The 115,343-nt window shown below is 72.2% G+C and carries 90 protein-coding genes and 1 pseudogene (2 of these 91 cut by a window edge); 56 read left to right on the forward strand and 35 right to left on the reverse strand.

Annotation, left to right across the window (positions count from 1 at the left end; genetic code table 11):
• The 3 genes in view from ACFXKG_RS04475 to ACFXKG_RS04485 are tightly spaced (at most 17 nt apart) and all read right to left on the reverse strand, a layout consistent with a single transcriptional unit that may run on beyond the window.
• On the reverse strand, window positions 1-184 hold the beginning of the coding sequence (locus ACFXKG_RS04475; RefSeq protein ID WP_384832185.1) for a carbohydrate ABC transporter permease. It extends 677 nt beyond the left edge of the window; only the first 184 of its 861 coding nucleotides appear in the window; it begins with the start codon at window positions 182-184; its stop codon lies off the left edge, out of view.
• A complete protein-coding gene (locus ACFXKG_RS04480) occupies window positions 181-1,164 on the reverse strand; it encodes a carbohydrate ABC transporter permease (RefSeq protein WP_384832188.1) in 984 nt (327 codons plus the stop codon). The genes ACFXKG_RS04475 and ACFXKG_RS04480 overlap by 4 nt, the downstream gene beginning before the upstream one ends.
• 17 nt (window positions 1,165-1,181) lie before the next feature.
• Window positions 1,182-2,474 (reverse strand): ABC transporter substrate-binding protein, encoded by a 1,293-nt coding sequence (locus ACFXKG_RS04485; RefSeq protein WP_384832190.1) that lies wholly within the window; start codon window positions 2,472-2,474, stop codon window positions 1,182-1,184.
• 454 nt (window positions 2,475-2,928) lie between these two features.
• On the opposite strand from ACFXKG_RS04485, the gene ACFXKG_RS04490 reads away from it, so the two are divergent.
• Window positions 2,929-3,945, forward strand: coding sequence for a LacI family DNA-binding transcriptional regulator (locus ACFXKG_RS04490; protein ID WP_384832799.1), 1,017 nt, complete (start codon window positions 2,929-2,931; stop codon window positions 3,943-3,945).
• Window positions 3,946-4,059: 114 nt separating this feature from the next.
• Here the strand turns inward: ACFXKG_RS04490 and ACFXKG_RS04495 are convergent, their stop codons facing one another.
• The 4 genes from ACFXKG_RS04495 to ACFXKG_RS04510 all read right to left on the reverse strand — a co-directional run bounded on the left by ACFXKG_RS04495 (window position 4,060) and on the right by ACFXKG_RS04510 (window position 7,639).
• Entirely contained in the window at window positions 4,060-4,293 is a 234-nt protein-coding gene (locus tag ACFXKG_RS04495; RefSeq protein ID WP_384832193.1) for a hypothetical protein, read from the reverse strand.
• Window positions 4,294-4,381: 88 nt separating this feature from the next.
• Window positions 4,382-4,777 (reverse strand): hypothetical protein, encoded by a 396-nt coding sequence (locus tag ACFXKG_RS04500; protein WP_384832196.1) that lies wholly within the window; start codon window positions 4,775-4,777, stop codon window positions 4,382-4,384.
• Between the two features lie 92 nt (window positions 4,778-4,869).
• Complete coding sequence (locus ACFXKG_RS04505; protein WP_384832199.1) at window positions 4,870-7,134, reverse strand: phage holin family protein; 2,265 nt, start codon at window positions 7,132-7,134, stop codon at window positions 4,870-4,872.
• A 97-nt stretch (window positions 7,135-7,231) separates the two neighbouring features.
• Entirely contained in the window at window positions 7,232-7,639 is a 408-nt protein-coding gene (locus tag ACFXKG_RS04510) for a hypothetical protein (protein ID WP_384832202.1), read from the reverse strand.
• A 246-nt stretch (window positions 7,640-7,885) separates the two neighbouring features.
• On the opposite strand from ACFXKG_RS04510, the gene ACFXKG_RS04515 reads away from it, so the two are divergent.
• Window positions 7,886-8,677, forward strand: coding sequence for an MBL fold metallo-hydrolase (locus tag ACFXKG_RS04515; RefSeq protein ID WP_384832205.1), 792 nt, complete (start codon window positions 7,886-7,888; stop codon window positions 8,675-8,677).
• A complete protein-coding gene (locus ACFXKG_RS04520) occupies window positions 8,674-9,381 on the forward strand; it encodes a DedA family protein (protein WP_384832208.1) in 708 nt (235 codons plus the stop codon). The genes ACFXKG_RS04515 and ACFXKG_RS04520 overlap by 4 nt, the downstream gene beginning before the upstream one ends.
• A gap of 130 nt (window positions 9,382-9,511) precedes the next feature.
• On the opposite strand, the gene ACFXKG_RS04525 is transcribed toward ACFXKG_RS04520, so the two are convergent.
• Window positions 9,512-10,729 (reverse strand): aminotransferase class I/II-fold pyridoxal phosphate-dependent enzyme, encoded by a 1,218-nt coding sequence (locus tag ACFXKG_RS04525; RefSeq protein ID WP_384832211.1) that lies wholly within the window; start codon window positions 10,727-10,729, stop codon window positions 9,512-9,514.
• Window positions 10,730-10,911: 182 nt separating this feature from the next.
• On the opposite strand from ACFXKG_RS04525, the gene ACFXKG_RS04530 reads away from it, so the two are divergent.
• The 5 genes from ACFXKG_RS04530 to ACFXKG_RS04550 all read left to right on the forward strand — a co-directional run bounded on the left by ACFXKG_RS04530 (window position 10,912) and on the right by ACFXKG_RS04550 (window position 15,120).
• The gene (locus ACFXKG_RS04530; RefSeq protein ID WP_384832214.1) at window positions 10,912-12,414 is read left to right on the forward strand and encodes a bifunctional phosphatase PAP2/diacylglycerol kinase family protein; all 1,503 of its coding nucleotides are present in this window, start codon (window positions 10,912-10,914) and stop codon (window positions 12,412-12,414) included.
• Between the two features lie 65 nt (window positions 12,415-12,479).
• Entirely contained in the window at window positions 12,480-13,067 is a 588-nt protein-coding gene (locus tag ACFXKG_RS04535; protein ID WP_384832802.1) for a GNAT family N-acetyltransferase, read from the forward strand.
• Between the two features lie 17 nt (window positions 13,068-13,084).
• Window positions 13,085-13,861, forward strand: coding sequence for a VOC family protein (locus ACFXKG_RS04540; protein ID WP_384832217.1), 777 nt, complete (start codon window positions 13,085-13,087; stop codon window positions 13,859-13,861).
• A gap of 69 nt (window positions 13,862-13,930) precedes the next feature.
• A complete protein-coding gene (locus ACFXKG_RS04545; RefSeq protein ID WP_384832220.1) occupies window positions 13,931-14,740 on the forward strand; it encodes a methyltransferase domain-containing protein in 810 nt (269 codons plus the stop codon).
• A 20-nt stretch (window positions 14,741-14,760) separates the two neighbouring features.
• On the forward strand, window positions 14,761-15,120 hold the full coding sequence (locus tag ACFXKG_RS04550) for a VOC family protein (RefSeq protein ID WP_382885849.1): 360 nt from the start codon (window positions 14,761-14,763) through the stop codon (window positions 15,118-15,120).
• Between the two features lie 72 nt (window positions 15,121-15,192).
• On the opposite strand, the gene ACFXKG_RS04555 is transcribed toward ACFXKG_RS04550, so the two are convergent.
• Window positions 15,193-16,101, reverse strand: coding sequence for a hypothetical protein (locus tag ACFXKG_RS04555; protein ID WP_384832223.1), 909 nt, complete (start codon window positions 16,099-16,101; stop codon window positions 15,193-15,195).
• The gene (locus ACFXKG_RS04560; RefSeq protein WP_384832227.1) at window positions 16,098-16,538 is read right to left on the reverse strand and encodes a hypothetical protein; all 441 of its coding nucleotides are present in this window, start codon (window positions 16,536-16,538) and stop codon (window positions 16,098-16,100) included. Before ACFXKG_RS04560 ends, ACFXKG_RS04555 begins: the two co-directional genes overlap by 4 nt.
• A gap of 315 nt (window positions 16,539-16,853) precedes the next feature.
• Here ACFXKG_RS04560 and ACFXKG_RS04565 point away from each other — a divergent pair, with 315 nt between their 5' ends.
• Both ACFXKG_RS04565 and ACFXKG_RS04570 read left to right on the forward strand, forming a co-directional pair.
• A complete protein-coding gene (locus ACFXKG_RS04565; RefSeq protein WP_384832230.1) occupies window positions 16,854-20,027 on the forward strand; it encodes a CHAT domain-containing protein in 3,174 nt (1,057 codons plus the stop codon).
• 30 nt (window positions 20,028-20,057) lie between these two features.
• Window positions 20,058-21,221, forward strand: a complete 1,164-nt coding sequence (locus ACFXKG_RS04570; RefSeq protein WP_384832233.1) for a tetratricopeptide repeat protein — start codon at window positions 20,058-20,060, stop codon at window positions 21,219-21,221.
• A 117-nt stretch (window positions 21,222-21,338) separates the two neighbouring features.
• On the opposite strand, the gene ACFXKG_RS04575 is transcribed toward ACFXKG_RS04570, so the two are convergent.
• Window positions 21,339-22,250, reverse strand: coding sequence for an arginase family protein (locus ACFXKG_RS04575; protein WP_384832236.1), 912 nt, complete (start codon window positions 22,248-22,250; stop codon window positions 21,339-21,341).
• A 97-nt stretch (window positions 22,251-22,347) separates the two neighbouring features.
• On the opposite strand from ACFXKG_RS04575, the gene ACFXKG_RS04580 reads away from it, so the two are divergent.
• Window positions 22,348-22,698: a DUF6204 family protein gene (locus tag ACFXKG_RS04580; RefSeq protein ID WP_384832806.1), complete on the forward strand. Its 351-nt coding sequence runs from the start codon at window positions 22,348-22,350 to the stop codon at window positions 22,696-22,698.
• Here ACFXKG_RS04580 and ACFXKG_RS04585 read toward each other — a convergent pair.
• From ACFXKG_RS04585 to ACFXKG_RS04605, 5 genes are all read right to left on the reverse strand, one after another.
• Window positions 22,664-23,221, reverse strand: a complete 558-nt coding sequence (locus ACFXKG_RS04585) for a GNAT family N-acetyltransferase (protein WP_384832239.1) — start codon at window positions 23,219-23,221, stop codon at window positions 22,664-22,666. The genes ACFXKG_RS04580 and ACFXKG_RS04585 overlap by 35 nt on opposite strands.
• Window positions 23,222-23,305: 84 nt before the next feature.
• Window positions 23,306-24,259, reverse strand: a complete 954-nt coding sequence (locus ACFXKG_RS04590; RefSeq protein WP_384832242.1) for an LD-carboxypeptidase — start codon at window positions 24,257-24,259, stop codon at window positions 23,306-23,308.
• Window positions 24,256-26,265: a prolyl oligopeptidase family serine peptidase gene (locus ACFXKG_RS04595; RefSeq protein ID WP_384832809.1), complete on the reverse strand. Its 2,010-nt coding sequence runs from the start codon at window positions 26,263-26,265 to the stop codon at window positions 24,256-24,258. Before ACFXKG_RS04595 ends, ACFXKG_RS04590 begins: the two co-directional genes overlap by 4 nt.
• Window positions 26,266-26,359: 94 nt before the next feature.
• Window positions 26,360-27,787 carry a M20/M25/M40 family metallo-hydrolase gene (locus ACFXKG_RS04600; protein ID WP_384832245.1) on the reverse strand — a complete coding sequence of 476 codons (1,428 nt, stop codon included), beginning with the start codon at window positions 27,785-27,787 and terminating at the stop codon, window positions 26,360-26,362.
• Window positions 27,780-28,613: a M55 family metallopeptidase gene (locus tag ACFXKG_RS04605; RefSeq protein WP_384832248.1), complete on the reverse strand. Its 834-nt coding sequence runs from the start codon at window positions 28,611-28,613 to the stop codon at window positions 27,780-27,782. The genes ACFXKG_RS04600 and ACFXKG_RS04605 overlap by 8 nt, the downstream gene beginning before the upstream one ends.
• Before the next feature lie 151 nt (window positions 28,614-28,764).
• Between ACFXKG_RS04605 and ACFXKG_RS04610 the strand changes: the two genes are divergently transcribed.
• Complete coding sequence (locus ACFXKG_RS04610) at window positions 28,765-29,046, forward strand: hypothetical protein (protein ID WP_384832250.1); 282 nt, start codon at window positions 28,765-28,767, stop codon at window positions 29,044-29,046.
• The gene (locus tag ACFXKG_RS04615) at window positions 29,043-29,681 is read left to right on the forward strand and encodes a phospholipase D-like domain-containing protein (protein WP_384832253.1); all 639 of its coding nucleotides are present in this window, start codon (window positions 29,043-29,045) and stop codon (window positions 29,679-29,681) included. The genes ACFXKG_RS04610 and ACFXKG_RS04615 overlap by 4 nt, the downstream gene beginning before the upstream one ends.
• A gap of 116 nt (window positions 29,682-29,797) precedes the next feature.
• On the opposite strand, the gene ACFXKG_RS04620 is transcribed toward ACFXKG_RS04615, so the two are convergent.
• Window positions 29,798-31,903, reverse strand: a complete 2,106-nt coding sequence (locus ACFXKG_RS04620) for a SulP family inorganic anion transporter (RefSeq protein WP_384832256.1) — start codon at window positions 31,901-31,903, stop codon at window positions 29,798-29,800.
• On the reverse strand, window positions 31,897-32,532 hold the full coding sequence (locus tag ACFXKG_RS04625) for a carbonic anhydrase (protein ID WP_384832812.1): 636 nt from the start codon (window positions 32,530-32,532) through the stop codon (window positions 31,897-31,899). The genes ACFXKG_RS04620 and ACFXKG_RS04625 overlap by 7 nt, the downstream gene beginning before the upstream one ends.
• Before the next feature lie 255 nt (window positions 32,533-32,787).
• Between ACFXKG_RS04625 and ACFXKG_RS04630 the strand changes: the two genes are divergently transcribed.
• Together ACFXKG_RS04630 and ACFXKG_RS04635 are read left to right on the forward strand one after the other, a co-directional pair.
• The gene (locus tag ACFXKG_RS04630; protein WP_384832259.1) at window positions 32,788-33,879 is read left to right on the forward strand and encodes a response regulator transcription factor; all 1,092 of its coding nucleotides are present in this window, start codon (window positions 32,788-32,790) and stop codon (window positions 33,877-33,879) included.
• Entirely contained in the window at window positions 33,879-35,351 is a 1,473-nt protein-coding gene (locus ACFXKG_RS04635; protein ID WP_384832262.1) for a sensor histidine kinase, read from the forward strand. Before ACFXKG_RS04630 ends, ACFXKG_RS04635 begins: the two co-directional genes overlap by 1 nt.
• 169 nt (window positions 35,352-35,520) lie before the next feature.
• Here ACFXKG_RS04635 and ACFXKG_RS04640 read toward each other — a convergent pair whose 3' ends face one another.
• The 4 genes from ACFXKG_RS04640 to ACFXKG_RS04655 all read right to left on the reverse strand — a co-directional run bounded on the left by ACFXKG_RS04640 (window position 35,521) and on the right by ACFXKG_RS04655 (window position 42,298).
• A complete protein-coding gene (locus tag ACFXKG_RS04640; RefSeq protein ID WP_384832265.1) occupies window positions 35,521-36,240 on the reverse strand; it encodes a class I SAM-dependent methyltransferase in 720 nt (239 codons plus the stop codon).
• A gap of 96 nt (window positions 36,241-36,336) precedes the next feature.
• Window positions 36,337-38,868: a SpoIIE family protein phosphatase gene (locus ACFXKG_RS04645; protein WP_384832268.1), complete on the reverse strand. Its 2,532-nt coding sequence runs from the start codon at window positions 38,866-38,868 to the stop codon at window positions 36,337-36,339.
• Between the two features lie 144 nt (window positions 38,869-39,012).
• On the reverse strand, window positions 39,013-41,616 hold the full coding sequence (locus ACFXKG_RS04650; protein WP_384832815.1) for an MFS transporter: 2,604 nt from the start codon (window positions 41,614-41,616) through the stop codon (window positions 39,013-39,015).
• A 235-nt stretch (window positions 41,617-41,851) separates the two neighbouring features.
• Window positions 41,852-42,298 carry an SRPBCC family protein gene (locus tag ACFXKG_RS04655; RefSeq protein WP_384832271.1) on the reverse strand — a complete coding sequence of 149 codons (447 nt, stop codon included), beginning with the start codon at window positions 42,296-42,298 and terminating at the stop codon, window positions 41,852-41,854.
• Between the two features lie 140 nt (window positions 42,299-42,438).
• Between ACFXKG_RS04655 and ACFXKG_RS04660 the strand changes: the two genes are divergently transcribed.
• From ACFXKG_RS04660 to ACFXKG_RS04675, 4 genes are all read left to right on the forward strand, one after another.
• The gene (locus ACFXKG_RS04660) at window positions 42,439-43,542 is read left to right on the forward strand and encodes an Rv2578c family radical SAM protein (protein WP_384832274.1); all 1,104 of its coding nucleotides are present in this window, start codon (window positions 42,439-42,441) and stop codon (window positions 43,540-43,542) included.
• Between the two features lie 337 nt (window positions 43,543-43,879).
• Window positions 43,880-46,540, forward strand: a complete 2,661-nt coding sequence (lanKC, locus tag ACFXKG_RS04665) for a class III lanthionine synthetase LanKC (protein ID WP_384832277.1) — start codon at window positions 43,880-43,882, stop codon at window positions 46,538-46,540.
• A gap of 31 nt (window positions 46,541-46,571) precedes the next feature.
• The gene (locus ACFXKG_RS04670; RefSeq protein ID WP_384832280.1) at window positions 46,572-46,718 is read left to right on the forward strand and encodes a class III lanthipeptide; all 147 of its coding nucleotides are present in this window, start codon (window positions 46,572-46,574) and stop codon (window positions 46,716-46,718) included.
• A 123-nt stretch (window positions 46,719-46,841) separates the two neighbouring features.
• Window positions 46,842-48,749, forward strand: coding sequence for an ABC transporter ATP-binding protein (locus tag ACFXKG_RS04675; protein ID WP_384832282.1), 1,908 nt, complete (start codon window positions 46,842-46,844; stop codon window positions 48,747-48,749).
• 17 nt (window positions 48,750-48,766) lie between these two features.
• Here the strand turns inward: ACFXKG_RS04675 and ACFXKG_RS04680 are convergent, their stop codons facing one another.
• Window positions 48,767-49,417, reverse strand: coding sequence for a LuxR C-terminal-related transcriptional regulator (locus ACFXKG_RS04680; protein WP_384832285.1), 651 nt, complete (start codon window positions 49,415-49,417; stop codon window positions 48,767-48,769).
• Window positions 49,414-50,757: a sensor histidine kinase gene (locus ACFXKG_RS04685; RefSeq protein ID WP_384832287.1), complete on the reverse strand. Its 1,344-nt coding sequence runs from the start codon at window positions 50,755-50,757 to the stop codon at window positions 49,414-49,416. Before ACFXKG_RS04685 ends, ACFXKG_RS04680 begins: the two co-directional genes overlap by 4 nt.
• Window positions 50,758-50,936: 179 nt before the next feature.
• Between ACFXKG_RS04685 and ACFXKG_RS04690 the strand changes: the two genes are divergently transcribed.
• From ACFXKG_RS04690 to ACFXKG_RS04700, 3 genes are all read left to right on the forward strand, one after another.
• Window positions 50,937-51,632 (forward strand): ABC transporter ATP-binding protein, encoded by a 696-nt coding sequence (locus tag ACFXKG_RS04690; RefSeq protein ID WP_384832290.1) that lies wholly within the window; start codon window positions 50,937-50,939, stop codon window positions 51,630-51,632.
• Between the two features lie 3 nt (window positions 51,633-51,635).
• Window positions 51,636-53,156 (forward strand): FtsX-like permease family protein, encoded by a 1,521-nt coding sequence (locus ACFXKG_RS04695; protein ID WP_384832293.1) that lies wholly within the window; start codon window positions 51,636-51,638, stop codon window positions 53,154-53,156.
• A 104-nt stretch (window positions 53,157-53,260) separates the two neighbouring features.
• The gene (locus ACFXKG_RS04700) at window positions 53,261-53,866 is read left to right on the forward strand and encodes a response regulator (RefSeq protein WP_384832296.1); all 606 of its coding nucleotides are present in this window, start codon (window positions 53,261-53,263) and stop codon (window positions 53,864-53,866) included.
• On the opposite strand, the gene ACFXKG_RS04705 is transcribed toward ACFXKG_RS04700, so the two are convergent.
• The 3 genes from ACFXKG_RS04705 to ACFXKG_RS04715 all read right to left on the reverse strand — a co-directional run bounded on the left by ACFXKG_RS04705 (window position 53,807) and on the right by ACFXKG_RS04715 (window position 57,426).
• Window positions 53,807-55,105 (reverse strand): sensor histidine kinase, encoded by a 1,299-nt coding sequence (locus ACFXKG_RS04705; RefSeq protein WP_384832300.1) that lies wholly within the window; start codon window positions 55,103-55,105, stop codon window positions 53,807-53,809. The two genes, ACFXKG_RS04700 and ACFXKG_RS04705, sit on opposite strands and share 60 nt — an antisense overlap.
• A gap of 416 nt (window positions 55,106-55,521) precedes the next feature.
• Window positions 55,522-56,166 (reverse strand): dihydrofolate reductase family protein, encoded by a 645-nt coding sequence (locus ACFXKG_RS04710; RefSeq protein ID WP_384832303.1) that lies wholly within the window; start codon window positions 56,164-56,166, stop codon window positions 55,522-55,524.
• A gap of 51 nt (window positions 56,167-56,217) precedes the next feature.
• A complete protein-coding gene (locus ACFXKG_RS04715) occupies window positions 56,218-57,426 on the reverse strand; it encodes an MFS transporter (RefSeq protein ID WP_384832306.1) in 1,209 nt (402 codons plus the stop codon).
• 130 nt (window positions 57,427-57,556) lie between these two features.
• Here ACFXKG_RS04715 and ACFXKG_RS04720 point away from each other — a divergent pair, with 130 nt between their 5' ends.
• On the forward strand, window positions 57,557-58,312 hold the full coding sequence (locus tag ACFXKG_RS04720) for an AraC family transcriptional regulator (RefSeq protein ID WP_384832309.1): 756 nt from the start codon (window positions 57,557-57,559) through the stop codon (window positions 58,310-58,312).
• A gap of 99 nt (window positions 58,313-58,411) precedes the next feature.
• Here ACFXKG_RS04720 and ACFXKG_RS04725 read toward each other — a convergent pair whose 3' ends face one another.
• Complete coding sequence (locus tag ACFXKG_RS04725; protein ID WP_384832311.1) at window positions 58,412-58,984, reverse strand: adenylosuccinate lyase; 573 nt, start codon at window positions 58,982-58,984, stop codon at window positions 58,412-58,414.
• Window positions 58,985-59,429: 445 nt separating this feature from the next.
• Between ACFXKG_RS04725 and ACFXKG_RS04730 the strand changes: the two genes are divergently transcribed.
• On the forward strand, window positions 59,430-61,211 hold the full coding sequence (locus tag ACFXKG_RS04730; protein ID WP_384832314.1) for a 3-hydroxyacyl-CoA dehydrogenase family protein: 1,782 nt from the start codon (window positions 59,430-59,432) through the stop codon (window positions 61,209-61,211).
• A 103-nt stretch (window positions 61,212-61,314) separates the two neighbouring features.
• Entirely contained in the window at window positions 61,315-62,145 is an 831-nt protein-coding gene (locus ACFXKG_RS04735) for a TetR family transcriptional regulator (RefSeq protein WP_384832317.1), read from the forward strand.
• Here ACFXKG_RS04735 and ACFXKG_RS04740 read toward each other — a convergent pair.
• Window positions 62,132-63,520: an NAD(P)/FAD-dependent oxidoreductase gene (locus ACFXKG_RS04740; RefSeq protein WP_384832320.1), complete on the reverse strand. Its 1,389-nt coding sequence runs from the start codon at window positions 63,518-63,520 to the stop codon at window positions 62,132-62,134. The two genes, ACFXKG_RS04735 and ACFXKG_RS04740, sit on opposite strands and share 14 nt — an antisense overlap.
• Window positions 63,517-64,914, reverse strand: coding sequence for an MFS transporter (locus ACFXKG_RS04745; protein WP_384832323.1), 1,398 nt, complete (start codon window positions 64,912-64,914; stop codon window positions 63,517-63,519). Before ACFXKG_RS04745 ends, ACFXKG_RS04740 begins: the two co-directional genes overlap by 4 nt.
• Window positions 64,915-65,088: 174 nt before the next feature.
• Here ACFXKG_RS04745 and ACFXKG_RS04750 point away from each other — a divergent pair, with 174 nt between their 5' ends.
• From ACFXKG_RS04750 to pssA, 8 genes are all read left to right on the forward strand, one after another.
• Entirely contained in the window at window positions 65,089-66,300 is a 1,212-nt protein-coding gene (locus ACFXKG_RS04750) for a CdaR family transcriptional regulator (RefSeq protein WP_384832325.1), read from the forward strand.
• A 380-nt stretch (window positions 66,301-66,680) separates the two neighbouring features.
• Window positions 66,681-68,018: a crotonyl-CoA carboxylase/reductase gene (gene ccrA, locus ACFXKG_RS04755; RefSeq protein WP_384832328.1), complete on the forward strand. Its 1,338-nt coding sequence runs from the start codon at window positions 66,681-66,683 to the stop codon at window positions 68,016-68,018.
• Between the two features lie 63 nt (window positions 68,019-68,081).
• Window positions 68,082-70,094: a protein meaA gene (locus ACFXKG_RS04760; protein WP_384832331.1), complete on the forward strand. Its 2,013-nt coding sequence runs from the start codon at window positions 68,082-68,084 to the stop codon at window positions 70,092-70,094.
• The gene (locus tag ACFXKG_RS04765; RefSeq protein ID WP_384832334.1) at window positions 70,091-71,116 is read left to right on the forward strand and encodes an HpcH/HpaI aldolase/citrate lyase family protein; all 1,026 of its coding nucleotides are present in this window, start codon (window positions 70,091-70,093) and stop codon (window positions 71,114-71,116) included. Before ACFXKG_RS04760 ends, ACFXKG_RS04765 begins: the two co-directional genes overlap by 4 nt.
• 3 nt (window positions 71,117-71,119) lie before the next feature.
• Entirely contained in the window at window positions 71,120-71,626 is a 507-nt protein-coding gene (locus tag ACFXKG_RS04770) for a MaoC family dehydratase (protein ID WP_384832337.1), read from the forward strand.
• A gap of 4 nt (window positions 71,627-71,630) precedes the next feature.
• Window positions 71,631-72,836, forward strand: a complete 1,206-nt coding sequence (locus tag ACFXKG_RS04775; RefSeq protein ID WP_384832340.1) for an acyl-CoA dehydrogenase family protein — start codon at window positions 71,631-71,633, stop codon at window positions 72,834-72,836.
• Between the two features lie 180 nt (window positions 72,837-73,016).
• Window positions 73,017-73,664: a phosphatidylserine decarboxylase gene (locus ACFXKG_RS04780; protein WP_365808997.1), complete on the forward strand. Its 648-nt coding sequence runs from the start codon at window positions 73,017-73,019 to the stop codon at window positions 73,662-73,664.
• Window positions 73,657-74,511 (forward strand): CDP-diacylglycerol--serine O-phosphatidyltransferase, encoded by an 855-nt coding sequence (gene pssA / locus ACFXKG_RS04785; protein WP_365809140.1) that lies wholly within the window; start codon window positions 73,657-73,659, stop codon window positions 74,509-74,511. Before ACFXKG_RS04780 ends, pssA begins: the two co-directional genes overlap by 8 nt.
• 192 nt (window positions 74,512-74,703) lie before the next feature.
• On the opposite strand, the gene ACFXKG_RS04790 is transcribed toward pssA, so the two are convergent.
• The 3 genes from ACFXKG_RS04790 to ACFXKG_RS04800 all read right to left on the reverse strand — a co-directional run bounded on the left by ACFXKG_RS04790 (window position 74,704) and on the right by ACFXKG_RS04800 (window position 79,063).
• On the reverse strand, window positions 74,704-75,858 hold the full coding sequence (locus ACFXKG_RS04790; protein ID WP_384832343.1) for a glycerate kinase: 1,155 nt from the start codon (window positions 75,856-75,858) through the stop codon (window positions 74,704-74,706).
• 125 nt (window positions 75,859-75,983) lie between these two features.
• Entirely contained in the window at window positions 75,984-78,215 is a 2,232-nt protein-coding gene (locus ACFXKG_RS04795; protein WP_384832346.1) for an MMPL family transporter, read from the reverse strand.
• 11 nt (window positions 78,216-78,226) lie between these two features.
• Entirely contained in the window at window positions 78,227-79,063 is an 837-nt protein-coding gene (locus tag ACFXKG_RS04800; protein WP_384832349.1) for a TetR/AcrR family transcriptional regulator, read from the reverse strand.
• A gap of 339 nt (window positions 79,064-79,402) precedes the next feature.
• Here ACFXKG_RS04800 and ACFXKG_RS04805 point away from each other — a divergent pair, with 339 nt between their 5' ends.
• From ACFXKG_RS04805 to ACFXKG_RS04815, 3 genes and pseudogenes are all read left to right on the forward strand, one after another.
• Window positions 79,403-80,620: a MerR family transcriptional regulator gene (locus ACFXKG_RS04805; RefSeq protein WP_384832352.1), complete on the forward strand. Its 1,218-nt coding sequence runs from the start codon at window positions 79,403-79,405 to the stop codon at window positions 80,618-80,620.
• A gap of 161 nt (window positions 80,621-80,781) precedes the next feature.
• Window positions 80,782-81,996: a hypothetical protein gene (locus tag ACFXKG_RS04810; RefSeq protein ID WP_384832355.1), complete on the forward strand. Its 1,215-nt coding sequence runs from the start codon at window positions 80,782-80,784 to the stop codon at window positions 81,994-81,996.
• Between the two features lie 40 nt (window positions 81,997-82,036).
• Window positions 82,037-82,467 (forward strand): annotated as a pseudogene (locus tag ACFXKG_RS04815) (Sir2 family NAD-dependent protein deacetylase).
• 83 nt (window positions 82,468-82,550) lie between these two features.
• On the opposite strand, the gene ACFXKG_RS04820 reads toward ACFXKG_RS04815, so the two are convergent.
• Both ACFXKG_RS04820 and ACFXKG_RS04825 read right to left on the reverse strand, forming a co-directional pair.
• Window positions 82,551-83,117, reverse strand: coding sequence for a methylated-DNA--[protein]-cysteine S-methyltransferase (locus ACFXKG_RS04820; RefSeq protein ID WP_384832358.1), 567 nt, complete (start codon window positions 83,115-83,117; stop codon window positions 82,551-82,553).
• A 19-nt stretch (window positions 83,118-83,136) separates the two neighbouring features.
• Entirely contained in the window at window positions 83,137-84,663 is a 1,527-nt protein-coding gene (locus ACFXKG_RS04825; protein WP_384832818.1) for an AlkA N-terminal domain-containing protein, read from the reverse strand.
• A 706-nt stretch (window positions 84,664-85,369) separates the two neighbouring features.
• Between ACFXKG_RS04825 and ACFXKG_RS04830 the strand changes: the two genes are divergently transcribed.
• The 20 genes from ACFXKG_RS04830 to ACFXKG_RS04925 all read left to right on the forward strand — a co-directional run.
• Complete coding sequence (locus tag ACFXKG_RS04830) at window positions 85,370-87,220, forward strand: phage tail sheath family protein (RefSeq protein WP_384832361.1); 1,851 nt, start codon at window positions 85,370-85,372, stop codon at window positions 87,218-87,220.
• Between the two features lie 35 nt (window positions 87,221-87,255).
• Window positions 87,256-87,780: a phage tail protein gene (locus ACFXKG_RS04835; RefSeq protein WP_382885789.1), complete on the forward strand. Its 525-nt coding sequence runs from the start codon at window positions 87,256-87,258 to the stop codon at window positions 87,778-87,780.
• Between the two features lie 45 nt (window positions 87,781-87,825).
• Complete coding sequence (locus tag ACFXKG_RS04840; protein ID WP_384832364.1) at window positions 87,826-88,572, forward strand: hypothetical protein; 747 nt, start codon at window positions 87,826-87,828, stop codon at window positions 88,570-88,572.
• Window positions 88,565-89,344 carry a hypothetical protein gene (locus tag ACFXKG_RS04845; RefSeq protein WP_384832367.1) on the forward strand — a complete coding sequence of 260 codons (780 nt, stop codon included), beginning with the start codon at window positions 88,565-88,567 and terminating at the stop codon, window positions 89,342-89,344. Before ACFXKG_RS04840 ends, ACFXKG_RS04845 begins: the two co-directional genes overlap by 8 nt.
• A 4-nt stretch (window positions 89,345-89,348) precedes the next feature.
• Window positions 89,349-90,245 (forward strand): DUF4255 domain-containing protein, encoded by an 897-nt coding sequence (locus ACFXKG_RS04850; protein ID WP_384832370.1) that lies wholly within the window; start codon window positions 89,349-89,351, stop codon window positions 90,243-90,245.
• Between the two features lie 32 nt (window positions 90,246-90,277).
• Window positions 90,278-92,272 (forward strand): ATP-binding protein, encoded by a 1,995-nt coding sequence (locus tag ACFXKG_RS04855; protein WP_384832821.1) that lies wholly within the window; start codon window positions 90,278-90,280, stop codon window positions 92,270-92,272.
• Window positions 92,263-92,598 (forward strand): hypothetical protein, encoded by a 336-nt coding sequence (locus tag ACFXKG_RS04860; RefSeq protein WP_384832373.1) that lies wholly within the window; start codon window positions 92,263-92,265, stop codon window positions 92,596-92,598. Before ACFXKG_RS04855 ends, ACFXKG_RS04860 begins: the two co-directional genes overlap by 10 nt.
• Entirely contained in the window at window positions 92,595-99,251 is a 6,657-nt protein-coding gene (locus tag ACFXKG_RS04865) for a DUF4157 domain-containing protein (RefSeq protein ID WP_384832375.1), read from the forward strand. Before ACFXKG_RS04860 ends, ACFXKG_RS04865 begins: the two co-directional genes overlap by 4 nt.
• Window positions 99,252-99,306: 55 nt before the next feature.
• Entirely contained in the window at window positions 99,307-99,828 is a 522-nt protein-coding gene (locus ACFXKG_RS04870) for a hypothetical protein (protein ID WP_384832378.1), read from the forward strand.
• A gap of 2 nt (window positions 99,829-99,830) precedes the next feature.
• A complete protein-coding gene (locus ACFXKG_RS04875; RefSeq protein WP_384832380.1) occupies window positions 99,831-100,550 on the forward strand; it encodes a hypothetical protein in 720 nt (239 codons plus the stop codon).
• A 6-nt stretch (window positions 100,551-100,556) separates the two neighbouring features.
• A complete protein-coding gene (locus tag ACFXKG_RS04880; protein WP_384832383.1) occupies window positions 100,557-100,919 on the forward strand; it encodes a hypothetical protein in 363 nt (120 codons plus the stop codon).
• A complete protein-coding gene (locus ACFXKG_RS04885; RefSeq protein WP_384832386.1) occupies window positions 100,912-102,051 on the forward strand; it encodes a hypothetical protein in 1,140 nt (379 codons plus the stop codon). The genes ACFXKG_RS04880 and ACFXKG_RS04885 overlap by 8 nt, the downstream gene beginning before the upstream one ends.
• A 34-nt stretch (window positions 102,052-102,085) precedes the next feature.
• Window positions 102,086-102,610: a phage baseplate assembly protein V gene (locus ACFXKG_RS04890; RefSeq protein WP_384832389.1), complete on the forward strand. Its 525-nt coding sequence runs from the start codon at window positions 102,086-102,088 to the stop codon at window positions 102,608-102,610.
• Window positions 102,611-102,630: 20 nt separating this feature from the next.
• Window positions 102,631-102,978, forward strand: a complete 348-nt coding sequence (locus ACFXKG_RS04895) for a hypothetical protein (RefSeq protein ID WP_384832392.1) — start codon at window positions 102,631-102,633, stop codon at window positions 102,976-102,978.
• A complete protein-coding gene (locus tag ACFXKG_RS04900) occupies window positions 102,975-103,358 on the forward strand; it encodes a GPW/gp25 family protein (protein WP_382885768.1) in 384 nt (127 codons plus the stop codon). The genes ACFXKG_RS04895 and ACFXKG_RS04900 overlap by 4 nt, the downstream gene beginning before the upstream one ends.
• Window positions 103,355-106,576: a putative baseplate assembly protein gene (locus tag ACFXKG_RS04905; protein ID WP_384832395.1), complete on the forward strand. Its 3,222-nt coding sequence runs from the start codon at window positions 103,355-103,357 to the stop codon at window positions 106,574-106,576. Before ACFXKG_RS04900 ends, ACFXKG_RS04905 begins: the two co-directional genes overlap by 4 nt.
• The gene (locus tag ACFXKG_RS04910) at window positions 106,573-110,565 is read left to right on the forward strand and encodes a putative baseplate assembly protein (RefSeq protein ID WP_384832398.1); all 3,993 of its coding nucleotides are present in this window, start codon (window positions 106,573-106,575) and stop codon (window positions 110,563-110,565) included. The genes ACFXKG_RS04905 and ACFXKG_RS04910 overlap by 4 nt, the downstream gene beginning before the upstream one ends.
• Window positions 110,562-112,808 carry a hypothetical protein gene (locus ACFXKG_RS04915; RefSeq protein ID WP_384832401.1) on the forward strand — a complete coding sequence of 749 codons (2,247 nt, stop codon included), beginning with the start codon at window positions 110,562-110,564 and terminating at the stop codon, window positions 112,806-112,808. Before ACFXKG_RS04910 ends, ACFXKG_RS04915 begins: the two co-directional genes overlap by 4 nt.
• Before the next feature lie 81 nt (window positions 112,809-112,889).
• Window positions 112,890-114,524 (forward strand): DUF6519 domain-containing protein, encoded by a 1,635-nt coding sequence (locus ACFXKG_RS04920; RefSeq protein WP_384832404.1) that lies wholly within the window; start codon window positions 112,890-112,892, stop codon window positions 114,522-114,524.
• Window positions 114,525-114,670: 146 nt separating this feature from the next.
• On the forward strand, window positions 114,671-115,343 hold the 5' portion of the coding sequence (locus ACFXKG_RS04925; protein ID WP_384832407.1) for a peptidoglycan-binding protein. It continues 221 nt past the right edge of the window; 673 of the gene's 894 nt are visible here — the first part of the coding sequence; its start codon is at window positions 114,671-114,673; its stop codon lies beyond the right edge, outside the window.

Genomic DNA, 115,343 nt, shown 5'->3' on the forward strand with positions numbered 1-115,343 from the left:
CCGGGAGGAAGGTCGGCGGGTAGCTGTAGATGTCCTCGGTCGGGCCCTTGAGCGAGGTGGAGAGCTGCCAGAGGAACGGACCGATCATCACGGCCAGCATGATGAGCAGCAGCGTGTAGCGGAGGGCGAGCTGCCAGGGCGCGATGCGCCGGCCCTCGGCGTCGGTGGCCTTCAGGATGGTCACGCGTCCTCCTTGCGGTCGGCGCGCAGCACCAGGAGCATCAGGGCGACCGTGACGACGAAGACGACCACGGAGATCGCCGAGGCGTAGCCGACCCGGCCGCTCAGCCCGGTGCCGACCCGCTGGACGAGCATGACCAGGGTGGTGTCCTGGCCGGCCGGTCCGCCGCTCGGGCCCGCCATCAGATAGACCTCGGAGAAGACCTTGAAGGCGGCGACCGAGGAGAGCGCCGCGACGAGGACCATGGTGGAGCGTACGGCGGGCACGGTGACGGTGATGAAGCGGCGGATCGCCCCGGCGCCGTCGACGGCCGCGGCCTCGTGCAGCTCGCGCGGTACGTTGGCCAGCGCGGCCAGGTAGATGATCATGTAGTAGCCGAGGCCCTTCCAGACCGTGACGGCCATCGCGCTGAACAGCAGCAGCCACTGGTCGCTGAGGAATCCGATCCGGCCGACGCCGACGGCCTCCAGCACCGAGTTGACCAGTCCGCGGTCGTCGAGCAGCCAGACCCAGATGAGGCCGACCACCACGATCGAGGCGACGACGGGGGTGTAGAAGGCCGAGCGGAAGAAGGTGATGCCGGGGATCTGCCGCTGGACCAGCATCGCGAGCAGCAGCGGCAGGAGGACCAGGGCCGGGACGACGCAGAGGACGTACAGCGTGCTGTTGCGCAGCCCGATCCAGAACATCTCGTCGTGGATCAGCTCCCGGAAGTTGTCCAGGCCCACGAAGCCGCCGGCGATCAGGGTCCGGCGGTCGGTGAAGGAGTTGATGACGGTGCTGAAGAACGGATAGAGACTGAAGGCGCCGACGATCAGCAGTCCCGGGGCCGCGAACAGCCAGGGACTGAGGGAGTGTTGACGCCGGATCCCGCGGACGGGCCCGCCGCGGGGCCCACGGCCGCCGGAGCCGGAGCTCCGGAGGGTGGGCCCCGCCGCGGCGGATTCCGGGGGAAGCGCCCGGGGGGCGGTGGAGCTTGTCATGGTGCGGGGCTCAGCTCTCAGCTCTGCTTGAGCAGACGGTCACAAGCCTCTACGGCCTGGTCGAGCGCGGCCTGCGGGCTCTGCTTGCCCTGGAGCGCCTTGGCGACCTGGTTGCGCAGCTCGGTCTTCATCTGCTCGCTGAACAGGACGGGCGTGTAGTTCTCGGCCTTCTTCAGGGACTTGGCGGCAGCGATCCGTACGCGCGTCTCGTCGGTGCCGTCCTCCTTGGTGAAGTACGGGTCGTCCAGCGAGCCCTTGGTGCTCGGGAAGATGGCGACCTGCTTGGCGAAGGACATCTGGCGGGTCGCGTCGGTCACGAAGTGCGCGAAGGCGATGGCGGCGGGCTTCTCCTTGGTCTTGGAGTTGACCATCATGCCCATGACGTACATGTTGACCTTGCCGGTGTTGCTGATCTGGTCGGTGATCCCGATGTTCTTGTAGAGGGTCGGGGCCTTCGTCTTGAAGTTCTCCAGGTCCAGCGCGCTGCCCGGGTTCATGGCCACGGACTCGGTGAGGAACTTGGTGCCGGAGGACTCGGGGGTCGCGGTCAGCGCCTGGGAGTCGAGCGCCTTGGCCTCGAACAGCTCCTTGTACTTGGTGAGCAGTTCGACGCCCTTGGCGTCGTTGAAGGCGAAGCCGGTGCCCTTGTCGTTCATGAGCTGCACGCCGTAGCGGCCGAAGTCCTCGATCGTGGGCACCTGGGCGAGGGTGGCGATCTTGCCATTGCTCTGCTCGGCGAGCTTCAGCCCGTCCTTGAAGACCTGGTCGTAGGTGGTCGGGGGCTTCTCGGGGTCGAGCCCGGCCTCGCTGAACAGGCGCTTGTTGTAGAAGGTGGGGCCGGTGTTCAGGTACCAGGGGAAGCCGTACGTGCCCTCCAGGCCCGGTATCTGGTGGCTCTTCCAGGCGTCCGGCAGATAGTCCTTGGCGAAGCCGGCGGCCGTCTTGTCCTTGTCGAGGTCAAGGGCGAGACCGGCCTTGGCCAGCGGGGCCACCAGGTCGGGGGAGATGTTGACGACGTCGGGCAGCGTGCCGCCCGCGGCATCCGCGCTGAGCTTGTCCGCGTAGCCCTCGGCCGGCCGGTCGACCCACTTCACCTCCGTGTCGGGGTACTCCTTCTCGAAGTCCTTGATGACTCCGTTGAAGTAGTCCTTGAAGTTGGCCTGGAGGTTCCAGGTCTGGAAGGTGATCTTGCCCTTGATGGCGCCCGAGGCGTCGGAGGACTCGTCGTCGGATCCTCCGCCACAGGCGCTGAGAGGCAGGACAGTGGCGAGAACAGCGGCGAGGGCGACTGCTCTTCGGGAGATGCGCACGGGAAACGGCTCCTTCTGCTCGGACCAGGCGTGCGGTGGGCGAGCCGGAGCTTCGGCGCCCCGACTCCTTATGCCCAGCAGACCTTGCAAGGTGCGCGGGTGAAAGTCAACACATTCTCGCCACAAACACGACCGAAGTCGGTTTCACCGCAGGTCACAGGGGGTATTACGGTTTAGTTGCGGCAGGGTACTAATGCGCTTTAGGATGCTCGGACTCAAGCGCATTAGTCCGGAGTCACGATGGCTCGTCCGATACGGCAGGAAAAGGGGATCCGAGGTGGCAGCCAACCAGCCGTCGGCCGGAGAGACCCGGGCCCCCGCGGACACCTCGCCGGCCACCGGCACCCGGCGGACCACGGAGACCCGACCGGTCACGGACCCTCCTTCGGCCACCGGCGCCCGACCGGGTGTGGAGCCTCCGCCGGTCCGCCGGACCCCCGCGCGCCGTCCGACGATGAAGGACATCGCCCAGCGCGCCGGGGTCTCGGAGAGCGCCGTGTCCTTCGCCCTCAACGACCGCCCCGGCGTCTCGGAGATCACCCGTGCCCGGGTCCGCCGGGTCGCGGAACAGCTCGGCTGGCGCCCCAGCACCGCCGCCCGCGCGCTCTCCGGCGAGGGCTCGGCCACCGTGGGGCTGGTGCTGGCCCGCCCGGCGGCGTCCCTCGGCGTGGACTCGTTCTTCCTGCAACTGATCTCCGGCATCCAGGAGATCCTGTCAGACCGTCAACTCGGCCTGCTCTTCCAGGTCGTGGAAGACGTGGACGCCGAGTGCGCGGTCTACCGCCGGTGGTGGGCCGAGCACCGGGTGGACGGTGTCCTGGTCGTCGACCCGAGGACCGACGACCCCCGGCCCGGGCTCCTGGACGAGCTGGCGCTGCCCGCCGTCGTCATCGGCGAACTGCCGGACGGCGACACCCGGTCGCACCCGGCGCTCTCCCGGGTCCGGGCGGACGACGCGGGCGCGATGGCCGCCGTCGTGGGCCGGCTGCACGAGCTGGGGCACCGCCGGATCGTCCATATCGCGGGGCTGTCCTCGCTCGCCCACACCGAGCGGCGGATCCGTTCGCTGCGGGCCGAGGCGGAGCGGTACGGCCTCCCCGAGGTGCGTTCGCTCACCACCGACTACTCGGACACGCAGGGCGCGGCGGTGACCCGCCGGGTGCTGGAGGAGGACCGCCCGCCGACCGCCCTGATCTACGACAACGACGTGATGGCGGCGGCCGGGGCGGCGGTCACGGCCGGGCTCGGGCTCGCGGTGCCCGGCGACGTCTCGGTCATCTCCTGGGAGGACTCGGCGCTCTGCCGGCTGGTACGGCCGTGGCTGACGGCCCTCTCCCGCGACTCCGTCGCGTTCGGCCGGATCGCGGCGCGGGAGCTGGCCGCGCTCCTCGACGGCGGCGCGGCCCGTACCGTACAGGTCCCGCTGCCCCGGCTGATCGAGCGCGAGAGCCTCTCCCGGAGCCGCGCCTGACCGGTCCCGGGCGGTGCGGCCCGGACGGTGCGGCCCGGGCGGTGCGGCCCGGGCGGTTGCGGTCGGTCCGGTCGCGCCCGCGTACGGGCGGGCGCGACCGGGAGTGTGCGGCGATCAGCTCGCCGCCGTACCGCGCTCCGCCGGTTCCTCCTCCGCGGAGGTCCGTTCCGCGGCCCGGCCGCGCTCTGCGGCGGACACGGATACGGGAGCCGCGGCGGGTGTGGAGGCGGAGGCCGGTCCGTCGGACGGACTCGGCTCCGGGGACCGGCGGCGGGGCTTCGGTGTGTCGGCGCGCGCGGCCTCTGCGCGGATCATGGCGTTGAGCGCGGCGAAGGCGTCGATCGGCATGGCTGTGTCCTCACGCTGAAGGGGGTGATGCTGCTGCTGGAAGGGGCGGGACCGGAGAAGTCCCTGGAACGCGCGGGTGCACGTCCTGTCAGCAGCGCAGCACCGCACAGCGCGTCGGGCCCGCCGCGCGCGGGGGTCCCACGGGGATGCGGCTGTCCGGGTACGGCGACGGCCTCATGGCGCCCGGCGCGGCGAGCACCGAGGGCTCCATCCGGGCCCGCGCGGGACGCTCGGTCCTGGCGGGGTCGGTGTGCTGATCGGTCTCGGCGGTGTCCTGCTGCCCGTCGCCCTGCCCTTCCCCGGCCGGGGCCGGGGTGCCGGAGGCGGGCGGCACGGGCTCGACGGCCCGCGCCGCCGTGGCGCAGGACGCGGCCGCGAGGCCCAGGAAGGCGATCAGCACCAGCAGCGCCACCACCACGGCCCGGCGCACGGCGGCGGCACGAGCGGCCGCGGCGCGGGACGTGAGAGGCGGGGCACAGTGCATGGGCATGACCTCCTGGGACATGCCACCCCTGCCCAGGCACGGCCGCGCCCGGTCCTGCTACCGGCGGAAACCGCCCGCACGGGGTACGCGCGCTAAGCCGGGTCCCGCTCGTTCTCGGCCGTGTGTACCCCGGCAGAGAACGTATTCGTCCCGGCACCGGCCCCGGCCTCGGCCCCCGCGCCGGCCTCGGCGGCGGTCCCGACCCCCGCGTCGGCGTCCGCGGGGACATCGGCACCCGCCCCGGCACCGGCATCGACGTCCACCCCGGCCGCCGCGCCGGCCGCCGTCACCGCCGCCAGGGGCACCTGCGGCCCGCCGCCCTCCCGGAGCCAGCGCCGGAACACCGCGTGCACCTGCTCGGCACCGACGAGTTCGGCGTGGTCGGGCACCGGCGCGCTGAGCACCAGCGGCGACAGCAGGAAGGGCCGCGCCTGTTCGCCGCCGAGCCCGCCGTGCGAGCCGATCTGCTCCTCGAAGGCGTGCACCCGCCCCGTCTCCGGGTCGTACATCGAGTTGACCATGATGTCGGCCACGTGCGGGAAACCGTCGGTGCGACGCACGGCGTCGGCCGCGCCGGGCCCCAGCCCCGTGAGCGGCCCGTCGTCGGTCAGCGCGCCGACGGGGACCTCAGCTCCGCCGCGGCCCAGCACCACGGATCCGTGCTCCTCGCTCCGTACCAGCAGGAAACCGATGCCCGGATGGCTGGCGAGGGTCCGCAGCAGCGCCGGGTGGCGCCGGTCGATCGCCTCCCGGCTCATCCGCTCCGGCACGTCGGGGAAGGAGATCAGGGCGAGGTTCCCGGAGGCGAGCACGACCGGCTCCGAGGAGCGCGCGGGAGACTCCGCCGCGTCGTCCTCGGCACGCTCGGGACGGTGCAGCGCGCCGAGCACGGCGTGCCGGGCGGCGTCGCGCGCCTCCGCGCCGCTCCTGGTCCGCCCCGCCCGGCGGGAGACGGGCAGTCCGCACCCGGCCCTGACAAGGTCCTTGAGGGTGAGCCCGTACGCGCCCTCGAAGGTCTCGCCGGGGCTCTGGCCGTGGTCGGAGAGGAGCACGATCCGGTACGTACGGGGCGCGTGTTCGGCGGCCCTGGCGATCATCCCGACCGACCGGTCGAGCTGGGCCAGCACCCGCGCGGCGTCCCGGCTGTGCGGCCCGGAGTGGTGCGCGACCTCGTCGTAGGCGACCAGATCGGCGTAGACGGCGGTCCGTCCCGCCAGCATGTCGCCGAGCACCGCCGCGACCACGACGTCCCGTTCGACGACGGTCGCGAAGGCCCGGATGAACGGGTAGAGCCCGCCTCGGCCCACCCGGGGCCGGTCCCCGCGCAGCCGGGCCCGGGTCGACTGGCCGATCTCGCGGCAGACGTCGGCGACGAAGGAGACGACCGTACGGACGGCGTTGGCCGGGTCGGAGAAGTACGCGAAGTAGCCGGCCCGGGACCGGTTGGCCCGGCCGCGCCGGGCGGCGATGGAGAGCACCAGCGCGAGCTGGTCGGCGCCGCCGCTGAAGAGATTGCCGCGGCTGGCGCCGTCGAGGGTGAGCAGCCCGCCGTCGCCGGTGCGCGCGATGGCCCGGCGCTGGAGTTCGGCGGCGCTCGCGGGCCGGTTGCTGACCATGATCCGGCCGCTGTCCTTCTCGTACCAGCGGAAGGCGGGGACATCGTGGTTGGAGCCGTGCAGGATGCCGAGCTGGCTGGCGCCGGTCTGGCTGGACCAGTCGGTGCGCCACGGGGTCAGCCGGTGGGTCGGCCGCTCGCCCAGCCACCCCGCGATGTGTGGCACCGCCCCGGCGGCGACGGCGTCCAGCAGCACCTGGTGGCCCACCCCGTCGAGTTGGAGGAAGACCGTGCCGGGCTGCTCGTCCCCGCGGCCCTCGTCGCCCGGCCGGCCTCGTCTGCGCCGTCGGCGGTCGGCGAGCCGCGAGAGCCTGCGCCGGTACGCCTCGTCGTCACCGACCGCGAGCGCGGTGGACGTCGCGGAGGCGACCGCGGACATCACGGCGGCGACCACCACCGCGGTCTGCGGATCGGCGGCGCCCCGGCCGTCGGGGATGAGCCGCAGCGCGATCAGCAGCAGCGATCCGTTGAGGAAGAACACCAGCAGGCCGAGGACGAGCGCCGGGACCAGCAGCAGCGCGCGGACGAGCACCGGCCAGACCAGCGCGCCGAGCAGGCCGAACGCGCCCGCGCCCCAGGCCGCGGTGACGGCGATCCGGGTGGGGCTGTCCCCGTCGTCGGACTGGAGCTGGAAGTCGGGCAGGATGCCGGCGAGCGCCAGCATCGTCACGGTGGAGACCGCCCATACGATGATCACCCGCAGCAGGGCTCTGCTCGTCGTACGCCATCGCCCCGTCACCACTACCCGTCACCTCACGTCCGGACCCGTACGGCTCACGGGCTCGGCCCCCAGCCTCGCACAGGCGCGCGCGGGGCCCCGCCGGAACCGGGAGGGGGAGTCACAGTGGCGCGCGGCGTCCCTTCGCGGGTATCGAGAGCCTGCGGTGGACCTCCGCCTTCCGTTCGGCGTCGTAGCACGGCTCGTCCAGGCCGGCCGTCTCCAGCCGTACGCCCCGGCGCTCGCACTCCGCGGCGAAGGCTGCGACCGAGGTGAACGCCCGTTCGAGCACACGGTCGTTGGCGGCGACGAAGAGATCGACCAGCCCCTCCTCGACATCGGTCCACAGCCCGCGGTGGTCGGGGCGCAGCCGGTAGAAGTAGAGCTGGCGGGTGACGACGTAGCCCTTGTCCTCGGCCCAGCGCGCGCACATCAGGTGCTGTCCGTGGGTGTCCACCAGGAACGGGTCGCGGTCCAGTTCCTCCAGCGGTGTCAGGCTGGCGATCGCCGTCACGCGTACCTCGCCCATGCCGCTCCCCCGCTCCCCGCGCACTCCGGGCCCGTCCCCCCGGGCCCGCCTTCGTTCCGCAGACCCTAACCCGCGCACGCCTTCGCGAGGCAGGCGCGTACGGGGCGGTCGGAGGCGCGCGTCCGGGCGCACCTCGTTCGCCCGGACGGGTGGCGGCCGTACGCTGAGTCCGAGGAGCGGCCCCGGGCGGGGAGCGGGACACCACGCGCCCCCGTGCGCGCCGGGGCGGACGGAGCTGAGGTCGGGTTGGGAACTGTCATCACCTGGTGGGGCCATGCCACCTGCACGGTCGAGGATTCCGGGGTACGGATCCTCACGGACCCGGTCTTCGTGCGCCGTCTCGCGCACCTGCGCCGGCGTCTGGGCCCCGTACCGCCGCCCGAGGCGGGCGTCGCCGACGCGGTGCTCGTCTCGCATCTGCACTCCGACCATCTCCATCTGCGGTCGCTGGCCAGGCTCGCGCCCGGCACCCGGCTGATCGTGCCGCGCGACGCGGAGCGTTCGGTGCCGGGGCTCCGGCGGCTCGACGCGCGGCGCAATCCGGCGGGGCTGCGGATCACGGAGGTGGACGCGGGCGACGAGGTGGCGGTCGGGCCGGTCCGGGTACGGGCGGTGCCCGCGCTCCACGACGGGCGCAGGCTGCCGGTCGGGCCGCACCGCTCCCCCGCGCTCGGCTATGTGATCACCGGCGAGTCACGGACCTACTTCGCGGGCGACACGGGGCTCTTCGACACCATGGCCGCGTCCGTGGGCCCGGTGGACGTGGCGCTGCTCCCGGTCGGCGGCTGGGGGCCCCACCTGGGGCCCGAGCACCTCGACGCGGGGCGCGCGGCCCAGGCACTGGCGCGGCTGGCGCCGAGCGCGGCAGTGCCGGTGCACTACGGCACGTACTGGCCGATCGGGCTCGACGGGGTCAGACCGCACGAGTTCTACGCGCCGGGCGACGAGTTCGTACGGAAGGCCGCGCGGCTCGCCCCGGAGGTGTCGGTGCATCTGCTGGGGCACGGCGAGAGCGCACGGCCGGAGGTCGCGCGGTGATCGACCGGCTGCTGGCCCAGTTCGCGGTGCTGCCCCCGGAGTCGACCCAGCAGGCCGCCGGCTATCCGTCGGTCTTTCTGCTGGTGGCGCTGGGCGCGCTGGTGCCGGTGGTGCCGACGGGCGCGGTGGTGAGTACGGCGGCGGTGGTGGCGTTCCACCAGAGCTCGCCGCTCTCCAATGTCTGGCTCTTCCTCGTGGCGTCCTGTGCGGCCTTCCTCGGCGATGTCGCGCTGTACTGGCTCGGGCGGCGCGGCGTCGGTTCGAAGAACGGTTCGCGGTGGCTGGCGGCGCTGCGCAGGAGCGCCCCGCCCGACCGGCTGGAACAGGCGCAGGACAAGCTGCGGGAGCACGGGGTGACGGTGCTGGTGCTGTCCCGGCTGGTGCCCGCCGGCCGGATCCCGGTGATGCTGGCCTGTCTGCTCGGCGAGTGGCCGCTGCGCCGGTTCGCCCGGGGCGACATACCCGCGTGTCTGGCGTGGGCCGCGACGTACCAGCTCATCGGGGTGGCGGGCGGCTCGCTCTTCGCCGAGCCGTGGGAGGGCGTACTCGCGGCGGTGCTGCTGACGGTGGTGGTCAGCGGTGCCCCGGCGCTGTGGCGCAGACTGCGGCGGCGCCGGGGAGACGCCGGGACCGCCGAGACCACCGGGACCGTGGAGATTACGGGGGCCACGGCCGACCGGGATCCGGAGGGCCGGGGAGCGTGAGGGCCTGAGCACCGGGGCCCGAGGCACCCGGGGCCGGAGGGCCAAGGTCCGGCGGACCGGGAACCCGAGGCGCCGGCCTCCTCGGCGAGGGCGGCGCGGTGCGCCGCCCTCGGCGCGGTGCGCCGCCGTGTCAGCGCAGTTCGTCGAAGACCGAGCGGAACGCGTCGAGCGCGCCGGCCACATGGGGCAGTTCCAGGGGGGCCGCGGCGGAGAGCGACTCCAGACGCTGCTCCGGGGTCTCCCCGAGCAGCGGACCGGTCGGGAGCCGGACGCGCAGGGCGCCCAGTTCGTCGCCGAACCGGTGGCCCCCCGGGGTGTCCATGCCCAGCCGGGCGCCGAGATGGTTCTCCAGCTCCAGGGAGTCCGTGACGCCGAGCGCGGCCAGCCGGGCGCGCAGCGGCCCGAGGTCGGCGTAGAGGTGGCGGCCCGCCCGGGGGGTACGCGCGAGGGCCCCGGAGGCGAGCACCGCGTGCTCGGCGGCCCCGGCGATCCGCCCGTAGAGCGTGGCGGCGTCCCCCGCCCGTGCCGTGACCGTCCCCGGCTCGTCCAGCGCGTGGGCGGCGGCCGCGGCGACCGGGCCCGCGACGAGGGCGCCGAGCGCGGTGAGGAAGTCGAGGGTTCTGGCGCGCAGCGCGGCCCCGGCCGGCGTGGCCGGGTAGCGGGCGACGGCCAGCGGCCAGGCGGCCGGGAGGAGCGAGCCGACCGCGTCGCTGACGACGGTGACCTCGTCGGGCCACATCCGGGCCGGGCTGAGCAGCACCGTCTCGTGCGGCCGGTGCAGGGTCTCGCTCCAGGTCTCGTCGCTGATGATGTGCAGCCCCTCGGCGACCGCCGCCTCGCACGCCGCGCCGACCAGTTCGGGCGGGGCGACGGTGGCCGTCGGGTCGTCGGCGGGGCAGAGCAGCAGCACGCGCGGGACGCCCCCTTCCGCCCGGATCCGGCGGACCGTCTCCAGCAGGGCGTACGCGTCGGGCACGCCGCCCGCGTCGGCCGGGGCGGGCACGTGGTAGGCGGGCCGGCCCAGCAGCCGGGCCTGCGGCATCCACCAGGCGGGACACGGCCGGGGCATCAGCACGTCCCCGCCGTACGCGGCGAGCAGCGCGAGGAGCAGCGGCTGCGCGCCGGGGGCGGCGGCCACATCGTCGAGGCCGCCGGGCAGGCCGCGGCGGGACCAGTAGCCGCAGGCGGCCTCCCGGAGGACCGCGCCGCCGCCGGGCGGTTCCGGCGCGGTCCGGCGGGCCGCCGCCGCGCACTCCTCGGCCAGTTCGGGCAGGACGGGCAGTCCCGCCTCGGGGGCGGGCGGGCCGTAGCGTACGGGGCCACGGCCCTCGGGAGCCGTCCGCCGCATATGCGCCACCTCCGGGGCCGCCCGGGGGCCGGCCCGTCCCGTACGCCCGGTATCTTGAGCCCTTTATACGGAGGTTTGTGCCTGTGCGCTTCTCGGGTTCCGCCGCCCCGTCCCCCTCGGGGGGACCGTCCGCCGTACCGGACCGTCCGCTTGATCCGCCCCCGCCGGGGTATCCGCGTGCCATGCCGAACACCGCAGCAGCCTCCGCAGTCCTCAGCCGCGCCCGGATCACCGCGCTGCTCGAAGAGTGGGACAACCGGGCCTTCCGCGCGGTCGCCGGCCGGCACTGGCCGGGCGCGGACCCCGTGCTGCCCAGGCTGAGCCGCAGCGCCAATCACGGGCTGCTCTGGTTCGGGGCGGCGGCGGGGATGGCCGCGCTGGGCGGCAGCGCGCGGTCCCGCCGGGCGGCCCTGCGGGGCGTGGCGTCGCTGGCCCTCGCGTCGGCGGCCATCAACACCGTGGGCAAGCGCGCGGTGCGCAGGGAGCGTCCGCTGCTCGATGTCGTCCCGGTGATACGGCGGCTCAAGCGGCAGCCGTTCACGTCCTCGTTCCCGTCGGGCCACGCGGCCTCTGCGGCGGCGTTCGCCACCGGGGTCGCGCTGGAGTCGAAGGGGTGGGGCGCCGCGGTGGCGCCCGTGGCCGCGGCCGTCGCGCTGTCCCGGGTCTACACCGGCGTGCACTATCCGAGCGATGTCCTGGTGGGCGCGGCGCTGGGGGTGGGGGCGGCGTTCGCGGTACGGGGGATGGTGCCGACGCGCTCGCAACTGCCCGCGCCGGGGCGGCCGCACACCCAGGCGCCCGCGCTGCCCGGCGGCCGGGGGCTGACCGTGGTCGTCAACAGCGCCTCGGGCTCGGCGGACACGGCGCCGCTGGTGCGTGACGCGCTGCCGTTCGCCCGGGTGGTGGTCTGCGCGCCGGAGGAGGTGGACACGGAGCTGGAGAAGGCGGCGGGCGACTGCCGGGCGCTGGGCGTCCTCGGCGGCGACGGAACGATAAACCGCGCCGTGTCGGTGGCCGTACGCCACACGCTGCCGCTGGCGGTCTTCCCCGGCGGTACGTTCAACCACTTCGCGTACGACCTGGGCATCGAGAGCGTCCACGACACCTGCCGGGCGCTGACGGCCGGCGACGCCGTACGGGTCGACCTGGGGCGCTTCACCCCCGGTCCGGACGGGGACGGCGCGCCCGGGCATTTCGTCAACACCTTCAGCCTGGGCGTCTATCCGGAGCTGGTCCGGGTGCGCGAGCAGTGGGCGCCCCGGATCGGCGGCTGGCCCGCCGGGGTGCTGGCCGCCGCGCGGGTGCTGCGCGGCGAGCACCAGATCGACGCGGAATTCGAGGGCCGGCGGCGGTCGCTGTGGCTGCTGTTCGCGGGCAACGGGATCTACCGGCAGATGGGCCCCACCCCCGGCCACCGGCAGAACCTGGCCGACGGCCTACTGGACCTGCGCATCGTGCACGGCGGCCGGGCCCCGGGCGCCCGCCTGCTCGCCGCCGCCCTGGCCGGCCCGCTGAGCCGCTCGCCCGTCCACGCCGCGGTCCGGATGCGCCGCGTACGGATCAAGGACATCGCGCCGGGGACCCGGCTCGCGTACGACGGTGAAGTCGCCCCGGCACCACGGGAGCTGACGCTGGACAAGGCGATCGAGGCGCTGACGGTCTACCGGCCGCAGGCGCTGCTGTAGCCGGTCCCGGCGGGGATATCCGCTGGACAGCCCCGGGCGCGCGGCCGAGGATCCCGGTCGTGGACATGGCACCCTTCCTGGAGACCCGGCGGCTGCGGCTGCGCCCCTTCACCGACGGCGAGGACGAGGTGGCCCGGGTCGTCGCGCTCGACAACGACCCGGGCGTCCGGCGGTTCATCGACGGCGGGCTGCCCGTCTCCGCCGGCACGGTCCGGGGCACGACCCTGCCGAGGCTGCTGGGCCCGGGATTCCGGGCGGCCGAGGAGCGGACCACGGGCGCCTGGCTCGGCTGGTTCTGCCTGGCGCCGCGCCCGGCCCCGGAGCCCGGCGGCGAACCGGACCGGCGCGTCGTGGAGTTGGGCTACCGGCTGCGCCGCGCGGCCTGGGGCCGGGGATACGCCACCGAGGGGGCGCGCGCCCTGGTCCGTACGGCGTTCACCGCGCTCGGCGCGGAACGGGTGACCGCGCAGACCATGACCGTGAACACCGGGTCGCGGCGGGTGCTGGAGAAGGCGGGGCTGCGGTACGTCCGCACCTTCTTCGAGGAGTGGCCGGAGACGATCGAGGGGTCGGAGCACGGGGACGTCGCCTACGAACTGACCCGGGAGGACTGGAAGAACCGGGAGGACCAGGAGAAGGTTAGGCTCACCTAACCCACAACGGAGGTGCTGTGAGCCCGGAGTCACCCCTGCCCGAACAGCCGGAGTTCGACCACCTCGTGCACTGCGTACCGGACGTGGAGGCCGCCGCCCTCGCCTACACGCGGACCGGCCTGCCCGCCCACGCCAACCCGGAGTACCGGGGATACCGCAACGGCGCGTGGCGGCTCGACACCCGCTACATCGAACTGTCGAGCGTCGTCGACCGCGCCGCCTTCCTGGACTCCCCGTACGGCAGGGCCATGCGGACGTGGCAGCCGCGCTACGACGAACTCGTCGCCCGGGGCGGCGGCGCGCTCAACTTCTGCGTCCACGTGACCGATGCCGACGCCACCGCCGAACGGCTGCGCGCCCAGGGGCACACGGTGGAGGTGCTGGGCTTCGCGCCGGAGGGGTCGCCCGTCTCGTTCCGCGAGGCGATCCCGCGGAACGTGCCGCCGTGGGCACCGTTCTTCGTGACGTACACGCCGGACCGCCACACGATCCTGGCCCGGTACACCGCGCCGGGGCGGGTGAACCGGGGGCCGCACGATCTCGCGGGACTCCTGGTCGAGACCCCGGACCCGGCCGCCTCCGCCGCCTGGCTGGGCACCCTGCTCGGTCTGGCGCCCGGCACATCGCCGACGGTGGTGGAACTCCCGCTCGGGGCCGTGCACTTCACCGAGGGACCCGCCGACGCGATCACCGCGCTTCTGCTGTCGGAGGGCGCGCCGCCGACCGCGGTGATCGACGGGCTCACCGTACGTCCGCTCGGCTCCGCCACCGACCAGGCGCGGTCCAAATCCTAAGACAGGTATCTCACCATCCGACATGGAGGCGTAGCGTGGCCTGACCACTTCACGAGAGGGAGTCCGGCCATGCCGAAGGAGACCGCCGTCTACACGCACGGGCACCACGAGTCCGTGCTCCGCTCGCACACCTGGCGCACGGCCGCCAACTCCGCCGCCTACCTCCTGCCCGAACTGCGGGCCGGCCAGGACGTGCTGGACGTCGGGTGCGGGCCCGGGACCATCACCGCCGATCTGGCGGCGCTCGTCGTGCCGGGCACGGTGACGGCCGTCGACGCCTCCGAGGGCGTTCTCGACACGGCGCGGGCGACCGCGGCGGCCGCGGGCGTGACCAACGTCCGCTTCGCGGTGGCCGATGTCCACTCCCTGGACTTTCCCGACGACTCCTTCGACGTCGTCCACGCCCACCAGGTCCTCCAGCACGTCGGCGACCCCGTCCGGGCCCTGAGCGAGATGCGCCGGGTCTGCCGTCCCGGCGGGACGGTGGCGGCACGGGACTCGGACTACGCCGCCTTCGCCTGGTTCCCCGCCGTACCGGTGCTGGACGACTGGCGGGAGCTGTACCGCAGGGTGGCGCGGGCCAACGGCGGGGAGCCGGACGCGGGCCGCCGGCTGCTGTCCTGGGCGCGGCGCGCCGGGTTCACCGAGGTCACCGCGACCGCCGCGACCTGGTGCTACGCCACCCCCGAGGAGCGCGCGTGGTGGAGCGGGCTGTGGGCGGACCGTACGGTCGCCTCGGCCTACGCGGCCCTCGCGGTCGACGGCGGACACGCGACGCGCGAGCGGCTCGCGGAGATCGCCGCGGGATGGCGGGAATGGGGCGAGGCGGAGGACGCCTGGTTCATGGTGCCCCACGGCGAGATCCGGTGCCGTGCCTGATACCAACTAACCTGGTGGGCATGGAAATCATGGGTACCACGCTGCGCATCTGCGTCGACGATCTGGAGACATCGGTGGCGTTCTACGAGCGCCTCACCGGAAGCCCCGCGCTCCGCTTCGAGCGCGGCGGGGTCTCCGTGGCCGCCGTCGGCTGCTTCCTCCTGATGAGCGGTCCCGCCTCGGAGATCGACGTCCTGCGCAAGGTGACCGCGACCATCGCCGTCAAGGACGTCGAGGAGACGCTCACGGTGCTCACCGGCGGCGGCGCCCGCGTCGTCGCGGGCCCGGTGCCGACCCCCGCCGGGCGCAATCTGATCGCCGTCCACCCCGACGGCTCGGTCTTCGAGTACGCGGACCGCAAGGTGGTCCCGGGCGCCTGACGGGCCGTTGCGGATCAGCCTTTGGCTGATCCGCCACTTCAACACCGGTCGAGACCGGGCGTAGGCACTCCGTCAGTCCGGCTTGCCCAGCAGCCGCGTCACCCTCTCCCCCACCGTCACGGTGAGTTGCCCCTCGCACTCCACACCCACCGCCACTGCCAGGTCCCTGCCGCACAAGTCCGCCAGCGCCTCGGCCAATTCCGCGAACGAGGTGGCCGCCGTGCGACCGCGTGTCACGCCCGTCGCCACCGTGGCCGCGCCGACCAGCGCCGCCGGCCACCACCAGGCGGACAGCAGGAGGTACGCCAGGCCCCAGGCCGTGAGGCGGGCAGCCGCGCTCAAGGCCGTGCGTACGGTGGTCAGCTCGGTTCGGGTGGTGTCGGGGGCGAGGAGCCACAGGTGAGGCCAGGAGAGGGTCAGGTCCAGGTGGTAGGCGCGCCAGACACGGCGGTCGGGGCCGGTGATCCTGTCACCGGTCCAGAACGGGTGCCGGGGAGGGACAAGGGAGATCCGGTTGCGGACGGCGTAGCGGAGTTCCGCCTGTTCCGTGAGGGCGGCGGCGTCGGCCGTGCTGCCGATTCGTGCGCGGCCCGCGGCGACCAAGGCCGCGCGGTACTCGGCGTCAGCTGCCCGCCAGCGGCGCACTCGGCGCTCGGTCAGGCGGCGGGTCAGCGGTCCGCGCGCCTCCATGAGCCAGATCTTCTCGATCAGGGCTCCGGCGGCCTGCGCAACGGTACCGGTCATCGCAGCACCGGCCAGCACGGCGACCGCAGCCACCGCGAGGACGCCCGCGCTGTGGATGCCGGGGGAGTCCGCCAGGGAGTCCAACCGCGTCCGCAGCCGCCCGAAGTCGTACCAGTGGCTCTGTCCCAGGGTGACCGCCGTGGCCAGGGACACGAGGTACACCAGGCCGGGGATCGCCAGGAGCGCCAGCCAGCGTTCGGCGAGTCTCCCGCTGAGCGCGTTGAGGAACGCACTCACCGGCGCAATCCGATCTCGCGCAGCGGTCCGTCGAAGACGCGGCAGGCCGGCGGTTCGCCGTCCTCGGACGCCGGTGCCTCGACGCGGGCGCAGTGGCCGCGCGGGCAGGCGAGGACGTAGAGCCAGGGGTGGCCGGGTCCGGTGCCGGGGAAGCTCTGGTAGGCGGGCTTGGTGTCCGTACGGTAGGAGCCGAGACCCGCGCTGTAACCGGCGGCAAGGAGCTGGTCCTCCAGTTCGTCGAAGGCGTCCTCGAAGTCCTCGGGAGAACGGCCGTCGCGTACCTGGGAGATGATGTGCTCGACCAGGCGATCTCCCTCCACGCCGAGGTCGGGCATTCCCAGTGACGACGTGAGCCGATGGCAGAGCGCTGCCAGCCGATCGTGCCCCCCGCCGGTGGCCGCGCCGATTCCCCCGTCGCCGTCGCCGAGTCTGCTCACTGCCACACCTCCGTGGATCCGTCGACCGCCCTCCCAGCATAACGAGCGCACCGAATGGGATACTTGGGTAAAATCGGGTTTCGGAGTTCCCGCGGGCGACCACGGTCGAGAGCCCGCGGAAACACGCACAGGGGGCCGGTGATGTCGGACGCGTACGGAACAGCCGAAGACTCCACCCGGAGGGTGGCCCCGCTGATCGGGCAGTTCCACCGCACGGGCGAGCGCGCTCCGCTGGACGCCGCTGTCGAGATGAGCCGGGCGGCACTGGGTGGGGCGCCTGCGGCAGAAAGGGTACGGAGGTTCTGGAGGGAGGCCTTGCGCACCACCCTGGTGATGCGCTGGCAGTCCTTCCGGCAACGGCCCGATCTGGACGACGCGATCGACCTGGGCCGTCTGCTGGCAGCCGGGAGTGCACCCAGCGAGCAGGATGTGCGTCTCCTGGGGTGCATGCTCGCGGACCGCTTCGACGTCGACCGGAACCACGCGGACAGGGACGCGGCGATCTCGGTGCTGCGGCGAGCCGCCGAGATGCCTCCGGACGGTACGGAGCAACCGGAGCTGACCCTCGGCACCCTCGGACTGATGCTGGCGGAGACGGGCAGCGCGGCGGACATGGCGGAGGCGGTGCGGCTCCTGCGGCACGCCGTGAATGTGCTGCTCGACGCGGAACCGCAGAACGCGGCGGACATCGTCGCCACCCGGAGCAACCTGGCGGCGGTCCTAGGCCGCGCCTTCGAGGACCACGGAACACCGTCCGCCGCGCACGAGGCCGTCGAGCTGCTGCGTTCGGTACTGGCGGCGACGCCTCCGGGCTCGCCCCGCCGGACACCGGCACTGCTGCATCTCGCCGTGGCGCTGCGCAGGAAGGCCGGCCTGACCGCGACGGCGGCCGACATCGAGGCGATGATCACGGCGGCCCGGGCGGCCCACGCGGCGACACCGGCAGGGCATCGCGAGCGCCCGCGGGGGCTGGCGGTGCTGGGCGTCGCGTTGCGGATGGCGGCCGAGCACACGGAGGGGACCGGTCTGCTGCACGAGTCGGTGGAGGTGCTGCGCGAGTCCGTGCGGGCCACGAGCCGGGCCGATCCGTCCCGTCCGGCCCGGGTGAACAGCCTCGGCAACGCCCTCTTCCGGCTCGGTGAACGCACCGGCGACGTGACGCTCCTTGACGAGGCCGTGCGTTACCTGCGCGAAGGCTCCACGGAGCAGTCCGCCGATGATCGGGGCCGCTTCGACCGCGTCGCGAACCTGGCCGTCGTCCTGCGCGAGCGCTACCGCCAGTCCGGCGACCTCACGACCTTGCGGGAGGCCGCCGAACTGGCCCGGCTGGCCCTGCGCTTCTCCCGGTCGCCCCTGGACTCCGACGTCAAGCTCGACACCCTCGGCATCATCCTCCAGACCTGGTACGACCGGACCGCGGACGCCGACGCCGCCGCCGAGGCCGTGGCAGCGGCGCGGCAGGTTCTCGGCCGGACCCCCGAGGACAGCACCGGTCTCGCCGAGCGGCTGAACCACCTCGGCAACGCCCTGCACCAGCGCTACCTCTCCGAGGGCGATCAGGCCGATCTGGACGAGTCCATCGCGGTCCTCACCCGTGCCGTGACGGAGACGTCCTACGGTGAACCGGCACACGCGGTTCACCTGCACAACCTCGGGCTCTCGCAGCTCGAGCGGGCCCGGGCGACCGAGGACGTGACGCTGATGAACCGAGCGGTGACCACGCTCGGCCGCGCGGTACACGCATCGACCCGCGGCACCGCCCACACCGCCGGCTTCCTCCAGTCGTACGCCTCCTCGCTCCGCACGCTGCACGAGGCGGACGGCGACCCCGCTGTCCTCCGCGCCTCCGAGGACGCGTACCGGCAGGTCGCCGTGATCGAATCCCTCCCGGCCGCGTCCCGTGTGGCCGCGGCCTGTGCCTGGGGCGCCGCCGCCGGTGAGGCGGACCGCTGGGAGGAGGCCCTCGCCGGGTTCGAACTGGCCCTCGCCCTGCTGCCGTTCACCATCACCAGGCGACTGCGGCGAGACGACCAGGAACACCGGCTCACCAGTGTCCAGGGGCTGGCCGCCGACGCCGCCGCGTGCGCCGTGCAACTCGGGCGGCTGGACCACGCGATGCTGCTTCTCGAGCAAGGGCGCGGTGTCCTGCTCGGCCGGACGATCGCCGCGCGTGCCGAACTGGAGCGGCTGCGCGCCGCGCACCCGGAGGTCGCCGCGGTCTTCGTCCAGGTGCGCGACCACATCGACGCGCTGGACCCGGGGACCACCGAGCAGGGGACTGCCGGTCACGACTCCGACGCTCTGCACACCCTCGCGGCCCGGTGGGAACGGCTGGTCGGCGAGATCCGCGCACTGCCGGGTTTCGAGGAATTTCTCGGCGCCCCGGCGTACGAGGAGATCCTGGCGTGTGCCACACACGGTCCCGTGGTGGTGGCGTACTCCAGTGTCTACCGCAGCGACGCGCTGGTCCTGCTTCCCGAAGGCGTGCGGTTGGTGCCGCTGCCACGGGTGAGTCCCGAGGCGGTGGCGGAGCAGGTGACACAACTCGACGAAGCGCTCACCGCCGCGACCTCGACGACCGGGGAACGGAGCGCCCAGCAAGCGATCGAGGCGGTGCTCGCCTGGACCTGGGACCGGGTGGCGGAACCGGTCCTCGCCCGGATCGGGCTGCTCGGTGCGCCGGCCGAAGGTGACGGGCCCCGGCTGTGGTGGTCACCGGTCGGCGCGCTGGCCGCGCTGCCGCTGCACGCGGCCGGGTATCACAGCGAGCCACCCGGTCCCCGGCCCCGGACCGTCCTCGACCTGGTGGTCTCGTCGTACACGCCGACCGTCCGCGCCCTGGCCTACGCGCGACGCCGCGCGGCGGACCCCCGGCCCGCCGGCGACCTGCTCGCCGTCGTCGTGCCCGACGCCCCCGGAACGCGCGCACTCGGCGGCGTCGGCCGGGAGGTGAAGGAGCTGAGGGCGCTGCTGCCCACGGAGGTCGTCTCCGGTCCGCGGGCGACGCTCGCCCACGTCCTGCGCGCGCTTCCCAGGTATCCGTACGTGCATTTCGCCTGCCACGGGGTGAGCGACCCGGACTCCCCCTCCCACGCCCGTCTCCTGGTGCACGACCACCAGCGGCATCCCCTGACCGTCCATCACATCTCGCGTCTGGAACTGCCGAACGCCCGGCTCGCCGTGCTGTCCGCCTGTGAGACGGCGCGGGGCTCCGGGCGGCTCGCGGACGAGTCCATCCACATCACCTCCGCCTTCCAGGTCGCCGGCTACCCGCACGCGATCGGCACCCTGTGGCCGGTGCACGACGCGGTGGCGGGACGGGTGGCCAGGATTCTCTACCGCCATCTGCGCGGTGACAGAGCCGCCGGGTCCTCCGGGCTCGACGCCGACCAGGCGGCCCTCGCGCTGCACCGGGCGGTCCGACAATGCCGTACCGCTTTCCGGGGCAGCCCGAGCCTGTGGGCCGCGCACGTGCATTCCGGAGCCTGATGAACCTACGGGGAAGGAGCTGGCCGCGACATGGCCCTCAAATGGCGCAGGAAGCGGGACGACGACGCGGGGCGGAACGAGCCGTCCTCGCCCCCGGCCGGGCAGGAGCTGCCCCCCGCGGCCGACCTGGTCATGACGTTGCTGGGCGAGGACGGGCAGGAGGAGGAGATCGTCCGGGTCGGCATCCCGCCGCACGAGTTCTACGGGATGAAGGCCAACGCCGCCTATGAACGCCTGGGGCCCGACCATCCCGAGACCCTGCTGGCCTTTCGGCAGTACGCACGGGTGCTGGCGCGGATGGAGGGCCGCCGTGAAGAGGCTCGTGACCGGTTCATGGATCTGGTGCGCCTCCAGGCCGAGGTGCTCGGCTATGTCCATGAGGACACCCTGACGACCGCCGCCGATCTGGCTGACCTCGTCCGGACCATGGGGGACTTCGTCAAGGCGGAGGAGATCTGGCGCAGCGTGTGGACCAGCCTGGGCGAACTGCTCGGCCCCGACCATCCCCAGACCCTGGACGCCGCGAGCGGTCTGGCCCGGGTACTGGAGGACCTGCGCCGCGAGGCGGAGGCCGTCGCGCTCCACCGGGACGTGCTGGAGCGCAGGACCCGGCTGCTCGGGCCGGACGATCCGGCGGTGCTGGCCGATGCCGGGCGCCATGCCGCCGCACTGGGCAGAGGCGCCCGCTGGGACGAGGCCGAACCGGTCCTGCGCGAACTCCTCGCCCGCCTGGAGCGCCGCGACGAACAGGACGGCTTCCTCGGGCTCTCCGCACGGGCCAACCTCGGCGCCGCCCTGTGCCGGCTGGACCGCCTCGACGAGGCCGAGTTGGTGGTGCGCGATGTGCTCGCCGCCCAGCAGCGGGCCAAGGGCATGGATCATCCGGACGCGGTCACCTCCCGCAACAATCTCGCGGCCGTACTGCACGCCCAACACCGGTACACAGAGGCAGCGGCGATGCTGCGCGACATCCTCACGGCCGTGTCCAGAAAACACGGGGACAGCCATCCGGATACCGTGCACTCTCGCGACAACCTGGCCAACGTGCTGATCGACAACGGCGAGCACGCCGAGGCCGCGCAACTCCTCGTCCGCTGCCGTGACGACTACGCCCGTATCTTCGGTCCGCACCATCCCCTGACCCGGAAGGCCGTCGAACGCCTCGACTGGCTGCGGGAGAATCCGGCCTTGTAGCGAAGCCGGGAACCTCAGTGCGGCCGCTCCCGCTCTTCAGGGTGCTCCCCGTACCTGTCGCCGCCCCGCACCGTTCTGGTGTACGCGGCTCCAGGCGGTGCGTTGCCCGGCCGGTCCTTACGCGGCCGTCCCCGCCGCCTGGTCGAACGCGCCCACGACCAGGTCCGCGAGGAGCGCGCCCGCCGTTCCGTCCGGGTCGAGGTCCGGGTCGTAGATGGTGACGTTGAGGCCGGTGCAGTGCTCCGAGCGCACCAAGGTCCGTAGCAGTAAGGCGAGTTCGTCCGGCAGCAGGCCGCCCGGGTCCGGGCTGTCGACCGCGGGCATCACCGACGGGTCGAGGACGTCCGCGTCGAGATGGACCCAGAACCCGTCGAACTCCGGCGTCTCCAGCGAGAGGAGCGTGGCCGCGGCCGTCTCGGCCACACCCCGCTCGCGCAGCTCCCCGACCGTCACGGTGGGGATCTTCAGCGCCGCCAGTTCCGCGCGGTCCTCGTCGCCGTCCCGCATCCCGAAGAGCCGTACGTCCTCGTCGCGCAGATACGGCCGCAGCCCTTCCAGGTCGGTCAGGTCGCGCCGGCCGCGGCCGGTGCCGAGCGCCAGCTCCTCGCCCCCGGCGGCGCCGACGCGCGCGGAGTTGCCGGGGTGGCGGAAGTCCGCGGAGCCGTCGATCGCGGCCAGCCCGTACCGGCCGATCCGGCGCAGCGCGAGGGAGGCGCCGAGTTGGATGGAGCAGTCGCCGCCGAGCACGACGGGGAAGTCACCGGCCCGCACATGGTGCTCGATCCGGTCGGCGAGCCGGGGCGTGTACGCGGCGATCGCGGCGGCGTTGAAGACCCCGTCGCCCTCCTGCCAGTCGCCCCGGTCGTAGCGCGGCGGTACGACGACCCCGCCCTCGGCGGCGCCGAGCCGCTGGAGGAGCCGCTGCTCGCGCAGGGCCCCGGCGAGCTTGTAACAGCCGGGGACGGTACCGGGGGCGGGCGGGCGCAGCCCGAGGTTGGAGGGCGCGTCGATCACCACGATATTCCGCATGCGCGCCATCCTCGCCGTCGTACGCTGCGTCCTCAAGGCGATTTACCCCGCCCGGACGCGGTCCGGCGGCACGGAACAGCAGGAAGTGAGCGTCGGGATGAGTACGCAGCACACGTACCGGGTGATCGTGCGCGGGACGTGGGAGGGGCTGACGGAGGAGAGCCGGGCGCGGCTCCTCGCGGAGCTGGGCCGGCACGGACTGGCGCAGATGCGGTTCACGCCGGAGGGCTCGCTCACGTACGACGCGACGCTGAAGCACTTCAGCTACCGCTACGAGGTGGTCTCGGACGCGGCGGACGGCGAGGAGATGGCGGGCGCGCTCGCCGAGGACCGCGCCGAGTCGGCGCTGCGGGCGCTGGGCTGCGGCCACGGCGCGCTGCGGTCCACCGTGACCGACATGGACACGATGAAGATCAACCGGAAGGGGTCCAGGACGGCCCCGCGGTGATCGCCCAGCGCTCGTGGTCGCGCCACCGGCCGTCGATGAGGAGGAAGTCCGGCGAGTAGCCCTCCAGCCGGAACCCGGCGCGCCGTACGAGCGCGACGGAACCGGTGTTGGCGGGCTGGATGTTGGCCTCCAGACGGTGCAGGCCGAGCGGGCCGAAGGCGTGGCCGAGGACCAGCCCGAGCCCCTCGCTCATCAGGCCGCGCCCGGCCGCGTGCGCGAAGGCGCCGTAGCCGAGCGCCCCGCACCGGAACGCGCCGTGGACGATGTTGTTGATGTTGATGAACCCGGCGATGCGGTCGTCCTCGCGCGCGCAGACGAGGTGACCGGCCCGCGTCGGGTCCTCGACGAGCCGGCGCGCGTACGCGGCGTACGCGGCGGGCTCGTCCGGCGGGAAGAGCCAGGGCCGGTGCAGCTCCGCGCTCGCGCGGGTGTGGGCGGTGAACTCTTCGGCGTCCTCGGGGCGGAACGGGCGCAGATATGCGCGGGGGCCCTCGGCGAGCGGGGTCGTGGGCGTTGCGGGCATCGCGCCAGCTTACGTGCGGGTGCCATGAGCCCGGCCGAGCCCACGGCACCCGCTGAGCCCACGGCACCCGGCCGGTCCGCCCGGTCACGTCAGCGCGGGCAGGTCCAGGGTGAGCGTGGCGCTCTCCGCGTCCAGCACCCCCGGTACGCCCAGCGGCACCGTCAGGGCCGTCTCGCCGTGCCCGAAGCCCAGTTCCTCGACCACCGGCACGCCGAGCCCCCCGAGCCGGTCGGCCAGCACCGCCCGGACGGCGGAGGCGGACGGGCCGCACTCCGCCCAGGAGCCGAGGCCGACCCCGGCGACGCCGTCCAGCCAGCCGGAACGGAGCAGTTGGGTGAGGATGCGGTCGATGCGGTACGGCTCCTCTCCGATGTCCTCGATCATCAGCAGCCCGCCGGCGGCAGAGGGGCGGGCGTACGGGGTACCGAGGTCGGCGGCGAGCAGGCTGACGCAGCCGCCCAGGGTGATGCCGCGGGCCCGCCCCGGGGCCAGCGCGCGGGCCGTCTCCAGGCCGAGGGTGCGGACCGACTCGGGCTCGAACAGCGTCGCGCGCAGGGACTCCTGGGTCCTGGGGTCCTTGAGGAAGGTGAGCGCGGCGGTCATCGGGCCGTGCAGCGTGACCAGCCCCGCCCGCACGGCGAACGCCTCGTGCAGCGCGGTGATGTCGCTGTAGCCGACGAAGACCTTGGGGCCCGCGGCCCGCATCGCGTTCCAGTCGAGCAGGTCGGCCATGCGCTGGGCCCCGTAGCCGCCCCGGGCGCAGAGGACGGCGGAGACGGACGGGTCGCACCACGCCTCCTGGAGATCGCGGGCGCGGTCCGCGTCCGTACCCGCCAGGTAGCCGAGGCGGGGGTGGACGTCCAGCGCGTGGGGGGCCACGACAGGGTCGAGGTCCCAGCCGCGCAGAACGGCGAGTCCGGCGTCGAGCCGGTCGGCGGGTACGGGGCCGCTGGGCGAGACGACGGCGACGCGGTCCCCCTGCCGCAGCCGCGCGGGCCGGGTGAGCGGCGCCGTCCGGGGCGTGGACAGGGGGGTCATGTCGTCAGCTCCAGGCGCGGGACATCGGTGCGGGTGACGCCGAAGGTCTGGGCGTACAGGGAGAGTTCGGCCTCCAGCGCGCGGACCATCGTGTCGGCCCTGCGGAAGCCGTGCCCCTCGCCCTCGAAGGCGATGTACGCGTGCGGGATGCCGCGGCCGGCCGTCCGCTCCAGGAAGCGCGCGCTCTGGGCGGGCGGGCAGATCACGTCGTCGAGCCCCTGGAGCAGCAGGAACGGGACGGTGATCCGGTCGACGTGCTGGAGGGGCGAGCGGTCGTGGTAGCGGCCGGGGACCTCGGCGAACGGTCCGATCAGCGAGTGGAGGTACTGGGATTCGAAGTCGTGGGTCTCGTCGGTGGCCCAGCCCACCAGGTCGAGGACCGGGTAGATGATCGTGCCGCAGGCGTAGACGTCCGTGCCGGTGAGGGAGGCCGCCGCGGTCCAGCCGCCCGCGCTGCCGCCGCGTACGGCGATCCTGGCGCGGTCGGCGGTGCCCTCGGTGGCCAGCGCCTCGGCGACGGCCGCGCAGTCCTCGACGTCGACCACGCCCCACTGCTCGCGCAGCCGTTCGCGGTAGGCGCGCCCGTAGCCGGTGGAGCCGCCGTAGTTGACCTCGGCGACGCCGATACCGCGCGAGGTGAAGTAGGCGATCTCCAGGTCGAGGACGAGCGGCGCGTGCCCGGTGGGCCCGCCGTGGGCCCACACCACGTAGGGCGGCAGTTCGTCGCCGGGGGCGCCGCGTCCGGGGTGGTGCGGCGGGTAGACATGGGCGTGGATCTCGCGGTTGTCGGGCCCGGTGAAGGTACGGATCTGCGGCTCGGGGTAGTACGCGGGGTCCACCGGGTCGTGGTGCGCCGAGCCGATGACCCGGGCCTCCCCGGTGGCGGTGTCCACCTCCACGACTTCGTACGCGCTGCGGGGGCTGGCGGCGACGCCGATGACGCGGTCGCCGCGGACCGCGAGGGTGGGGGCCCATTCGGTCCAGGGCCCGGCGGCGTCGACGAGTTCGCCGGTCGCGGGGTCGAGGATGCCGAGCGCGGTGGAGCCCCGGCCGTGGATGACGGCGATCAGCCCGTTCGCCAGCGGCTGGAACCACCGGAGGCCGATCTTCCACAGCGGGCCGCCGAACTCCTCCTGGCGGCCGGGGCAGAGCGCCGTGCTCGCGGCGGCGGCGCCGCCGGTCCCGTCGGGGCGGATGCGCCGCACCTCCCACCAGTCGCTCGGGTCGGAGACGAAGACCAGCGAGCCGTCGGGCGCCCAGTCCGCCTGCGCGACCGCCTCGTCGGTGTTACCCGCGACCGGCCGGACCCCGGTGAAGGGGGCCGTGCGGGCGGCGGAGCCGGGGGCGGCGACCTCGCCGAGCATCACCACCGTGCCCTCCCACGGCATCCGGGGGTGGTCCCAGGCGATCCAGGCGACGGAGCGCCCGTCCGGGGAGAGCCGCGGTCCGGTGACGAAGCGGTGCCGGTCGTCGGAGAGTTCGGTGACGGCCGTACGGTCCCCGGCGGCCGTGCCGTCCAGCGGTACGGCCACGATCGCCCGGCGTACGTCGGTGGGCCGCTCACCGGTGAACTCCTCCATGACGCACCAGACTTCGCCCCGGTCCAGGTGGATCACGGGGTCGGCCCAGCGCAGCCCGCCGCCGGTGGCCGACACCGGGGTGAGCGGGCGGGGCGGTGCCGCGCCGTCCGGCTCGTACGCGTACAGCCGCTGGTCGGGGAGGTGGACGAAGACGACGAGCGGGCCTCCGGCGGGGCGGTCGGCCCCCGTCCAGGGCACGCCGCCGTACTCGATCACCCGGCTGCGGACGTCCCAGGGCGCCGGCAGCACCGGCTCCTCGCGGCCGTCGGCGCGGCGGCGTACAAGGGCGCGCCGGCCGCCCTCCGCCGGGCGCGGTTCGGTCCACCACACCTCGTCGCCGACCGTCCCCACATAGTCGGGACGCCCGTCGTGCGAGGCGGCCAGGGTGGCGTCGATGGGGGACGGCCAGGTCCCGTAGGGCCCCATGGGCAGTATCACGGACGTTCCTCGCTCCTCGGCCCGGCGAGGGCCGGGCCTGCTCGGGCGGTGCACGGGTGTACGCGGACGAACTGGTGTGGACTCAGGCGGACTTCAGGTAGTGGTCGAGCACCCGGACGCCGAAGTGCAGCGCCGACACGGGCACTCGTTCGTCCACACCGTGGAAGAGCGCCTGGTAGTCGAAGCCAGGGGGCAGCCGGAGCGGGGAGAAACCATAGCCGGTGATGCCGAGTCGGGAGAACTGCTTCGCGTCGGTGCCGCCCGACATGCAGTACGGCACGACGTGCCCGGCCGGGTCGAAGCGTTCGACGGCGGCGCGCAGTTTGGCGAAGGTCGGTGAGTCGACGGGGGCCTGGAGGGCGACCTCCCGGTGGTGGAACTCCCACTCCACGTCGGGCCCCGTCAGCAGGTCCATGGTCGCGCGGAACTCCTCCTCACCGCCGGGCACCATCCGCCCGTCGATGTACGCCGTGGCCTGTCCGGGGATCACATTGACCTTGTAACCGGCCTCCAGGACCGTCGGGTTGGCGCTGTTGCGCACCGTCGGCTCGACCAGCGCGGCGGCCGGGCCGAGCTTCCCCAGCAGGCCGTCCACATCGAGGTCGGCGGCGTACACGTCGGTCTCTATGCCGTGCAGCACCGCGATCTCGGCGAGCGCCGCCCGTACGGTCGGGGTGAGCCTGACCGGCCACGGGTGGTCGCCGATCCGGGCGACGGCGGTGGCGAGCCGGCTGACGGCGTTGGCCCGATTGACCTTGGAGCCGTGTCCCGCCCTGCCGTGCGCGGTCAGCTTGAGCCAGCCGGTGCCGCGCTCCCCGGCGCCGATCGGGTAGAGCGCCATGCCGGGGCCCGCGTGGAAGGTGAAGGCCCCGGATTCGCTGATGCCCTCCGTGCACCCCTCGAACAGGCCGGGGTGCTGGTCGGCGAGGAAGCCCGAGCCGTCCTCGGCGCTGGCCTCCTCGTCGGCGGTGTACGCGATGACGATGTCGCGGCGGGGGCGGACCCCGCCCCGGGCCCAGGCCCGGACGACGGCCAGGATCATCGCGTCCATGTTCTTCATGTCGACGGCGCCCCGGCCCCACACCACGCCGTCACGGATCTCGCCGGAGAAGGGGTGGACGGTCCAGTCGGCGGGCTCGGCGGGTACGACGTCGAGGTGGCCGTGGACGAGGAGGGCCTCGGCGGACGGGTCCGTGCCCTCGATCCTCGCCACGACGTTGGTGCGCCCCGGGGTGCGCTCCAGGAGGACGGGTTCGAGTCCGGCCGCGGCGAGGCGCTCCGCGACGTACTCGGCCGCCGGCCGTTCCCGGCAGTCCCCGCCGCCCCGGTTGGTGGTGTCGATCCGGATGAGCTCGGAGGTGAAGGTGACCACCTCGTCGAGGGCTGCCGCGTCAAGGGCGGCACCGGAGCCGCCGACCGTGCCGCCGGCGGTGGCACTGCTCTCGCCGTTCTCGCCGGTCTCACTGATGTCACTGGTCTTACTGGTGTCGCTGGCGTTCATGTCAGCCATACTGCTCCTCCACGGCCGACGAAACGATCGTCGTGACCGCTTTGAACGTGCGAATGGCCTCATACATCGTTCCGCTGGTGTACGTGACGCGCCGTTCACCGCTGGGCACGACGCCCGGTACGACCGTGGCGGCGGCCGAGAGATGGGCCGCGTCGCACTCCAGCTCCACCGTGAACGGGCCGCCGTCGACCGGCGCGTGGCGCACCGCGAGTGCCGTCGCCTCGCCGGCCGCGGCGCGGATGTCCACGGCGGTACGGGCGGGGGTGCGGCAGACGGCCGCGTACCGCGAGACGTGGTCCTTCACGGCGACCTTGTGCGCCTCGGGCGCGTAGCCGATGGCGTCCTCACAGGTCAGGTCGTCTCCGGTGACCAGGATGACGGGGACGCCGTACTCGGCGACGACATGCGCGTTGAGCAGGCCCTCGCTGGCCCGTACACCGTTCAGCCAGACGCCGGTGAGGGTGTTGGGCAGATAGGTGTGGGCCAGCACGCCCTCCGTACCGGCACCCGTGTGATAGCCGACGAAGGCGATGCCGTCGACGTCGCCGCGCTGGACGCCCTCGACCATGGAGAGCGACTTGTGACGCCCCGTGAGCATTTCGGCGCGCTCGTCCAGCCGCTCCAGCAGCAGATTCCGCATGGACCAGTGCGCCTCGTTGATGAGGACCTCGTCGGCGCCGCCGTCGAAAAACCCGAGCACCGCCGCGTTCACGTCCGAGGTGAAGAAGGGGCGGCACCGCTCCCACTGCGGAGTCCCCGGCAGGACGTCGCCGGGCCAGGTCACCCCGGTGGCACCCTCCATGTCGGCACTGATGAGGATCTTCACAGGTGGGCTCCGTTCTCCGCCCGGCCCCACGCGACCGCATGCCGGTCCTGAGGGCGGGGCGAGTGTAGACCGACTCGACGGCACGACTGTAAGGTCCCGCGGCGAACGGCACCTCCATCAGCGGAGTGCCGGAATGTCTCAGGGGGGAGACATGGGATTCATGAGATTCCGGGTGTTCGCACAGACGCGTGGCCGACTGGCCGCGCTGGTGCCGGCCGCCGCCGGAGTGGGGGTGGCGGGACCGGCCACGGTGGCCGCCGCCGCCGACGCGCCACCCATGGGTACGGTCTTCAACGAGCCGACGGGGGACGCGGCGGCGCGGAACGCCATCAAGGACCGGATCCGCGCGCTGATCGCGGCGGCCGACGAGGGCTCCACCATCCGGATGGCCCTGTACCACCTCTGGGACAAGGCGTCGCGCAGGATCTGGTGACGGCGCACCAGGACCGGGCGGTACGGGTCCAGGTGGTGCTGGACGAGTCCAGCGTCAGCACCACGGGCATCGATCCGGCACCGTACGACACGCTCAAGGCGGCGCTGGGCACGGACATCGCGAGCACCTCGTACGTGAAGCTGTGCGCGGCGGGCCGGTCGTGCCTCGCCACCGGGAGCGGCGGCATCAACCACAACAAGTTCCTGCTGTTCAGCAGCGTCGGGGGCGGCGCTGCCCGGCAGGCCGTCGCGGACAAGCTGCGCGCCAAGGCCGCCGAAGGGTGCACGGTCGATCTCGTCTACAGCGAGACCGACACGGGGACGTGGAACGCGCTGCACGGGCAGACCCGGCTCACGACCCGCTGCTACCAGCACGACCACGACGCGGACCCTGCCACGCCCAACCGGATCGTGCACTCCAAGAACATGATGATCGACGGGAAGTACGCCGGGTCGGTGACACGGCTGGTCTTCACCGGCAGCCACAACTGGAGCGGACCCGCGCTGCGCGACAACGACGAGTCGATGGTGCGCATCAACACGGGCTCGGTGTACGACGCGTTCCTCGCGAACTTCACGCGGGTGCGGGCGGCGGCCGCTCCGGACACCGCGGACAACGTGGCGGCCTGCCGCTGACGGTGCGGCCGCCGGGGACGCCCGCCGGTCCGTACGGCGGGGAGTCCGCGGGAACGCCCGCCGGTCCGTACGGCACCCTCGCGCGTGGGGCGCCGTACGGACCGGGGCGGGCGGGGTCAGCGCATCCGTGCCGAGGGCCGGTACTCCTCGACGGGCGTCGGGTCGAGGTAGAACCACTGGGCCGTCGGTCCCGGTGTCGCCTCCTGGTCCGCCCGGGGCTCCTGTTCCGCCGCCGGGGTGGGCGGTGGGGTGGGCGCGTTGGGGGTGTTCGGCCGCAGCAGTTCCACCCGCACCTCGCCGGTGCCCCGCTGCTGTGCCACGAACTCGTCGACCTGGCTGCGGCAGGCGTGGTCCCAGTGGGTGACGGCGGTCAGATCGAGCCGGATCCTGGGCATCCCGGCGGAGGCGACCTCCTCCAGCGCGTCGATCAGCTTCGGCAGCCGCAGGAAGGTCGCGTTGCCCGCCATGACCAGCTTCGCCGTGTCGCCGGCCACCTCGGTGCGTACCGAGGTCTGCGACATCCGCAGCGCGGCCAGCACGATGCCCGCCGCGAGGCCCACCAGGACGCCTTCCAGGAGGGCGGTGGCGACGATCACGACCGTGGTGAGGGTCATGACGGCGAACTCGCCCCGGTCCTGGCGCCACATCTTCGGGAACTCCGCCGGCGCGAACAGCTTCCAGCCGCTGTGCACCAGCACGCCCGCGAGGACGGAGATCGGGATGAGGGCGAGCACCCCGGGCAGCAGCACGGCGAAGGCGAGCAGCCACAGGCCGTGCAGGGTACGGGAGATCCGGGTCTTGGCGCCCGCCTGCACATTGGCGGAGCTGCGCGCGACGACGGCGGTCATCGGCAGCGCGCCGAGGAGCCCGCAGATCGTGTTGCCCGCGCCCTGCGCGATCAGTTCGGAGTTGTAGCGGGTGCGGGCGCCGGTGTGCATCCGGTCCACGGCGGCGGCCGTGAACAGGCTCTCGGCCGAGGCGATGATGGTGAAGGTGAGCACGGTGCTCAGGACGGCGCCGTTGGCGAGCATCGCGAACTGCGAGGGCCCGGGGACCTGCACGGACGCCAGCAGATTGCCGACCTGGAGGGTGTTGATGTTCACCCCGGGCAGCGAGGCCACCGCCATGCCGCCGGCCACCGCGACCAGCGCGGCGGGCGCCTTGTTCACCGGGGCCGGCATCTTCTTCCAGAGGAAGCTGAGGACGACAGTGCCGATGCCGAGCGCGGCCGCGATCATCTTCTGCGGGTCGGCCAGGGTGCTCGCGATCAGCCCGGGGATGCCGAGCATGTTCTCGACCGGTACGCCGATGGCCTTGGCGTCGGCCATCGGGTACGCCTGACTGAACATCAGCGGCAGCCCGATCCCGGCGAGCATGCCCTGCACCACGGCGATGGAGATCGCCTGGAACATCCGTCCGAGGCGGATCAGCCCGAGCCCGATCTGGAGCACCCCGGAGGCCAGCACGATCACGCCGAGGGTGGCGAGTCCGTGTTCCAGCACCGCCTCGGCGACCAGCGCGGCGAGCCCGGCGGCGGGGCCGCTCACCTGGAGGGTGCTGCCGCGCGCCATGCCGACGACCAGGCCGCCCACGACCCCGGAGATGATGCCGAGTTCGGGGGGCGCGCTGGAGGCGACGGCCACGCCGATGCACAGGGGCAGCGCGACGAGGAAGACGACGAAGGACGCGGTGATCTCGGTGGCGAGATCCGGTTTCTGCCCGGCCCCCGTCTTCTTCTTCCCGCCCGGCCCGGCCTTCGCCTTCCCGCCCGGCCCGGCCTTCGCCTTCCCGGCGGGCCGCGGCGGGCCCGGCGGCCTCGGCGGCGCGGACGGCGGCGCCCCGTACGACCCCGGCGCGCTCCCGTAGGGGTCGGTCGCGTAGGCGTCGCTCGTGTACGAATCGGGCGCGTACGGGTCGGCCGCGTACGGGTCCCGCGGGAAGGAATCCGCGGCGGAGTACTGCCCCGTCGACGCGAACGGGTCCGGTAGGTACGGATCCGCCGCGGGGTGCTGCCCCGTGGGGGCGAAGTCGGCCGCGTACGGGTCCGCGCCGAAGGCGTCGAACGGATCCGGCCGCGCCCCGCCGTACCCGGGTTCCGGGGCCGGTTCGGAGCTGTCCGCACGGCCCGGCCCGCGGCCCGCGTGCCGGCCGCGGTGGCGGCCCGGGCCCGGCGGACCCGGCTGGACGGGGCCGCCGCCGTATCCCTGCCCCGGGCTCAGCACGGGTGCACCCGGAAGCTGTCGTCGTCCTCGTTCAGCTCCCACACCTCGCCGGTGTGGACCTCGTAGTACCAGCCGTGCAGCCGCAGCCGGCCCTCGGCCAGCCGCCGCCGGGCCGCCGGATACTCGCGCAGGGCGGCCAGTTGGACCCGTACGTTGAGCTGCGCCAGCTCCGTGACGAGCGCGTCGCCCGGTGCGGCGGGATCCGCGCCGTCCACGGGCGCGCGGTCCAGTACGGGGGCCAGCCCCGGCCTGGCGTTCTCCAGCCAGGCACCCACGCCGGGCAGGCCGGAGAGGTCCTTGCCGGAGGCCAGCGCGCCCATCGCGCCGCAGTGCGAGTGCCCGCAGACGACGATGTCCCGCACGTCGAGCACCTCCAGCGCGTACTCGACGGTGGCGGCCTCGCCGGAGACGAGATGCGGCTGGTGCGGCGGGACGATGTTGCCCGCATTGCGTATTTCGAAGACGTCGCCGGGCCGGGCACCCGTGATCAATGCGGGGATGACACGGGAATCGGAACAGGCGACGAAGAGTGCCTGTGGAAATTGCCCGTCGGCCAGTTTCCGATATGTGTCGCTTTCGAAATCGACACGGCGGCGGAACGAGCGGGCGCGTTCGAGCAGAGCCTTCATGGTGCCTCCCCAGGGGGTGGTGGTGGCCGGCGGGTGGTTGCGGGCCAGGACCTGGTTCAACACCGTAGAGAGCGCTACCCAAGGCGAAGGTTAGAGGAACACTAAGGCAATACCATCATTCGGCCGGACGCTGTGACCTGGCTCCCACTCCTCCGAAAACGGTGTTCGCCGCATTCGTTTATCGTACGGTGTTCGCCCCGGCGCGAATACGGGGGAGAACTCGCGCCGGCCGAATTCACGGAGAGACGGAAATACATGACCCTGAGGGCCCTGCTCATCGAGGACGACGAGACGATCGCCGAGCCCCTGGTCGAGGGTCTGGGCCGGTACGGCCTGACGGTGGGTCATGTGACCACGGGCGCGGACGGACTGCGCGGCCCGTACGGCGACATCGTCCTGCTCGATCTCGGGCTGCCGGACATGGACGGCATCGACGTCTGCCGGGGCATCCGGCAGGTCTCGGACGTGCCCATCATCATGCTCACCGCGCGTGGCACGGAGGCCGACCGGGTGCTCGGCCTGGAGCTGGGCGCCGACGACTACCTCGCGAAGCCTTTCAGCGTACGGGAGTTGATCGCCCGGATCCGGGCCGTCACCCGCCGGACCGCGGCCTGGGCGGGTCCGGCCCCGGCGGGCACCGCGCCCATGGGGCCCAACGGCGCCACGGGCGCCTTCGGCGGGATCCCTGCGCCCATCGGGGTGGAGGTGACCCACGGGCGCGGGGCGTTCCCGTACCCGATGCCGACCGCTCCCCCGGCTCCTGCGGCTCCCCCGGCCGCCGCGGCTCCCCCGTCCCCCGCGGCGGCCGCTCCGGCCGCGCCGCCGGTCCCGCCCGCCGCGCCGCGCCGGCCCGCACCGCCGGGACGGGCGCCCGCGCCCCCGCGGGTCCGCGAGCCGGCCTACGAGGCGCAGCCGGCCTACGGACCGGCGGGGGGTCCCGCGGCGGACCCGTTCCATGAACCTCCCGAGGCCGGGTCCGTGCCCCCGCCGTCCGCCACGGGCGCGCTGATCGTCGACCGGCGCACCCGGCAGGTCTGGGTCGGTGAGCGGGCGGTGGTCCTCACTCCCAAGGAGTTCGATCTGCTGGCCCTGCTGACCGAGGATCCCGGCGCGGTCTACTCCCGCCAGCAGATCCTCGACCGGGTCTGGGACCCGAACTTCCACGGGCCCACCAAGACCCTGGACGTCCATGTCGCCACGCTGCGGCGGAAGCTGGGGAATCCGGCCTGGATCCAGACGCTGCGCGGGGTAGGGTTGCGGCTCGCCGTGCGGACCGAACCGCACCAGGAACACCAGGGCCCGGCCGGTGCCGAGCACGCCTTCGACCACCCGGGGTCACGGTTCTGATGACGCGCAGACTACTGGTCAGCTATCTGACCCTCGCCGCTCTGGTCCTGATCTGTCTGGAGATCCCGCTCGGCTACGTCTACAGCCGCGCGGAGCGCGAACGCGCCACCAACGCCGCCCACGAGGAGGCGGAGTCGATCGCCGACTTCGCCTCGCTCTCCCTCGCCTACGGAAGCCCGGAGGATCTCGCCGCGCGGGTCGTGGCCTGTGCCGAGCGCATGGGCGGCCGGGTCCTGGTCGTGGACCCGGCGGGCGCCCCGCTCGCCACCTCGCACCGGCTCGACGCGCGGGAGCAGGCGGGTCTCGCCGAGCGCCCCGAGATCTCCGCGGCGCTGCGCGGCGGCAACGGCGCCGATGTGCGCACCTCCTCGATCGGCGGTGTCAACTGGCTCTCGGTGGCCGTCCCGGTCCGGCACGGCGCGACGCTCCAGGGCGCGGTCCGCCTCATCGTGCCCACCGACGCCGTCGCGCGCGACGTCCACCGGGTGTGGCTGGGGCTGGCGCTCGGCGGGGCCGGGGTGCTGATCGCCGTCGGTACGGTGGCGTTCGCGCTGGCCCGGTGGATCGGCGGGCCCATCCGTGAACTGGAGCGCGCCGCGCGCACCCTGGCGGGCGGCAGCCTGACCACCCCCGCGTCGGTCACCACGGGCCCGCCCGAAGTGCGGGTACTGGCCGCCACGTTCAACCGTACGGCCGCGCTGCTGGAGCATCTGCTCGCCTCGCAGAGCGCGTTCGCGGGCGAGGCGTCCCACCAGCTGAAGACACCGCTCGCGGCGCTGCGGCTGCGCCTGGACAATCTGGAACCCGATGTGCCGCCGCATCTGCGGTCCAACCTCGACGCGGCGATGACGGAGACCGAGCGGCTGGCCAGGATGGTCGAGGGGCTGCTCTCCCTCGCCCGGATGGAGGAGACCGCGCTCACCCCCGAGGCGATCGACCTGGACGTGGCGGCCAAGGAGCGCGTCTACGCCTGGAGCGCCCTGTACGAGCGGCACGGCGTACGGCTGCTGCTGCTCGGCGATCCGATCGGTCACGCGCTGGCCGTCCCCGGGGCCGTGGAGCAGATCCTGGACAACCTGCTCTCCAACTCCCTGCGGGTGGCGCCGGTGGGAAGTACGGTGACGGTGTTCCGGCGGCTGCGCGGCACCGGCGCCGAGCTCCATGTCGCCGACCAGGGGCCCGGGATGACGGCGGAGCAGCGGCGGCGGGCCTTCGACCGGTTCTGGCGCGCGCCCGACGCGCCCAAGGGCGGCACCGGTCTCGGCCTCTCCCTGGTGCAGCGGCTGACCCTGGCCAGCGGCGGCGAGGCGCTGCTGCTGCCCGCGCCGGGCGGCGGCCTGGAGGCCGTCATCCGGCTCCAGACACTGACGCCCCGGCGCCCCGGCGGCTTTCCGCTGCCCATCCCCCATCCACGCCGCCGTCCGACGGTCGGGGCGAGGGCGGGGGCGGGAGTGGGTGCGGGCGAGGGGTGACCCGTACGGGGCGGGGCGTCGGCCGGCGACGCCGCCCGCCCGGCGGCCCCGCCGCGCCGGGCGGCCGTACCGTACGGCCGCCCGGCTGCCCCGTGCCGTACGACCGGGCCGACCCGGCCGCCGCGTACGGCCGCCGCCCGGCTGCCCCGCCCCGTACGGCCGTCCCAGGTCACTGGCCGGCGAGCACGAACCATCTCGCCGGGAGATCGATCCGGGTGCCGTCGGGCAGGTGCTCCGTCTGCGGGAGCGCGGTGTCACCGCTGGCGAGGATCTCCAGGCCGGCCTCGCGCAGCAGGTCAGGCACCTCCTCGTCGGTCACGCTCGCGGGCCTGAGCCCGTGCTCGAAGACCCGCCGCAGCTTCTCCGGCGGGCCGCCGGGGCTCTCCGCCGCCCCCTGGAGCACCGCCTTGGAGGCGGGGGTCAGTTCGGCGACGAAGGCTCGGCCGCGCGTGCCGACCAGCTCCGCGACGGCCGCCGCGACCGCGGGCCGGTCCTGCGGTTCGCTCTGGTGTATGACGGCGCGCATGTAGACATTGGTGTCACCGGTGCGCTCGCGCAGCGCGCGTACGGCGTCGTGGTCGACCAGATTGAGCTGTTCGAACTCGGCCGTCCCCGTGGTGTCCGCGCGGCGGGCGTGTTCGATCGCCGCGTGCGAGAGATCCACCCCGATCGCGCGGGCGAAACGGGTCGCGAGATAGCGCGTCTGCGTGCCGTTGCCGCAGCCGAGGTCGACCACGGGCAGTGAGGTGTCGGCGTGCGGCACCAGCAGCTCGCTGTGCGGGACGGAGCCGAGCGACGGGTCGCAGTCCCAGATCGCCTCGCCCGGCGCGTCGGATGTCTCCCGCCAGTACCCTTCCCAGGATTCACGGTAGCGCGACGACACATCCATGTCGGTCCTCCCCATGTCCGGCTCGCCAGGCGCGAGTTGTCGCACCGAGGAGTACCGCCCGTGGGGAGCGCGGGGCAAGGGGGCCGGGTGGTTCCTTCACCTGCCCTTCGCACGGACACGCGGCGCCCGCGGCAGCGCCTGTTCGAACCAGACCGTCTTGCCGTGTGCCGAGCTGCTGCTGCCCCACTCGCGGGCGAGCGCGCTCACCACCCGCAGTCCGCGGCCGTACTCGTCGGAACGGCCCGCGCTGAGCAGGGTTGCGGGCGCCGGTTCGTCGTCGAGGACCTCGCAGAGCAGGGCGTCCGTACGGACCAGCCGCAGCACGACCCGGTGCGAGCGGGCGTGGTTCACGGCGTTGGTGACCAGCTCGCTGACCATCAGTTCGGCCGTGTCCACCACCGTGCCGGGCAGCTCCCAGCCGAGGAGCCGGTCGCGTACCAGCCGCCGGGCGCGCCCCACCTCGCGTGGGTCCAGGGCGAGTTCGTACTCCGCCACGTCGTCGTCCGGGATGCCGTTGAGACGCGCCATCAGCAGCGCCACGTCGTCCTTGCGCCCGTCGCGGGTGTTGAGCGCGCGGATGATCGTGTCGCAGGCGTCGTCCATCGAGGCGGCGGGGTGGGCGGCGGTGGCGCAGAGCGCGGCGAGACCGTCCCCGATGTCCGCGCCGCGCACCTCGACCAGCCCGTCGGTGCAGAGCACCAGCCGGTCGCCGGGGCGGATCCGTACGGTCGCGGTCTCGAAGGCCACGCCGCCGACGCCGATGGGCGCGCCGGTCGGCACGTCGAGGACGTCGCCGCTGCCGTCCTCGGCGCGGACGAGCACCGGCGGGATGTGGCCCGCGTTGGCGATCTGGACCTCGGAGCGGATCGGGTCGTACACCGCGTACAGGCAGGTCGCCAGGTACTGTTCGCCGAGCCGCTGCGCCAGGTCGTCAAGGTTGCGGAGCAGTTGGGCGGGCGGCATCTCCATGGTGGCCATCGTCTGGACGGCGGTGCGCAACTGGCCCATCATCGCGGCCGAGTTGAGGCCGTGGCCCATCACGTCCCCGACGACCAGCGCGGTACGCGACCCCGGCAGCTTGACGGCGTCGAACCAGTCGCCGCCGATCCGGCCGAGCCGGGTGCCGGGCAGATAGCGGGTGGCGATGTCGCACCCGGCCATGCGCGGCGGGACCTGCGGCAGCATGCTGTCCTGGAGCGTCTCGGCGACGTTCTCCTGGTAGGTGTACATGCGGGCGTTGTCGAGGACGAGCCCGGCGCGGGCCGCGAGTTCGGCCCCGGTCGTCCGGTCCATGGCGTCGAACGGCTCGCGCTCGGGCCGCCGCATCAGCACCATGAAGCCGAGCACCACGTCCCGCGCCTTGAGCGGGACGAGCAGCATGGAGCGGTGGTTGATGAGGGGCCGCAGATCGCGCTTCTCGAACTCGCCGGAGATCCGGTTGCCCTGCTCCTCGCTGATCCGGGGGATGAGCACGGGCTCACCGGTGACCATGCACTGGAAGAACGGGGTGTGTTCGGGGAAGGCGATGGCCTCGCCGACCGGGACCGTGTCGTCCCAGCGGCCCGGCTCGTCGTTGTGTTCGACCCAGACGCGGTGCCAGATGGTCGTGACGTCGGGCGGCCCGTCCGGGAACCCCTCGCCGGCGAGCACGGCGGCGCGCAGATGGGTGCCGGCGAAGTCGGTGAAGCGGGGCACCGCGGCGCTGGTGACCTCGCGGATGGTGCGGGCCAGATCGAGGGAGCTGCCGATCCGGCCGCTGACCTCGTTCAGGAATTCGAGGCGCTCACGCACCTCCGCGTACTCCAGGTCGAGTTCGGGCCGGGGCGCGGCCCGCCGCCGGTACGGTGCCGACTCGTCCTCGGGCTCCAGGCTCCCCGGGCGCCCCGCCACCCGTTTCGGCACGCCCCAGTCGGGGGTGACCGGAACCCGGTCCTGGTGGCTGAACTCCAGTACGGGATAGCCGAGTTCGAGGACCTGGGAGACGATGCGGCCGGCCGCGGCGGGCCCCATGTTGGGCAGGATGTCCGGCAGCCGCCGGGCCAGCCGGTCGGCGTCGGGGAACTCCGTGTGCAGGGCGAAGGCCGGGGTGATCCGCAGCACGCCGCCGTCCGGGTCGCCGGTCGCCTCGCCGTCCGCCGTCCGGAACTGCGCGGCGTCGGCGGCGAGTACGAGATGGCGTCCGGGGCCCGGACCGACCAGCGGATAGGCCCACCAGAGCACGTCGAGCCTGCCGCGCCCCGGCTCGGAGAGCTTGGCGCATCCGGCGGTCGCGTAGGAGCCGCGGGTGTGCAGCTCCGGGCCCAGCTCGTCGCGGCCGTACCGGACGTCGTACCCCTGCCCGGACGGGGCGTCGTGGCCGGACGGAACGTCCTGGCCGGGCCGGCCGTACGGGCCCTCGTCGCCTCCGTGGGCGACGCTCGGCTCGTCCTGCGCGAGGGCGCCGGCCACCGGCATCAGATCCGCCGCCGCCTGGCCCACCGCCTCGTCCCGCGTGGGCCCGAACAGCCGCCGGGCCCCGCTCGACCAGTGCGACACCAGTCCGTCGCCGTCCACGACGACCACGGCGAGCGGAATCCGGCCGGCCGCCGCGAATTGCTCGGGCGGCCCCGGCGGAATACCCCTGTCCATGGGTGGGAGGCTCCTTCCCTGCCGCCGGGATCCGCGGCTCCGCCTCCACGGTACGCACTTCGGCACAGGTTGCGCCGGGCAATGAACTAATCGGTAGTGCGCCCGCGCACAACCCCTTCTTCACGGAACTTCACTGAATTCCGGTCAGTCCTCGTGGCCCAATTGCAGATCGCGTTCGGTGCGCCCGCCGCCCGCCATCCGGAGCACGGTGGCCACCGGAGGATAGCCCGCCGCGATGACCGTGTACTCGCCGGAGGAGAGATCGACGAAACGGAATGTGCCGTCGGCGCCGGTGGTCAGGGTGTCCACCACGTTGCCCGCCGCGTCGAGCAGGGTGACCCTGGCGTCCTCGACGGGCCGCCCGCCCCCGGCCCGCACGGTGCCGCGCAGTACCGCCCCGCCGGCCAGCTCGATGTCCTGCCGGGTCTCCCGCGACGCCTGCACGGTGACCGGGAGCGCGGCGGGCCGGAAGGCGGGGGCGCTCGCGGCCAGCGTGTACTCGCCCGCCACCAGCTCCGAGATCACATAACCGCCCTCGCGTCCGCTGCGGGTGGTCGCCACGACGTCCCCGCGGACGTCGGTGAGGGTCACGGCGGCGTCCCGTACGGGGGTGCCGTCGGCGGTCACCACGGCGCCCGCCAGCCGGCCCGCGCCGCCGAGGACCACGTCCAGCTCGACGGGGCGTTCGCCGACGGTCACCGTGACGGCCTGCGGCTGGTGCCCGCCGGCCGCCGCGATCATCACGTACGACCCGGCCCCGGGCACGCTCAGCGCGTACCGCCCGTCCTGGCCGCTCGCGCCGCGCCCGATCTGGTGTCCCTGGACGTCGATGAGGGTGAGGGCGGCGCGCGGCACGGTGGAGCCGTCCGGGTGCTGGACGGTGCCGCAGACGGCCACGCCCGGAACGTACGCGGCGGGCGCCCCCGGGACGTACGCGGCGGGCGCCGGGGCGTACGACGCGGGCGCCGGGGCGTACGCGAGGGACGTCTCCGGGACGTACCCGGCGGGCGCCCCCGGCACCGGCGGTGCCCCGGCGGCGGGCGGGGCGGCGCGCGGCGGCGGGACCGCGGCCGGCTCGGCGGCGGTGGGCTCGGCGGCGGAGGCGTTCTGGGACACCAGCGGTTTCTCCTTGAGGAAGAAGGCGGTCAACAGGCCGAGCGCGAGCACCGGCACGAGATAGAGGAAGATCCGCGGCATGGCGTCCGCGTACGCCTGGACGTAGCCGTCACGCAGCGCGGGCGGCAGGGCATGGACCGTCTGCGGGGTGATGGACTCGGGGCTCGGCAGATCCGCCCCGGCGGGCAGGCGGTCGGCCAGCGCCCCGGCGAGGCGGCCCGCGAAGAGCGTGCCGAAGACGGCGGCGCCGACGCTGCCGCCGATCTGCCGGAAGTAGTTGTTGGCGCTGGTGGCGGTGCCGAGGTCGGCGGGGCGTACGGAGTTCTGCACGGCCAGCACCAGCACCGGCATCACCAGGCCGACCCCGAGCCCGAGGACCGCCTGCGCCACCGCGCAGAACACCAGGGACGTGTCGGCCTCCAGCCGGGACAGCAGCCACATCCCGACGGTCGCGACCGCGGAGCCGAGCACGGGGTAGATCTTGTAGCGCCCCGTACGGCTGACGAGCTGCCCCGCGAGGACGGAGGAGACGACGATGCCGCCCATCATGGGCAGCATCAGCAGCCCGGACTCGGTGGCGCTGGCCCCCTCGACCATCTGGAGGAAGGTCGGCAGATAGCTGGCCGCGCCGAACAGCGCCACCCCGGCGATCGCGCCCAGCAGTCCGGTGACGTTGAAGACGGAGTCGCGGAAGAGGCGCGGCGGGATGACCGGTTCGGCGGCGAAGCGCTCGACGACCAGGAAGAGCACCGATGTCACGACGGCGCCCGCGGCGAGCGCGAGGATGACGCGGGAGCCCCAGGCGTACTCCGTACCGCCCCAGCTGGTCAGCAGCACCAGGCAGGTGGACGCGGCGGCGAGGAGCAGCGTGCCGAGAACGTCGAGCCGGGCGCGGGCGGCGGGTTTGGGGAGCTTGAGGACCGCGGTGACGACGGCGAGGGTGACCAGCCCGAAGGGCACGTTGAAGTAGAAGCACCAGCGCCAGGAGGCGTGGTCGGTGAAGAAGCCGCCGAGCAGCGGCCCCGCGACGGAGGCGAGCCCGAACGCCGCCCCGATGAGCCCCATGTACCGGGCGCGCTGCCGGGGCGGCACGATGTCCGCGATGATCGCCTGGACACCGATCATGAGTCCGCCCGCGCCGACGCCCTGGAGCGCGCGGAAGGCGATGAGCTGGTCCATCGTGCGGGACCAGCCGGCCAGCGCGGAGCCGATGACGAAGACGACGATCGCGAACTGGAAGACGCCCTTGCGGCCGAGGAGGTCGCCGAGCTTTCCGTAGACGGGCAGGCCGATCGTGGCGGTGAGCAGATACGCGGTGATCGCCCAGGACATCCGGTCCAGGCCCTGGAGTTCGCCGACGATCTTCGGCAGCGCGGTGGCCACGATCATCTGTTCCAGCGAGGCCAGCAGCAGCGCGAGCATCAGGCCGAGGAAGACCAGTCGGATCCGGCGGGGGCTGAGCGGGGCCGCGGCGCCGGACACGCCCGGGGTGGGGGGCCCGGGCGTGTCCGGGCCGGCGCTCCGCGGGGTGGGCCGCCGCCCGGCGCCGTCGCCGTGCCCGTCCCCGCCGTGCCCGTCCCTGCCGTGGGCGGCTCCGCCGTCGCCTTCGACGGCCGGCCCGCCCTCCGGCATCAGAGTGGTCCCACCCACGTACTGCTCCCCTCGTCGCACCTGCGCGGCGTCATTCTTCGCATTGGCCGCCGAGCAGGAGCAAGCGGAAGGCTCTCCCCCGAAGAGGAGTGTGACGGTGGGAAGTTGAGAGGAAAAGGTGGCAGCGAGGCGCTCATCAGGGGCTTTCCCGCGACGCCGCACGCCGGGGGCGCACCACCGCGCCGCGGGGAAAACCACTCGAAACGGTGAGAGGGGGTCAGCCCTTCTCGGTCTCCGTGGCGAGCTTGGCCAGCAGCTCGCCGTAGATGCGGCCGAGCCCCTTCGGCGCGAAGGTCCGCTCGAAGAATCCGCCGATGCCGCCGGCGCCGTCCCAGACCGTGGTGACGGCCGCCTTCGAACGGCCCTCTCCGGCCGGGGTGACGGTCCAGGTGGTGACCATCGAGGAGTTGCGGTCCTTCTCCACGAGCCGGCCGTCGCTGGGCTCGGTCACCTCCAGCAGGCAGTCACGCACCCGCTTGCTGGTGGCCTGGAGCCGCCAGTGGACGAGGGTGCCCTCACCGTCGCCGCCCTCGCGGACCTCGTACTCGCTGAACTGCCCCGGGAGGAGCTTCGCGCGGGTGTTCTCGTAGTCGGCCAGAGCATCGAACACCGTCTCCGGGTCCGCCGCGATGATTCGCTCCGTCGTGGCCTCGACCTGCGCCATGGGCTCTTCCTCCAGCACTCGGTTCTTCAGTGGGGTGCGGCCAGCCAACCACCCCCCGGCACACCCGCCCAAATCCGGGGTCGCGGCGATCAAGGGAACAAGTGTTCTATTCTGTCGCCAGTGCTACCGAGGAGGCACCCATGCGCTGGGACAATCTGGCCGAAAGCCCACCCGACACCCCGGGGACCGGAACACCCGGAGCGAGCGGACCCCCCGGACCGACCGGCACACCGGGGCCGCCGCCCGGAGAGATCGCGCTCTTCGGCACGGCCGCGGTGACGACCCGCACCTTCGACACCCCGGAGTTCCGCGGCATCACGTTCCACGAGATCCGGGCCCGTTCGATCGTGAACCGGGTGCCGGGCGCGTCCCGCATGCCGTTCGAATGGACGGTCAACCCGTACCGGGGCTGCACCCACGCCTGCGTCTACTGCTTCGCCCGCAAGACCCACAGCTACCTGGACCTGGACACCGGTCTGGGTTTCGACTCACAGATCGTCGTCAAGGTCAACGCGCCGGAGCTGGTACGCCGCCAACTGGCCTCCCGCCAGTGGCAGGGGGCGCACATCGCGATGGGCACGAACGTCGACTGCTACCAGCGGGCCGAAGGCCGTTACCGGCTGATGCCGGGGATCATCGCGGCGCTGCGCGACCACGCCAACCCGTTCTCCATCCTCACCAAGGGGACGCTGATCCTCCGCGATCTCGATCTGCTGCGCGAGGCCGCCGCCGTCACCGACGTCGGCATCTCGGTGTCGGTCGGCTTCCTCGACCAGGAGCTGTGGCGCACGGTCGAACCCGGCACGCCCTCCCCCGAGCGCCGCCTCGACGTCGTACGGACACTGACCGGCCAGGGCATCGGCTGCGGGGTGCTGATGGCCCCGGTCATCCCCTTCCTCGGCGACAGCCCCGAACAGCTCAGGGAGACGGTCCGGGCGATCGCCACGGCCGGCGCCGCCTCCGTGACCCCGCTCGTACTGCATCTGCGGCCGGGCGCGCGCGAGTGGTTCATGGCGTGGCTGGGGCAGCACCACCCGCATCTGGTGGCCCGGTACGAACGGCTGTACGCGGACGGGTCGTACGCCCCGAAGTGGTACCAGCGGCGCATCACCCGCCAAGTACACGAACTGGCCGACGAGTTCGGCATCGGCCCCGCAAGCAGCGGCACGGCCCGCCGAATCCGCACAACCCCCGCGACGCCGCCGCCCCAGGAACCCGGCGGGACCCAACTCACCCTGCTGTGACAGCGCGGGCCACTCTGGAGCGGAGAACGCGTCGCGGCGGCGGCCCGGATCGCGCCGGACATCGGCCACCACGACGGTCGAAGTCCGCTTCGCCACAGGCGAATCCCTCCTGTCCGCAGGCAGAACCTTCGGGCAGGAGGAGACGGACACGCCGCCCTCCCGACGGCCCCCACTGAACACCCGTCGCCAGTACCGAATCCCACAATCAACTGGGAGTTCTTACCAGGCGATTCAGGAGGCCCTCTCTTTCACCCTTGCCGCCGCCCCGCGATGATTGGCCAGGTGCTCGACGAGCCATGGAGAGCGCGAGCTTCAACAACATCGGAACACGCCGATCATGCTTCGAAGGGGGAATTCGGTGGACAAGCGTTATGAGACCTACTGTATGGCCGACCCGGTGTTCTTCGAGGCACCCGGCAGGTTCGGGGGGCCCGACGGTGTGGCGGAGGGAGGTGACTACACCGCGGCCAGGCGGACGGTGCCGGACGGCTGGCACAGCCACCGCGGGGACCTCTGGCTGGAGTTGCACCCCAGAGGCGAGGACATGGTCGACCAGGGCTGGAAAGTTCATTCATCGGGAACCGCGGAGAACGCGGAGCGCGTTATCGAGACCGTCTGGAATTTCTGCGTCCCACGTCGGTACGCGTTCAAATTCCTGCCGAGCCGCCGCGCTTTCCTGGGACAGAACGCAAAATACGCGGCACGCGGATCCAGCGGGAAACTCGTGACCATCTATCCGCGGAACGAGCAGGAACTGAGCGACATTCTCACCGAGCTCTCCTCCCGGCTCCAGGGCGAGTCGGGCCCGTACATCCTCAGCGACGCCCGTTACGGATCAGGTCCCCTCTACGTGCGCTACGGAGGCTTCCGCAAACGGGAACTCCTCCTGGAGAGCGGTGTGGTCGTGCCAGCGATGCTGGCTGTGGACGGGGATCTCGTCCCCGACCTGCGCAAGCCGGTGTTCGAGGTGCCGGATGGGGTGACCCCGCCGGAGATCCTTCGCAAATCCATCGCCGAGCGGACCACTCCGTCAGGGACGGCGATCCCTTTCCCCTACCGGGTGGAAAAGCCCCTGCACTTCTCCAACGGGGGCGGAATCTACCTGGCCAGGCGCTTACGGGACGGCCTTCAGGTGGTACTGAAGGAGGCCCGGCCGCATGCCGCCCTGGACGCTGCCGGATCGGACGCGGTGGCGCGGCTCCTGCGGGAGCGGGACATCCTGCGCAAGCTGACCGGGGTACGTGGAATTCCGCGACTCTACGAGCACTTCACTGCCTCTGACCACCACTTCCTCGCCATCGAACACTTCGACGCCGAGCGGCTGAGCGCCAAGGAGGCGCAGACGTATCCCCTGCTCGGCGCGGCTCCCTCGGCGGAGGAAAAGACGGCGTACACCGCCTGGGCCATACAGGTGTGTGAGCAGGTCGAGTCCATCCTTGACGCGGTCCACGCGCGCGGCGTGGTGTACGGGGACGTACACCCGAACAACGTGCTGCTGCTCAAGGACGGCCGGGCCGTACTCATCGACTTCGAGACATCGTCGGACGATCCCGCGGGTTTCCGGCAAGCGCTCGCCGCACCGGGCTTCGCGGCGCCGCCCGAAATGCGCGGCGCCGGGATCGACAAGTTCGCCCTGGGGGTGCTCCGGCTGTGGCTCTTCATGCCTCTGGTGGCGATCCTCTGCCTCGACCAGGCGAAGGCGCACGACCTGATGGCCGCCGCGCGGGAGAACTTCCCGATCCCCGACTCGTACCTGTCCTCGATCCGGGAGGCCATGGGGGATTCACCGCCCGAGACCAAGGCGGTGCGGGCTGGGGTCGGCCGTCCGAGGGTGCGGGTGGAGGGCACGGACGGCGAGGACACCGACTGGCCGGCGCTCATGGACTCGCTGGCCTCGGCTATCACGGACAGTGCGACCCCCGACCGGCTGGACAGACTGTTCCCGGGTGACGTGCGCCAGTTCTCCCACGCTGGCGAGAGCTTCGCATTCGGCGCGTCGGGGGTCCTCCACGCGCTCGCCGAGTGCGGCTACGAGGTCCCCGACGGGTCGGCCGAGTGGCTACTGGGCGCGGTCGACCGGGGAGGCTCCGTTCATCCCGGCTTCTTCGACGGTGGCCACGGGGTGGCCCATGTGCTGGATCGGCTCGGCCGTCGCAAGGAGGCGCTGCGGCTCCTGGAACACGCGGACAGGGCTGTCGACCGGTTGCACAATCCGAATCTCTTCAGTGGCCTCTCCGGAATCGGCCTCAACCTGGCGCATTTCGCCGAGGTCACCGGCGATGGATCCTTACGGGCGCGCTCCCTGGGGCTCGCGGAGCGGGTCGCCGGGACCGTGGCCCACGGGAGCTTTTCCGCAGCCTCTACGTCCATGCCCGGCGAACTCGGCCCGGTTCGGGCTCCGACCGGCCCTGCGGGCCTGATGCACGGCTGGTCGGGGCCGGCCCTGTTCCTGCTGCGCACCTACGAGGCGACCAGGGATCCAGCCTGGCTCGACGCTGCGGTCCGGGCCGCTCACCTCGACCTCGACCGGTGCCGGGTGTCCAGTTTCCGCACCCTGAACGTGGACGAAGGCTGGCGTCTCAACCCGTATCTGGAAGGCGGCTCCTCGGGGATCGCGCTGATCTGCGCGGAACTGCTGACACACCGCGAGGACGCGCGGCTGGCGGATTCGATGGAGGCTGCGAGGAACGCGTGCGCCTCCGAGTTCTTCGCCCTGCCCGCCCTGTGGACCGGCCGGGTCGGACAACTGGCCGTGCTGCACCACATCGCCGACCCGGCGGACCCGGTGGCCGCGACCCAGGTACGCCGCCATCTCGGCCGCCTCTCCTGGCACCTCCTCGGACTGCGCGGCGAATCCGTCTTCCCGGGCTTCCAGCTCATGCGCATCTCCATGGACCACGCCACTGGAAACGCGGGGATCCTGCTCGGCCTCAAGAGTGTGCTGAGCGGCTCCGTGGGTTTCCTCCCATTCCTCCGGCCGACCGCTGAGGCGGTCTGACGGAGTTCCATCTCACTCGTACGGGACCGCTGTGGTCCGTACCGAACCGAAGGAGCACCTCATGACGAACGTCCTCGATCTTCAGGCTCTGGAGCTTCCTCAGGAGGAGGCCGACGCCCTGGCCAGTACCCAGAGCAACCACTGCAACGACACCAGCAGCATCAGCATCTTCTGCTGAACGAGTCTGCCGAGCCGACCAGTTGACGATGGACCGGGCGGCCGGCAGTAACCGGTGCGGGGCGGCCTCGGCCGCCCCGCACCACCGTTCGGAACCAGCATGTGGGACAACACGGAGGCTTTCATGACGGGGACCGGCAGGTCCGCCGACGGACCTGATTCCGAGGTGGGAGTGGCGTACATGCCCGGTACCTGGCGGCGGATCGCACAGATCGCCACGCCCTTTCGGGGGCACCTGACGGCCTTTCTGGCCTTGATCGTGGTCGAGTCCGCGCTGATCGTGTTCCCCGCGCTGCTCACCCGGCGCATCGTCGACGAAGGGGTACTGAAGGGCGACCGGGACCGGATCACCATCCTGGTGCTGGAGGTGGCGCTACTTGCCACCGTGGCCGTAGGGGTGACCCTGGCCCAGCGTCGGCTGGCCGCCGGAATCGGCGAGGGAATCACTCTCGAACTGCGCCGCCACGCCTTCGCCCATGTGCAGCGCATGCCGCTGTCCTTCTTCACCCGGATGCGTACCGGAGCCCTCGTGGCGCGGCTGGACAATGATGTACAGGGCGCCCAGCGCGCCCTCACGGGGACGGCCGCGAATCTGCTGTCCAACCTGGTGGCCGTCGTCGCCGTCACGGTCACCATGGCCCTGCTCTCCTGGCAGATCACGCTGCTCGCGGCGGTCCTCGTCCCCGCTTGTCTGCTGCCCGCCCGCTTCCTCGACCGCCGCCTGCGCGATCTCAACCGGCGTCAGCTGGACGACAACGCGGAGCTCGCGTCCTTCATGACCGAACGGTTCCACGCGCGGGGAGCGATGCTGGCCAAGCTCTACGGTCGGGCCGCCGAAGAGAACGAGGCCTTCGGCAGCCGCGGGTCCCGGCTGCGTGACACCGGGATCCGCCTTGTCGTCGCCAACTCACTGCTCGGGCTCACCGTCTCCTGGCTCGCGACTATGGCGACCGCCGCGGTCTACCTCACCGGTGGTTTCCTCGCCGTGGACGGTCGGATCACCGTGGGCACCATGATGGCCATGGTGACACTCCTTGCCCGCCTGTACGGGCCGATCACCTCGCTGTCACAGGCCAAGGCAGAGGTCACCGCCGCCGTGGTGAGCTTCGAGCGGGTCTTCGAGGTGCTGGACCTCGTCCCCATGGTGGCCGACGCACCAGGGGCCGAGGAACTTCCGGCGGACGCCGCATCGATTCAGCTCGATCGGGTGAGCCTGCGCCACCGTACGGCCGCCGTTCCCCTCACCTCGAGGGAGGCCACCGCCGAGGACGCCGCGAGTCGCCGCGCCGGCGAGGGGGCCGGGGAGCGTGATGTCCTTCGTGACGTCAGCATTCGTGTCGAGGCCGGCTCGACGGTGGCCGTGGTCGGCCCTTCCGGCGCGGGCAAGTCGACCCTGGTCAATCTGGTCTGCCGGCTTCACGACCCCACCGGCGGAGTCGTTCGGGTCGGCGGCCACGACGTACGTCGGATCACCCAGGAGTCGTTGCGGACGGCTGTCGGCGTCGTCTCCCAGGAAGGCCACTTCTTCCACGACACGCTGCGCGCCAACCTGACGTACGCCCGCCCCGCCGCCACGGACGAGGAGTGCGAGGCTGCCTGCCGCGAGGCGATGGTGTGGGACACCGTGCGGCGGCTGCCCCACGGTCTGGACACCATGGTCGGAGACGGCGGCCATCACCTGTCGGGAGGCGAGCGGCAGCGATTCGCCATCGCCCGTCTGCTGCTGAAGAACCCACGCATCGTGGTACTGGACGAGGCGACCGCGCACCTGGACTCCGAGTCGGAGGCCCAGGTACAGCAGGCCCTGGTCCGGGCGATGGCGGGCCGCACTGCACTGGTGGTGGCACACCGGTTGTCCACCGTTCGCGGGGCCGATCTGATCGTCGTCCTGCGGGACGGCGAGGTGGTGGAGAGCGGCACCCATGGGGAACTGCTGGCGACCGGGGGCATGTACGCGTCGCTGTACCGCACGCAGTTCGACGAGTCCCGGCCCTCCGTGTCGACCGCGCCGGTCACCGCCCGGCCCTCCTGATCCCGGCATCAGGGCGGTCAGCGCCGTAGGTAGGCCAGAACAGCCAGCACCCGCCGGTGGTCGGCGTCGCGGGAGTGGAGCCCCAGCTTGTCGAAAATGTTCCCGATGTGCTTCGACACGGCGGCTTGGCTGACCGACATCAACTGTGCGATGGCCGAGTTGGAACGCCCCTCGGCCATCAGGGCGAGCACCTCCATCTCACGCGGAGTCAGTTTCCGCACCGACGTGCGCCCCCGGCGGCTGCCCAGCAGCCTCCGGACGATCTCCGGATCGATCACGGTGTCACCGTCCGCGACCCGCTGCGCCTGACCGACGAAGTCCAGTACGTCCCCGACCCGGTCCTTGAGCAGATAGCCCACTCCCGAGCCGCCGTCCCCCGCCTCGGAGGCCCCGAGCAACTCGGACGCGTACTCCGCCTCCAGGTACTGCGAGAGCACCAGCACACCGAGGCCCGCGTGCTCCTGCCGCAGGGCCACCGCAGCCCGCAGCCCTTCGTCGCGGAAACCGGGCGGTAATCGGACGTCGACCACGGCGAGTTCCGGTGCGTGCTCGCGCACCGCGGCGAGAAGAGACGGAGCGTTGTCCACCGCCGCCACGACCTGGTGGCCGAACTTCCCGAGGATCTGCACCAGCCCTTCCCGCAGCAGGGCGGAGTCCTCAGCGATCACAATGCGCACGGTATCTCCACGTGTAACAAGGTCGGCCCACCCACCGGGCTCGACAGATGAACGGTGCCGTCGAGGGCCGCCACCCGGTCCGCGAGCCCCAGCAGGCCGCTGCCGTCCTCGGCGTCCGCGCCGCCGCGCCCGTTGTCGTACACCTCCAGCACCAGCCGGAGACCGATCCGGCGCAGCGAGAGCCGGGCCTCGGTGGCTCCGCTGTGCTTCGCCACATTGGCGAGTGCCTCGCAGGCCACGAAATACGTGGCCGCCTCCACGGCCTGCGGAGGCCGTTCCCCCAGCGCGACCTCGGCCGTCACCGGAAGTGGGGAGTCCTCCGCGAGAGAGCTGAGCGCGGCGGGCAGGCCCCGGTCCGTGAGCACCGCCGGAAAAATCCCGTGCACGAGTTCCCGGAGTTCGGTCAGGGTCACCCGGGCCTGTTCGTGGGCGCGCTCCACCAGTTCCCGCGCCTCCGCACCGCTGTCGGTGACCGCCAGTCGTACCAGGCCCAGCGTCATGATGAGCCCTGTGAGCCGCTGCTGCGCCCCGTCGTGGAGGTCTCGCTCGATGCGCCGGCGTTCGGCGTCGTACGCGTCCATGATCCTTGCCCTGGAGCGTACGAGTTGCCCGATGTACTGGTCCTCGTCGGCTCCGTGCCGCCCGGTTCGCCGATCCAGCAGGTATGCGGTCGCCCCGGCTCTGAGGACGGCGTACCGGGTGAGGGCGAAGTGCGCCAGGACCAGGGCCACCACGCCGCACACCACCAGGACGAGGGCCTGCAGGTCCGTGTCCGCCCGGAACACCGCCACTCGCATATCCCCGTCCGGGGTGAGCCGTCGCAGCACGGGAGCTGTCAGCAGGGCACCGCAGATCGTCACGGCACCGAGGACGAACAGGAACTCCGCGATCGACAGAGCGCTGTGCATCGCGGCGTAGCCGAACTCGAACCACGTCGCCCGTTCGGTCAGCCGCTGCCGCGCCCAGGCCACGGGTCCGCCGGTGGTACGGATAGGCGCGGGGCTCGCGCTTCTGCCGTTCGCGGGGCCCGTAAATCCGCCGGCCCCCCTGGTGAAGCCGCCGTACGCGCCGCCGGCCCGGTCCGGCTTCCCGGTGAACAGACGCAGCCGGACACGTTCGGCGGCCGCCAAGGGTATTCCCGAGAGCAACACCGCGCAGAGTGGAACCACCCCGACGAGCAGAGGCAGCGTCGCCAATCCGCACGCCAGCAGAACGGCGCTGACGACGAGCCAGGTCAGACCGGTCGGCAGGCCGGTGGCCAGGTACAAGGCCGCCCGGAGCGTCTGCGCCGATGCCTGCCGCAGCCGTTCGCGGCTCGTTTCGCGTGCCACTCCCACCCTCGATCTCACGGCACGGGGTAGAGCCTGCCATACCCCTGTGTCGACCGTCCTCTACCGACAACGCCCTCTGGAGAGCGTTGACTTGACACATGCTGAAGCCGCAGCCCACCCCCGCGCCTCGCGATTTTACCCGCCCACGGCACGCCGTCCGACTGTGTTCGCTGTCCAAGGTGCACGGCCGGGGGGCAAGTGCGGTCACCGCGCTGCACGAGGTCAGTCATGACTTCCTGCCCGGCACCTTCACAGCCGTCATGGGACCGTCGGGTTCGGGCAAATCCACCCTCATGCACTGCGCTGCGGGGTTGGAGCCTCCCACCTCCGGCCGCGTCCTCTTCAACGACCGGGACATCTCGGGCTGGTCCGAACGGCGACTCACCCTGCTGCGGCGCAAGCACATCGGTTTCGTCTTCCAGGAGTTCAACCTCGTACCGGCCCTGAACGTCGCCGACAACGTGGCCCTGCCGGTCAGGCTGGCCGGGCGCCGTCCCGACACTGCCCAGCTGGACGACCTGCTCTCCCGTGTCGGTCTCGCCGACCGTCGCAGGCACCGGCCGGCGGAATTGTCGGGCGGACAGCAGCAGCGGGTCGCGGTAGCCCGCGCACTCGTCAGTCGGCCCGAGGTCGTCTTCGCCGACGAACCGACAGGTGCCCTGGACCGGGCCTCCGGCCGCGATGTCCTGGCTCTGCTGCGGGACGCCGTTGACGGACTGGGCACCACCGTCGTCATGGTGACCCACGATCCGCAGGCCGCGGCCTGGGCGGACGACGTACTCGTACTCGCGGACGGGCGGCTGGTGGAACAGCTGACGGGCACCAACGTCACGCCGGGCACGATCGCGAGCCGGCTCGTCGCGCTGGAGGGCTGACCGGTGTTCTCCTTCGTCCTCAGCTCCTGCCGCGCGCGCCTCGGGCAGTACGCGGGTTCGCTCGTGGTGACGGTCATGGCGTCCGCTCTGTTCACGGCGCTCGCCACGATCGTCGACCGCGTCCACCGGGCAGGGCTCGGTCACGGACCGGAACGGTCCGCGGAGTCGCTGACGGGCCTGATCGGCGGCACCTCCGGTCTGGCGGCCCTGCTGCTGATCGCGAACACCCTGTCGCTCGTGGTCCAGCAGCGCCGACGTGAGATCGGCGTACTGCGAACGATCGGGACGACGGCGACCCAGATCCGCGCCGAGATCATCGCGGAGACGCTGATGATCGCGCTGGCGGGCAGTGCTGCCGGTGCCGCCGTCGGCAGCGTGACCGCCGGACCCGCCCTGCGCTGGCTCATCCGCAATCAGGTCTTCCCACCTGGTCCGGAGGCGGGGTTCTCCCCGCAAGCCGTGGGCATTGGTGTGCTGAGCACCTCCGCGGTGGCGGTGTTCGCAGCGCTCGCCGCAGTTTACGGACCCACGCGCACGCCTCCGCTCACCGGACTGCGTACCGCGGAAGCCGAGCGCCGGGTCATGCCGACCGGCCGTGCGCTGACAGCCGTGTGCACCCTGGCTCTGGCAGGCGCCGCCTGGCAGCGCTACGAGCACCGGACCGGCGCGGGTGAGGCCGTCAGCGGCGCCATGGCTCTGTGCCTGCTGCTGCTCCTGTCGGCCTGGTTGCTGGTTCCGCTCATGGTACGCCCGCTGATCTCACTGGTGGCTCTGCCGGGACGCCTCCTCTCCCGCTACTCGGGGCACCTGGCGGCCGTCACCAGCACGAGCGCCGTACGGCGGGTGGCTGCCATGACCGGACCACTCCTCATCGCGATGGGGCTCGGCGCGGCGCTCCTGTGCAGCGGAGCGGCCTCGGACGCAGTGATCCGGAATTCGGCCGTCCCGAGCGCGCACGCGGCAGCGCTGGCTCCGGCTCCGGCTGCTCCAGCCTCGCTCCGTGAGGCTGCTCCGTCCACGGTGGCAGTGTCCACGCCGGCACAGGTGGCAGGCGCCCCGGCAGTACGGACAGCGGGGACGGACGCCGACGGAGATGCCGCCCTCCGTGAACAACAGCGCCGCAACGAGGTGGGAACGCGGGTGCTGATGGCCCCGCTGATCGTCTTCTCCGGCGTGGGAATCCTCAACACGCTGCTCCTGGCGACAAGGCAGCGCCGTCGGGAATTCGCCGTACTGCGACTGACCGGCGCCACCACGGCTCAGTTGCTGCGCATGCTCATGTGGGAGTCGGTGGCGGTCGTCGCCGGCGGAGTCGTCGTCGCCGGTGCCGTGGTCGGCGTATTCCTGTCGGTGCTGTCCCGGCGCCTCGTTCCCTACGACGTGGACCTCGGTTCCGTCATGCCGTGGGGTCCACTGGCCCAAATGGTCTTCTCCTGTGCGGCGTTGGGCCTGTTGGGTGTACTGCTCCCGGGAGGCCTGGTGCTGCGTGTACGGGCGGTGCAGGCGACACGGGCGCCGGATTGAGCAAGGACGGCCACGGGGTAGTACTCCTGCGGCACGGAAGCCGGACCTTCTGTCCAACGGTTCCGGCGTGCCGACGACAGGTACGCGAGACGGAGGGGACGTTCATGATCCGGGTGCTGGTGGCAGAGGACATGCACCTGTTACGGGAAGCACTGGTGAGTGTTCTACGTCTGGAGGACGGCATCGAGGTCGTGGCGGAACTCGACCGTGGCGACGAGATCGTGGAAACGGCCCTGGACACCGCCCCGGACGTCGCCCTCATCGACATCGATCTGCCGGGAATGGACGGGATCACTGCGGCTGCCCAGTTACGTCGAGTGCTCCCGCGCTGCCGAATCCTCGTTGTCACCGGTCTCGCACGCCCCGGAAACATCCGCCGCGCCATGGAGGTGGAGGCAGCTGGATTCCTGCTGAAGGACGCCCCGCTCGACCAACTGGTCACCGCGATCCGGCGGATCTCGGAGGGCGAGCGCGTCATCGACGTGGAACTGGCCGCCGCCGCGCTGAAGGGCGGAGCCAGTCCCTTCACCAGACGCGAGGCGGAGATACTCCGCCTCGCTGCCCAGGGTTCCCCCGCTCAGGAGATCGCCGAACGGCTCCGCCTGGAGCTCAGCACGGTCCGGAACTACCTCTCGGCCGTCGTCGCCAAGTCAGGCGCCAGGAACCGGGTCGACGCCATCCGGATCTCGGTGCGGGAGGGCTGGATCTGAGGTCGTCCACGCAATCAGCCGGCTCCTGCCCGAAACCGCCGCTCTGTCCTGGCGAACGATGCGGGGAAAGCGGTCCGGGATGTCGGGCACCACTGCTTCGAGCATGAATTCTTGACGGTCTTCCGATCCTCGGCGGGAGACGTCCAAGCTTCCCCGGAGTGCTACCACGCGCTCGGACAGACTGCGCAGTCCCACACCGTTGGAGATCACGCCGCCATTCACGCCGAGGGTCGGACCGTCATTGATGATGACCAGCCGCACGGAGGCATTTCGATGAAAGAGTCGCACAACGCAGTAACTCGCGGCACTATGCTTCAGAACATTACTTATGCCCTCCCTGAGAACAGCCGCGAGAACGCTGCTGGAATGATGCGTAAAATCGACACCGATAAATGAGAACCGTGACTCTATGCCCGCGGCTTCGAGTACAGACTGTGCGGACTCGAGTTCCCTCTCCAGCGACAGGTGATGGTGATCATGGGCGACCTTCCTCATCTCCGCATGCGTGCCCCGAATCATCTCGATGGCCTGGGAGAGTTCGACGCGGGCGCCGGCCGGACTCCGTTCAATCAGCCGATAGGCCAGCTCGGACTTTGTGGCGGCGGTCGACAGGCTGTAACCGACCAGGTCGTGGAGGTCCCGGGCGAAACGCAGACGCTCGTTGATGACAGCGATCTGAGCGTCCTCCTGGCGCGCCGCGTGAAGGCGGTCGGCGAGCCGCGCCAGGCGCATCACTCCGAATACGGCCAAGCCGGTCGAGAAGGTAATAAGGAGCGAAAGGAAGGAGATGTGCATCTCGCTCGGGAACGGGACCGCCGCAGATGCCTGAACCACACCGACCGCACCGGCGAGGATCCAGGAATACCTACCATTCAACGCAACGAGGAATGCCCCGACGAGCAGCCCTGAAATTCCTGCCCATTCGGCACGCATGACCGGAAGCGGGGCGAAGGTCAAAATAGACTGGATCAGGAGCGGAACAACGGACAACGTGCCGGGTGACGCGCGTAGCGCCCGGAAACAGTGGAGAGTCTGCAATCCGAGGAGTACAGCCAGCAGGACAACGACCCCCAGGGCCACCGCCACGCTCGTTCCTCGCTCCAGCACAGCAGAAAGCACATTAAGGGATAAAATGGATGAAATACCCGCGATAGCCCCCAGGGCAGACCGTCTCACGCGGGTCGACACGTCGGCATCCACATGAATGCCCTTCGGCGAAGAATTCCACGACATGACCATGCATCCCATGATCAGGCTGATGAGGGAAGTTTGCGGTCCACAAGGTCACCGGTGACTGATTTTCTCGCCTTCACTCAGGAGGAGACATCGGGGTGAGCGGGACACCATCGACCGCAAACTGCCCGAGCAGGCCGAACTCCTTCTGCGCCTCTTCCGATCGCCGCGTGATCTCCTGGACCCGCGTCGACCGAACGCGCCCAAGTCGGGGTGCCGGTGAGAATGCTGTCACCGATCCTGCTGGCTTATTCGGTCACGCGGGGAGGAAGACGTCGAGTCAGCCGCCTAGCCCGCCTCCGCCTCTCCCTCGTCACGTGAGAACCCGTCCTTGAACCCTTGACCAGGGCGAATCAGCTGAACGGCTGGTCGTCGTAGAGTGCCCGGCCGGCCTTTTCAGCCGCCCCGAATGTGCCCTGGCGTCACCTTCGCCCGAACAGGTGGTGCGTCACGCCGCTCGGGCTGGGCACGACCTCCAGGTGGAACCGGTCGAGCAGCTCATCAGGGGACTCCCACAGCCGTAGTCCGGAGCCGAGCTCTACCGGCGAGACCGCCACATGCAGGGTGTCGACGAGGCCGGCATCGAGGAACTGCCGGATGGTGGTGAACCCGCCACCGAGTCGGACATCCTTGCCCTGCGCCGCTTCCCGCGCCCGTTCGAGGACCGTGGCCGGGCCGTCGTCGACGAAATGGAACGTGGTGTCGGAGAGCGTGAACGACGGACGCTCGTGGTGGGTCATGACGAACACCGGCGTGCGGAACGGGGGCTCCTCCCCCCACCAGCCGCGCCACTCGTGGTCCTGCCAGGGCCCGCGCTGGGGTCCGAACTTGTTGCGGCCCATGATCTCGGCACCGATGTTGCGTGCGAAGTCCCGCGTGAAGTAGTCGTCCAGGCCCCGGCTCCCGCCGGAATCCGTGCGCATGGGCCAGCTCGCCGTGGCTCCGGCCCAGGCGAACAGCCTCTCGGGACGGTCGAAGCCGAACGGCCGCTCGAAACTCTGGGCCTCCCCGGCTGCGATTCCGTCACTCGAGACGTTGAAGTTCATCACTCTCAGTAGTTGATCCACGTGTTTCCTCCTCAGGTCCTGTCGCGTCATCGTGTGGCGAGGCGCCGCACACTATGACGTCGAACGGGACGTGGCCGGATCGACAGCGGTCCGCAAGTTTTTTACCCAAGGCGCACCAAGCTTCGGGGCAGTGGGTTCGGGCAGGGTGCGGAACAGCAGCCAGCTCAGTACGGGCATCAGGATCAGTGGTGCCAGGGCGGTGCGCAGGGAGGTGGCGTCGGCGATGCTGCCGATGAGGGGGCTCACCAGGCCGCCGATGCTGACGGTCAGTCCGAGTGTGACTCCGCTGGCGGTGCCGACACGGTTGGGCAAGTAGTCCTGTCCGAGGGTGACATGCAGGGAGAAGGGGACATACAGGCCGGCGGAGGTCAGCGCCACGAACACGTAGAACGCCGGGCCGGGGACGAATACGGTTCCCGCGACGGCGACGATCGTGAGCAGGTAGGACCAGCGGGCGACCGTGACCCGGTCCCAGCGGTTGGCCAGGCTGCCGCCCAGCACGGAGCCCACCGCGCCGCCGGCGTACAGGACGAACAGCGCCGCGGTGCCCGCCGCCGTGCCGCCTCCGGTGCGCTGCTGGGCGTAGAGCGAGAGGAACGTGCTCAGGCCGACGAAGACGATCGACCGGAAGACCACGGCCAGCGACAGCTTCACGAACGACGCCTTGTCGTCGGCGCCCGTCGCGGTCGCGCTGCCGGCACCGCCGCGTCCGGTCTTCCCCAGCGTGCGCAGAACGGGCAGGCACAGCGCGCTGCCGGCGAGGGCGGGCAGCACCAGCAGGGGCGTGAGGCGCAGTCCGCCGGAGGAGACGGCGGCGGTGACCATGAGCGGCGCGGCGGCGAAACCGATGCTGCCGCCTACGGAGAACCAGCCCATCGCGCTGTGGCTGCCCGCGCTGACAAGGCGGGCGACGCGGGCGGACTCCGGATGGTAGGCGGCGACCCCGACGCCGGACACGGCCACGAACACCAGGGTCAGGGGGTACGAGCCGCTCAGGCCGCTCAGGGCGATCCCCACTCCGCCCAGGACGGTGCTCACGGGCAGGATCCAGGGCATCGCCCAGCGGTCGGTGAGCAGGCCGAACACCGGCTGGGCCACCGAGGAGAGCAGGGACGCGGCGAGCACGATGCCCGAGACCGCGGCGTAGCTGTAGGCGCGCTCGGCGATGAAGAAGGGGACGAGGGAGGCGACCGCGCCCTGGTAGATGTCCACACAGGCATGGCCGACCGACAGCAGAGTGATCGATCTGTTCCTTGACACCTCACCATGCTCATGGCCGGGCATGGTGTCCCGCTTCCGATAAAAAGCCAACCAATAACGGAAATCCGCCGTGTCGTTACCGGTGCTCGTCGCCGGAAGACGTGTCGCGCTTCCGGTAATCTGCCGGTCAATGACAGAAATCCGCCACGAGCCCGTCGCGCCCACCCGCACCCAGCGGCTGGCCCCCGGAGCAGCGATCGACGCCCACCGGCACGACGACCACCAGATCGTCTACGCGGGCCGTGGAGTGCTGGCCGTGACGACCAGCACGGGCTCATGGATCGCGCCCGCCACCCGCGCCATCTGGGTACCGGCCGGCACCGTCCACGCCCACCAGGCGCACGGCGAACTCGAACTCCACCTCGTCGGGCTGCCCGCCGGCGACCACCCACCCGGCCTGGACCGGCCGACCGTCCTGGCGGTCGGCCCACTCCTGCGAGAACTGATCCTCGCCTACACGCGGGCCCCGCAGGACGACAGTCCCGAACGCGGCCGGATGCGGGCCGTACTGCTCGACCAGCTGCGAGCCTCACCCCAGCAGCCCCTGCACCTGCCCACCCCGACCGCCCCGCTGCTGAAGACCGTCTGCGGGATCCTGCGCACGAACCCGGCCGACGACCGCACCCTGGCCGCCCTCGGCCGGGAGGCCGGCGCCAGCGACCGCACACTCTCCCGCCTCTTCAAGGCCGACCTCGGCATGACCTTCCCGCAGTGGCGCACACAACTGCGCCTCTACCACGCCCTGGTGCTGCTGGCCGAGAACACCCCGGTCACCACCGTGGCGCATCTGTGCGGCTGGTCGTCCGCCAGCGCGTTCATCGACGTCTTCCGCCGCACCTTCGGACACACCCCCGGAACCCACCTGAGCCGACCGCCGACAGGCTGACCAGCGGCCGGGAGGTGGGCGGGAGGTGGGCGCCCGTGCCGAGGTTCGCCTCTCCGCGAGGCCGGAAGCGGATTCCTGATGCCGCCGCGATCGAGGGGGTCAGGCGCGGGGGACGCGCGCGAGTGCCTCGCCGGCCGCCGTCGTCAGGCGGGGGTGGTCCCTCGCCGCGGTCAGGACGGGGCGGGCGCGGGCGTCGCCGAGGTGGCCGAGGCCCTCGACGCAGGCGAGTGCGACCCGCCAGTGCGGCTCGTCCGGCGCCAGCAGGCGTTGCAGGGTGGTGATCAGTGCCGGTACGGACTCGGGTGCCCGTAACTCGGTGAGCAGCCGCACGGGGTGGAGCGCGTAGGCCGTCCGGAGTCCGTTGGTGGCGAGCGCGGCGGCGGCCCGGGAGGTGCGCGGGTCACCGAGCCGGGCCAGGGCGTACGAGGCGGAGACGCACCGCTCCGGATCGCGGTGGTTGAGGAGGAGCACCAGCGCCTCGAAGGCCCGCCGGTCCCCCGCGCAGCCGAGCCGGAAGGCGGCGATCTCCCGCGCCCACAGGGGCTGTCCGTGCTGGACGAGGACGTCGGCGAGCGTTTCCCGGTCGTCGGTGCGGATCAGCCGCCGGTACGCGCCGGAGTCCCCGGACTCGTCCCTGGTCCGGTCGGCGAGCGAGCGGAAGTCCTCGTCCATGGGGCCAGGATATCGGTGCCCACCAGCGGCAACTACCGTCCGACCGGCCACTCTTGACACCCGCTCGCCCCGCGCGCCGGCCGGGTGACCGAGCGCACAGCGGCCCAGCCCTGGCGCGCTCGTTACCCGTGGGTTAACCTCAAATGAGCGGATGACCTCCGCCACTCACGAGGGCCTGGTGACGCAGCCGTTCGTGAGTGTGGTCGCCGGTGCTGTCGGTTCGGCACCGCACCGTACGGCACGGCCACGGGACAGGGCCCGCCGTCGTTGCACCGCGCTCGTTCCACCGCGCTTTCCGTGCCGTGCTTCCGCGCGCCGGGTGTTCCGTGTTCCGGGCCCGTGCCCCTTACACCGGCCTCACGCGCCCTTCCCGTCGCGCCTCACGCGCCCTTCCCCTCGCGCCCCGCGCACCCTTCCAGTCGTCACTCTCCCCTGGAGTCCCCTGATGGACATCCCTCTCTCCCCCGTCGCCGTCGTCGGTCTCGGCACGATGGGCACCGGTATCGCCGAGGTCCTGGCCCGGGCGGGCCGCGAGGTCATCGGCATCGACATCAGCGAGGCCGCCGCCCGCCGGGCCGTCGCGGCCCTGGAGGCGTCCACCGCGCGGGCCGTCGAGCGCGGCCGGATCAGCTCGGCGGAGCGGCGGACCGTCCTCGCGCGGTTCCGTACCTTCTCCGACCTGCGTGCCGCCGCCGACGCCGCGCTGGTGATCGAGGTGGTGCCCGAGTCGTACGAGACCAAGCTGCGGGTGCTGCGCGAGCTGGACGGCATCGTCGCCCCCTCCACCATCCTCGCCACCGGCACCAACGCCCTCTCGGTGACCCGGCTCGCCGCCGACTCCGCCCGGCCCGAACGCGTGCTGGGGCTGCACTTCTTCAACCCGGCCCCGGCGATGAAGCTGGTCGAGGTGGTCTCCTCGGTGCTCACCGCGGACCGGGCCGTCGCGGCCGTCACCGCGCTCGCCCGCGAGCTGGGCAAGGAGCCCGTCGCTGTGGGCGACCGGCCCGGCTTCGTCGCGGACGGGCTGCTCTTCGGCTATCTCAACCAGGCCGCCGCGATGTACGAGGCCGGATACGCCTCCCGCGAGGACATCGACGCGGCGATGCGGCTGGGCTGCGGGCTGCCGATGGGGCCGCTCGCGCTGCTCGACCTGATCGGGATCGACACCGCCCGTACGGTCCTGGAGGCGATGTACGCGGCCTCGCAGGACCGGCTGCACGCCCCGGCACCGGTACTCAGGCAGCTCGGCGACGCCGGGCTGACCGGCCGGAAGTCGGGGCGTGGCTTCTACACGTACGAGGCGCCGGGCAGCGCCGTCCCCGTACCGGACGCCCTCACGCCCTCCCCCGCCGCGGGCAGCGCCCCGGGCCGGCCGGTCGGCTCCGTCGGCGTCGTCGGCTCCGGCACGATGGCGGCGGGGATCGCCGAGGTCTTCGCCGTGGCGGGGTACGACGTGGTGCTCGTCGCCCGGAGCCCGGAGAAGGCCGCGGCGGCCAGGGACCGGATCGCGAAGTCCCTCGGCCGTTCCGTCACCAAGGGCAGGATCAGCGCCGGGGCCCGCGATGCCACGCTGGCGCGGATCGTGCCCGCCGATTCGCCCGACGCGCTCGCCGCGGTGGATCTCGCGGTCGAGGCGGTGGCCGAGGACCTGGAGGTCAAGCGGTCGCTCTTCGGCACGCTCGACAAGGTCTGCCGGCCCGGCGCGGTGCTGGCCACGACGACCTCCTCGCTCCCCGTGGTGGCCTGCGCCCGCGCCACCACCCGCCCGGCGGACGTCGTCGGCATGCACTTCTTCAACCCGGCCCCGGCGATGCGGCTGGTCGAGGTGGTCCGTACGGTCCTCACCTCCGACGAGGCGCACGCCACCGTCCGCGAGGTGGCCGCCACGGTCCGCAAACACCCGGTGGAGTGCGGCGACCGCGCCGGTTTCATCGTGAACGCGCTGCTCTTCCCGTATCTGAACAACGCGATCAAGATGGTCGAGCAGCACTACGCGACGCTCGACGACATCGACGCCGCGATGCGGCTCGGCGGCGGCTATCCGATGGGCCCCTTCGAACTGCTCGACGTGGTCGGCCTGGATGTCTCGCTCGCCATCGAACGCGCCCTGCACCGCGAGTTCCGCGACCCCGGCCTGGCCCCCGCGCCGCTGCTGGAGCGGCTCGTGGCGGCGGGCTGCCTGGGCCGCAAGTCGGGGCGCGGCTTCCGTGCGTACGCGCGGCGCTGACCCGGGCGCGGAGCGGGGCGCCGCCGCGGGCCAGCCGTCCGGACCGGAACCGGAGGCTCCGGGACCGGGCGGTCCGCCCCCGCGGGCGCGCTCTCCTGCGCCGATGCAGTACGTTCACCTCATGTCCCAGCCCGCCAAGTCCCCCCGTACGAGCACCAGGTCCGACGCCCCGGAGAGCGCGGCGGGCACCCGTGCCGCCGCCCAGCGGCTGAAGATGCGCCGCGAACTGGCCGCGGCGGCGATGGAGCTGTTCGCGACGAAGGGGTACGAGGCGACGACCGTCGACGAGATCGCCGCCGCCGCGGGAGTGGCACGCCGTACCTTCTTCCGGCACTTCCGCTCCAAGGAAGAGGCGATCTTCCCCGACCACGACGACACCCTCGTACGGGCCGAGGCCGTGCTGAACGCCGCGCCGCCGCACGAGCATCCCCTCGACACCGTCTGCCGGGGCATCAAGGAGGTCATGCGGATGTACGCGGCCTCCCCCGCGGTCTCCGTGGAGCGCTACCGCCTGACCCGGGAGGTGCCCACGCTCCGGGAGCGCGAGATCGCCTCGGTGGCCCGCTACGAACGGCTGTTCACCCGCTATCTGCTGGGCCACTTCGACGAGCGCGACCACACCGACGGCAACGACGACCCGCTGCTCGCCGAGGTGGCCGCGTCCGCCGTCGTCACGGCGCACAACCATGTGCTGCGCCGCTGGCTGCGGGCCGGCGGCGAGGGCGATGTCGAGGGGCAACTCGACCACGCCTTCGCGATCGTCCGGGACACCTTCGGCACCGGTATCGGCGCGGGCCGGGCCATGGGCCGCGCCCCGCTGCCCGCCGCGACCACCGCGCGCGCCACCGGGGACGTGCTGGTGACGGTGGCGCGCACGGACGCGCCGCTGGACGAGGTCATGCGGACGATCCAGCGGGCCCTCAAGGACGCGTGAGCGCCCCCCGGTAGCGGCGCGCGCCACGTGCCGGGCCGAAGGCCGCGGCCACGGCGGCGGCCGTCCCGTCGCCCGCCGCACCCGCCGCCGCGTCGCCCGCGCCACCGGTGACCAGCGCGCCGACCAGCCTGCCGGTCGCCGGGGCAAGCATCAGGCCCAGCATGTTGTGCCCGGTGGCGAGCAGCACACCCGGCCGGCCGGGCAGCCACCCGATGAGCGGCAGCCCGTCCGGGGTCATCGGGCGTGGCCCCATCCACTCCTGCTCGCGCCGGTCCCACTCCACTCCGCGCAGATACGGGCGGACCGCGGCGACGATCGCTTCCACCCGGCGCTGCCGGAACCGGTCCGGGTCGCGGTCGAACTCCATCGTGCCCGCGACCCGCAGCCGGTCGCCGAGCGGGGTCAGGACGGCCTTCGCCGCCCCGAGGTGGATCAGCCGGGCGGGCAGCCGGGCGGCCGGCGCCGAGAAGCTGTACCCCTTGCCCGGCAACAGGTCGATGTCGACCCCGAGCCCCCGGCACAGTTCGCGCGACCACACCCCGGCGGCGATCACCGTCACGTCGGCGCCGTACGTCCCCGCGCTGGTGCGCACCTCGGTACGGGCGCCCCGGCGCCGTACGGCGGTGACGCGCGCGCCCTCCACGAGGGTGACGCCGCCCCGGCGCAGCCGGCCGGCCAGCCCGTCCACGAAGAGCGAGGGGTCGAGCGACCACTGCCGCTCCACCAGGAATCCGGCGCGGGCCGCGGAGCCGAGCGCGGGTTCCCGTTCGGCGAGGGCCCCCGGGCCGAGGATCCCCCCGGCGGCCACGGGGGCGCCGAGCTGCCGAAAGCCCTCCAGGGCGCGGGCCGCCGACCGGGCGGTCGGGTAGGCGAAGAGATAGCCGTCCTTGTCCGCCCGCCCGTCGACCCCGGCCGCCTCCAGTTCCTCGAACAGCTCGAAGGTGTCCCTGGCCAGGGCTCCGAGGGCGGCCGCGCCCCGGGCGTGGTGGTGCCTGGTGCTGTGCCGTCCGAGGCGGGCCAGGAAGCCGAGCAGCTCCGGATGGGGGGTGGGCCTGACGGCGAGCGGGCTGTCGGCGCGCGCCATCCCCATCAGCGCCTTGGCGGCCACGCCGGGGGCGCCGAGTGGCTCGACCAGATCGGGGCAGACCTCGCCCGCGTTGCCCCGGGAGGCACCGCTGCCGAGCCGGTCCCGCTCCAGGACGGTGACGTCGAGTCCGGCGAGGCTCAGGTAGTGGGCGCAGCAGAGGCCGATGACGCCGCCGCCGACGACGACCGCCGACGCGGGCCTCCGGTGCGGGGCCCGGGAAGGCTGCGAGGGCCGCGGGGCCTTCGAGGACGGTGCGGGCCGCGGGAGGGGCGGCGGGTGCGGGGTCACGAGGTCTCCGTAACGTGCGGGTCGGTCCGGTCGGCGGATGCGGCGCGGGAGCCGGTACCGGAGCCGGTACGGGCGCCGGTCCCCGCCCCGGGGCCGCTGGACTCGGCGAGGGTCTGGCCGCTGGTCTCGGGGGCCAGCAGGTAGGACGCGAGCCATCCGATGCCGCAGATCAGCGCCGCGAGGAACATCGCCAGCCGGGTGGAGTGGCCGAGGACGACGGGGGCGCCCCAGGTGCCGATGGCGGCGCCGATCCGGCTGGCGCCGGTGGCGAAGCCGTTGGCGGTGGCGCGGATCCCGGTGGGGAACAGCTCGGAGGGATAGATCGCCTGGAGGCACTGGCTGGAGAAGGAGGCGAGGCCGAAGAGCCCGAAGAGCACGAGGACGGCGGCCGGACCGGGGTCGGCCAGCAGCGAGAGCACCAGCAGCGGCACGGCGGCGAGCGCGAAGGACCAGAGCAGCAGCGCTCTGCGCCCCCGGTTGACGAAGAGGATCCCGGAGAGCGAGCCGAGCACGAAGAAGATCTGGAGGGCGACGGCGCCCAGATAGGCGCTGTCCCCGTGGTCGAGACCGAGGGAGGCGAGGATGGTCGGCTCGTAGGTCGTGATGGCGTAGATCGGCAGGAGCTGACAGGCCCAGAACACCCCGATGAAGATTGTCCGGCGCAGGTAGACGCCCCGGAAGATGTCCAGGTACCGGGTGGGCGCGGCGGCCTCCTCCTCCAGCTCGCGGATGTCGGCGTCGGGGCCGAGCATCCGCTTGAGGACCTGGGTGGCCTCCTCGACGCGGCCCTTGCTCAGCAGCCAGCGCGGTGACTCGGGGGTGCCGAAGCGGAGCAGCAGGATGAGCGCGGCGGGGACGGCGCTGCTGGCGAGCATGAGGCGCCAGTCGTCGTGGCCCGTGGTGAGCATCGCCCAGCCGACGACATAGGCGAGGGCGGCGCCGACCGACCACATGGTGACCATGACGACGAGCAGCGGGCCCCGGGAGCGTTTGGGCGCGAACTCGGAGGCGATGGTCCCCGCGATGGCGAAGTCGGCGCCGATGGCGATGCCCATGGCGAACCGCAGCAGGGTCAGCGTCCAGGGGTCGGTGACGAAGAACTGGGCGGCGGACAGCACGATGAAGGCGGTGATATCGGCGAGGTAGACCTTCTGCCGGCCGATCAGATCGGTGACGTAGCCGAAGACGAGCCCGCCGACGAACATCCCGATGAGCGAGGCGGAGCCGACCAGCCCCGACATGGCGGAGCCGAGTCCGAAGTCCATGGTGATCAGGGGCAGGGCGACCCCGATGATGCTGAGGATGTAGCCGTCGCACAGCTCACCGCCGCCCGCGTAGAGCGTGATGAGCCAGTGGGTCCTGCCGGGGCGGGTCTTCTCCAGTGAAGCGGTCATGGCCGTCTCCGGGATGAGGAGGGGAAGGGGGAAGAGGGGAGGGGGAGGGGACGTACGGCCCTGGGGCGCCCTTGTGGGGTGTGCGTAGAAGGTAGGGAGTCCCGGCCGCGGCGTCACCGTACGAAGCGTCCTGATCGGGGGACCGGAATACGGCTCTCCCTGTACGGTCCGCACATGGACGGACGTGAGGGTTCCGCGGTTCTCACCCCTGAACTGGCTCAGGAGATCGCCTGCGACATCGGCAGGATCATCGGTTTCAATGTGCTGATCACCGACCGGGAGTCGGTGGTGATCGGCTGCGGGGACCGGGAGCGGCTCGGCACGGTCCACGAGGCGTCGTCCGAAGTGCTGCGCACCCGGCGGGCCGCCACGCACAGCGCGGGGCAGGCGGAGCGGCTGCGCGGGGTACGGCCCGGCATCAGCCTGCCGATCCGGGTGGGCGCCGAGGCGGTGGGCACGGTCTGCCTGACCGGCGAACCCGAGGAGGTGCACCGGTTCGGTCTGGTGGTGCAGCGGCAGACCGAGATCCTGCTGGAGGAGGCGGCGCTGCTGCGCTCCCGGCTGCTGCACGAGCGGGCGGTGGACGACTTCGTACGGGACGTCGCGCTGTACGACCCGGAGGTGGTGGACGCGGAGACCGTGGAGGGGCGCGCCACGGAACTGGGGCTCGATGTCCGGCTCGCGCGGACGGCGGTGCTGCTCGACGCGCGGCCCGCGCCGTCCGCCCGGCCGACGACGGCCGGCGCTCCCCCGCCCCCGGTGTCCCGGATGTCGCTGCTGCGCACGGTGCGCGAGGAGTTCCACGGCGGCCAGGACGTGGCCGGGGAGATCGCCGCCGGGCGCTATGCCGTCCTGCATCCCTCGCCGGGGTGCCCCTCGCCGGCGGCCCGGTCCGCGCTGCTGGAACGGTGCGCTCTCCTGGTGGAGCTGGTGCGCGAGCGGCACGGGGTGGACGCCCGGATGGCGGTCGGTGAGCCGGGGGCAGGCGCGGCGGGGATGAGCGGTTCGTACCGCGACGCGGCGGCGGCCCTGCGGATCGGCCCCGCGCTGGACCCGGCCGCCCGGGTCTTCGCCGCCGCGGAGCTGCGGATACCGCGGCTGGTGGCCTCGGCCGTACGGCAGGAGCGGATCCGCTATACGGGGTCCGTGCTCGGCGCGGTACGGGAGCGCGCGGACTGGCCGGTGCTGCGGGAGACGCTGATCGCCTGGGGCGAGGGCGGATTCCAGCTGGTCCGCACGGCGGAGCGGCTGGGCGTGCACCGCAACACGCTGCTCTACCGGCTGGAGAAGATCGAACGGCTGTCGGGGCAACCGGTCAGGGAGCCGACGACGGCCCTCGCCCTGTACCTGGCCTGCCTGGCGGACCTGCTGGACGCGCCCCGCTAGGCCGTAGCAGTACGCGTCCGCACACCTCGCCTGCGCCCCCGTTGCCCCGTGGAAGTGATACGTACCGGCGGCCGGGCGGTAGGGATTGCTCATGCGTGCCGCGAGCCCGACAACTGAGACAGAAATTTGGCACCCAGTGCCTTGCCAGGTGTCACGGGGTGCCATACGTTGGAGGTGTCCGGCTGTCCCCGCAGGCGTATCCCGCCCGCGCCCCGGACGCCTGCGTCACAGGCACCCGCACCTCCGCGCCCCCGATCAGCACGGTCCGCCGGCGTACCCGCCGGACCCGCCGCATCGGCACCGCCCCTCCACCGCAGTCACGCACGCGACCCTCGCACTCGGATCCCCGCCCGGATCCCCGCTTCGCCGGAGGCACCACCGTGAAGGACATCCTGGACGCGATCCAGTCGCCGGACGCCGTGTCCGCCGACTTCGCCGCACTGCCCCTGCCCGCCTCGTACCGCGCGGTGACCGTGCACAAGGACGAGACGGACATGTTCGCGGGTCTGGCCACCCGGGAGAAGGACCCCCGCGCCTCGCTCCACCTCGACGAGGTGCCGGTGCCCGAACTCGGCCCGGGCGAGGCACTGGTGGCCGTCATGGCCAGTTCGGTCAACTACAACTCCGTCTGGACCTCGATCTTCGAGCCCGTGCCGACCTTCGGTTTCCTGGAGCGGTACGGCAGGCTCAGCGACCTCACCAGGCGGCACGACCTGCCGTACCACGTCATCGGCTCCGATCTGGCGGGCGTCGTCCTGCGGACCGGACCCGGCGTCAACGCCTGGCGGCCCGGGGACGAAGTGGTCGCGCACTGCCTCTCCGTCGAGCTGGAGTCGTCCGACGGGCACAACGACACGATGCTCGACCCGGAGCAGCGGATCTGGGGGTTCGAGACCAACTTCGGCGGCCTCGCGGAGCTGGCGCTGGTGAAATCCAACCAGCTCATGCCCAAGCCCCAGCATCTGAGCTGGGAGGAGGCGGCGGCACCCGGGCTGGTCAACTCGACCGCGTACCGCCAGCTCGTCTCCCGCAACGGCGCCGGGATGAAGCAGGGCGACAACGTGCTGATCTGGGGCGCGAGCGGGGGGCTCGGTTCGTATGCCACCCAGTTCGCGCTCGCGGGCGGGGCGAACCCGGTCTGTGTGGTGTCCAGCGGCCACAAGGCCGAGCTGTGCCGGCGGATGGGCGCCGAGGCGGTCATCGACAGGTCCGCCGAGGGGTACCGGTTCTGGAAGGACGAGGAGCACCAGGACCCGCGCGAGTGGAAGCGGTTCGGCAAGCGCATCCGCGAGCTGACCGGCGGCGAGGACGTGGACATCGTCTTCGAGCACCCGGGGCGCGAGACGTTCGGCGCCAGCGTGTACGTCACCCGCAAGGGCGGCACGATCGTCACCTGCGCCTCCACCTCCGGCTACACCCACGAGTACGACAACCGCTATCTGTGGATGTCCCTCAAGCGGATCGTCGGCTCGCACTTCGCCAACTACCGCGAGGCGTGGGAGGCGAACCGGCTCGTCGCCAGAGGGAAGATCCACCCGACCCTGTCGAAGGTGTACGCGCTGGAGGAGACCGGCCAGGCCGCGTACGACGTGCACAGCAACCGCCACCAGGGCAAGGTCGGCGTGCTGGCGCTGGCGCCGCGCGAGGGCCTGGGCGTGCGCGACGAGGAGCTGAGGGCCCGCCATCTCGACGCCATCAACCGCTTCCGGGACCTGTGACCCGCCCCCTGTCCGCGCACCCGGCCGCCCGACCGGCCGCCCGACCCCCCCGAGGGGGCCCACATGATCGATCGTCACAAGGACCGGCCCTGGCTCATGCGGACGTACGCCGGTCACTCGACCGCCGAGGCGTCCAACGAGCTGTACCGGCGCAATCTCGCCAAGGGCCAGACCGGCCTGTCCGTCGCCTTCGACCTGCCGACGCAGACCGGCTACGACCCGGACCATGTCCTCGCGCGCGGCGAGGTCGGCCGGGTCGGGGTGCCGGTCGCGCACCTCGGTGACATGCGCCGGCTCTTCCAGGACATCCCCCTGGAGCGCACCAACACGTCGATGACCATCAACGCCACCGCCATGTGGCTGCTGGCGCTCTACCAGGTGGTCGCGGAGGAGCAGGGCGCGGATCCCGCCGGGCTCCAGGGCACCACGCAGAACGACATCGTCAAGGAGTACCTGTCGCGCGGGACGCATGTCTTCCCGCCGGCGCCCAGTCTGCGGCTGACCACGGACATGATCACGTACACGGTGAACCACCTGCCCCGGTGGAACCCCGTCAACATCTGCAGCTACCACCTCCAGGAGGCCGGGGCGACCCCGGTCCAGGAGATCGCGTACGCCATGTCCACCGCGATCGCCGTGCTCGACGCGGTGTTCGCGTCGGAACGGATCCCCGAGGAGCGCAGGGGGGATGTCGTCGGACGGATCTCCTTCTTCGTCAACGCGGGCGTGCGCTTCGTCGAGGAGATGTGCAAGATGCGGGCCTTCTCCCGCATCTGGGACCGGATCACGCGGGAGCGGTACGGCATCGAGGACGCCAAGCAGCGCCGCTTCCGCTACGGCGTCCAGGTCAACTCCCTGGGACTGACCGAGGCCCAGCCGGAGAACAACGTCCAGCGGATCGTGCTGGAGATGCTGGCCGTCACGCTCTCCAAGGACGCCCGCGCCCGCGCCGTACAGCTCCCGGCCTGGAACGAGGCGCTGGGGCTGCCGCGCCCCTGGGACCAGCAGTGGTCGCTCCGTATCCAGCAGGTGCTCGCGCACGAGAGCGACCTGCTGGAGTACGGAGACCTCTTCGACGGCTCGCACGTCGTCGAGGCCAAGGTCGCCGAGCTGGTCGAGGGGGCCCTCGCGGAGATGGACCGGATCGAGGAGATGGGCGGCGCGCTGGCGGCCGTCGAGTCCGGCTACCTCAAGTCGCGGCTGGTCGCCGCGCACGCGGAGCGCCGGGCGCGGATCGAGTCCGGCGAGGAGCGGATCGTCGGCGTCAACTGCTACGAGGCCACCGAGCCCAGCCCGCTCACCGCGGATCTCGACACGGCGGTCATGACGGTCGACCCGGCGAACGAGGCCCGGGTGGTGGCGGCCCTGGACGCCTGGCGCGACGCGCGGGACGAGACCCGGGCCACCGACGCGCTGGCCGCCCTGAAGAAGGCCGCCGCCTCCACCGAGAACCTGATGGCCGCGACCCTGGTGTGCGCCCGCGCCGGGGTGACGACCGGCGAGTGGTCCTGGGCGCTGCGCGACGTGTTCGGCGAGTACCGCGCGCCCACGGGGGTGGGCGGGGCGCCGCTCACGGTGAGCGCCGAGCCGGGCACACCGCTCGCCGCCGTACGGGAGAAGGCGGCCCGTACCGCCGGGGAACTGGGCGCGGGGCGGCTGCGGCTGCTGGTCGGCAAGCCCGGTCTGGACGGGCACTCCAACGGGGCGGAGCAGATCGCCGTACGCGCCAGGGACGCCGGCTTCGAGGTGGTCTACCAGGGCATCCGGCTGACGCCCGAGCAGATCGTCGCCGCCGCGCTCGCGGAGGACGTGCACTGTGTGGGCCTGTCGATCCTGTCGGGCTCGCACGCCGCGCTCGTGCCGGACGTGCTCGCGCGGCTGCGCGCGGCCGGCGCGGGCGAGCTCCCGGTGATCGTCGGCGGGATCATCCCGAACGCCGACGCCGAGGCGCTGCGGGCGGCCGGTGTGGCCGCCGTCTTCACCCCGAAGGACTTCGGGATCACGGAGATCATCGGCCGTATCGTCGACGAGATCCGGCAAGCCAACAGACTCGACCCCTTGGAGGTCCGCCCATGACCGCGCCCGCCACCCCCGGGATCCCCGCGCCCTCCCCGTCCGGGAGCCCCGCGCCGGGGAGCCCCGCCCGGAACCGGCTGCGTCCGCGCCGCTCCTGTCTCGCCGTACCGGGCTCCAACCCGCGCTTCCTGGAGAAGGCGCAGGGGCTCCCGGCCGACCAGGTCTTCCTCGATCTGGAGGACGCGTGCGCGCCGCTCGCCAAGGAGGGCGCCCGGCACACCATCGTCGACGCGCTCAACAAGGGCGACTGGACGGGCAAGACGCGCGTCGTACGGGTCAACGACTGGACGACGCACTGGACGTACCGCGACGTCATCACGGTGGTGGAGGGCGCGGGGCAGAATCTCGACTGTCTGATGCTGCCGAAGGTCCAGGACGCCCAGCAGGTCGTCGCCCTCGATCTGCTGCTCACCCAGATCGAGCGGACGATGGGGTTCGAGGTCGGCAGGATCGGCATCGAGGCGCAGATCGAGAACGCCAAGGGGCTGGTGAACGTCGACGCGATCGCCGCCGCCTCGCCCCGGCTGGAGACGATCGTCTTCGGCCCCGCCGACTTCATGGCCTCGATCAGCATGAAGACGCTGGTGGTCGGGGAGCAGCCGCCCGGCTACGGCGCGGACGCCTACCACTACATTCTGATGCGGATTCTGATGGCGGCCCGTACCTACGATCTCCAGGCTATTGACGGTCCGTACCTTCAGATCCGCGATGTGGACGGGTACCGCGAGGTGGCGCGCCGGGCGGCGGCGCTGGGTTACGACGGCAAGTGGGTGCTGCACCCCGGCCAGATCGAGGCGTCCAACGAGATCTTCTCGCCCTCTCAGGAGGACTACGACCACGCGGAGCTGATCCTCGACGCGTACGAGTGGCACACCTCGGCGGCGGGCGGCGCGAAGGGCTCGGCCATGCTCGGCGACGAGATGATCGACGAGGCCAGCCGGAAGATGGCGCTGGTGATCTCGGGCAAGGGCCGGGCCGCGGGGATGCGGCGTACCACCAGCTTCGAAGCGCCGGAGGGCTGAGCGATGCAGTTCGGACGCACCTTCGAGGAGTTCGAGGTCGGCGCGGTCTACAAGCACTGGCCCGGCAAGACGGTCACGGAGTACGACGACCATCTGTTCTGCCTGCTCACCATGAACCACCATCCGCTGCACCTGGACAGCAACTACGCCGAGAACACGACGGACTTCGGGAAGAACGTCGTCGTCGGCAATTACGTCTACTCGCTGCTGCTGGGCATGTCGGTGCCGGACGTGTCGGGCAAGGCCATCGCCAATCTGGAGGTGGAGTCGCTGAAGCATGTGGCGCCCACCTTCCACGGAGACACGCTGTACGGCGAGACGCTGGTGCTGGACAAGACGCCGTCGAGGTCCCGGAGCGACCGGGGTGTCGTGTACGTGGAGACCAAGGGCTACAACCAGGACGGCACGGTCGTCTGTGTCTTCCGCCGCAAGGTCATGGTCCCGACGGAGAGCTACGTCAAGGAACGCGGCGGCGAACAGCCGGGCCGCCCAGAGCCGCAGGAGAAGTGACGTCATGAGCCGACTCGCCCAGACCGCGGGACTGACCGAGATCCAGCGGGAGATCCTGGCCACCGTGCGGGACTTCGTCGACAAGGAGATCCTGCCGGTCGCCACGGAACTGGAGCACCGCGACGAGTACCCGACCCGGATCGTGGAGGGCCTGCGGGAACTGGGGCTGTTCGGGCTGATGATCCCCGAGGAGTACGGCGGTCTCGGCGAGTCGCTGCTCACCTACGCGCTCTGCGTGGAGGAGATCGCCCGGGGGTGGATGTCCGTGTCGGGCATCATCAACACCCACTTCATCGTGGCGTACCTGCTCAAGCAGCACGGCACGGAGGAACAGAAGGAGGCGTTCCTGCCCCGGATGGCCGAGGGCACCGTGCGTGGCGCGTTCTCGATGTCGGAGCCCGGGCTCGGCTCGGACGTCTCCGCGATCACCTCGAAGGGGGTCAGGGACGGGGACGCGTACGTACTGAACGGCCAGAAGATGTGGCTGACCAACGGCGGCACGTCGAACCTGGTCGCCGTGTTGTGCCGGACGGACGAGGGCCACCCGGAGGGCACGGCTCCGCACCGGTCGATGACCACGTTCCTGGTGGAGAAGGAGCCGGGCTTCGGTGAGGTACGGCCGGGGCTCACCGTCCCCGGGAAGATCGACAAGATGGGGTACAAGGGCGTCGACACCACCGAGCTGATCATGGACGGAGTACGCATTCCGGCCAATCGGGTCCTCGGCGGGGCCACCGGCCGAGGGTTTTACCAAATGATGGACGGGGTCGAGGTGGGCCGGGTGAATGTCGCGGCGCGTGGTTGCGGCGTCGCTCAGCGCGCCTTCGAGCTGGGTGTCGCCTATGCCCAGCAGCGTCACACTTTCGGCAAGCCCATCGCCCAGCACCAGGCGATTCAGTTCAAGCTGGCCGAGATGGCTACCAAAGTCGAGGCGGCCCATGCCATGATGGTCAACGCGGCACGCAAAAAGGACTCCGGGGAACGAAACGACCTGGAGGCAGGGATGGCGAAGTACCTCGCCTCCGAATACTGCAAGGAAGTCGTCGAGGACGCCTTCCGGATCCACGGCGGTTACGGCTTCTCCAAGGAGTACGAGATCGAGCGCCTCTACCGCGAGGCACCGATGCTGCTGATCGGCGAGGGTACCGCCGAGATCCAGAAAATGATCATCGGGCGCCGGCTGCTGGAGGAGTACCGATTCCAGGGTTAATTATCGGCTTTGATCCACTTTGGTGGCGAAGAAAATCACACCCTGTGGTGCTCTCCCGCACGCTTCAAGCCGCCCGACTCGGCTTCTGGCTTGCTCAGTTGCGGCTTGTAACCAGTACCATCGCTGAAAAGCCGCCGTCCCCCGTTGCCAGCGCGGCATCATCCGCTACGAAGGTCATCCATGCCCCACAGCCAAACCTCTGCACCACGCGGTCGTGTCCGCATCGCTCGCGGAGCATCGCCGTGGCTTCTCCCGACCGTCGCCACCGCGGCGATCGGACTGGCCCGCGCGCGCAGCTCCAAGCGTGCGGCAGTCCTCGCTGTGCCCGCCACCGCGCTCGCGGCGGGCATGCTGTGGTTCTTCAGAGACCCGGAGCGCGAGATCACGCAGGGCCGGGTCATCTCCCCGGCCGACGGTGTGGTGCAGAGCATCATGCCGTGGAAGGACGGGCGCACGCGGGTCGCCATCTTCATGAGCCCGCTGAACGTTCATGTCAACCGCGCTCCCCTCGCGGGAACCGTGACGTCCGTGGAGCACGTCCCCGGAGGGTTCGTCCCGGCGTTCAACAAGGAGAGCGAGAACAACGAGCGCGTCGTCTGGCACTTCGACACCGAGCTGGGTGACATCGAGATGGTGCAGATCGCCGGCGCGGTGGCCCGGCGCATCGTCCCGTACCTGCCCCAGGGGACCAAGGTGGAGCAGGGCGAGCGCATCGGCCTGATCCGCTTCGGCTCGCGCGTCGACATCTACCTTCCGGAAGGTGTCGAGGTCGCCGTCGAGGTCGGCCAGACCACGACCGCAGGGGTGACTCGAATTGACCGTGATTGATCCCGACACACAAGCAGGGTGGGCCGCGGAGGCCGAGGCGGAGGCCGAGGACGACGCGGAGGACATGCCGCTCTCACTGCGGCTGTCGATAGCCGACACCCTCACGCTCGGTAACGCCACCTGCGGCTTCATGGCGGTCTACTTCACGACGACCGGCATCCTGATCCCGCACCTCACGGGCAGCGACGAGAGCGGCATGGCGCGGCACTCCGCCGCGACCGCCGTGATCCTCATGCTCGCGGCGGCGATCTTCGACCTGTTCGACGGGCTCGTGGCGCGCAAGCTGCGCAGCTCCCCGATGGGCGCGGAGCTGGACAACCTCTCCGACCTGATCAGCTTCGGTCTTGCTCCGGCCTATTTCGTACTGGTGTACGGAATGGTCGCGGACGACGCGCATCAACGGGTCTCGGCGCTGGCCGCGGTCGTGGTGCTGCTGGCCGTCGTGCTACGGCTGGCGAGATTCTCCTGCGTGACGATGAAGGACGGCATGTTCCAGGGGATGCCGTCCCCGTTCGGGGCACTGACGGTCGTCTCGATCGTCCTGCTGGAGCTGCCCTTCGTACCGACGACGCTCGCGATCGTCGGCGTGGCGTGGCTGATGGTGAGCCGGGTCGAGTACCCGAAGCCGCGGGGTGTCCTCGCGGTGGCCATGCTCAGCTGGATCGTGGCCGCGATGGGGCTGCTGGCGGCCTGGGCGTTCGACGCACCCGGCGGCCAGTTGCTGCTCCAGACGGGCTGCGCGCTCCAGGTGGTGACGGGCGCGGTGATCCCGCTCTTCGCCACGGCACGGCGGGTGAACACCTTCCGCGGCAACCGCCGCGAGGCGCGGGCGGCGCAGCTCCCGTAGCGGACACGCGGACGGCACAAGGGAAGGGCCCGGGCGGACAGCGCCCGGGCCCTTCCCTTGTACGGGTCCCTTTGTGCGGGCCCTTTGCACGGGCCCTCTGGCCCTTTGTACGGGGTCCCTTTGTACGGGTGTACGGGGTCCTTGTACGGGGTCCCTGTACGGGGTCCTTGTGCCGCTCAGCTCTCAGCTCGCTCAGCTCAGGAAGTCGCGGGCGATGTCCGTCGCCAGGCGTTCCAGCAGCGGGCCCGCCTGCGCCATGCAGCGCGCCGGGTCCGGTTCCAGGGCGGTGAGGGCGTAGGCGCGGGCGATCCCGGCCCGGTCCAGCGCCTCCGGGGGCAGGGCCAGCCGGCCGCAGACCGCGATGGTCTCGACGCCCTGCGCGCGGGCCGCCGCCGCGACGCCCGCGGGCGCCTTGCCGTGCAGCGTCTGCTCGTCGAGCGAGCCCTCCCCCGTGATCACCAGGGTGGCCCTTGCCAGGGCCGGGGCGAAGCCCAGCACGTCGAGCATCACCTCGATGCCGGGGCGGAAGCCGGCGCCGAGGCCGACGAGCGCGCCGTAGCCGATGCCGCCCGCCGCGCCCGCCCCGGGCGAGAGCGCGAGAGCCGCGGCCCGGGGGCCGACGGCCGCGGCCAGCACCGTGGCGTAGTGGGCGAGGGCCGCGTCGAGGACGGCGATGTCCTCGGGGCCCGCGCCCTTCTGCGGCCCGTAGACGGCGGGGGCACCCTGGGGGCCGGTCAGCGGGTTGTCGACATCGCTGGCGAGGACGATCTCCGTACGGCCGAGCCGGGCGTCCAGACCGGAGAGGTCGGCGGTGGCCAGCTCCCGCAGTCCGCCGCCGCCCGGGCCGACGGGCTTGCCGTCCGCGTCCAGGAAGCGCGCGCCGAGCGCCGCGAGCATCCCCGCCCCGCCGTCGGTGGTGGCGCTGCCGCCCACGCCGAAGACGACGGTCCGCGCGCCCGCGTCGAGCGCGGCGCGCAGCAGTTCGCCGGAGCCGTACGTCGTGGCGGTGAGGGGGGCGAAGACACCTTCGGGAAGATGCTGGAGCCCCGACGCCTCGGCCATCTCGATGACGGCCGTGCCGTCCCGCAGGGCGTAGGCCGCGGTGACCGGGGCTCCCAGGGGCCCGGTCACCCGTGTCTCGTACCGCTCGAAACCGGCCGCCACGGCCGCCGCGACCGTGCCGTCGCCGCCGTCCGCGACGGGCAGCGTCTCCACCGACACGTCGGGGGCGACCCGCCGGAGCCCGGCCGTCACCCGCTCGGCGACCTGCGTCGCCGTGAGCGATCCTTTGAACTTGTCCGCCGCGATCAGTACCCGCGCGGTCGTGGACACCGCTCCGTCCGTCACTATGCATCCCTTACGTTCGAACAGGCAGTCGCGCCGGTCCGACCCTATCCGTACCCGTGGATTCTGCACAGAAGCGGCGGCACGCGCGGAGGGGGCGGTGGCGGTGTTCCCAGGGCGGTGGGTGTTCAGCGGCCCGCGGTCACCGGAGCTCCGTCCTCCTGCCGGTCGGCCCGCGTCGGCTCCGCGCCCTCGATGTCCAGGTCGGGCAGGAGCCGGTCGAGCCACCGGGGCAGCCACCAGGTGCCCCGGCCGACCAGGGTCAGGACGGCCGGCACCAGCGTCATGCGGACGAGGAACGCGTCGGCCATGATGCCCACGGCGAGACCGAAGGCGATCGGCTTGAGCGTGAGATCGTCTGCGGTGACGAAGCTCGCGAACACCGCGAACATGATCAGCGCCGCGGCGGTGACCACCCGCGAGGCGTGCCGCGAGCCCGCGATCACCGACGCGTGGTGCCGGCCGGTGTGGACGAACTCCTCCCTCATCCGGGAGACGAGGAAGACCTCGTAGTCCATCGCCAGGCCGAAGAGCACGGCGATCAGGATGACCGGCAGGAAGCTGAAGACCGGGCCCGGGGTCGGCACGCCGACGGGACCGGCGAGCCAGCCCCACTGGAAGACGGCGACGACCGCGCCGAACGCCGCGCCCACCGAGAGCAGGAATCCGAAGGCCGCCTTGAGCGGGACGACGATCGAGCGGAAGACCAGCAGCAGGAGGACGAGCGCCAGTCCGACCACGACGGACGCGAAGGGCACCAGGGACGCGCGCAGCCGGTCGGAGACGTCGATCGCGGCCGCGGTGGAGCCGGTGACCAGGATCTCGGAGTCCGTCTCCGCGGCCAGCCGTGGGCTCTCGGCACGGATGTCCCGGACGAGTCCCTCCGTACGCTCGTCGCGCGGGCCGGCCTTCGGGACCACGGCGAGAATCGCCGTCCGGCCGTCCTCGCCGACCTGGGGCGCGCCGATGGAGACCACCTCGGGCAGGTCCAGCCGCGCCAGGCCGGCCGCCACCTCTGCGGCGGCCGGGGCAGGGTCGCCGTCCGCGCTCCGTACGAGGACCAGCAGCCGGCCGTTGCGGCCCGGGCCGAAGGCGTCGGAGATCAGGTCGTACGCCTGGCGCTGGGTCGACCCGGGCGGGGCCGTGCCGTTGTCGGGCATGGCCAGGGCGAGTTGGGAGGTCGGGACTGCCATGGCGCCGAGCCCGATGACGACGGCGAGCACGGTGACGAGCGGCCTGCGGGTGACCAGCCGGGCCCAGCGCTCGCCGGCGGGACGCCGACGGTCGCGGCCCCCGGCGCCCCCGGCGTCCTCGCCATCCCCGGCACTCTCGCGGCGCTCGGCCCGCGAGCCGCGCTTCGGCCGCAGCCGCGACCCCGCGAAGCCGAACAGGGCGGGCAGCAGGGTGATCGCCACCAGCACCGCCATCAGTACGGTGCCGGCGGCGGCCAGCCCCATGACGCTCAGGAACGGGATGCCGACGACGGACAGCCCGGAGAGCGCGATGATCACGGTGAGTCCCGCGAAGACCACGGCGCCGCCCGCGGTGCCGGTGGCCCGGGCGGCGGACTCTTCCGCGTCCATACCGCCCGCCAGCTGTGTACGGTGCCGGGACAGGATGAGGAGGGCGTAGTCGATGCCCACCGCGAGTCCGACCATCAGTGCCAGGCTCGGCGCCGTGGAGGAGACGGTGGCGAGGTGCGACACCAGCAGCACTCCGGCGAGCCCGGCGGCCAGCCCGGTCAGCGCGGTGAGCAGCGGCAGTCCGGCGGCGAGCAGCGAGCCGAAGGTGAGGACGAGCACGAGGACCGCCACACCGAGGCCGATCACCTCGCCGATGCCCACGGCCAGCCCGGCGGCGCTGTAGATGGTCCCGCCTACCTCGGTCCTGAGACCGTCGGCGCGTGCCGAACCCGCGATCCCCTCCAGGGCGGTGACGCTGGAGTCCTCCAGCGCGTCCCGCTTGACCGGGTAGAGCACCTGCGCGAGCGCGGTGCGCCGGTCGGCGGAGACGGACCGTGCTTCGAACGGGTCGACGGTGCTCTCCACCTGGGGTGCCTGCGCGGCCTCCCGTACGGTCCGCAGGATGACGGCGCGTAAGCCGGGGTCGTCGACGGTCGCCCCCTCGGGGGCGCGGAAGACGAGCTGCGCCGTGACGCCGGTGGCGGCGGGCTGCGACTTCTCCAGTAGGTCGATGCCTTTCTGCGACGGGGAGCCGGGGATGGTGGCCTCGCTGTCGAGACGCGAGCCGAAGCCGGCCAGACCGCCGATCGTCAGCGCGATCAGGAGCAGCCAGCCGGTGAGAAAGCCGACCCGGTGACGGAACGCGGTCCGGCCGAGCGAGTGGAGCAGGGTGGACATGGTCGGGTCCTTCAGCCGTCGGAACGTTGTGAGGGGTTCGAGTGGTCCCCCGCGTGGTCGGCGCACGGGGCACGGCCGGAGGGACAGGAAGGCGCGGTGGCGGGGGCGTACGGGTCGATCAGCGCGGTGAGGACCGCGGCGAGCGCCTCCTCGACGGCGTCGGCGCCTATCCCCTCCGGGTCGGCGACGCACTCGTTCGAGAGGCCGTTGCACAGGCAGTGCAGGATCAGTGCGGCCAGCTCGGGCCGGACGGCCGGGCGTACGCCGGTGCGTTCGACGACGGCCGCGATCGAGCGGGCCGCGGTGGCGCGCTGGGTCCGGCGCAGCGGGGTCAGTACGGCCCTGGTCCCCTCGTCCCGGGCGGCACGGGCCGCGAACTCCAGGCCGAGCCGGCCGCGTCCGGCGTCGTTGACGATGCGGTGCGCGACCGTCCGGGCGGCCAGGGTGACCGCCGCGGCCGGTTCGTCGGCGTCGCCGATCGCCGTCATGACGGCGGCGAACTCGCTGTCGGCGCCATCGCCGAGGATGGCGCCGAAGAGTTCCTGCTTGCCGGCGAAGTTCGAGTAGACGGCGCCCTTGGTGAAGCCCGCGGCGTTGGCGATGTCCTCCAACCTGCTGTCGGCGTAACCGTGTTCGGCGAAGGAGCGGGCGGCGGCCGTCAGCAGCCGTCGGCGGACCTCGTCACGCGGGACGCGTGGGACCGGGCCCTCGTGCGTGGCGCTGGAAGAAGCGTCAGCTGGAGAAGGGTCCGTAGGAACGGGGCCGGTACGAGGAGGTGCGGGATACCGGGGGTATTCGATACCCGCGGTACCGTGCTGCGGCGGGACTCCGCCGGACGGGGAGCGCATGGTGATTCTCCTTGGGTGCGTGGAACCGCGGTGACGCGGGAGTCACCGGAATCGCGGAAGGCGCGGAAGCCACGGGAGGTACGGGGACACAGCCGAGCGTGGCCACCGGGTGGCCGGGCCCGGGGTTCGCGCCGACCGGGTGGACTTGTCACGCTACGGAGGAGGCGACCCGCCTTCGATCCGGCCCGCCCCCGGCACGATGCGGGGGTTGTCCCCCCGGTCCGAGAATCTGTCCCCGGATCTGTCACCGGGTCTGTCACCGGATCTGCCTCCGCGCCCTGGCCCGGATCCGCCGCCGGAGTTGACTTTCACGTTGCCTGAACCTCGACAATCACCGCCATGGACAGCACTACAGGCTCCACCCCGGTGGACATCTCGATCGGCCTCTTCCAACCCGAGCTGCTGAGCATCAGCGCCTTCGCCCGGCGCGTCGGCCTCGCACCGAGCGCCCTGCGCTTCTACGACGACTGCGGCGTCCTGGTCCCCGCCCAGGTCGACGCCACCACCGGCTACCGCTCCTACAGCCTCGACCAGGAGATGCGGGCGCGGGTGCTGCGGAGCCTGCGGGAGGCGGGGCTGCCGCTCGCGGAGGTCATGGTCGTCCTCGACGGCGACCCGGACTCGGCCCGTTCGGTGCTGGAGCGGCACCGCAGCACCGTACGGCAGAAGTCGCGGACGGCCGACGCCACGATCGCGGCCGTGCTGCGCTCCCTGCCCGGCCAGGAGAGCGCGGACGGCGCGACCGGGGACGGGGACGGGACCGAGCCGGTCACACGCGTACGGCTCGGCGGGGCCGAACTGGCCGGTGCCGTACGGCAGGTGGGCACGGCGGTCGGCGACGACCCCGACCATCCCGTCCTCGGCCGGGTCCTCGTCGAGATCGACGACAGCGAGGTCCGGCTGGTCGCCACCGACCGCTACCGCCTCTCGACCCGGGTCCTGAAGCCGGTGGTCGCGGTGGAGGGACCGGAGCGTCAGGTGCTGTTGGACGCGGAGCCGTTGGCCGAGGCGGGCGCCTGGGCGGCAGGGTGCTCGGCGGTGACCGTCGAGATCGGCGCGGACGTGGCCCGGATATCCGACGCGGACGGTTCCGGCTCCCGTGAACTGACCCTGTGGGACGGCGAGTTCCCCGCGTACCGCGACATGCTTGCCGAACTGCCCAAGACCCGCCACCGGTTGATCGTCGACCGGTCGGCGCTGCTCGCCGCCGTCACGGCACACGGCGAGACGGGTGCTCCGGCCGACGGCACGGACGCGCCGGTGATCGCCCTGCGGCTCGGCGAGGACGACGTACACATCTCCCCGGCGCGGCCCGAGGCCCTGGACGACGCGCCGCCCGGGTCCACCACCCTGCGGGCGCTCCGTATCGGCGAACTGCCCCTGCGGATCGGCTTCGACCCCGCCGTACTCGCCCCGGCACTCGACGCCAGCGTCGGCCCCGACGTCCTGCTGGAGATCTCCGACGTGACCCGGCCGGTCGTGGTGCGCTCGGCGGACCAGGGCAGCTTCACCACCCTCGTCATGCCCGTCGCGCTCACCGCCACTCCGGAGGACTGACAGGCCGTCGGCGAAGGCAGCCGCTGCGGGGGCGGCAGCCGGGCCGGGGTGACGGTCCGTCCGGGCCGCGCCGCGCGTTCATTCCGCGTTGGTCCCCCGTGCACGCCCTCGCGCCATCATCCTGGTGTCCCACCGGAGTCCCACGACCCCCTGGAGGCATCATGCGAAGGCAGACACGCGGCCGGCTCACGGCGGTCCTGTTCACGTCCGCGCTCGTCGGGTCGGCCGTCGTGGCCGGCGGGGGCGCGGCCCATGCCGAGGATGGGGCGGGGGCCTCCGCCGTACGGAGGGCAGCGGCCTCCGCCGTACCGAAGGCGGCCGACCTCCCGGCCCTGCCGGTGTCGGTGGACGGCGGTGCCTGGGAGTCGGGGCATCTTCAGGGCACGGCCGTCGACCGCAGCAAGGGAGTGATGTACTTCTCCTTCACCAACCTGCTGGTGAAGACGGATCTGAGCGGCAGGCCGCTGGGTTCCGTCACGGGCTTCACCGGCCACCTCGGCGACCTCGACTTCAACACGGCCGACGGCCGGGTGTACGGCTCCCTGGAGTACAAGGCGGCGAAGGCGTTCTACATCGCCGTCTTCGACGGGGACCGCATCGACCGGATGAACATGGACGCCGCGTCCACGGGCGTGGTCTCCACCGTCCATCTCGACGAGGTCGTGAAGGACTACACGGCCGACATGAACGGCGACGGCGTCTTCGACGGCGACACCGCCGACACCCCCGACCACCGCTACGGCTGCAGCGGCATCGACGGCGTCGCCTTCGGCTCCTCCTTCGACGGGCGGGGCGGCCTCAAGCTCACCGTCGCGTACGGGATCTACTCCAACACCGCCCGGCAGGACAACGACCATCAGGTCCTGCTCCAGTACGACGTCCGCGCGTGGAAGCAGTACGAGCGCCCGCTGACCGAGGACGCCCCGCACACCTCGGGCCCGCCGGCGCCGGACGGCAAGTACTTCGCGTACACCGGCAACACCACGTACGGCGTGCAGAACCTGGAGTACGACGCGCGCAGCGGCAACTGGCTGATGGCCGTCTACAAGGGCAAGAAGACCGCGTTCCCCAACTACTCCCTCTTCGCCGTCGACGGTTCCAAGCGCGCGGTGCAGGGGCCCGTGCGCGGTCAAAAGCAGGCAGAGCGCGGAAAGTTGCTGTCGCTGCTGCCGCGCGGGCTGCACCACGCGGCGTCCGGTATGTACGGCTGGGAGTCGGCCGGGCAGTACGGGCTGATCGCGCTGGACGACGGCCGCTACTACGTCGCCGAGGCCGGTACCGTCCAGTCGGGCGGGGTGACCCGGCAGACGGGCCGGGTGGTCCTGCACCGCTGGACGGGGCTGACACCGGACCCGTTCACGCGGGTGACCTCGTAGTCCCTTCGCCGCTGTCCGGCCCGGCGCCTGCGATCGGATCATGACTCTCGTCGCGATCCTCAGCGGCGCCGGGATCTCCACCGACTCCGGCATCCCCGACTACCGCGGACCGAACGGCCTGTGGCGGCGCGACCCCGGTGCCGGGTCGAGGCGGGCGAGGCGGACCCGCCGTGCCGTGCGTGCGGCGGGATCCTCAAGTCCGCGACGGTGATGTTCGGCGAGCGGCTCGGCCCGGAGGTGCCGGCGCAGGCCTTGGCGATCGCCAAGGCGTGCGAGGTGTTCCTCGCGGTGGGCACGACTCTGCAGGTGCAGCCGGCGGCCTCACTGGCGGGGCCGGCCGCGGACCACGGCGCGCGGCTCGTCGTGGTCAACGCCGAGGCGACGCCGTACGACGAACGGGCGGACCGGATCGTCCGCGAGCCGATCGGTACGGCGCTGCCCGCGCTGCTCGCGGAGTTCCACGGCGGCTGAACCGAACGGACCGGGCCACGAAGGCTCCGGACCGGACCGGACCGGACCGGGCGGCGGCTCCACGGACCGGACCCGCGCGCGCCTCACCACAGCGCGTCGGTCACCGCGCCCCCGCCGGCCGCCGGGGCGCCCTCGAAGGCGAGGAGGCGCTGCTTGCGGCTCAGTCCGCCGCCGTACCCGGTGAGGCTCCCGGTGGATCCGATGACCCGGTGGCAGGGGACGATGATGCTGATCGGATTCTTGCCGTTGGCCAGTCCGACCGCCCGCGAGGCGCCCGGCTTGCCGAGTTCTTCGGCGAGTTCACCGTACGAACGGGTCTCGCCGTACGGGATCCGCAGCAGCTGCTCCCACACCTGGCGTTGGAACGGAGTGCCGCGCAGGGTGAACGGCACGTCGAACGCGGTCAGTTCACCGTCGAAGTAGGCGGTGAGCTGGCGCACGGTCTCCGTGAACGGGCCGGGGTCCGGGGCGCCGAAGGACTCCTCGGGCGGGCGGTGGCGCTGTTCGTGCATGTAGAGGCCGCTCAGGGCGCCGTCGGTGGCGACGAGGGTCAGCGGTCCGTACGGGCTGTCGATCACGGTGTGTACGACACGAACGGCCTGAGCGGGGCCGGCCGCGGTGGCGGCCGAGCGGGTGTTCTCCGTAGTCATGATGTACTCAACTCCCTTATCAGGGCAGATGGTTGATGGCGTGGTCCTCGGTGGCCCACAGATACTGCACGGCGTACGCGCGCCAGGGCCGCCAGGCGGTGGCCCGCGCCGTCAGCGCGGCGGGCGTCGACGGCAGCCCGAGACCCGCGGCGGCCCGGCGGATCCCGAGGTCCGTGGGGAGGAACGCGTCGGGGTCGCCGAGCGCGCGCATGAGAATCACCTCCACCGTCCACGGTCCGAAGCCCGGCAGCGCGGTGAGCCGGGCCCGCGCCTCCTCCCAGTCGCTGTCGGCGCCGAGCCGCAGCGTCCCGTCGGCGAGCGCCGCGACCAGCGTGGTGAGCGTGGTGCGCCGGGTGCGCGGCAGGGCCAGCGCCTCCGGGTCGAGCGCGGCGAGGGCCGCGGGGGACGGGAAGAGGTACGTGAGGCCGCCCTCCGGGTCCTCGACCGGCTCGCCGTGCGCCCTGACCAGCCGGGCCGCGTGCGTCCGGGCGGCGGCGGTGGAGACCTGCTGGCCGAGTACGGCGCGTACGGCGAACTCGGCGGCGTCCACGGTACGGGGCACCCGCCGCCCGGGCGCCTTGTCGACCAGCGGGGTGAGCAGCGGGTCGGCGCGCAGTTGACCGTCGACGGCGACGGGGTCGGCGTCGAGGTCGAGCATCCGGCGGCAGCCGCTGATGGCGACCGTGAGATCGCGCGGGTCGGTGAGGGAGAGCCGGCAGGCGATGTGGTCGGGGCGCGGGGTGAGGGCGACGATGCCGTGCCCGTACGGGAGGGAGAGCGTACGGCGGTAGGCGCCGTCCCGCCACTCCTCGACGCCGGGGACGGCGGTGGCGGCGAGGTGGCCGAAGAGGTTGTCCGGGTTGAGGGGCGCGCGGAAGGGCAGGCGCAGACAGATCACCCCGGGGGTTCGGGCCCGCTCGGGGTTGCCGGCCCGCTCCTGGCGGATGCCTGTGTCCGGTGAGGTGTCGGGGATACGCGCAGTGCGCTCGGCACGGGCGCGCAGCTCGCTCGGTGAGAGCGCGAACACCTCTCGTACGGTGTCGTTGAACGCCCGGATCGAGGCGAACCCGGCGGCGAACGCGACCTCGGCCATCGGCAGTCCGGTCGTCTCGACGAGCAGCCGCGCGGTCTGCGCCCGCTGGGCGCGGGCGAGGGCGAGCGGGCCCGCGCCCAGCTCGGCGAGGAGCTGGCGCTCGATCTGGCGGGCGGAGTAGCCGAGGCGCGCGGCGAGACCCGGCACGCCCTCGCGGTCCACGACCCCGTCCTGGATCAGCCGCATGGCGCGGGCGACGGTGTCGGCGCGGGCGTTCCACTCCGGCGAGCCGGGGCTGGTGTCGGGCCTGCACCGCTTGCAGGCCCGGAATCCGGCCTGCTGGCAGGCGGCAGCGCTCGGGTAGAAGGTCATGTTCTCGGCCTTCGGCGGCACCACGGGGCAGCTCGGCCGGCAGTAGATCCGGGTGGTCAGGACCGCGGTGAAGAACCAGCCGTCGAACCGTGCGTCCTTGGACCTGACGGCCCGGACGCAGCGCTCCGTGTCGGCGTGCATCGCGAGGTGCGTGGCGGTGTGCATGGGTCAAGCATCGAGCATCCGGAGGGGCCCGGCTGGCAGGAAAACGACATCAAGGTCCGGCGCGGTACACGGCCCGGGCACCGCCCCGCACGCCGTCCGGACACCCTCCGGACGCAGCCCGAACGCGGACCCGCGCACCGCCCGGACACCGCCCGGACGCTGCCCGCACACCGCCTGCACGGAAGCCGCAATCAAGCAAAGGGGCGCGCCAGAAGAAAAATTCTTCGGCTTGTTTCCCACCCTGACTCGAAATCCTTCTGTGAAGCGATCGTGAATTCGCCTTCATATCCTTCCGGCCGCACGCCGCTGACCACGCCATTCACCCACCGGCCGGTCTCCCGCGAAAGAAACGCCCGATGACCGAATCGACCTCTTGACCATTCCTTGGGGCAGAAACGAGACTCGCAAGCGGCACTCATACATCAAGAGTCACAGCCGAGAGTCGCAGCTAAAGCGTCACAGCCAAGAGCGCAGCGCATGATCACGCGGATGACCGCGCGGATGACCAACGCGAACGGCCATGCGGATGACCATGCGAAACAGGTACCGCTATCGCATGGGGGTGTGACGGGGGAACGCAGGAAGTGCGCACGCATGTGCATTTTAATGGGACGCACGCGCGCCGTACCTTCACCTTTCCTCCTCATCTCATCTCTTGATGCGCGAAGGGAATGGAGGGGGAATGCCGTCGCACATGGGCTATCCCGGCGTATACATCGAAGAACTCCCCAGCAGCGTCCGTACCATCGCGTCGGTCACCACGTCGGTGACCGCGTTCGTGGGTCACACCCGCCGGGGTCCGCTCCACCAGCCGGTGCGGGTCACCAGCTTCGCCGACTTCGAGCGCCGCTTCGGGGGGCTCACCTCCCGCAGCGCCGTCGGCCACGCCGTGCACCAGTTCTTCGGCAACGGCGGGACGGTCGCGGTGATCGTGCGGGTGGCCAAGGCCGGCACCGGCAAGGAGGCGTGCGTCACGCTCAACTCCACCGAGGGGAAGAGCGAATGCCCCGTGCTGGAGGTGCACGCCAAGGAGCCCGGCGGCTGGGGCTCGCGGCTGCGGGTGGCGGTCGACCACGACACGCCCACCCCGGACCGTACGTTCAACCTCCAGGTCCTCGACGCGCGCGGCGGGGCCCGCGAGTCCTTCACCGGGCTGTCGATGGATCCCGGTCACGGGCGGTTCGTGGAGACGGTCGTCAACAGCGGCTCCGCCCTCGTCCGGGTCAAGGCCGTCGACCGGGACCGGCCGGACCCCTCCGGCACCGTCTCGAAGCCCTTCGCGGCCAAACTCCCCGATCTCAAGGTCGAACTGAAGGTCAAGATCGGCGACGTGGAGCGCGAGTTCACTCTCCACGACCCGCATCACGACGGTGAAGCGCCTTCCAGCGTCGCGGAGTTGGCGCTGCTGCTGGAGCGCAAGCTGCGCGCGCTGCCCGACGCGCCCGGCAAGCACACGTACGCCGGCGTCCAGGTCACCCCGTTCGGCCGGCGGATCCAGGTCGTCGCCGGCTCCATCGACCCCGCCGACGTGGTGCGCTTCATCGGCGAGTGCGCCAACGACCTCGGCCTTGAGGGGTCCGTCAACCCGCCCGCGTTCGCCCTGGAGGGCGGCGAGGACGGCGACCCGCCCGGCCCGCGCGACCTCATCGGCAGTGAGGCGGGCAAGACCGGCATCCAGGCGCTGCGCGATGTCGACGACGTCAACCTGCTGGTCCTGCCCGAGCTTTCGGCGTACGAGTCCACCGACGACATGGTCACCGTGGTCTCCGCCGCCGGGCAGCTCTGCCAGGAGCGCCGGATCTTCCTGCTCGTGGACTCGCCCTCCGCCTGGGGCAGTGTGGACGCGGCACGGGCCGGGATCGGCGCCTTCGACGCCGTACGCGGCGATCACGCGGCGCTGTACTTCCCGCACGTACAGCTCACGGACCCGCTGACCGGACGGCTGCGCGCCTTCCCGCCGTCGGGCGCGGTGGCCGGGGTCATCGCCCGGATCGACAGCGAGCGCGGCGTGTGGAAGGCGCCGGCCGGCACCGAGGCGCGGCTGGCCGGGGTGCGGTCGCTCACGGTCAAGCTGAGCGACCGGGAGAACGGCCTGCTGAACCCCCTCGGTGTGAACTGCCTGCGCACGTTCCCGGTGGTCGGACCGCTGGTGTGGGGGGCCAGGACGCTGGCGGGCGCCGACGCGCTCGACAGCGAGTGGAAGTACGTACCGGTGCGGCGGCTCGCGCTGCATGTCGAGGAGTCCCTGTACCGCGGTCTCCAGTGGGTCGTCTTCGAGCCCAACACCGAGCAGTTGTGGCAGCAGATCCGGCTGAAGGCGTCGGCGTACCTCAACGACCTCTTCCGGCAGGGCGCGTTCAAGGGCGGCACACCGCGCGAGGCGTACTTCGTCAAGTGCGACAAGGACACCACCACCGAGGCCGATATCGACAACGGGGTGGTCAACGTCGTGATCGGCATCGCGCCGGTCAAGCCCGCGGAGTTCGTGATCGTCAAGATCCAGCAGGTCGCGGGGCAGTTCGACCTTTCCTGACCAGGCCGAGGAACAAGGAAACGCAAAGGAAACCGATGGCTGAGTTCCAGATCAACGCCCATCGTTTTGACCCCTACAAGAATTTCAAGTTCCTGGTTCTCTGGGACGGTCGAACGGTCGCGGGCGTCAGCAAGATCAGTCCACTGAAGCGCACCACCGAGGTGGTCAAACACCGCCACGGCGGCGACCCCAGTTCTCCGCGCAAATCGCCGGGCCGCTCCGAATTCGAGGGGGTCACGCTGGAACGCGGCGTCACCCACGACCCGGAGTTCGACCGCTGGGCCAACAAGGTCTGGCAGGTCGGAGCCGGACTCGGCGCCGAGGTGTCGCTCCGCGACTTCCGCAAGGACATCATCATCCAGGTCCTCAACGAGGCCGGTCAGGTGGCGGTCTCGCACAAGCTCTACCGGGCCTGGGTGAGCGAATACCAGGTACTCGGCGAACTGGACGCGAACGCGAACGCCGTCGCGATCCAGAGCGTGAAGCTCGAATGCGAGGGCTGGGAACGGGACTACGAGGTGGAGGAGCCGGTGGAGCCGTCCTTCACCCATCCGGCCTAGACGCCTCATTCCCCCGACCCGGATCCTGACACGGAGGACTGAGGGATGACGCCGACGGGCCCCGGCGAGCTGCTCGCCACCTGGGAGGCCGGACTGGCACAGCACGGCGCGGGAAGGTCGCTGCTGCTGCACCGGGCGGCCCGCCCGGGTGCCGCCACCGACACCCTGCTGTCGCTGCCCGTCGGGGAGCGGGAGGCGGATCTGTTCGCGCTGCGCCGGGCCCTGTTCGGCGAGCGCATGCAGGTACGTGCCGAGTGCGGCGCCTGCGGGGCGGCCATGGAGTTCGACCTCGACGCGACGGCGTTCGGCGCCCGGGGGCCGGGCCGGGCCGGTCCACTGCGAGTGACGGAGGGCGAGTGGGTGGTCGAGTTCCGGCTGCCCACCGTCGCCGACCTCGCGGCGGCCGGCGCCGCGGCCGATGCGGCGGAAGCCCGCCGGCTGCTGGTGGCGCGCTGCACGGTCTCGGCCGTACGGGACGGGGCGGCCGCGCCGCCGGAGCGGCTGACCGAGCTCCTGCCGGCCGGCGTCCAGCGGCGGCTGGCCGAGGCCGCGGCGGAGGCCGACCCGGCCGCCGAGGTGACCCTGAACGTGAGCTGTCCCGAGTGCGGTGGGGCCACCGCCGCCGAGCTGGACATCTCTTCCTATCTGTGGGCGGAACTCGACACCTGGGCAAGGGACTTGCTCCTCGACGTTCATCTGCTCGCCACCGCCTACGGGTGGAGCGAGCCGGAGATCCTGGCGCTCAGCCCGCTGCGGCGCCGTTACTACCTGGAGCTGTGCGCGGATGTCTGACTACTTCGACCGGCTGCTCGCCCGGTACACACCGGTGGCCGCGGCCGACGGCGCCGGGAGCGGGGACACCGGCTCGCCGGGGGGTGCTCCCGGGGTGACCCGGGTACGGCCCCGGCTGCCCGGCCCGTTCGAACGCGTCGAGGCGCTGCGTACGGCGCCGCCGGAACCCGACGCGCCCGCTTCCCTGATCCCGACGGCTCCCCAACCGGCTTTCGGGAACGTCGAGTTGGTGCGGCACGAGCGCGAGGTGCGCACGGACCGGCACACGGTCGTACGGACCGGGGCCGCGCGCGCCGAAGAGGCGGCGGGGTGGCCGGACCCGGCCGCCGGTCCCTTCCCCGACGCGGGGACGGAGCGGGCCGCGGTGCGGCCGCCCCTGCAACCCGCTGCCGGACCCCGCAGGGGGGCCGCCGACGGCTCGCGCCCGTCGCGCCACCCGGCGGAGGCCGACGCCTTCCCCGCGCCGCGGGACACCCGGGCCGCGCCCGCGTCCGGCGGGCCCGGTGCTCCGCGGGCCGCCGACACGGGCCGGGCCCGCCCGCGCGACAGCGACACGACCACCGCGCGCGGCGCCGCGCAGGGCGGGGTGGGACGCCGGGCGCCCCGGCCCGCCGAGCGCGTGGTCCACGTACAGATAGGCCGGCTGGAGGTGAGCGCGGCGCCGCCGCCCGGCGGGCCACGCCCGGCGGCCGACCGCCCAGGCCCCACCGGACGGCGCGCGCCCGCGCTGACCCTGGACGACTATCTGGCCCGTGGCGAGAGGAGGAACTGAGTTCATGAGCAACGCACTTGCCGTCGCGACGGTCACCCAGGCCCTGGCCCTGCTGATCGGGAACAACCTGTCCCCGGAAATGGACATCGCGGTCACGGTGGAGACACGCAAGCCGCCCGCGGAACCCCCGACGGAGCCGACGATCAATGTCTTCCTCTACCAGGTCACACCGAACCCCTCGATGCGCCACACCGACCTGCCGACCCGCGCCTCGGACGGCACCCTGGTCAACCGCCCGGCGGCAGCGCTGGATCTGCACTTCCTGATCAGCGCGTACGGGGACGAGACCACGCTGGTCGGGCAGCGGCTGATCGGCTGTGTGATCCGCACGCTGCACGAAATCCCCGTACTGCCACAGGACTTGATCGAGCTGGCCGCCGAGCGCCCGTATCTCGCGGGGAGCGACCTGGCCGCGTCCCCGCAGCGGGTGCGCTTCACTCCGACGGTGATGGACATCGACGAGACGTCCAAGCTCTGGGGGATGCTCCACCAGACTCCGTACACCCTGTCGGTGGCCTACCAGGCGTCGCTGGTCCTGATCGAGGGCCGCGAGAAGCCGGTGCCCGCGAAGCCGGTGGAACGGCGGACGGTCCGGGCCGTGCCGTTCAGGCCGCGGGGTGACCAGGCCCCCGAGCCCACCGCAGAACCCAACGCGGAATCCCCCCAGGACAGGACGCCCGCACCTACACCCACACCCACTTCGGCTCCCACCTCCACGCCCGAGCCCGAGCCCGAGCCCGCGAAGAAGCCGGCCCGGAGCGGATCCGCGCCGTCGAAACGGGCGGCGCCCTCGTCCCGTACCCGCAAGACCACCGCTTCGGGCGGACGCGGCCGGGCGAGATCGCGCCCCGCCGGGCCCCGGACGGACACCGACGCGGGCGACGACGGCAAGGAGAGCTGAGGGACGTGAGCGAGACGGGGGCGGGTGAGGACATGGACACGGGCACACGGGCGGGTCGCACCGGTACGACGACGGACAACTCGGCGGCGGACGGCCGCGCACTGACCGAGGCGGTGCGTTCCGTCCTCGCGCACGTCGACGCCCACGCGCGGCGCGCACACCCCGAGAACGCCCCACCGCACTCCCCCGCCCTCACCCGGCCGACCGGCCCCGGCCCCGCGCACCCCGCCACGCTGGAGGCGCTGGCCTCCTGCTTCGGGCTCAGTGCCTTCGAACGCGAGGTCGTGCTCCTCGCCGCGGCGGCGGAGCTGGACCCCACCACCGGTGCCCGTTGCGCGGCGGCGAGCGGTGACCCGGAGCGGGCGTACCCGACGTTCTCCCTCGCCCTCGCCGCGCTTCCCGAGCCGCACTGGAGCGCGCTGACGCCCGTCGCGCCCCTGCGCCGCTGGCGGTTGATCGAGCTGGCCGACGAGACCCGGCTGACCGTGTCCCGGATCCGCCTCGACGAACGCGTCCTGCACTTCCTGGCCGGCTCGCCCTATCTGGACGCGCGGCTGCACGGGCTGCTGCGCCGTACGGCGGCACCGGACGCGCTCCCGGTCTCGTACGACCTGGCGGCCGACCGGGTCGCCGCGGGGTGGGCGGGCGACGCCGGACAGCGGGCCCCGCTCCGGGTCGAGCTGGTCGGCGGCGATCAGCGGTCGCGCGCCGACATCGCCGCGGTGGCGGCGCGCCGTTCGGGGCTCGGGCTCTACACACTGACGGCGGCGGATCTGCCCACCGCCCCGGAGGAACGCGACCGGCTGGCCCGGCTCTGGCAGCGCGAGGCGGTGCTGCTGCCGGCCGCGCTGCTGGTCGAGATCGGCGACGGCCTGGACCGCGAACAGGCGGGCGCCGCCGACGCGTTCATCGAGAGCGCGGCCGTTCCGCTCTGCGTCTCCAGCACCGATCCCCGGCCCAGCGAGCGGCAGCGGGGCGAGCGGGTCACCGTACCGACCCTCGACTCCGAGGAACAGCTCGGTGTGTGGACGGCCGCCTTCGACGGCGTACCGGACATCTCCGAGGACGATCTGCGGGGCCTCGTGGAGCAGTTCTCGCTGCCGCCGCATCTCATCAGGGCCGCCGGGGCCGGCGTCGTACGGAACCTTCCGCACGCGAACGGCACGGACGCCACCGTACTGGCGTGGCAGGCAGGGCTGGAAGAGGCCCGGATGGGCATGGACGAGCTGGGCCGGCGCATCGAGCCGCAGGCCTCCTGGGGCGATCTCGTGCTGGCGGAACGGCAGTTGAGGATCCTGCGGGAGACCGTGGCGCATGTGCGGCAGCGGGCCACCGTCTACCAGGAGTGGGGCTTCGCGTCGACCCTGCGCCGTGGCCTCGGTGTCACCGCGCTCTTCGCGGGCGGCTCGGGCACCGGAAAGACCCTGGCAGCCGAGGTGATGGCGAAGGAGCTGGGGCTGGATCTCTTCATCATCGACCTGTCCCAGGTGGTCAGCAAATACATCGGGGAGACCGAGAAGAACCTGCGCAAGGTCTTCGACGCGGCCGAACGCGGCGGCGCGCTCCTGCTGTTCGACGAGGCGGACGCGCTTTTCGGCAAGCGCAGCGAGGTGAAGGACAGCCATGACCGGTACGCCAACCTGGAGGTCAGTTATCTGCTGATGCGGATGGAGGCGTACCGGGGCCTGGCGATCCTGACGACCAACATGAAGCAGGCCCTGGACACGGCGTTCATGCGCCGGATCCGCTTCGTCGTCGACTTCCCCTTCCCCGGCGAGGCCGAACGGGCCGAGATCTGGCGGCGGGTGCTGCCCGCGCGGGCCCCGATGAAGGGGATCGATCCCGAGCGACTGGCCCGGCTGACCGTGGCGGGCGGCTCCATCCGCAACATCGCCCTGTCGGGTGCCTTCCTCGCGGCGGAGGAGGGCGACCGCCTCCGGATGCGCCACATGCTGGAGGCGGCGCGCACCGAATACCTCAAACTGGACCGGTCGTTGACGCCCTCGGAGGTCCAGGGATGGATCTGAACGGAGTACGGCACGACGAGCCGCGACGCGAGGCGCCATCGCCCATGCCCTCGGTACGGGTGGAGATAGGCGAGCTGGTCCTGGACGGCTTCGACCGGCTGGACCCGGACCGCGTATCGGCCGCCTTCGAGGCCGAGTTGGCCCGGCTCGTACGCGACCGGGGCATCCCCCTGGCCACGGACGGCGGCCGTGCCCTGGACGCCCTGACCGGCCTGCCGCCCCTCCCCGCGACCACCTCACCGCGCCGCCTGGGCGAGGCACTGGCGCGCGCGGTGCACGCGGGCCTCTCAGGACGCAGTGAGCCGGCGGAAGGGGGCGGTCGATGAGCACGCAGAGCACGTCGGCGACGGCGCAGGAGGCCCGTGCCGCACAGGAGGCCAGGCGCCGCAAGCGCAAGGAACGCGCCGCGGCGTCCCGTACCCCCGAGCCCAAGGACATCGTCAGCGGCGCGGGCCAGCCGCTGGACGTGAGCGTCCGCCGCGAGCTGGAGGAACAACTCGGCCACGACCTCGGCCGCGTACGCCTCCACACCGACCGCGACGCGGGCCACCTGACGTCCCTCCTGGGCGCGGACGCGGTCGCGGTGGGCCAGGACATCTTCTTCGGCGAGGGCGCCTACCGCCCGGGCACGGCGGACGGACAGCGCCTGCTGGCCCACGAGTTGCTGCACACGATCCAGAACCCGGACGGCCTGGGCACCCTGCGCGCGGGCCGCGACCTGGGCGCGGTGAGCCTGCCGCAGGAGGGGATGGAGCGCGAGGCGGAGGGGACGGCCCAGGCCCTCGTACGGAACCAGGAGCGGGGCCCCGAGACGGCCCCGGAGATCGCGCCGGCTCCGGCCACTCCGGGATGGCTGCGCTACGCGACGGTGGACGCGGACCGGAACCGGATGGAGCAGATCGACCCGGCGACGCTGGTGGACCGGCTGGCGAACGGTGTGGTGCGTTCGCTGCGCGGCGATCCCCAGGACCGGTCGAAGCGGACCCGTCTGCAACTGGGCCGGATGTCCGACGAGTTGCAGGACGCGGTGTTGGAGCGGCTGGAGACCAGGCTGCTGACCCCGGAGCACGAGCGGCTGCTCGATCTGGTGGACGACGTCGCGTACGAGGGCGAGCCGGAGCTGAGCGCGCTGGACGCACCGGCCGTGGAGCCGGACCCGGCGGCGGAGTGGTGGTACGAGGAAGAGAGGGAGCGGGAGCGCCGTTCGGAGGCGGAGCGGGAGGCGGAGGAGAGGGCGGATCAGCAGGCCGAGGAGGAGCGGGAGGAGCGGGAGGAGGAGTCCCCGGAGCCCGACCCTGAGTCGAGCGCGTCGCCGGAAGCGGCCCCTGCTCCTACTCTCACTCCTGCTCGGGCCCCGGTTCCTGGAAAGAAAGAGAAGGCGGGCGCGGACGCCCTGCGAGGCACCGCCCGGACCGGCACGAACGCGTCGTCCGGCGGGGGCTCGGATGGGGCGGCTCCGCAGAGCGCGGCGAGCACCTCCACGCCGTCCGGCGGGACGGGCGGCGACAAGGCAGACGGGTCGAAGTCGGCATCGGCGGAGGCGCAAGGGCAGGAGTCGGCTCCGGCGGCGAGCAAGGAGGAGTCGGCCGCCAAGAACCGTCCGGGCGCGGTGGAGCCGGCCGTTGCGGACCGGCAGCCGAAACAGGAGGACAGGAACGGCCAGGAGAAGGAGACCGGTTCACCGACGGCGTCCGGGAAGGATGCCGAACTGCCGGGCGCGCGCTCCACGTTGGACGGTGCGCGCAACCAGGACATCGAGGCTCCTGAGGAGACGCCGGACGAGGACCCGTTCGGGGCGGGCAGCGAGTCGGAGGTGGAGGTCGGCGGCGAGGAGAAGAGCGCCTGGGACGTCAAGCTCCGGCCGGAGGACTTCCTTCCCGCCCAGGACCTGGACGTCTCCGCCGTACCGACGGCTGACACGCTGGACCCGTCCTCGTCCGCCGCACCGCCGATGCCGACGTTCCCCGCTCCGCCGCCGACCAAGGCCGACCAGGTGCAGGAGGAGCGGGACGCGGAGGACGCCGAGGACGCGGCGGCGCAAGCCGAGATCGAGCCGCAGCCCCCGGAGCCCGCGGAGGACACGCCGGATCTGTCGACGGAGAGCGACGATCCCCAGAGCCGTCTCGCGGACGAGGGACCGGGCCCGGATCTCTCGGCAGCGCCCGTACCGGTGCCCGCACCCGGGTCGGCGTCGAAGGACCCGAAGAGCGGGGCGGACCCGAAGGCGGGCCCGGTCGCCGCGCAGATGACGGTGGCGGAGGCGCCGGGCGGCACGTCGGAGCCCGGCACGGGTGCCACGGGCGCGGCGTCGGTCGCGAGCGGGAGCGGGGCCGGGACCGGGGCCGGTGGGGCCGAATCGGCGGGCGGGCAGGAGAAGGCGTCCCCGGTTGCGGTCGGTGGTACGTCGGCGGCACCGGAGTCCGGGGCGAGTCAGGAGCGTAAGAACACGGCTCCGGCCGCCGCCACGCGCGCGGCGGCGCCCGCACCCGAGGCATCAGCCGCGCCCGCAGCCTCCCCCTCCCCTGCATCGGATCCCGCACCGGCCGCACCCACTGCGTCCGCGTCCCCACCTCCGCCCCCGTCTCCCGAGCCGGTCGAGTCGCCCGCCCCATCCACGAAGGCCAGGCGCACCAACGCTCCGGCGCCCTCGGCCAGGCCGCCGAAGGGCAGGGGCGCCGGCGGTGCCGGTGGCAAGGGCGCCAAGGCGGCAGGGGCGGCCAAGGCGAAGAAGAGCGCGGCCGCGGCGCCCGACCTGTCGGCGGCGACCCCCGAGGCGGGCCTGTCCACGGCGTCGAAGCTGAAACCGCATCTGGCGGCCGAGGCCATGTCGGGTGTGGGCGGCGCGGTGGACCGTACCGTCGACGACGAGCACAAGACGCTTGCCGCGTCGCCGCCCGCGATGCAGCGCCCGTCGGGGGCGCCGCAGACGCTCCAGGGCGCTCCGAGCACCGACGCGCCGGCCCAGTACTCCGAGGACCCCGCTCAGAAGTCCGAGACGCCGGAGGGTGAGGACGCCGAGGTCACGGGCGCCAAGGAGCCCGAGGGCGAGATCGAGGCGGAGAAGGCCGAGGAGCCGGGCGGCTGGGACACGTTCAAGATGGCGCTGGGCTTCATCGGCGGCAAGGTCGTCAACGCCGTCACAGGCTTCTTCGGAGCCGACGAGCCCGTTGTCGATCCTCAGGAGCTGGCGGCGAAGTTCGCCGGCCTACCGACCAAGGACGAGGCGCTCCAGCAGGCCCAGGCGGGCAACGCGCCAGGTGTGGACATGCAGGGGGCGGCGGGCGAGACCTCCTCCGAGCAGGGTGCGAATGTCGACGCCAAGGGCCAGGAGACCCTGACGACGGGCCGCGACGACGCCGCCCGCGACATGGGCGAGCGCCAGGTCTACCCGGACGCTCCCCCGGAGCGGATGGCGGCGAAGGTCCCGGGCGGGAAGGGCGGCGGGGGCGGCGCGCCGAAGGGCGGGGCACCGTCCGGTTCCGTACCCCCTGAAGCGCTGTCGGAGGTGGCCGAGCACGAGCGCGGTGATGAGTTCCAGGCCGCGTTCACCGACGGTCAGAAGGGCATGTCCGACGGGCGGCAGACCAAGGACGAGGATTCCCGTACCTCCCAGGAGAAGCACAAGCAGCAGGTCGAGAAGGAGATCCAGGCCAACACCAAGAGCCAGACGAACGAGCGCGACAAGGCCCTGGACGAGGTCACGTCGGAGCGCACGGAGTGGCGCGAGGAGCAGGACGAAGAACTCAAGACGCTCGGCACGAAGAAGACCGACAAGCAGGATCAGGTCCGTGAGGACGTCGAGAAGAAGGAGAAGGACACCGACGACGACGTAGGTAAGGAGAAGGAGAGCGGCGACAAGAAGATCCAGGACGCGAACACCAAGGCCGAGGAGGACGCGGAGAAGCAGCGCGACGACAGCGTCAAGGAGTCGGGCAACTGGGTCACCAAGGCCTTCGACTGGATCAAGCAGAAGGTCATCGAGATCAAGGAAGCGATCGTCCGCGTCATCCGGGAGGCACGCGACGCGGTCATCGGCTTCATCAAGAACTTCAAGACGACGGTCGAAGGCTGGATCAACGCGGCGCGCACGTTCATCGTCGACACGATCAAGAACCTGATCAATGATCTGATCGAGTTCGCCAAGTCGATGGTGCGGGCGGTCATCGAACTGGCCAACCGGATCCGGACCTTCATCACCAACCTGATCCAGGCAGCGATCGCCCTCGTCCAGGAGTTGGCCAACGCGCTGAAGCAGATCATCACCGACCTGCTGGACGCGATCGGCAAGATGCTGAGCAGCATCCTCGACTTCCTGAAGAAGATGCTCCAGGCGGTCGTGGACGCGGTCGTGAGCGCGGTGAAGCAGGTCCTGGACTTCGCGTCCCAGCTCCTCAGCGCCCTGGGCGACTGGATGATGATCGCGGTCGACTTCCTGATGGACCCGGGCGGCTGGCTGAGCGGCGCGGGCAGCTCAGCGGCGGACGGCGCGCAGAACCACCTGTTCCGGGAGGTCAAGACTGCCGTCAAGCAGTGGTTCAACGACAAGATCCAGGAGATCATCGGCGTCCCGAAGGCCGTCTTGGACAAGCTGCTCAAGGGCGGCATCAAGATGGAAGAGATCGTCAAGGAGGCATGGGACGCGGTAGTCCCCCAACTCCCCCTGATCATCGGTGAACTGGTCATGACCAAGGTCGTCGCCAAACTGATCCCCGGAGCGGGCTGGGCCTTGGCGGTCATCGACGCCATCCGCACGGCTTGGGGCGCCCTGAGCGCGATCCTGAGCGCCCTCGGCCTCGTCCTGGACTGGCTGAAGGCGGTACGCCTGGGCGGCGCGGGCCTCCTCTTCGCCAAGGCAGTGGCCGCCGGCGTGGTCGCCCTCCTGGAGGTCCTGTACCAGGCGCTGCTGACCGGCATCGGCAAGTACGTCTCGAAGGTGGGCAGTCGCCTCAAGGGCGTGGCGGCCAGGCTGGGCAAGGGCAAGGGCGACAAGCCGGGCGGCGGCAAGGGCACGGGCACGGAGAGCCCGGACGACAAGGGCGGAAGCAAGAAGCCCTCGACCGGCAGCACGAAGAAGCCGGGCACGGACGCGAAGACGCAGACGGCTACTGCGCCGAAGCCCGGCCAGGGCAGGGGCGGCACGTCTGGGAAGCCAAAGGCACAGGGTGACGGCAAGACACCCACGCCCACCACGAGCAAGGAAAAGAACGGCAAGCCGAAGAACGAGGGCGCCAAGCCGATGCCCGAGCCGAAGAAGGACAGAGACTCCGCCGCTCCGAAGACCCAGGACAAGAAATCCGCCAAGCCGAAGGACGACGGTAAGGATCCGAACAAGCCCACGAACAAGGACGACGGCAAGGACACTCTGGGCAAGCCGAAGACCGACAAGGATGGGGACAAGCCGGGCAGGCCGAAGAAGAACGACGATGCCAGACAGCCGAAGCCCAAGCATGAGACAAAGGGTGCGCAGAAGTTGAAGCGCGACAGGCACGAGGACCGGAGGCCGAAGGACAAGGATCCGGAGAAGGAGAACAAGAAGGACCAGCATAAGGAGGACGAGGAGTCCAAGGAGTCGAAGGACGAGCGGCTGCGGAAGATCGTGGCCCGTATCCGCCCGCGCGTCGACGGCATGCTGCGCCGAGGCACCGGACGCCCCATCCTCCGTGCGTCCCTCGCTGCGATGCGCGCCTGGTACCGGCTCACCGAGCTCAGAGCCGGCGAGAACGAGCGCTTCCAGATCGAGGCCCTGCTCAACCCGAAGGAAACGGTCGCCAACGGCCTGAAGATGGACACCATCGAACTCGCCGACGCCGTCGACGCCATGGTCGCCCACGTCCTGCAGTCGAACCAGGTCATCGCCCAGTCGCAGCGCATCGGCCCGCCCCCCGGCGGTCCCGCTGCCGCGCGCACCCGTGTGATCCCCTCGGACGTCGGCGCTGCTCCCATGCTGCGCAATGTGATGGACAACCCGACGGAGCACCGGAAGCCGGAAACGTTCCAGGTCGAGGCCGGGAATTCCCAGTACAACTCCCGACTGACGCTGGAGCGTACGGAGGCGGGCGGCGGTGGCACCACCCTCCAACGCGAGGGCAGCGAAGATCTGCCGTCGTACCGGCAGGAGTCCAAGGCGCTGCGAGAGGCCGAGCCGAACGGGGCTCTCATGGGCCAGCACGTCCTCGACGCCCTGGCCGGAAACCGGAACCTGTGGCAGGGCAATACCGTCCCCAACGCCCAGACTCTGGACCAGGCCGTGTTCACCGCGACTCTCATCGGCCTCATCGAGACGGGGCGCACGCCGTTCACCATGGTCCCGAACATCGCTGCGGTCAGCGCGTCGAAGCTGGGCGGACCGCATATCGCGGACCTCGTGACAGGGCTTCCGCTGTCCGGGGCCGCCGCGCGCTTCGACCGGAAGGACAAGGTGGCGAAGTTCGGCAGGGACAGCTACGAAGTCGTCGGCGGCCAGGCAGCGGGACGGCAGACGGCCTGGCTCCTTGCCGCACGCCGCGAGTCCGGACGCGACAGCTACATGGACACCAGTGCGGGTGTCTCTGTGACGGAGAAGATAGGAAAAGGATTTCTGAAAAATCCGAATGTCAAGCAGGATGGGCATCCCGCTCCCGGTATCGATGAACTGAGGAAGCAATTCAAGGGCGTGCCGGGCTGGATGATTCAGAAAGCCTACACTCTCGGCGCACAAGGGGATATGCGAGTTGGCCCGGCACTGTGGCAGAAGGTAGGGTCGGAAATCAAGAACAAGACCGCACTGCAGCCTCCCAGCAAGGCGTCGGAAGAGGTTCTTCGGCGCACCGCCGCCAATCTGAAGCTCTGGGCGGACGCCAAGGGTCTCACCTATTCACCGAACGACCCTCAAGCCAAGGGCGAGTTCTTGGTGGAAATTTATCGGGACCTGGTCAGAATCGTGGGAATTCCGGCAGACAGTGCATTCGAAAGCAGGCTGAAACGAGGCATCAATGTCTGAGAGCGGCTACACCGAGATCCATCTACCCCTGCGGCAGCTGCCCGGGTGGGGAGCCGTGGACGCCATCATACGCAGCGCCGGCTGGCAGGTCGTGGACTCCAATGCGGAACGCGGCGACGCGAACTACAAGAAGACCGTCACCTGGGGGGTGACATCCGAACTCTGGGTGACCTATGTCGAGGACCTCATCACCCAGGTCTCCGTCGTGATCGTGTTCGGGGTGGACCGGAACGCTGTCGAGGCGCTCACCCTCCGAATCTCCGCTCTCCTGACGCCCTATTCACGCCAGGATGTCCTGGCTACGCCCAGCGAGGACACGCCGAAGCCAGAGGTAGCACGCCACCTCGTCCGCCTGGCACTCTCCGCGTCCGAGGCCTTCGACGCAGAAATCTTCGAGAAGATCAAGACAGCCGCCGGGCACTCCGATCCGGAAATCCGCAATGCCGCGGCCTGGGCGACCGTCTACCTCTCCTGGGCCGAATGTGAATTCCTGCTGCGGAGGCTTGCGGAAAACGACCCGGACGAGCGAGTCCGGGAGGGATCCCGGATGCTGATCGAGAGCCTGAAGGACGGTTGACTGTGACCCGCTACGCCGACATACCCAAGCCCATCCGCTCCGGCATCGTCATCGTCGACCCCGAGCGCGGCACCCCGCAGCGCATCATCGTGCTGCAGTTCAACCCCGACACCCTCGAACGCTCCGTCTCGCCCCAGTCGGCCGGCGGCAGTGGGGATTCCGGCGGCGGCGGGAGTGGAAGCGGGGACCGGAATGAGGCGTTGCGGCTCAAGGGGCCCGCGCAGGAGACGTGGAAGTTCACCGCCGAGATCGATGCCACCGATCAGTTCGAGGTCGCCGCGCCCGACGGGATTCATCCTCAGCTCGCCGTGCTCGAAATGCTCGTGCAGCCCACCACCGCGCAGCTCCGCGCCGCCACGCGGCTCGCGCAGAACGGGACCATTGAGATCAGTCCGATCGAGACGCCGCTCACCCTCTTCACCTGGGGGAGCAAGCGGGTGATGCCCGTGCGGTTGACCGAGTTGTCCGTCAACGAGTCGGCGTTCGACGTGAATCTCAATCCCATTCGGGCAAGCCTCAGCATCGGGCTCAAAGTGCTCACCGTCAGCGATCTGCCCGCCGGGCATCGCGGGGCCGAGTTGTATCTCGCGCATCTCGCGCAGAAGGAGCGGCTCGCCGCCGCCGCGGTCGGGGGGCAGCTCGGGAGCCTTGGGCTCGGTGGCGGCGCCGGTGGCGTCGGTGGCTTCGGTGGCGTTGGATTCGGCGCCGGGATCGGGAGGTAGGCGGAGATGATCGAGCCTTACGAGAGTGCCCTCGATGCGATCCCCGGGGCGCATCCGTATCCCCGGGACAGCCGGTACCACGATGTGGAGATCGGGGTGCACGTCCAGGCCGACGGGACCGAAGTGCGGTACGCCAAGCGGCGGTTGCTGCCGGCCTTGGACGGGACGGAGAACACCACCGCGCCGCATATCGTCAGCAGCGGGGAGCGGCCCGATCACCTCGGGCAGCGGTACTTCGGGGACCCCGGGCAGTGGTGGCAGATCGCCGATGCCAACCCCGTGCTCGATCCGCGGGAGTTGACCGCCGAGCCCGGTCGGCGTATCGACGTGCCACTGCCGGGTGGGTTCGCCGGGGGCGGCCGTGGCTGATGAGCCGGTCGGGAACGGGCCCGTACATCTCAGCCTGTACATGGGGCCCCAGCTCACCCGTCCCGTGCCGGCCGAAGTGACCGAGGCGCTGCTGTCCGCACAGATCACCACCACCGCAGGGGAACGGAGCGGGTTCCAGATCGCGTTCGACCTGACGAAGACGGGCGTGATCAACCGGCGGTTGCTGCCCGAGGGGTTCTTCGATCCGCGGACGCGGGTGATCGTCACCGCCGCCGTCAAGGGCGTCTCCACCGTGCTGCTCGACGGGCTGATCGTGCGGCAGGAGGTCGGGGCCAGCAATCAGCCGGGGCAGACCACCCTCACCGTCACCGGCGAGGACCTCACCCTGCTGATGGATCTGGAGGAGCGGACCGACCGGTATCCCAATCTCGCGCCGTCCCAGCGCGTCGAGCGGATCCTCGCCAAGTACGCCGACTACGGCATCGACACTCGTATTATCCGCGAGCAGGTGCAGCAGCCGCCTCGCGAGCAGTGGCGCGTGGACTACCAGACCGGGACCGATCTCCAGTATGTGAATGAGCTGGCGAAGGCGAACGGGTTCACGTTCTATCTCGAACCCGGGCCACGCCCCGGGCGGTCCGTCGCGTTCTGGGGGCCCGAGCAGCGGATCGGGCAGCGGCAGCACGCGCTCAACGTCAACATGGACAACAACTCCACCGTCGACCAGCTCACGTTCGCGTACGACGGGACCGCACGCGAGGAACCGCAGGCACGCGTCCAGAATCCGCGCACCCGTGACATCACCCTGCTCGCCCAGCCCGACATCAGTCCGCTCCGGCCGCCGCTGGGCCGCCGGGCCACGCCCGCGCTCAAGCGCAAGACCCTGTCCGGGACCGCCAAGAAGGACCAGGGACAGGCCGAGGCGGAGGCCCTGGCGCGCGCCGCGACCTCCGCCGACGCCATCTCCGGGTCCGGATCGCTGGATGTGAACCGGCACGGCTACATCCTGCGCCCGCGCGAGCTGGTCGGGGTGCGGGGCGCCGGGGTGACGTACGACGGCGACTACTACGTCAAGTCCGTCACCCACAACCTCAGGCCCGGCTCGTACCAGCAGAACTTCACGCTCTCCCGCGAGGGACTCATCGCCAGGAGCACCACCGTCCGTCCGTAGAGGACGCCAGGGATCAGACCAGGAGCTACTTCGTATGGCGGCACCGAACAACCGCTTCCTCGGCAAGTTCCGGGGCCGGGTGATCGACAACAGGGATCCGCTCAGGATCGGCAGGATCACGGCCCAGGTGCCGGATGTGCTCGGCGACGAGGCGTCCACCTGGGCGCTGCCCTGTCTGCCGTTCACCGGGCGCCAGTCGGGTCACTACGCCGTCCCGGAGATCGGCGCCGGAGTGTGGGTGGAGTTCGAGCAGGGGGACCCCAGTTTTCCTGTCTGGACGGGGTGTTGGTACGGGGACGCCGCCGAACTGCCGCCCCGCGCGAGCGCGGAGCTGCCCGCCTCGCAGCCGGTGGTGATCCAGACGCCCGGCAACCACAAGCTGGTGATGTCGGACGTGCCAGGCGGCACCGGGATTCTGCTGGAGGCCAGGGGCGGCGCGTACATCCGGATCGACGAGAAGGGCGTGACCGTCGGCAACGGCAGTGGCGCGACGATCGAGTTGATCGGTGACGAGGTCAGCATCAACGGGGGCCGGCTGACCGTGCCCAAGAAGCGATGAGCACAGCGACGGGGAGAGACATGTTGTCCGGGAATCTCATCAACACCGGGTTCACCATCGGTTGTCCGCACGGCGGCCGGGTCGTACCCACGGCCGGTGCGGCGTCCGGGGTACGGCTCGACGGCCTGCCGGTGCCCGCGCCGTCCGACACCTTCGTCGTCACCGGTTGCCGGCACACCGTCGACCGGGTGCCGTATCCGTGTGTCACGGTCCGCTGGACGCCGGGGCCCGGCGACGACGCGGTACGGATCGACGGTTCACCGGTGCTGCTGGACACCACCTCGGCGCTCTGCCTCAGCGCCGCGCTCGTGCCGCAAGGGCCGCCGGTCGTGACCCCGCTGTCCGGGCGGGGGGTGTGTGCGCGATGAGGAACAGCACCGTACGGAGTGACATCGCCTTTCCGTTCCGGATCGACCGCCGGGGGCGCACCGGGCACGCCGCGTACGACGACCATGTCCGCGACCTCATCGAGCAGTTGCTCTTCACCAGCCCCGGTGAGCGCGTGATGCGCCCCGACTTCGGGTGCGGGCTGCTCGATCTGGTCTTCACGCCCAACAGCCCCGAACTCGCCTCCGCGCTGGAGCTGTCCGTACAGGCGTCGCTCCAGCGCTGGCTGGGTGAACTGATCGAGGTGGAGGCCCTGGACGTGGTCAGCGAGGAGAACGTGGTGCGGGTGTATCTGCGGTACGTGGTGCGCGCCACCGCGAGCCGGCGCGACGAAGTGTTCGAGGGGAGTGGTCCGGCATGAGCGGGCCCGGAGGCCAGGTGGAGTGCCGGACGGACGGGCGGCGCGCGCGGGTGCGGGCCGCGCGGCTCGGCGGTGTGGACGCGGTCGAGGTCGGCGACGACGGGCTGACGCTCACCGTCACCTTTCTCGGGAAGGCTCCGCACGGGCTGTGCCCGGAGAACGTACGGATCGACGGCGGCCGGCGGATCACCGGGATCGAGGCCGTGGACGTCTCCGTCGAGCGTGAGGAGGACCCGGAGCTCGACGACCGGCTGTTCGTCACGCTCGACCGGACCGGTGACACGTCCCGCTACCGGCTCTCCCTCGTCGAGAAGGACCCGTACGGACGGCCGGGTACGGAGCCGTTCCCCGGCTTCGACCAGCGGTACCACTCGGCCGGGTTCGACTTCCGGGCCGGTGGTCCCACCCCCTTCGACTGCGTCGACGAGGGGCCCCATGGCGGCACGGCGCCCGTCGTCGGCACCGTGCCCGTCGTCCACACTGCGCCGGTCATCGACTACGTGGCGCGCGACTACGACTCGGTCCGCAAGGTGATCCTGGACCGGCTGGCGCTCACCACGCCGGGCTGGGTCGAGCGCAACGCCGCCGATCTCGGCACCACACTGGTCGAACTCCTGGCCCATACCGCTGATTTGATCAGCTACCAGCAGGACGCGGTGGCGACGGAGGCGTATCTCGACACGGCCCGGCGCCGGGTGTCGGTGCGCCGGCACGTACGGCTCATCGACTATCCGATGCACGACGGGGTCAACGCCCGCGCGTTCGTGACCGTCGAGACCGGGCGCCGACTGAGCCTGGCACCGGGTACGTTCCGCTTCGCCGCCGTCGACGTACGGAGGCTGGGGCCGCGCGACCGGCCCGAGACCGGCACCGTCCTCGACGACCGGGAGCTGGCCGCGCTGGACGAGGGCGGGTCGGTGGAGGTCTTCGAGCCGGTCGTCCCGGAGGGTCCGTCGGGGCCGCGGGCGCCGCTGGTGCTGCGGCCGGAACACAACACCATCCGCTTCTGGACCTGGGGCGGCGAGGTGTGTTCGCTGCCCCGGGGCGCCGTCTCGGCGACACTGCGGGACGCGTGGACGGACGAGGAGTGCTCGGCCCGTGCGCTGGATCTGTCGCCGGGCGACCTGCTGCTGATCGAGGAAGTACGGGGCGCCCGCACCGGCACCCCCGGTGACGCGGACCCGGCGCACCGGCAGGCCGTACGCCTCCTGTCCGTCACCCCGGCCGTCGACCGGCTGGCGGATCAGCCCGTGCTGGAGGTGACCTGGGCGCCGCGGGACGCGCTCGCGTTCCCCGTCCGTCTCTCCACCCTCGGCGGACCGCGGTGTGCGCCGGTCGAGGACGTGAGTGTGGCGCGCGGCAATGTCGTGCTCGTCGACCACGGCCGGTCGCCGGCCTTCGACCGGGGCGTTACGGGGGAGACGGTGGTCGTGCCGCCGGCGCCCGCCGTCCTCGGGTCGTGCACGCCCGCCGGCTTCGGCTGCTGGGAGCCAGGCCAGGGCAACGCACCCGCCGCGCTGCTCAACTCCCTTATCGACCGGACGGGTTGCGGGAGCGCGCTCACGCCGCGCCAGGTGCGGGAGCTGTTCACCGTCGTCGGCGACGAGGCCACGGAACGCGTCGGCATCGGGCTGGAGCAGGCGGGCCGCAAGCGCGAGAAGGTCGTCCCCGGCACCGCGTACGCGCAGGCCGAGGCGCTGGCGGCGCTGCTGGCCCAGGTCACCTACCCGGGGATCGCGCCGCGCTTCCGGCCGGTGCTGCACCACTCCCCCGTGGTCCAGTCCGTACCGTTCCCGGAGGCCCGCCATGTCTCGGCAGGGCAGGCCGACCGGCTCGCGGCGATACCGGGCCGGGTACGGCGGCGGCTCGTGGAGCTGTGGCGCAGCGCCCGGGACCACGACGGGCTCTCGGCCGAGGAAGTCCGGGAACTGACCGTGCTGTTCGGGCTGCGGGTGCTGGATCGATTCGAGCTGCGCCGCCATCCGGTGTCCGCGCTGCGGGAGTTGCTGCACCGCAGTGAGCGGCTGCTGGCCGCGAAGCTGCGCAGGATCGAGGTGCTGAGCGCGCGGGCCCGCGCGGGCGCGGTGCTCGACAGCTCCATCGCCTGGGAGATCGAGCACAGTTGGGGCCCGGAGTACGCGGCCGGTCTCGACCCGGACGATCCGGTGCTGCACGGTCCCGCCACCGCCGTCGTCCAGGATCCGCGCGCCGCGCTGCCCGCGGTGCGGGTGCGGGACGGCGACGCGTTCTGGGCCCCGCGGCGGGATCTGCTCGGCAGCGGGCCACGGGACCGGCACTTCGTCGGCGAGCTGGAGGACGACGGGCGGATCGCGCTGCGCTTCGGCGACGGGCGGTACGGGGCGCGGCCCCGGCCGGGCGCCCGGCTGGAGCCCCGCTACCGGATCGGCGGTGGAACGGCGGGCAATGTCGGCGCCGAGGCCATCGGCCACCTGGTGCTGTACCGCGATCCGGACGCGCCGGAGACATCGGGCGCCGGGGCGGCGGCCGCGGTGCGCCGGGTACGCAACCCGCTGCCCGCCGTCGGCGGCACGGATCCCGAACCCGTTGACCAGGTACGCCAGTTGGCGCCGCTCGATCTGAAGCGCCGGCGGCTGCGCGCGGTCACCGCCGAGGACTACGCGGAGCTCGCCGCCGCCCTGCCCGGGGTGCGGCGCGCGGCGGCGGAGATCCGGTGGACCGGGAGTGTGCGGGAGGCGCATGTCGCCGTCGACGCACTGGGAACCGACGAGCCCTCCGCCGAGCTGCTCGACTCCGTGTCGTACGCGCTGGAGCGGTACCGCCGGATCGGCCACGACCTGGTGGTGGGGCCCGCCCGTACCGTGCCGCTGGACGTCCGGCTCGTGGTGTGCGCCGCCCCCGGCCACCAGCACGGGCAGATCCTGGCCGAGCTGTACCGGGTGCTGGGCGGCGGACGGCTGCCGGGCGGCGGACTCGGCTTCTTCCACCCCGACGCGCTCACCTTCGGCGAACCCGTCCGGCTGAGCCGGCTGGTCGCCCTGGCGGCGGGCGTACCGGGCGTGGAGAGCGTCCGGGTGACCCGGCTGCGCAGGCTGTTCCACGGGGATCCCCTCGATGACACCGCACTGGAGGACGGCGTGCTGCGGCTCGGACCGCTGGAGATCGCGCGTTGCGACAACGACCCCGACCGGCCCGAGAACGGCCGGCTGTCGATCGAGCTCGGCGGAGGTGCGCGATGACCGGCAGCACCGGAACCGGCAGCGGATGCGGCTGCGGATGCGGCGGTCACGACGAGCGGCGGGCGCCCGAAGCGCTGTACAACCCGCCGGGCCGCACGGCACTCGACTACCGCGTCGGTACGTACGGTTCGTTCCTCGCGGCCCTGCTCGACCGGCTCGCCTCCCCCGCCTACCCGGCGCTGCGCGGGCTGACCGTCCGGACGCCGGACGACCCGGCGATCGGGCTGCTGGACGCCTCGGCGGTCGTCGGCGACCTGCTCACGTTCCACACCGAGCGGGCGGCCGACGAGGGGTACCTGCGGACGGCGAACGAACACCGCTCGCTGGCACTCCTCGGCCGGCTGGTCGGCCACCGGCCTCGGCCGGGCATCGCCGCCGACACCCACCTGGCGTACACACTGGACCGCGATCCGCGCGCCGAGGACCTGCCGGTGCTGATCCCCTGCGGGGCGCGCGCCAACAGTGTGCCCGCCACCGCGGACGAGGAGTCGCAGGCGTTCGAGACCAGCGCGGACCTCACCGCCCGCGCCGCCTGGAACGAGCTGGCGGTACGCCGTCGCCGGCCCGCGCTGCTCACCGTGGAGGATCTGCGCAAGCGGTCCGAGATCCAGGTCGCGGGAACCGACACGTCGCTCCGGACCGGGGACAAGCTGCTCTTCGTCTTCGGTACGGCGGCGGGCTCGGGCTCCGGTTCAGGCTCGGGCTCGGGCTCGGGCTCGGGCTCGGGCTCGGGCTCGGGCTCGGGCTCGGGCTCGGGTGAGGTCAACGGAAACGGCAACGGCAACGGCAACGGGCAAGGTGGTCAGCCGCTGTTGCTGCCGGTCGCGCGCGTCCGCCTCGACCGCGAGGACGACGTGACGGCGATCGGGCTGCCGCAGTCCCCGCCGCCGTCCCTCGCCGAGCTGGTCGCGGAGGTACGCGAGTGGATCACCGAGGACGACCGGGCGACCGAGGAGGGCGACCCGGCCCCCGACAACCCCAACCCGCGTCCCGTCAGCATGATCATCTCGGTCTTCGACGATCAGGTGCTGGCGCCGCTGCGCGCGGATCTCGACGGGATCACCACGCCGGCGGGGCTCGCACGGCGGCTCGCCGGTCCGCGCGAACGCATGGCCGAGGCGGCGGCCGTGGCCGCCGCCCACGAGGATGTCGCCGCCTGGTTCGAGCAGTTGGCCGCCGTGATCGGCGAACTGGCCGAGCGGGCCGCCGAGCTGGGGACCTCCCAGCCCGAGCAACCCGACCAGCCCCTTCCACCGGAGGGGTCCGCGCTCCGGAGCACGCCCGGCCAGCCCGGGGCACCCGTCGGCGTGACCGGCACCACCGCCGGTGCCGCCCTGCGGGCGCTCGGCGCCGTACTCCCCGCGCTGCGCACCCGTGGCGCGCGGCCGCCCGCCGGCCACGGGGCGCCGTCGGGCGCCCCCGGCGGGCTCCTCGCACCCGGCTCGGACCTCGGCGCCCGGCTGCTGGCCGCGCTCGACCCGCGGGTGTCGGACAGCCTGTACGCGGCCTGGCGCAACGCCGCTCCGGCGGCCGCCGCCGGGTCCGCCGTCCCGCTGCTGCGCGAGCTCCAGGCGATGCGGGTGACCGCGGCTCCCTTCGGGGCGACCGCCCCGCTCCAGCCCGTACAGGACGAGCGCGGCCGGGTCATCCGCCAGACGGACTGGCCGCTCACCGGCTCCGCGCTGACCACCGTACGGGTCGTGTACGACACGGCGGGCAAGGTGGCGGTGCGGGCCGAGTTCCAGCACACGGAGTACGGCTCGTCCGTACAGACGTCGGAGCCGCTGCCCGCCGCGAAGACCTTCGGCCTCGGCCCCGGCCAGGTCGTCCTGACCACCCGCCCCGCGCCGAGCGGCAGCGGGGACGTCGGAAACGAGAGCGGCGGCAGCGGGGACGGCGACCGCGCCGAGCCCGAACAGCCGGGTGTGACGGCCCAGTTGCTGCCCGGCCTCCCCGAGAGGACCCTCTTCGTCTCCCTCCCCGGCGACGACGGCCGCGTCCGGATCACCGTCCGGGGCGCCGAGTCGAAGGAGTGGTCGCTGGCACCCGGCGAGCGCCGCCAAGAAGCCCACGAGGGCTACGAGTTGACCGTCCGCTACGCGTCCGGCAGCGAACCGGCGAATGTCGAGATCGGGATCGCGACCGTGCCCGAGCGGCCCCGCCGCCATGTCCTGGCGCTCGACTCCGTGCAGGACGGCGTTACGGTCGGGAGCTGGGTCGCGATCGAGCGGCCCCGCAAGGGCGCCACCGGCCCGGACGGGATCCCGGGCGATCCGAAGCTCGCGTCCGTGAGGACCAGGGTCACCGCGGTGCGCACCGCCGCGTACACCGACTACGGCATCACGGGACGGGGCACCGAGCTGACCCTCGCGGACCCGTGGCTCGACGCGCACGACGTGCTGCTCTCCACGATCCGGGACACCGTCGTGCACGCGGGCGGCGAGCCGCTGCGCCTCGCGGACGAGCCGCTGGGCGCGGACGTCCACGGCAACGAGCTGGAACTCGACGCCCTCTACGACGGGTTGACCGCCGGCCGCCATCTCGTCGTGTCCGGGGAGCGCACCGACATCCCCGGCACGACCGGGGTGCGCGGCACGGAACTGGCGGTGATCGCCGCGGTGGAGCAGCGTCTCGACCCGCTGCTGCCCGGCGACCACGTCCGTACGACGCTGACGCTCACCGCCGGTCTGGCCCACCGCTACCGCCGTGACACGGTGCGGGTGCAGGGGAACGTGGTGCCGGCGACGCGCGGGGAGAGCCGCGACGAGCCCATCGGCAACGGCGACGCGGAGCGGGTCAACCAGACGTTCACCCTCTGGCAGTCGCCGCTGACCTGGCTGCCCGCGGACAATCCGCTGGGCGCCGTCCCGACCCTGGAGGTGCGCGTCGACGGACTGCGCTGGCACGAGGTGGACAGCCTGGCCGGACACGGGCCGCGGGACAGGGTGTACGTGTCGGGGACGGACACGGACGGGCGCCCGACGGTGACCTTCGGCGACGGGGTGATCGGCGCCCGGCTGCCCACCGGGCACGAGAACGTACGGGCCCGCTACCGCTTCGGCACCGGCCGGGCGGCCAACGTGCCCGCGCACCGCGTCACCCAGGCGATCACCCGGCCGCTGGGCGTCACCGCCGTGACCAATCCACTGGCCGCGACGGGGGGCGCGGACGGCGACGGGCCCGGGCTCACCCGGCGCACCGTCCCCCTCGCGGTCTCCGCGCTCGACCGGCTCGTCTCCCTCCGGGACTACGAGGACTTCGCCCGTTCGCGGGCGGGGATCGGCCGGGCGGCGGCGCGCGAGATCTTCGACGGGCGGCGGCGCGTGCTCCACCTGACGGTCGCGGGGACCGACGACATCGCGATCGCCGAGGACTCCGAGGTGCTGCGCGCGCTGCGCTCCTCGCTCGCGCGGTACGGCGACGCGCGCCTCCCGGTCCGGGTCGACGTGCGCGAGCTGGTGCTGTTGCTGCTGGCGGCACGGGTGAAGGTGGCCCCCGACCACACCTGGACCGTGGTCGAGCCGCGGCTGCGGCAGGCGCTGCTGTACGCGTTCGGCAGCGGGCGAGGGGAGTTGGGCCGTCCCGTCCATCTCTCCGAGGTCCTGGCGACCGCCCACCGGGTGCCCGGTGTGGAGTACGTGGATGTCGATGTCTTCACCGGGCTGCCGGCGTCGGTCACCGCCGACGGGCTGTCCGGGCTCGCGGACGGCCTCACGCGCCCGCGCGCCTCGGTCCCGGCGCGGCTCGCCACGTACGACGTGGACACCCACCAGGTCACCGCCGCGGACGGCGAGACGCTCACCCTGATCGCCGCGCGGTACGGCCTGTCACTGGACCGACTGCTGCGTCTGAACCCGGACATCACCGATACCCGGCCGCTGGAGAAGGGGCGGGTGGTGTGTGTCTTCCGGGGCATCAGGCCGGCCCAGCTCGCCCTGCTGACACCGGAGGTCGCGGACACACTGATCCTGACGGAGGTCACCGCATGAGCAGGGAACCGGACGGGCTCGCGGAGCTCCTCCCGCAGTGGCACCGGCTGCGCGACGCCGAGGACGGCGAGCCGCTGCGCGCCCTGCTCGCGGTGATCGCCGAGCAGGTGGACCGGGTACGGGACGGGGTCGAGCAGGGGTACGAGGATCGGTTCGTGGAGACCGCGGCGCCCTGGGTGCTGCCGTACCTCGGTGACCTGGTCGGTTACACCGCGCTGCCGGGGTTCGAGCGCGTACAGGCGCGCGGACTCGGCGCGGAGGGCGCGGACGCGGTGGAGGCGCGGGAGCGGCTCGCGGAGGCGCTGGCACCGCGCCGCGATGTCGCCGCGACCGTCGCCAACCGGCGGCGCAAGGGCACGCTCGCCCTGCTGGAGGAACTGGCCGAAGGGGTGGCCGGCCGGCCCTCCCGTGCGGTGGAGCTCTCCCGGCTCGTCTCGCACCACCAGCCCGTCAAGCTGTACGGGGCGGCGACCGCCGCGGTGGACGCCCGCCGCCTGGAGCGCGGCAGGCTCGCGGACGTACGGGACGGCGCCGCCCTCGATCTGGCGGGCGGTCCCTTCGGCACGGTGGCGCGGACGGCGGAGGTCCGGCGGGCCGGATCGGAGCGCCGCCAGGGCGGCAACTCCCCTGCCGGGGTGGGGCTGTTCGTATGGCGGCTCAAACCGCACCATGTGACGGGCGCGCCCGCGTACTGCGTGGACCGGGCCCGTAACCTCTACACGTTCTCGATCCTCGGCAACGACACACCGCTGGTGACCAGGCCGGTACCCGAGCCGTCGCCCGCCCATGCCGCGACGGTCGACCACGTGCCCGCGTACATCCGCCGCAGGCAGCTCGCCGACCGGCTCCTGGACTACTACGGCCCCGGGAAGAGTTTCACCATCCGGCGCGACGGGCGGAAGGAGCCGGTGCCGCTGTCGGACCTCGTCGTGGCGGACCTGACCGACTGGCGTTACCGCCCGGCGCGCGGGCAGGTGGCCGTCGACCCGGTGCTCGGCCGGATCGCGTTCGGGGCGCGCTCCGCGCCGCGCCAGGGCGTCTGGGTCAGCTATCACACCGCGTTCTCCGACGACATGGGCGGCGGCGAGTATCCCCGGGACCGGGAGACGCCGGTGACGGCGGCGGTGTACCAGGTCGGCCCGGGACGCCGGTATCAGCGGATCATGGACGCGTACGGCGCGTGGCGGGACGACCGGCGCGGCGGGCGGTGCGGCCCCGACGGGGTCATCGAGATCACGCACAGCGGCGCGTACCAGGAGCAGTTGGACTTCGAGCTGGACCCCGGCGACCGCCTGGAGGTGCGGGCGGCCGAGGGCGCCCGGCCGGTGATCCGGCTGCTGGACTGGTACAGCAACCGGCCCGACGCGCTCAACATCCGTGCCACGGGGGACGGGGAGGAACCGGAGGGTGACGGCGAAGGCAACAGCGACATCGACTCGGGCGGGGAACGGAGAGGAACCCCCGCGGACGCGGCGCGGCCCGCGGCGCCGCGGCTCGTGCTGGACGGCCTGCTGATCACCGGGCGCGGTCTCCATGTCTCCGGGCCCCTCGGCGCGCTCGTCCTGCGCCACTGCACGCTCGTACCCGGCTGGTCGCTGGAGCCGCACTGCGAGCCGCACTCCCCCGAGGAGCCGAGCCTGGTGCTGGACCGCACCACCGCGTGTGTGGCGATCGAGCGGAGCGTCCTCGGCACCATCGAGGTGATCGGTGACGAGGTACGGCACGACCCGCTGCCGCTCCACATCCGCGACAGCGTCCTCGACGCCACCGGTCACGACCGGGCCGCCCTGTCCGCGCCGGACTGCCGCCACGCCCACGCCGTGCTGCACGCGTACCGCACCACGGTGATCGGCGAGATCCACACGCACGCGGTGGAGACCGCCGAGAACAGCCTCTTCACGGGGGTGGTCCGGGTGGCCCGGCGGGGCATCGGCTGCCTGCGGTTCTCGTACGTGCCGCCCGGCTCGCGCACCCCCCGGCGCCACCGCTGCCAGCCGGATCTGGCAGGCCGGGAGAACGCGCAGCTCGTACGGCCGCTGTTCACGAGCGAACGGTACGGGACGCCCGCGTACGGGCAGCTCGCGGCCGGGTGTGCCGAGGAGATCACGCGGGGCGCGGACGACGGCTCCGAGATGGGCGCCTTCCACGACCTCTACCAGCCGCAGCGCCTGGACAGCCTGCGGGCCCGGCTCGCCGAGTACACCCCGGCCGGTACGGACGCCGGCATCTTCCACGTCACCTGACACCGACGTCTGACGACCGAGCCTGATGCCCGACGCCCGACGCCTCATGACCCACCGAACTTCCGAGGGGGACCCCTTCCCATGCACGCAGACATCTCCCGCGACACCTTCCGGCCCGAGCGGCACTACTCGGCCGTGCTCGCGCAGCAGGGCCGAGTCCAGCTCGACGCGGACGCCAACGAGCAGGCCGCGATCCAGCTCGCCCGGGCCCGTACCGTCGCCGCCGACCTGATCGGGCGGCACGGCGGGCCGCGCGACGCCACCGGCTTCGCGGTGGGCTTCGTGCCGGGCAACCGGGAGCTGGACGATCTGACCATCGGCGGCGGCCGTTACTACGTGGACGGCATCCTGCTGGACGCGGACCGGCCCGCGCCCGGCGTCCCGGTCCCGGACGACGAGGTCCGGACCGCCGAGGAGGGTGACGGGGGCCAGGACGGCGAAGGAGCCCCGGCGCCCGCCGCGCCGGAGCCGCCGGCCGGCTGGACGTACTGGGACCAGCCGGACGCGTACCGGGACCCGGAGCGCCCCGGCGACCGGCTGCCCACCCAATTCCCCTATCTGGCCTACCTGAAGGTGTGGGAGCGCTCGGTCACGGCGGCCGAGGATCCGCTGCTGCGGGAGGTGGCGCTGGGCTCCGCGATGCCGGACACGGCGGCCCGGCTCAAGGTCGTCTGGCAGGTGCTGCCACTGCCCGGCGCGGCGCTGGAGCTGGAGACGGCCGACGGTTCGCCGCAGAACCAGGACCAGGTGCGGGAGGCGTTCACCCGCTGGGTGGCGGCGCAGGAGCCGACGGCCCGGATGGCGGCGCGCAGCCGGCGGCCGGAGCACGCGGACGACGAGCCGTGCCTGGTGCGGCCCGACGCCCGGTACCGGGGGCCGGAGAACCAGATGTACCGCGTGGAGATCCACGAGGGCGGCACGGCGAAGGAGGCGACGTACAAGTGGTCGCGGGAGAACGGCTCCGTGACCTTCGCCGTGGACGAACTCGACGGTACGTGGGTGGAGCTGGCCTCCCTCGGCAGCGACGACAAGCTCGACCTGAACGTCGGTGACCTGGTCGACTTCACCGACACCGGGGCCATCGGCCGGGGCGAGCCGCTGCCGCTGCTGCGGGTGGAGGAACTCGACCTGCCGGGACGGCGCGTACGGCTCTCCGGTGAGCCGGAGCGGCACGTGGGACGGCGCCCGGAGCTGCACCCGTTCCTGCGGCGCTGGGATCACCGGGCGGGCGGGCGCCACACCGGGGGCGGCGGTACGGGAGGCTCCGGGCGGCCCGGGCCGGGCGCCGGGAAGCTGCGCGGCGGCGCGCTGCGGATCGAGGAGGGCGGCTGGCTGCCGCTGGAGGACGGGGTGCACGTCTACTTCGAGCCGGGCCGGACCTATCGCTCCGGTGACTTCTGGACCGTGCCCGCGCGTACGGCCACGGGCGACGTCGAGTGGCCGACGGACGCGGCCCGCCGGCCGCTGCTGCGCTCCCCGCGCGGGATCGAGACGCACTACGCGCCGCTGGCCTGGGTGCTCAGCGAGAGCGCGGTGACCGATCTGCGGCTGGCGTTCGGCCCGCTGGCCGGACCGGTGCCGGCGGCGAGCGAGGCGGAATTGCTGGCGGAGCGCGCGGCGGAGGAGGAGACCGTCGCCGCGGAACGGGCCGCCGCGGAGGCGGCACAGCCCTCGGCCGAGGCGCCGGGGAGCACGGAGGACGGGTCCGGGAGCTGACGCCGCACGAGGGCCACCGGCGAGGAGCCCCACCTCCGTGCCGGACCAGCACCACCACCAACCGATGCAGCGGCAGATACAGAAGCCGATACAGCAGCCGACGCAGCAGCAACCGCACACCGGAACAGCCGTGAAGGAGCACCACGATGGCCACCCCACTGACCGCCGCCAGACTGCTCAAAGCCCTCCGTGACGAGGGGCTGACCGTCGTCGAACACCGCAGTTGGCGTACCCACAACCGCAACCACAAGGGCGCCTGGGGGCCGATGCACGGGGTGATGATCCATCACACCGTCACCTCCGGCACCGACAGCTCCGTGGAGCTGTGCTACAACGGCCACTCCACACTCCCGGGGCCGCTGTGCCACGGGGTGATCGCCAAGGACGGGTCGGTCCATCTGGTCGGCAACGGCCGGGCCAACCACGCAGGTCTCGGCGACGACGACGTGCTGCGCGCGGTGATCGACGAGACGGCGCTGCCCGCCGACAACGAGGCCAACACCGACGGCAACCGCTATTTCTACGGCTTCGAGTGCGTCAACCTGGGGAACGGGCAGGACCCGTGGCCCGCCGCCCAGCTCGACGCGATCGAGAAGGCCGCGGCGGCGATCTGCCGTGCGCACGGCTGGACCCAGCGTTCGGTGATCGGCCACAAGGAGTGGCAGCCCGGGAAGATCGATCCGCGTGGCTTCACGATGGACTCGATGCGCACCCGGATCGGGAACCGGCTCGGCGGAAAGCCCGAGGTCCCGTCGAAGCCGCCGGCCACGACTCCGGCCCAGCCTCCGGCTTCGTACGAGCCGTTCCCCGGGGCGGCGT

The sequence above is a fragment of the Streptomyces sp. NPDC059255 genome (genome assembly GCF_042752355.1).
Classification (GTDB): Bacteria; Actinomycetota; Actinomycetes; order Streptomycetales; family Streptomycetaceae; genus Streptomyces.

What these genes read in the sequence shown, in the direction of transcription:
- ACFXKG_RS04480 (WP_384832188.1), bottom strand. Translation starts at nt 1,164, where the DNA reads ATGACAAGCTCCACCGCCCCCCGGGCGCTTCCCCCGGAATCCGCCGCG.
- ACFXKG_RS04490 (WP_384832799.1), top strand. Translation starts at nt 2,929, where the DNA reads ATGAAGGACATCGCCCAGCGCGCCGGGGTCTCGGAGAGCGCCGTGTCC.
- ACFXKG_RS04495 (WP_384832193.1), bottom strand. Translation starts at nt 4,293, where the DNA reads ATGCCGATCGACGCCTTCGCCGCGCTCAACGCCATGATCCGCGCAGAG.
- ACFXKG_RS04500 (WP_384832196.1), bottom strand. Translation starts at nt 4,777, where the DNA reads ATGCACTGTGCCCCGCCTCTCACGTCCCGCGCCGCGGCCGCTCGTGCC.
- ACFXKG_RS04510 (WP_384832202.1), bottom strand. Translation starts at nt 7,639, where the DNA reads ATGGGCGAGGTACGCGTGACGGCGATCGCCAGCCTGACACCGCTGGAG.
- ACFXKG_RS04525 (WP_384832211.1), bottom strand. Translation starts at nt 10,729, where the DNA reads ATGCGGCGGACGGCTCCCGAGGGCCGTGGCCCCGTACGCTACGGCCCG.
- ACFXKG_RS04530 (WP_384832214.1), top strand. Translation starts at nt 10,912, where the DNA reads ATGCCGAACACCGCAGCAGCCTCCGCAGTCCTCAGCCGCGCCCGGATC.
- ACFXKG_RS04535 (WP_384832802.1), top strand. Translation starts at nt 12,480, where the DNA reads ATGGCACCCTTCCTGGAGACCCGGCGGCTGCGGCTGCGCCCCTTCACC.
- ACFXKG_RS04545 (WP_384832220.1), top strand. Translation starts at nt 13,931, where the DNA reads ATGCCGAAGGAGACCGCCGTCTACACGCACGGGCACCACGAGTCCGTG.
- ACFXKG_RS04550 (WP_382885849.1), top strand. Translation starts at nt 14,761, where the DNA reads ATGGAAATCATGGGTACCACGCTGCGCATCTGCGTCGACGATCTGGAG.
- ACFXKG_RS04570 (WP_384832233.1), top strand. Translation starts at nt 20,058, where the DNA reads ATGGCCCTCAAATGGCGCAGGAAGCGGGACGACGACGCGGGGCGGAAC.
- ACFXKG_RS04575 (WP_384832236.1), bottom strand. Translation starts at nt 22,250, where the DNA reads ATGCGGAATATCGTGGTGATCGACGCGCCCTCCAACCTCGGGCTGCGC.
- ACFXKG_RS04580 (WP_384832806.1), top strand. Translation starts at nt 22,348, where the DNA reads ATGAGTACGCAGCACACGTACCGGGTGATCGTGCGCGGGACGTGGGAG.
- ACFXKG_RS04585 (WP_384832239.1), bottom strand. Translation starts at nt 23,221, where the DNA reads ATGCCCGCAACGCCCACGACCCCGCTCGCCGAGGGCCCCCGCGCATAT.
- ACFXKG_RS04590 (WP_384832242.1), bottom strand. Translation starts at nt 24,259, where the DNA reads ATGACCCCCCTGTCCACGCCCCGGACGGCGCCGCTCACCCGGCCCGCG.
- ACFXKG_RS04595 (WP_384832809.1), bottom strand. Translation starts at nt 26,265, where the DNA reads ATGGGGCCCTACGGGACCTGGCCGTCCCCCATCGACGCCACCCTGGCC.
- ACFXKG_RS04600 (WP_384832245.1), bottom strand. Translation starts at nt 27,787, where the DNA reads ATGGCTGACATGAACGCCAGCGACACCAGTAAGACCAGTGACATCAGT.
- ACFXKG_RS04610 (WP_384832250.1), top strand. Translation starts at nt 28,765, where the DNA reads ATGGGATTCATGAGATTCCGGGTGTTCGCACAGACGCGTGGCCGACTG.
- ACFXKG_RS04625 (WP_384832812.1), bottom strand. Translation starts at nt 32,532, where the DNA reads ATGAAGGCTCTGCTCGAACGCGCCCGCTCGTTCCGCCGCCGTGTCGAT.
- ACFXKG_RS04630 (WP_384832259.1), top strand. Translation starts at nt 32,788, where the DNA reads ATGACCCTGAGGGCCCTGCTCATCGAGGACGACGAGACGATCGCCGAG.
- ACFXKG_RS04635 (WP_384832262.1), top strand. Translation starts at nt 33,879, where the DNA reads ATGACGCGCAGACTACTGGTCAGCTATCTGACCCTCGCCGCTCTGGTC.
- ACFXKG_RS04640 (WP_384832265.1), bottom strand. Translation starts at nt 36,240, where the DNA reads ATGGATGTGTCGTCGCGCTACCGTGAATCCTGGGAAGGGTACTGGCGG.
- ACFXKG_RS04645 (WP_384832268.1), bottom strand. Translation starts at nt 38,868, where the DNA reads ATGGACAGGGGTATTCCGCCGGGGCCGCCCGAGCAATTCGCGGCGGCC.
- ACFXKG_RS04650 (WP_384832815.1), bottom strand. Translation starts at nt 41,616, where the DNA reads ATGCCGGAGGGCGGGCCGGCCGTCGAAGGCGACGGCGGAGCCGCCCAC.
- ACFXKG_RS04655 (WP_384832271.1), bottom strand. Translation starts at nt 42,298, where the DNA reads ATGGCGCAGGTCGAGGCCACGACGGAGCGAATCATCGCGGCGGACCCG.
- ACFXKG_RS04660 (WP_384832274.1), top strand. Translation starts at nt 42,439, where the DNA reads ATGCGCTGGGACAATCTGGCCGAAAGCCCACCCGACACCCCGGGGACC.
- lanKC (WP_384832277.1), top strand. Translation starts at nt 43,880, where the DNA reads ATGCTTCGAAGGGGGAATTCGGTGGACAAGCGTTATGAGACCTACTGT.
- ACFXKG_RS04675 (WP_384832282.1), top strand. Translation starts at nt 46,842, where the DNA reads ATGACGGGGACCGGCAGGTCCGCCGACGGACCTGATTCCGAGGTGGGA.
- ACFXKG_RS04700 (WP_384832296.1), top strand. Translation starts at nt 53,261, where the DNA reads ATGATCCGGGTGCTGGTGGCAGAGGACATGCACCTGTTACGGGAAGCA.
- ACFXKG_RS04705 (WP_384832300.1), bottom strand. Translation starts at nt 55,105, where the DNA reads ATGGTCATGTCGTGGAATTCTTCGCCGAAGGGCATTCATGTGGATGCC.
- ACFXKG_RS04720 (WP_384832309.1), top strand. Translation starts at nt 57,557, where the DNA reads ATGACAGAAATCCGCCACGAGCCCGTCGCGCCCACCCGCACCCAGCGG.
- ACFXKG_RS04725 (WP_384832311.1), bottom strand. Translation starts at nt 58,984, where the DNA reads ATGGACGAGGACTTCCGCTCGCTCGCCGACCGGACCAGGGACGAGTCC.
- ACFXKG_RS04730 (WP_384832314.1), top strand. Translation starts at nt 59,430, where the DNA reads ATGGACATCCCTCTCTCCCCCGTCGCCGTCGTCGGTCTCGGCACGATG.
- ACFXKG_RS04735 (WP_384832317.1), top strand. Translation starts at nt 61,315, where the DNA reads ATGCAGTACGTTCACCTCATGTCCCAGCCCGCCAAGTCCCCCCGTACG.
- ACFXKG_RS04745 (WP_384832323.1), bottom strand. Translation starts at nt 64,914, where the DNA reads ATGACCGCTTCACTGGAGAAGACCCGCCCCGGCAGGACCCACTGGCTC.
- ACFXKG_RS04750 (WP_384832325.1), top strand. Translation starts at nt 65,089, where the DNA reads ATGGACGGACGTGAGGGTTCCGCGGTTCTCACCCCTGAACTGGCTCAG.
- ACFXKG_RS04760 (WP_384832331.1), top strand. Translation starts at nt 68,082, where the DNA reads ATGATCGATCGTCACAAGGACCGGCCCTGGCTCATGCGGACGTACGCC.
- ACFXKG_RS04765 (WP_384832334.1), top strand. Translation starts at nt 70,091, where the DNA reads ATGACCGCGCCCGCCACCCCCGGGATCCCCGCGCCCTCCCCGTCCGGG.
- ACFXKG_RS04770 (WP_384832337.1), top strand. Translation starts at nt 71,120, where the DNA reads ATGCAGTTCGGACGCACCTTCGAGGAGTTCGAGGTCGGCGCGGTCTAC.
- ACFXKG_RS04775 (WP_384832340.1), top strand. Translation starts at nt 71,631, where the DNA reads ATGAGCCGACTCGCCCAGACCGCGGGACTGACCGAGATCCAGCGGGAG.
- ACFXKG_RS04780 (WP_365808997.1), top strand. Translation starts at nt 73,017, where the DNA reads ATGCCCCACAGCCAAACCTCTGCACCACGCGGTCGTGTCCGCATCGCT.
- ACFXKG_RS04795 (WP_384832346.1), bottom strand. Translation starts at nt 78,215, where the DNA reads ATGTCCACCCTGCTCCACTCGCTCGGCCGGACCGCGTTCCGTCACCGG.
- ACFXKG_RS04800 (WP_384832349.1), bottom strand. Translation starts at nt 79,063, where the DNA reads ATGCGCTCCCCGTCCGGCGGAGTCCCGCCGCAGCACGGTACCGCGGGT.
- ACFXKG_RS04805 (WP_384832352.1), top strand. Translation starts at nt 79,403, where the DNA reads ATGGACAGCACTACAGGCTCCACCCCGGTGGACATCTCGATCGGCCTC.
- ACFXKG_RS04810 (WP_384832355.1), top strand. Translation starts at nt 80,782, where the DNA reads ATGCGAAGGCAGACACGCGGCCGGCTCACGGCGGTCCTGTTCACGTCC.
- ACFXKG_RS04820 (WP_384832358.1), bottom strand. Translation starts at nt 83,117, where the DNA reads ATGACTACGGAGAACACCCGCTCGGCCGCCACCGCGGCCGGCCCCGCT.
- ACFXKG_RS04825 (WP_384832818.1), bottom strand. Translation starts at nt 84,663, where the DNA reads ATGCACGCCGACACGGAGCGCTGCGTCCGGGCCGTCAGGTCCAAGGAC.
- ACFXKG_RS04830 (WP_384832361.1), top strand. Translation starts at nt 85,370, where the DNA reads ATGCCGTCGCACATGGGCTATCCCGGCGTATACATCGAAGAACTCCCC.
- ACFXKG_RS04835 (WP_382885789.1), top strand. Translation starts at nt 87,256, where the DNA reads ATGGCTGAGTTCCAGATCAACGCCCATCGTTTTGACCCCTACAAGAAT.
- ACFXKG_RS04840 (WP_384832364.1), top strand. Translation starts at nt 87,826, where the DNA reads ATGACGCCGACGGGCCCCGGCGAGCTGCTCGCCACCTGGGAGGCCGGA.
- ACFXKG_RS04845 (WP_384832367.1), top strand. Translation starts at nt 88,565, where the DNA reads ATGTCTGACTACTTCGACCGGCTGCTCGCCCGGTACACACCGGTGGCC.
- ACFXKG_RS04850 (WP_384832370.1), top strand. Translation starts at nt 89,349, where the DNA reads ATGAGCAACGCACTTGCCGTCGCGACGGTCACCCAGGCCCTGGCCCTG.
- ACFXKG_RS04855 (WP_384832821.1), top strand. Translation starts at nt 90,278, where the DNA reads ATGGACACGGGCACACGGGCGGGTCGCACCGGTACGACGACGGACAAC.
- ACFXKG_RS04860 (WP_384832373.1), top strand. Translation starts at nt 92,263, where the DNA reads ATGGATCTGAACGGAGTACGGCACGACGAGCCGCGACGCGAGGCGCCA.
- ACFXKG_RS04865 (WP_384832375.1), top strand. Translation starts at nt 92,595, where the DNA reads ATGAGCACGCAGAGCACGTCGGCGACGGCGCAGGAGGCCCGTGCCGCA.
- ACFXKG_RS04880 (WP_384832383.1), top strand. Translation starts at nt 100,557, where the DNA reads ATGATCGAGCCTTACGAGAGTGCCCTCGATGCGATCCCCGGGGCGCAT.
- ACFXKG_RS04890 (WP_384832389.1), top strand. Translation starts at nt 102,086, where the DNA reads ATGGCGGCACCGAACAACCGCTTCCTCGGCAAGTTCCGGGGCCGGGTG.
- ACFXKG_RS04895 (WP_384832392.1), top strand. Translation starts at nt 102,631, where the DNA reads ATGTTGTCCGGGAATCTCATCAACACCGGGTTCACCATCGGTTGTCCG.
- ACFXKG_RS04900 (WP_382885768.1), top strand. Translation starts at nt 102,975, where the DNA reads ATGAGGAACAGCACCGTACGGAGTGACATCGCCTTTCCGTTCCGGATC.
- ACFXKG_RS04905 (WP_384832395.1), top strand. Translation starts at nt 103,355, where the DNA reads ATGAGCGGGCCCGGAGGCCAGGTGGAGTGCCGGACGGACGGGCGGCGC.
- ACFXKG_RS04910 (WP_384832398.1), top strand. Translation starts at nt 106,573, where the DNA reads ATGACCGGCAGCACCGGAACCGGCAGCGGATGCGGCTGCGGATGCGGC.
- ACFXKG_RS04915 (WP_384832401.1), top strand. Translation starts at nt 110,562, where the DNA reads ATGAGCAGGGAACCGGACGGGCTCGCGGAGCTCCTCCCGCAGTGGCAC.
- ACFXKG_RS04920 (WP_384832404.1), top strand. Translation starts at nt 112,890, where the DNA reads ATGCACGCAGACATCTCCCGCGACACCTTCCGGCCCGAGCGGCACTAC.